The 115,343-nt window shown below is 38.9% G+C and carries 122 protein-coding genes, 1 tRNA gene, 1 pseudogene and 1 riboswitch (2 of these 125 only partly in view); of the genes and pseudogenes, 101 read left to right on the top strand and 23 right to left on the bottom strand.

The window, feature by feature from the left end; genetic code table 11:
• Nucleotides 1-117 carry the start of a DegV family protein gene (locus H8R91_RS01385; protein WP_186934582.1) on the bottom strand. Its footprint begins 756 nt before the window's first position, so the window shows 117 of its 873 coding nt (coding positions 1-117); its start codon is at nt 115-117; its stop codon lies beyond the left edge, outside the window.
• Between the two features lie 88 nt (nt 118-205).
• On the opposite strand from H8R91_RS01385, the gene H8R91_RS01390 reads away from it, so the two are divergent.
• The 4 genes from H8R91_RS01390 (at nt 206) to tsf (ending at nt 3,471) form a co-directional block, all read left to right on the top strand.
• Nucleotides 206-493, top strand: coding sequence for a PRC-barrel domain-containing protein (locus H8R91_RS01390; RefSeq protein ID WP_022235391.1), 288 nt, complete (start codon nt 206-208; stop codon nt 491-493).
• A gap of 286 nt (nt 494-779) precedes the next feature.
• Nucleotides 780-1,601: a hypothetical protein gene (locus tag H8R91_RS01395; RefSeq protein ID WP_186934583.1), complete on the top strand. Its 822-nt coding sequence runs from the start codon at nt 780-782 to the stop codon at nt 1,599-1,601.
• Between the two features lie 178 nt (nt 1,602-1,779).
• Nucleotides 1,780-2,514 (top strand): 30S ribosomal protein S2, encoded by a 735-nt coding sequence (gene rpsB / locus H8R91_RS01400; protein ID WP_022235393.1) that lies wholly within the window; start codon nt 1,780-1,782, stop codon nt 2,512-2,514.
• A gap of 45 nt (nt 2,515-2,559) precedes the next feature.
• Nucleotides 2,560-3,471 carry a translation elongation factor Ts gene (gene tsf / locus H8R91_RS01405; RefSeq protein ID WP_186934584.1) on the top strand — a complete coding sequence of 304 codons (912 nt, stop codon included), beginning with the start codon at nt 2,560-2,562 and terminating at the stop codon, nt 3,469-3,471.
• Between the two features lie 388 nt (nt 3,472-3,859).
• On the opposite strand, the gene H8R91_RS01410 is transcribed toward tsf, so the two are convergent.
• From H8R91_RS01410 to H8R91_RS01420, 3 genes are all read right to left on the bottom strand, one after another.
• The gene (locus H8R91_RS01410; protein ID WP_186934585.1) at nt 3,860-4,525 is read right to left on the bottom strand and encodes a YcxB family protein; all 666 of its coding nucleotides are present in this window, start codon (nt 4,523-4,525) and stop codon (nt 3,860-3,862) included.
• A 155-nt stretch (nt 4,526-4,680) separates the two neighbouring features.
• The gene (locus H8R91_RS01415; RefSeq protein ID WP_022235396.1) at nt 4,681-5,223 is read right to left on the bottom strand and encodes an NADH peroxidase; all 543 of its coding nucleotides are present in this window, start codon (nt 5,221-5,223) and stop codon (nt 4,681-4,683) included.
• Between the two features lie 56 nt (nt 5,224-5,279).
• Nucleotides 5,280-5,663, bottom strand: a complete 384-nt coding sequence (locus H8R91_RS01420) for a Fur family transcriptional regulator (protein ID WP_186934586.1) — start codon at nt 5,661-5,663, stop codon at nt 5,280-5,282.
• Between the two features lie 126 nt (nt 5,664-5,789).
• Between H8R91_RS01420 and H8R91_RS01425 the strand changes: the two genes are divergently transcribed.
• From H8R91_RS01425 to H8R91_RS01435, 3 genes are read left to right on the top strand one after another with little or no spacing between them, the layout of a single operon-like run.
• A complete protein-coding gene (locus H8R91_RS01425; RefSeq protein WP_186934587.1) occupies nt 5,790-6,650 on the top strand; it encodes a polysaccharide deacetylase family protein in 861 nt (286 codons plus the stop codon).
• Nucleotides 6,651-6,709: 59 nt separating this feature from the next.
• Complete coding sequence (locus H8R91_RS01430; protein ID WP_186934588.1) at nt 6,710-7,252, top strand: N-acetylmuramoyl-L-alanine amidase family protein; 543 nt, start codon at nt 6,710-6,712, stop codon at nt 7,250-7,252.
• A gap of 53 nt (nt 7,253-7,305) precedes the next feature.
• Nucleotides 7,306-7,977: a lactate utilization protein gene (locus H8R91_RS01435; RefSeq protein ID WP_186934589.1), complete on the top strand. Its 672-nt coding sequence runs from the start codon at nt 7,306-7,308 to the stop codon at nt 7,975-7,977.
• 139 nt (nt 7,978-8,116) lie between these two features.
• Here the strand turns inward: H8R91_RS01435 and H8R91_RS12245 are convergent, their stop codons facing one another.
• Nucleotides 8,117-8,251, bottom strand: a complete 135-nt coding sequence (locus H8R91_RS12245; protein WP_022235401.1) for a hypothetical protein — start codon at nt 8,249-8,251, stop codon at nt 8,117-8,119.
• A gap of 54 nt (nt 8,252-8,305) precedes the next feature.
• Here H8R91_RS12245 and H8R91_RS01440 point away from each other — a divergent pair, with 54 nt between their 5' ends.
• The 6 genes from H8R91_RS01440 to H8R91_RS01465 all read left to right on the top strand — a co-directional run bounded on the left by H8R91_RS01440 (nt 8,306) and on the right by H8R91_RS01465 (nt 14,841).
• Nucleotides 8,306-9,628 carry an RsmB/NOP family class I SAM-dependent RNA methyltransferase gene (locus tag H8R91_RS01440; protein ID WP_186934590.1) on the top strand — a complete coding sequence of 441 codons (1,323 nt, stop codon included), beginning with the start codon at nt 8,306-8,308 and terminating at the stop codon, nt 9,626-9,628.
• Entirely contained in the window at nt 9,628-10,488 is an 861-nt protein-coding gene (gene rsmA / locus H8R91_RS01445; RefSeq protein ID WP_186934591.1) for a 16S rRNA (adenine(1518)-N(6)/adenine(1519)-N(6))-dimethyltransferase RsmA, read from the top strand. Before H8R91_RS01440 ends, rsmA begins: the two co-directional genes overlap by 1 nt.
• The gene (locus H8R91_RS01450; RefSeq protein ID WP_022235404.1) at nt 10,488-10,733 is read left to right on the top strand and encodes a TRADD-N-associated membrane domain-containing protein; all 246 of its coding nucleotides are present in this window, start codon (nt 10,488-10,490) and stop codon (nt 10,731-10,733) included. Before rsmA ends, H8R91_RS01450 begins: the two co-directional genes overlap by 1 nt.
• A 201-nt stretch (nt 10,734-10,934) precedes the next feature.
• Nucleotides 10,935-13,538, top strand: coding sequence for a cation-translocating P-type ATPase (locus H8R91_RS01455; protein ID WP_186934592.1), 2,604 nt, complete (start codon nt 10,935-10,937; stop codon nt 13,536-13,538).
• Nucleotides 13,539-13,694: 156 nt separating this feature from the next.
• Nucleotides 13,695-14,231, top strand: coding sequence for an inorganic diphosphatase (locus H8R91_RS01460; protein WP_186934593.1), 537 nt, complete (start codon nt 13,695-13,697; stop codon nt 14,229-14,231).
• A 13-nt stretch (nt 14,232-14,244) separates the two neighbouring features.
• Nucleotides 14,245-14,841: a sugar O-acetyltransferase gene (locus H8R91_RS01465; RefSeq protein WP_249376144.1), complete on the top strand. Its 597-nt coding sequence runs from the start codon at nt 14,245-14,247 to the stop codon at nt 14,839-14,841.
• A 78-nt stretch (nt 14,842-14,919) separates the two neighbouring features.
• Here the strand turns inward: H8R91_RS01465 and H8R91_RS01470 are convergent, their stop codons facing one another.
• The gene (locus tag H8R91_RS01470) at nt 14,920-15,129 is read right to left on the bottom strand and encodes a hypothetical protein (RefSeq protein ID WP_243237668.1); all 210 of its coding nucleotides are present in this window, start codon (nt 15,127-15,129) and stop codon (nt 14,920-14,922) included.
• A 78-nt stretch (nt 15,130-15,207) separates the two neighbouring features.
• Here H8R91_RS01470 and pgeF point away from each other — a divergent pair, with 78 nt between their 5' ends.
• Nucleotides 15,208-16,038, top strand: coding sequence for a peptidoglycan editing factor PgeF (pgeF, locus tag H8R91_RS01475; RefSeq protein WP_186934594.1), 831 nt, complete (start codon nt 15,208-15,210; stop codon nt 16,036-16,038).
• Nucleotides 16,039-16,041: 3 nt separating this feature from the next.
• Here pgeF and H8R91_RS01480 read toward each other — a convergent pair whose 3' ends face one another.
• Nucleotides 16,042-17,001 (bottom strand): RluA family pseudouridine synthase, encoded by a 960-nt coding sequence (locus H8R91_RS01480; RefSeq protein WP_186934595.1) that lies wholly within the window; start codon nt 16,999-17,001, stop codon nt 16,042-16,044.
• A gap of 271 nt (nt 17,002-17,272) precedes the next feature.
• Between H8R91_RS01480 and spoVM the strand changes: the two genes are divergently transcribed.
• The 14 genes from spoVM to H8R91_RS01550 all read left to right on the top strand — a co-directional run bounded on the left by spoVM (nt 17,273) and on the right by H8R91_RS01550 (nt 31,192).
• Nucleotides 17,273-17,362 carry a stage V sporulation protein SpoVM gene (gene spoVM / locus H8R91_RS01485; RefSeq protein ID WP_186934596.1) on the top strand — a complete coding sequence of 30 codons (90 nt, stop codon included), beginning with the start codon at nt 17,273-17,275 and terminating at the stop codon, nt 17,360-17,362.
• A gap of 174 nt (nt 17,363-17,536) precedes the next feature.
• Nucleotides 17,537-17,878, top strand: coding sequence for a dockerin type I repeat-containing protein (locus H8R91_RS01490; RefSeq protein WP_022235411.1), 342 nt, complete (start codon nt 17,537-17,539; stop codon nt 17,876-17,878).
• Between the two features lie 128 nt (nt 17,879-18,006).
• The gene (locus H8R91_RS01495; protein WP_186934597.1) at nt 18,007-19,539 is read left to right on the top strand and encodes a DUF3794 and LysM peptidoglycan-binding domain-containing protein; all 1,533 of its coding nucleotides are present in this window, start codon (nt 18,007-18,009) and stop codon (nt 19,537-19,539) included.
• Nucleotides 19,540-19,550: 11 nt separating this feature from the next.
• A complete protein-coding gene (spoIVA, locus tag H8R91_RS01500) occupies nt 19,551-21,029 on the top strand; it encodes a stage IV sporulation protein A (protein ID WP_186934598.1) in 1,479 nt (492 codons plus the stop codon).
• A gap of 162 nt (nt 21,030-21,191) precedes the next feature.
• Nucleotides 21,192-21,638 (top strand): OadG family transporter subunit, encoded by a 447-nt coding sequence (locus H8R91_RS01505; RefSeq protein ID WP_022235414.1) that lies wholly within the window; start codon nt 21,192-21,194, stop codon nt 21,636-21,638.
• A gap of 30 nt (nt 21,639-21,668) precedes the next feature.
• Complete coding sequence (locus H8R91_RS01510) at nt 21,669-22,907, top strand: sodium ion-translocating decarboxylase subunit beta (RefSeq protein WP_186934599.1); 1,239 nt, start codon at nt 21,669-21,671, stop codon at nt 22,905-22,907.
• A gap of 160 nt (nt 22,908-23,067) precedes the next feature.
• Nucleotides 23,068-23,718, top strand: coding sequence for a YveK family protein (locus tag H8R91_RS01515; protein ID WP_186934600.1), 651 nt, complete (start codon nt 23,068-23,070; stop codon nt 23,716-23,718).
• Between the two features lie 13 nt (nt 23,719-23,731).
• Nucleotides 23,732-24,454 (top strand): CpsD/CapB family tyrosine-protein kinase, encoded by a 723-nt coding sequence (locus H8R91_RS01520; RefSeq protein WP_022235417.1) that lies wholly within the window; start codon nt 23,732-23,734, stop codon nt 24,452-24,454.
• Nucleotides 24,455-24,640: 186 nt separating this feature from the next.
• Nucleotides 24,641-25,921 carry an aspartate aminotransferase type Ic gene (locus H8R91_RS01525; protein ID WP_022235418.1) on the top strand — a complete coding sequence of 427 codons (1,281 nt, stop codon included), beginning with the start codon at nt 24,641-24,643 and terminating at the stop codon, nt 25,919-25,921.
• A 213-nt stretch (nt 25,922-26,134) separates the two neighbouring features.
• Complete coding sequence (gene secD, locus H8R91_RS01530; RefSeq protein ID WP_186934601.1) at nt 26,135-27,532, top strand: protein translocase subunit SecD; 1,398 nt, start codon at nt 26,135-26,137, stop codon at nt 27,530-27,532.
• Nucleotides 27,525-28,535 (top strand): protein translocase subunit SecF, encoded by a 1,011-nt coding sequence (gene secF / locus H8R91_RS01535; RefSeq protein ID WP_186934602.1) that lies wholly within the window; start codon nt 27,525-27,527, stop codon nt 28,533-28,535. The genes secD and secF overlap by 8 nt, the downstream gene beginning before the upstream one ends.
• Nucleotides 28,536-28,681: 146 nt before the next feature.
• Nucleotides 28,682-29,608, top strand: coding sequence for a metal ABC transporter substrate-binding protein (locus H8R91_RS01540; RefSeq protein WP_186934603.1), 927 nt, complete (start codon nt 28,682-28,684; stop codon nt 29,606-29,608).
• Nucleotides 29,608-30,348 (top strand): metal ABC transporter ATP-binding protein, encoded by a 741-nt coding sequence (locus H8R91_RS01545; RefSeq protein WP_186934604.1) that lies wholly within the window; start codon nt 29,608-29,610, stop codon nt 30,346-30,348. The genes H8R91_RS01540 and H8R91_RS01545 overlap by 1 nt, the downstream gene beginning before the upstream one ends.
• Before the next feature lie 13 nt (nt 30,349-30,361).
• The gene (locus H8R91_RS01550; RefSeq protein ID WP_022235423.1) at nt 30,362-31,192 is read left to right on the top strand and encodes a metal ABC transporter permease; all 831 of its coding nucleotides are present in this window, start codon (nt 30,362-30,364) and stop codon (nt 31,190-31,192) included.
• Here the strand turns inward: H8R91_RS01550 and H8R91_RS01555 are convergent, their stop codons facing one another.
• Together H8R91_RS01555 and H8R91_RS01560 are read right to left on the bottom strand one after the other, a co-directional pair.
• Entirely contained in the window at nt 31,193-31,573 is a 381-nt protein-coding gene (locus H8R91_RS01555; protein ID WP_022235424.1) for a DUF4363 family protein, read from the bottom strand. It lies immediately after the preceding gene.
• A gap of 1 nt (nt 31,574) precedes the next feature.
• Nucleotides 31,575-32,246 (bottom strand): DUF421 domain-containing protein, encoded by a 672-nt coding sequence (locus tag H8R91_RS01560; RefSeq protein WP_186934605.1) that lies wholly within the window; start codon nt 32,244-32,246, stop codon nt 31,575-31,577.
• 94 nt (nt 32,247-32,340) lie between these two features.
• Between H8R91_RS01560 and H8R91_RS01565 the strand changes: the two genes are divergently transcribed.
• The 33 genes from H8R91_RS01565 (at nt 32,341) to H8R91_RS01725 (ending at nt 63,575) form a co-directional block, all read left to right on the top strand.
• Complete coding sequence (locus H8R91_RS01565; RefSeq protein WP_186934606.1) at nt 32,341-33,810, top strand: spore germination protein; 1,470 nt, start codon at nt 32,341-32,343, stop codon at nt 33,808-33,810.
• A complete protein-coding gene (locus tag H8R91_RS01570; RefSeq protein WP_186934607.1) occupies nt 33,800-34,840 on the top strand; it encodes a GerAB/ArcD/ProY family transporter in 1,041 nt (346 codons plus the stop codon). Before H8R91_RS01565 ends, H8R91_RS01570 begins: the two co-directional genes overlap by 11 nt.
• Nucleotides 34,833-35,408, top strand: a complete 576-nt coding sequence (locus tag H8R91_RS01575; protein WP_186934608.1) for a Ger(x)C family spore germination protein — start codon at nt 34,833-34,835, stop codon at nt 35,406-35,408. Before H8R91_RS01570 ends, H8R91_RS01575 begins: the two co-directional genes overlap by 8 nt.
• Before the next feature lie 325 nt (nt 35,409-35,733).
• Nucleotides 35,734-36,699, top strand: a complete 966-nt coding sequence (gene hprK / locus H8R91_RS01580; protein WP_022235429.1) for an HPr(Ser) kinase/phosphatase — start codon at nt 35,734-35,736, stop codon at nt 36,697-36,699.
• Between the two features lie 15 nt (nt 36,700-36,714).
• The gene (locus H8R91_RS01585; RefSeq protein ID WP_186934609.1) at nt 36,715-37,434 is read left to right on the top strand and encodes a phosphatase; all 720 of its coding nucleotides are present in this window, start codon (nt 36,715-36,717) and stop codon (nt 37,432-37,434) included.
• Nucleotides 37,435-37,447: 13 nt separating this feature from the next.
• A complete protein-coding gene (murB, locus tag H8R91_RS01590; protein WP_186934610.1) occupies nt 37,448-38,353 on the top strand; it encodes a UDP-N-acetylmuramate dehydrogenase in 906 nt (301 codons plus the stop codon).
• A 49-nt stretch (nt 38,354-38,402) separates the two neighbouring features.
• Nucleotides 38,403-39,266 (top strand): RNase adapter RapZ, encoded by an 864-nt coding sequence (gene rapZ, locus H8R91_RS01595; protein ID WP_022235432.1) that lies wholly within the window; start codon nt 38,403-38,405, stop codon nt 39,264-39,266.
• Nucleotides 39,267-39,279: 13 nt separating this feature from the next.
• Entirely contained in the window at nt 39,280-40,200 is a 921-nt protein-coding gene (gene whiA / locus H8R91_RS01600; RefSeq protein WP_186934611.1) for a DNA-binding protein WhiA, read from the top strand.
• Complete coding sequence (gene xseB, locus H8R91_RS01605; protein WP_186934612.1) at nt 40,200-40,421, top strand: exodeoxyribonuclease VII small subunit; 222 nt, start codon at nt 40,200-40,202, stop codon at nt 40,419-40,421. Before whiA ends, xseB begins: the two co-directional genes overlap by 1 nt.
• Nucleotides 40,421-41,293: a polyprenyl synthetase family protein gene (locus H8R91_RS01610; RefSeq protein WP_186934613.1), complete on the top strand. Its 873-nt coding sequence runs from the start codon at nt 40,421-40,423 to the stop codon at nt 41,291-41,293. The genes xseB and H8R91_RS01610 overlap by 1 nt, the downstream gene beginning before the upstream one ends.
• 37 nt (nt 41,294-41,330) lie before the next feature.
• Nucleotides 41,331-43,208, top strand: a complete 1,878-nt coding sequence (dxs, locus tag H8R91_RS01615; protein WP_022235436.1) for a 1-deoxy-D-xylulose-5-phosphate synthase — start codon at nt 41,331-41,333, stop codon at nt 43,206-43,208.
• Nucleotides 43,208-44,011, top strand: coding sequence for a TlyA family RNA methyltransferase (locus tag H8R91_RS01620; RefSeq protein ID WP_022235437.1), 804 nt, complete (start codon nt 43,208-43,210; stop codon nt 44,009-44,011). Before dxs ends, H8R91_RS01620 begins: the two co-directional genes overlap by 1 nt.
• 42 nt (nt 44,012-44,053) lie before the next feature.
• Nucleotides 44,054-44,911 carry an NAD(+)/NADH kinase gene (locus tag H8R91_RS01625; protein ID WP_022235438.1) on the top strand — a complete coding sequence of 286 codons (858 nt, stop codon included), beginning with the start codon at nt 44,054-44,056 and terminating at the stop codon, nt 44,909-44,911.
• The gene (gene argR, locus H8R91_RS01630; RefSeq protein ID WP_022235439.1) at nt 44,911-45,357 is read left to right on the top strand and encodes an arginine repressor; all 447 of its coding nucleotides are present in this window, start codon (nt 44,911-44,913) and stop codon (nt 45,355-45,357) included. Before H8R91_RS01625 ends, argR begins: the two co-directional genes overlap by 1 nt.
• A gap of 16 nt (nt 45,358-45,373) precedes the next feature.
• On the top strand, nt 45,374-47,047 hold the full coding sequence (gene recN, locus H8R91_RS01635) for a DNA repair protein RecN (RefSeq protein ID WP_186934614.1): 1,674 nt from the start codon (nt 45,374-45,376) through the stop codon (nt 47,045-47,047).
• 35 nt (nt 47,048-47,082) lie between these two features.
• The gene (recJ, locus tag H8R91_RS01640; protein WP_186934615.1) at nt 47,083-49,125 is read left to right on the top strand and encodes a single-stranded-DNA-specific exonuclease RecJ; all 2,043 of its coding nucleotides are present in this window, start codon (nt 47,083-47,085) and stop codon (nt 49,123-49,125) included.
• Complete coding sequence (locus H8R91_RS01645) at nt 49,125-51,323, top strand: RelA/SpoT family protein (RefSeq protein ID WP_186934616.1); 2,199 nt, start codon at nt 49,125-49,127, stop codon at nt 51,321-51,323. Before recJ ends, H8R91_RS01645 begins: the two co-directional genes overlap by 1 nt.
• 1 nt (nt 51,324) lies before the next feature.
• Nucleotides 51,325-51,780 (top strand): D-aminoacyl-tRNA deacylase, encoded by a 456-nt coding sequence (dtd, locus tag H8R91_RS01650; RefSeq protein ID WP_022235443.1) that lies wholly within the window; start codon nt 51,325-51,327, stop codon nt 51,778-51,780.
• A gap of 21 nt (nt 51,781-51,801) precedes the next feature.
• Nucleotides 51,802-52,428, top strand: coding sequence for an MBL fold metallo-hydrolase (locus H8R91_RS01655; RefSeq protein WP_186934617.1), 627 nt, complete (start codon nt 51,802-51,804; stop codon nt 52,426-52,428).
• A gap of 1 nt (nt 52,429) precedes the next feature.
• On the top strand, nt 52,430-53,869 hold the full coding sequence (hemZ, locus tag H8R91_RS01660; protein WP_022235445.1) for a coproporphyrinogen dehydrogenase HemZ: 1,440 nt from the start codon (nt 52,430-52,432) through the stop codon (nt 53,867-53,869).
• 69 nt (nt 53,870-53,938) lie between these two features.
• Nucleotides 53,939-54,328, top strand: a complete 390-nt coding sequence (locus H8R91_RS01665; protein ID WP_186934618.1) for a zinc ribbon domain-containing protein — start codon at nt 53,939-53,941, stop codon at nt 54,326-54,328.
• 42 nt (nt 54,329-54,370) lie between these two features.
• Nucleotides 54,371-56,167, top strand: a complete 1,797-nt coding sequence (locus H8R91_RS01670; protein ID WP_022235447.1) for a putative polysaccharide biosynthesis protein — start codon at nt 54,371-54,373, stop codon at nt 56,165-56,167.
• Nucleotides 56,168-56,245: 78 nt separating this feature from the next.
• Nucleotides 56,246-57,040, top strand: a complete 795-nt coding sequence (gene mazG / locus H8R91_RS01675; RefSeq protein WP_186934619.1) for a nucleoside triphosphate pyrophosphohydrolase — start codon at nt 56,246-56,248, stop codon at nt 57,038-57,040.
• Nucleotides 57,041-57,057: 17 nt separating this feature from the next.
• Entirely contained in the window at nt 57,058-57,333 is a 276-nt protein-coding gene (locus H8R91_RS01680) for an HU family DNA-binding protein (RefSeq protein WP_022235449.1), read from the top strand.
• A 54-nt stretch (nt 57,334-57,387) separates the two neighbouring features.
• Nucleotides 57,388-57,630 (top strand): RNA-binding S4 domain-containing protein, encoded by a 243-nt coding sequence (locus H8R91_RS01685; protein ID WP_186934620.1) that lies wholly within the window; start codon nt 57,388-57,390, stop codon nt 57,628-57,630.
• 67 nt (nt 57,631-57,697) lie between these two features.
• Entirely contained in the window at nt 57,698-57,970 is a 273-nt protein-coding gene (gene yabP / locus H8R91_RS01690; protein ID WP_022235451.1) for a sporulation protein YabP, read from the top strand.
• Nucleotides 57,971-57,977: 7 nt separating this feature from the next.
• Nucleotides 57,978-58,478 (top strand): spore cortex biosynthesis protein YabQ, encoded by a 501-nt coding sequence (yabQ, locus tag H8R91_RS01695; RefSeq protein ID WP_022235452.1) that lies wholly within the window; start codon nt 57,978-57,980, stop codon nt 58,476-58,478.
• Nucleotides 58,447-58,815, top strand: coding sequence for an FtsB family cell division protein (locus H8R91_RS01700; RefSeq protein WP_022235453.1), 369 nt, complete (start codon nt 58,447-58,449; stop codon nt 58,813-58,815). Before yabQ ends, H8R91_RS01700 begins: the two co-directional genes overlap by 32 nt.
• A gap of 50 nt (nt 58,816-58,865) precedes the next feature.
• Nucleotides 58,866-59,378, top strand: a complete 513-nt coding sequence (locus H8R91_RS01705; RefSeq protein WP_022235454.1) for a S1 RNA-binding domain-containing protein — start codon at nt 58,866-58,868, stop codon at nt 59,376-59,378.
• A gap of 25 nt (nt 59,379-59,403) precedes the next feature.
• On the top strand, nt 59,404-59,937 hold the full coding sequence (gene hpf / locus H8R91_RS01710) for a ribosome hibernation-promoting factor, HPF/YfiA family (RefSeq protein ID WP_186934621.1): 534 nt from the start codon (nt 59,404-59,406) through the stop codon (nt 59,935-59,937).
• Nucleotides 59,938-60,055: 118 nt separating this feature from the next.
• Nucleotides 60,056-61,168 carry a THUMP domain-containing class I SAM-dependent RNA methyltransferase gene (locus H8R91_RS01715; RefSeq protein ID WP_366476964.1) on the top strand — a complete coding sequence of 371 codons (1,113 nt, stop codon included), beginning with the start codon at nt 60,056-60,058 and terminating at the stop codon, nt 61,166-61,168.
• Between the two features lie 77 nt (nt 61,169-61,245).
• The gene (locus tag H8R91_RS01720; RefSeq protein WP_186934623.1) at nt 61,246-62,124 is read left to right on the top strand and encodes a DUF5640 domain-containing protein; all 879 of its coding nucleotides are present in this window, start codon (nt 61,246-61,248) and stop codon (nt 62,122-62,124) included.
• Nucleotides 62,125-62,279: 155 nt separating this feature from the next.
• On the top strand, nt 62,280-63,575 hold the full coding sequence (locus H8R91_RS01725; protein WP_186934624.1) for a dockerin type I repeat-containing protein: 1,296 nt from the start codon (nt 62,280-62,282) through the stop codon (nt 63,573-63,575).
• 1 nt (nt 63,576) lies between these two features.
• On the opposite strand, the gene H8R91_RS01730 is transcribed toward H8R91_RS01725, so the two are convergent.
• Nucleotides 63,577-64,314 carry a YebC/PmpR family DNA-binding transcriptional regulator gene (locus H8R91_RS01730; RefSeq protein ID WP_178586810.1) on the bottom strand — a complete coding sequence of 246 codons (738 nt, stop codon included), beginning with the start codon at nt 64,312-64,314 and terminating at the stop codon, nt 63,577-63,579.
• A gap of 206 nt (nt 64,315-64,520) precedes the next feature.
• On the opposite strand from H8R91_RS01730, the gene H8R91_RS01735 reads away from it, so the two are divergent.
• The 16 genes from H8R91_RS01735 to H8R91_RS01810 all read left to right on the top strand — a co-directional run bounded on the left by H8R91_RS01735 (nt 64,521) and on the right by H8R91_RS01810 (nt 79,754).
• Nucleotides 64,521-65,405: a YicC/YloC family endoribonuclease gene (locus H8R91_RS01735; RefSeq protein ID WP_022235460.1), complete on the top strand. Its 885-nt coding sequence runs from the start codon at nt 64,521-64,523 to the stop codon at nt 65,403-65,405.
• 9 nt (nt 65,406-65,414) lie between these two features.
• Nucleotides 65,415-65,672 (top strand): DUF370 domain-containing protein, encoded by a 258-nt coding sequence (locus H8R91_RS01740; protein ID WP_022235461.1) that lies wholly within the window; start codon nt 65,415-65,417, stop codon nt 65,670-65,672.
• Nucleotides 65,662-66,231 carry a guanylate kinase gene (gmk, locus tag H8R91_RS01745; RefSeq protein ID WP_022235462.1) on the top strand — a complete coding sequence of 190 codons (570 nt, stop codon included), beginning with the start codon at nt 65,662-65,664 and terminating at the stop codon, nt 66,229-66,231. Before H8R91_RS01740 ends, gmk begins: the two co-directional genes overlap by 11 nt.
• A gap of 46 nt (nt 66,232-66,277) precedes the next feature.
• The gene (gene rpoZ / locus H8R91_RS01750) at nt 66,278-66,493 is read left to right on the top strand and encodes a DNA-directed RNA polymerase subunit omega (protein ID WP_022235463.1); all 216 of its coding nucleotides are present in this window, start codon (nt 66,278-66,280) and stop codon (nt 66,491-66,493) included.
• Nucleotides 66,471-68,912 carry a primosomal protein N' gene (gene priA, locus H8R91_RS01755; RefSeq protein ID WP_186934625.1) on the top strand — a complete coding sequence of 814 codons (2,442 nt, stop codon included), beginning with the start codon at nt 66,471-66,473 and terminating at the stop codon, nt 68,910-68,912. The genes rpoZ and priA overlap by 23 nt, the downstream gene beginning before the upstream one ends.
• Before the next feature lie 12 nt (nt 68,913-68,924).
• Entirely contained in the window at nt 68,925-69,410 is a 486-nt protein-coding gene (def, locus tag H8R91_RS01760; RefSeq protein ID WP_186934626.1) for a peptide deformylase, read from the top strand.
• 14 nt (nt 69,411-69,424) lie between these two features.
• Complete coding sequence (fmt, locus tag H8R91_RS01765) at nt 69,425-70,342, top strand: methionyl-tRNA formyltransferase (RefSeq protein ID WP_186934627.1); 918 nt, start codon at nt 69,425-69,427, stop codon at nt 70,340-70,342.
• A gap of 25 nt (nt 70,343-70,367) precedes the next feature.
• Nucleotides 70,368-71,066, top strand: a complete 699-nt coding sequence (locus H8R91_RS01770) for a zinc metallopeptidase (protein ID WP_022235467.1) — start codon at nt 70,368-70,370, stop codon at nt 71,064-71,066.
• 16 nt (nt 71,067-71,082) lie between these two features.
• Nucleotides 71,083-72,414 (top strand): 16S rRNA (cytosine(967)-C(5))-methyltransferase RsmB, encoded by a 1,332-nt coding sequence (gene rsmB, locus H8R91_RS01775; RefSeq protein ID WP_186934628.1) that lies wholly within the window; start codon nt 71,083-71,085, stop codon nt 72,412-72,414.
• 4 nt (nt 72,415-72,418) lie between these two features.
• Entirely contained in the window at nt 72,419-73,459 is a 1,041-nt protein-coding gene (rlmN, locus tag H8R91_RS01780; RefSeq protein ID WP_186934629.1) for a dual-specificity RNA methyltransferase RlmN, read from the top strand.
• A 1-nt stretch (nt 73,460) separates the two neighbouring features.
• On the top strand, nt 73,461-74,186 hold the full coding sequence (locus tag H8R91_RS01785) for a Stp1/IreP family PP2C-type Ser/Thr phosphatase (RefSeq protein WP_022235470.1): 726 nt from the start codon (nt 73,461-73,463) through the stop codon (nt 74,184-74,186).
• 20 nt (nt 74,187-74,206) lie between these two features.
• The gene (pknB, locus tag H8R91_RS01790) at nt 74,207-76,297 is read left to right on the top strand and encodes a Stk1 family PASTA domain-containing Ser/Thr kinase (RefSeq protein ID WP_186934630.1); all 2,091 of its coding nucleotides are present in this window, start codon (nt 74,207-74,209) and stop codon (nt 76,295-76,297) included.
• An 11-nt stretch (nt 76,298-76,308) separates the two neighbouring features.
• A complete protein-coding gene (rsgA, locus tag H8R91_RS01795; protein ID WP_186934631.1) occupies nt 76,309-77,196 on the top strand; it encodes a ribosome small subunit-dependent GTPase A in 888 nt (295 codons plus the stop codon).
• A 12-nt stretch (nt 77,197-77,208) separates the two neighbouring features.
• On the top strand, nt 77,209-77,838 hold the full coding sequence (locus H8R91_RS01800; protein ID WP_022235473.1) for a thiamine diphosphokinase: 630 nt from the start codon (nt 77,209-77,211) through the stop codon (nt 77,836-77,838).
• Nucleotides 77,839-77,891: 53 nt separating this feature from the next.
• Nucleotides 77,892-77,967, top strand: a tRNA-Ala gene (locus tag H8R91_RS01805).
• 158 nt (nt 77,968-78,125) lie between these two features.
• Nucleotides 78,126-79,754: a PASTA domain-containing protein gene (locus H8R91_RS01810; RefSeq protein WP_186934632.1), complete on the top strand. Its 1,629-nt coding sequence runs from the start codon at nt 78,126-78,128 to the stop codon at nt 79,752-79,754.
• Nucleotides 79,755-79,882: 128 nt separating this feature from the next.
• Here the strand turns inward: H8R91_RS01810 and H8R91_RS01815 are convergent, their stop codons facing one another.
• Complete coding sequence (locus H8R91_RS01815; protein WP_178586146.1) at nt 79,883-80,551, bottom strand: helix-turn-helix domain-containing protein; 669 nt, start codon at nt 80,549-80,551, stop codon at nt 79,883-79,885.
• Between the two features lie 72 nt (nt 80,552-80,623).
• Here H8R91_RS01815 and H8R91_RS01820 point away from each other — a divergent pair, with 72 nt between their 5' ends.
• From H8R91_RS01820 to H8R91_RS01840, 5 genes are all read left to right on the top strand, one after another.
• Nucleotides 80,624-81,253, top strand: a complete 630-nt coding sequence (locus H8R91_RS01820) for a histidine phosphatase family protein (protein ID WP_186934633.1) — start codon at nt 80,624-80,626, stop codon at nt 81,251-81,253.
• 137 nt (nt 81,254-81,390) lie between these two features.
• On the top strand, nt 81,391-82,461 hold the full coding sequence (gene leuB / locus H8R91_RS01825; RefSeq protein WP_186934634.1) for a 3-isopropylmalate dehydrogenase: 1,071 nt from the start codon (nt 81,391-81,393) through the stop codon (nt 82,459-82,461).
• A gap of 24 nt (nt 82,462-82,485) precedes the next feature.
• Nucleotides 82,486-83,205, top strand: coding sequence for a CpsB/CapC family capsule biosynthesis tyrosine phosphatase (locus tag H8R91_RS01830; RefSeq protein ID WP_186934635.1), 720 nt, complete (start codon nt 82,486-82,488; stop codon nt 83,203-83,205).
• Nucleotides 83,206-83,304: 99 nt separating this feature from the next.
• Nucleotides 83,305-84,267, top strand: a complete 963-nt coding sequence (locus H8R91_RS01835) for an alpha/beta hydrolase (protein ID WP_186934636.1) — start codon at nt 83,305-83,307, stop codon at nt 84,265-84,267.
• 47 nt (nt 84,268-84,314) lie between these two features.
• Nucleotides 84,315-84,839, top strand: a complete 525-nt coding sequence (locus H8R91_RS01840; protein WP_186934637.1) for a methylated-DNA--[protein]-cysteine S-methyltransferase — start codon at nt 84,315-84,317, stop codon at nt 84,837-84,839.
• A gap of 280 nt (nt 84,840-85,119) precedes the next feature.
• On the opposite strand, the gene groL is transcribed toward H8R91_RS01840, so the two are convergent.
• From groL to H8R91_RS01875, 6 genes are all read right to left on the bottom strand, one after another.
• The gene (groL, locus tag H8R91_RS01845) at nt 85,120-86,748 is read right to left on the bottom strand and encodes a chaperonin GroEL (RefSeq protein WP_186934638.1); all 1,629 of its coding nucleotides are present in this window, start codon (nt 86,746-86,748) and stop codon (nt 85,120-85,122) included.
• Nucleotides 86,749-86,784: 36 nt separating this feature from the next.
• Nucleotides 86,785-87,069 carry a co-chaperone GroES gene (locus H8R91_RS01850; protein WP_022235482.1) on the bottom strand — a complete coding sequence of 95 codons (285 nt, stop codon included), beginning with the start codon at nt 87,067-87,069 and terminating at the stop codon, nt 86,785-86,787.
• Between the two features lie 190 nt (nt 87,070-87,259).
• Nucleotides 87,260-88,414: an Mbeg1-like protein gene (locus H8R91_RS01855; protein WP_186934639.1), complete on the bottom strand. Its 1,155-nt coding sequence runs from the start codon at nt 88,412-88,414 to the stop codon at nt 87,260-87,262.
• A 480-nt stretch (nt 88,415-88,894) separates the two neighbouring features.
• Nucleotides 88,895-90,079 (bottom strand): methionine adenosyltransferase, encoded by a 1,185-nt coding sequence (metK, locus tag H8R91_RS01865; RefSeq protein WP_186934640.1) that lies wholly within the window; start codon nt 90,077-90,079, stop codon nt 88,895-88,897.
• 53 nt (nt 90,080-90,132) lie between these two features.
• Nucleotides 90,133-90,229: riboswitch (SAM riboswitch) on the bottom strand.
• Nucleotides 90,230-90,327: 98 nt separating this feature from the next.
• Entirely contained in the window at nt 90,328-90,627 is a 300-nt protein-coding gene (gene nrdD / locus H8R91_RS01870) for an anaerobic ribonucleoside-triphosphate reductase (RefSeq protein ID WP_022235485.1), read from the bottom strand.
• 351 nt (nt 90,628-90,978) lie between these two features.
• Entirely contained in the window at nt 90,979-92,037 is a 1,059-nt protein-coding gene (locus H8R91_RS01875; protein WP_186934641.1) for a glycoside hydrolase family 25 protein, read from the bottom strand.
• A 182-nt stretch (nt 92,038-92,219) separates the two neighbouring features.
• On the opposite strand from H8R91_RS01875, the gene H8R91_RS01880 reads away from it, so the two are divergent.
• Entirely contained in the window at nt 92,220-92,753 is a 534-nt protein-coding gene (locus H8R91_RS01880; protein WP_366476975.1) for a nitroreductase family protein, read from the top strand.
• 76 nt (nt 92,754-92,829) lie between these two features.
• Here H8R91_RS01880 and H8R91_RS01885 read toward each other — a convergent pair whose 3' ends face one another.
• From H8R91_RS01885 to ybaK, 4 genes and pseudogenes are all read right to left on the bottom strand, one after another.
• Entirely contained in the window at nt 92,830-93,141 is a 312-nt protein-coding gene (locus tag H8R91_RS01885; RefSeq protein ID WP_022235488.1) for a YbjQ family protein, read from the bottom strand.
• A 15-nt stretch (nt 93,142-93,156) separates the two neighbouring features.
• Nucleotides 93,157-97,200, bottom strand: coding sequence for an efflux RND transporter permease subunit (locus H8R91_RS01890; protein ID WP_186934642.1), 4,044 nt, complete (start codon nt 97,198-97,200; stop codon nt 93,157-93,159).
• A 65-nt stretch (nt 97,201-97,265) separates the two neighbouring features.
• On the bottom strand, nt 97,266-97,877 hold the full coding sequence (locus H8R91_RS01895; protein ID WP_186934643.1) for a TetR/AcrR family transcriptional regulator: 612 nt from the start codon (nt 97,875-97,877) through the stop codon (nt 97,266-97,268).
• A gap of 112 nt (nt 97,878-97,989) precedes the next feature.
• Nucleotides 97,990-98,467 (bottom strand): annotated as a pseudogene (gene ybaK / locus H8R91_RS01900) (Cys-tRNA(Pro) deacylase).
• Nucleotides 98,468-98,791: 324 nt separating this feature from the next.
• Here ybaK and H8R91_RS01905 point away from each other — a divergent pair.
• Nucleotides 98,792-99,202, top strand: coding sequence for a BlaI/MecI/CopY family transcriptional regulator (locus H8R91_RS01905; protein WP_022235492.1), 411 nt, complete (start codon nt 98,792-98,794; stop codon nt 99,200-99,202).
• Nucleotides 99,203-99,342: 140 nt separating this feature from the next.
• On the opposite strand, the gene hisF is transcribed toward H8R91_RS01905, so the two are convergent.
• Nucleotides 99,343-100,098: an imidazole glycerol phosphate synthase subunit HisF gene (gene hisF / locus H8R91_RS01910; protein WP_022235493.1), complete on the bottom strand. Its 756-nt coding sequence runs from the start codon at nt 100,096-100,098 to the stop codon at nt 99,343-99,345.
• 11 nt (nt 100,099-100,109) lie between these two features.
• Nucleotides 100,110-100,727 (bottom strand): imidazole glycerol phosphate synthase subunit HisH, encoded by a 618-nt coding sequence (gene hisH, locus H8R91_RS01915; protein ID WP_186934644.1) that lies wholly within the window; start codon nt 100,725-100,727, stop codon nt 100,110-100,112.
• Between the two features lie 231 nt (nt 100,728-100,958).
• On the opposite strand from hisH, the gene H8R91_RS01920 reads away from it, so the two are divergent.
• The 17 genes from H8R91_RS01920 to H8R91_RS02000 form a co-directional block, all read left to right on the top strand.
• Nucleotides 100,959-101,864 carry a MurR/RpiR family transcriptional regulator gene (locus H8R91_RS01920; protein ID WP_186934645.1) on the top strand — a complete coding sequence of 302 codons (906 nt, stop codon included), beginning with the start codon at nt 100,959-100,961 and terminating at the stop codon, nt 101,862-101,864.
• Nucleotides 101,773-103,089: a BaiN/RdsA family NAD(P)/FAD-dependent oxidoreductase gene (locus H8R91_RS01925; RefSeq protein ID WP_366476980.1), complete on the top strand. Its 1,317-nt coding sequence runs from the start codon at nt 101,773-101,775 to the stop codon at nt 103,087-103,089. Before H8R91_RS01920 ends, H8R91_RS01925 begins: the two co-directional genes overlap by 92 nt.
• 15 nt (nt 103,090-103,104) lie before the next feature.
• The gene (cmk, locus tag H8R91_RS01930; RefSeq protein WP_186934647.1) at nt 103,105-103,773 is read left to right on the top strand and encodes a (d)CMP kinase; all 669 of its coding nucleotides are present in this window, start codon (nt 103,105-103,107) and stop codon (nt 103,771-103,773) included.
• Complete coding sequence (locus tag H8R91_RS01935) at nt 103,773-104,390, top strand: lysophospholipid acyltransferase family protein (RefSeq protein WP_186934648.1); 618 nt, start codon at nt 103,773-103,775, stop codon at nt 104,388-104,390. The genes cmk and H8R91_RS01935 overlap by 1 nt, the downstream gene beginning before the upstream one ends.
• On the top strand, nt 104,387-106,360 hold the full coding sequence (locus tag H8R91_RS01940) for a bifunctional 4-hydroxy-3-methylbut-2-enyl diphosphate reductase/30S ribosomal protein S1 (RefSeq protein ID WP_186934649.1): 1,974 nt from the start codon (nt 104,387-104,389) through the stop codon (nt 106,358-106,360). The genes H8R91_RS01935 and H8R91_RS01940 overlap by 4 nt, the downstream gene beginning before the upstream one ends.
• An 82-nt stretch (nt 106,361-106,442) precedes the next feature.
• Entirely contained in the window at nt 106,443-107,018 is a 576-nt protein-coding gene (locus H8R91_RS01945) for a hydrolase (RefSeq protein ID WP_186934650.1), read from the top strand.
• Nucleotides 107,019-107,088: 70 nt separating this feature from the next.
• A complete protein-coding gene (ligA, locus tag H8R91_RS01950; RefSeq protein ID WP_186934651.1) occupies nt 107,089-109,071 on the top strand; it encodes an NAD-dependent DNA ligase LigA in 1,983 nt (660 codons plus the stop codon).
• Nucleotides 109,072-109,297: 226 nt separating this feature from the next.
• Complete coding sequence (locus H8R91_RS01955; RefSeq protein ID WP_186934652.1) at nt 109,298-110,248, top strand: ATPase, T2SS/T4P/T4SS family; 951 nt, start codon at nt 109,298-109,300, stop codon at nt 110,246-110,248.
• Entirely contained in the window at nt 110,238-110,735 is a 498-nt protein-coding gene (locus tag H8R91_RS01960; RefSeq protein ID WP_186934653.1) for a stage III sporulation protein AB, read from the top strand. The genes H8R91_RS01955 and H8R91_RS01960 overlap by 11 nt, the downstream gene beginning before the upstream one ends.
• Before the next feature lie 10 nt (nt 110,736-110,745).
• Nucleotides 110,746-110,940, top strand: a complete 195-nt coding sequence (spoIIIAC, locus tag H8R91_RS01965; RefSeq protein WP_022235504.1) for a stage III sporulation protein AC — start codon at nt 110,746-110,748, stop codon at nt 110,938-110,940.
• Between the two features lie 9 nt (nt 110,941-110,949).
• Entirely contained in the window at nt 110,950-111,342 is a 393-nt protein-coding gene (locus H8R91_RS01970; RefSeq protein ID WP_022235505.1) for a SpoIIIAC/SpoIIIAD family protein, read from the top strand.
• Between the two features lie 10 nt (nt 111,343-111,352).
• Nucleotides 111,353-112,504 carry a stage III sporulation protein AE gene (locus tag H8R91_RS01975; RefSeq protein ID WP_186934654.1) on the top strand — a complete coding sequence of 384 codons (1,152 nt, stop codon included), beginning with the start codon at nt 111,353-111,355 and terminating at the stop codon, nt 112,502-112,504.
• Nucleotides 112,501-112,974 (top strand): stage III sporulation protein AF, encoded by a 474-nt coding sequence (locus H8R91_RS01980; RefSeq protein WP_186934655.1) that lies wholly within the window; start codon nt 112,501-112,503, stop codon nt 112,972-112,974. Before H8R91_RS01975 ends, H8R91_RS01980 begins: the two co-directional genes overlap by 4 nt.
• 12 nt (nt 112,975-112,986) lie before the next feature.
• Nucleotides 112,987-113,436, top strand: coding sequence for a SpoIIIAG-related protein (locus H8R91_RS01985; protein WP_022235508.1), 450 nt, complete (start codon nt 112,987-112,989; stop codon nt 113,434-113,436).
• Between the two features lie 7 nt (nt 113,437-113,443).
• The gene (locus H8R91_RS01990; RefSeq protein ID WP_186934656.1) at nt 113,444-113,992 is read left to right on the top strand and encodes a SpoIIIAH-like family protein; all 549 of its coding nucleotides are present in this window, start codon (nt 113,444-113,446) and stop codon (nt 113,990-113,992) included.
• A 68-nt stretch (nt 113,993-114,060) separates the two neighbouring features.
• Nucleotides 114,061-114,534: a transcription antitermination factor NusB gene (gene nusB / locus H8R91_RS01995; RefSeq protein ID WP_022235509.1), complete on the top strand. Its 474-nt coding sequence runs from the start codon at nt 114,061-114,063 to the stop codon at nt 114,532-114,534.
• Nucleotides 114,534-115,343: the 5' portion of a Kae1-like domain-containing protein gene (locus H8R91_RS02000; RefSeq protein WP_186934657.1), read on the top strand. Its footprint extends 129 nt past the window's final position; only the first 810 of its 939 coding nucleotides appear in the window; its start codon is at nt 114,534-114,536; the stop codon falls past the right edge of the window. Before nusB ends, H8R91_RS02000 begins: the two co-directional genes overlap by 1 nt.

The following is a 115,343-nucleotide window of genomic DNA, read 5'->3' on the forward strand; positions in this document are numbered from 1 at the left end:
GTGGAGGTAAGACTTGTCCTCCATAGAAAATTCCATTGGCAGAATTTCAACATTAATCTCCTTGGCAATTTCAGCAGAAAGGTCACAGGAGGAATCGGTCATAAAAATATAATCCATAAAAACATCTCCTTTGTAGTGTACATTTGTCATATAAGTTTATTCTATCAAATATATATATAAAAGTCAATGAATGGAGGCTTTTTTTATGAATTGCAGACTTACAGATATAAGACATAAGGAAGTAATAAGTGCGTGTGACGGCTGCAGAATAGGTTTTGTGGATGATGTTATAGTAGATACCAAGTGTGCAAAAATAGTGTCGCTTGTTATATTCGGCAGGAGCAGTTTTCTGGGCTTTATAGGTAAATGTGAAGATTATATAATTCCGTGGGAGAAAATTGAACTTATAGGTGAAGATACAATTATCATATCCTGTTCCATGCCGAATCCCGTAAAAAGGTGCAAAAAGCCAAGATTTAAAGAGAAATTCTAAAAAAATTGATTTTCTACCTATTTTGCACAATCCACTAAGAAGTATTCGCTAATTTATGCAAATTAAACAATTATTTGTGTTTATGAGAAAATTAAAATTTGATTGTTACAACAATATAACAAAAGTAACAAAAAATAACAGGGCTGAAAATTTGCATTTTTCAAAAAAATGTGGTTTAATAACAACGAATTGTGTGTTTGATAAAATTTTAACGACTAAAGGAAGTCGCATAAAACACAGCCGAATATTGGTTTTGAATTATGCTAATCACAGGGAGGATAAATTTTTGAGAACAAATAATAAACATACAGAAAATGGCAAAAAACAGGTTACTGCAAAAAAGACAAGCAGAGCACTTAAACCCATTTCTTTTATAAGTGCTATAATACTGGCATCTGCTTGCCTGCTTATTCCTACCACAACACTTGCGCCAAGTGTTGATGCTTATGCTGACAGCAGAGCGGCTGCATACTCCGTTGGCGGTATTGATACTTTCTCACAGTCAATTGCTGAAAATTGTGCGGAAACAGTACCTACGGAAACTGCTGACAAAAAAGCAGAGGAAACCACAGCGGCAACCAAACCGACAGAAAAGGCTACCAAGCCTACAACAGCTCCCGCAAAGGAGAACAAAACGGAAACTAAGGCAACTACTAAGCCTGTTGAAGAAAAAGAAGAAGAAACACAGCCTACAGAGAGTGTACAGACTTATCTTGTAAATATTGATAATCCTGACACATCTTATTCTCCGAGCAGGGTAACTCTTTCTGATTATGACAGAGCAAAACTCGAGCGCCTTGTAATGGGTGAGGCAGGTACTATGGGTTATGAGGGATGTGCTCTCGTTGCCCAATCAATCAGAGATGCTATGAACCTTTCCGGTAATACATCTATTGATTACATTATAGATGAATATAAGTACTATGCCCCGACAAACATTGAGCCAAACTCAGATGTTAAAGCAGCGGTTTCTTATATTTTTGACAACAACGGTTCGGCTGTTCAGCACAGAATCATCTGTTTCTACACAGGTGAAAGTAAATGGCACGAAACACAGAATTTCATTATCAGCTGCGGTAATGTAAGGTTTTTTGATCTGGCAGTCTGATACATACAATATGCAAAAAATCAAGTGTTATTTCAAAAAAACACTTGATTTTTTTGCATTTTATGGTATAATAATATAGCATTTCGCACGTTGGGCTTGTCGGAACGGTGGCAAATTGCTCTTAACCCGATAAAAATCAAGGCCCGGCGGAGGTTTTAACCTAAGGAGGATATTTAAAATGGCAGTAGTTTCAATGAAACAGCTCTTAGAAGCAGGTGTACACTTTGGTCACCAGACAAGAAGATGGAACCCTAAGATGGCTGAATACATCTTCACAGAGCGTAACGGTATTTACATTATTGACCTTCAGAAGAGCGTTAAGAAGCTCGAAGAGGCTTACAACTTTGTTCGTGAGCTTTCAGCAGAAGGCAAGAGCGTACTCTTTGTAGGTACAAAGAAGCAGGCTCAGGATTCAGTTAAAGAAGAGGCTCTCCGTGCAGGCGCTTACTATGTAAACGCAAGATGGCTCGGCGGTATGCTCACAAACTTTGCTACAATCCGCAGAAGAATTGCTCGTTTAAAGCAGCTCCGCACAATGCAGGAGGACGGTACATTTGATCTTCTTCCTAAGAAGGAAGTTATCAAGCTTAACCTTGAGATCGAAAAGCTTGAGAAGTTTATGGGCGGTATTAAGGATATGACTTCAATGCCGGGCGCACTCTTTATTGTTGACCCAAGAAAAGAGAGAATCGCCGTTGCTGAAGCTAAGAAACTCAACATTCCGATTGTTGCTATTGTTGATACAAACTGTGACCCTGATGAAATCGACTATGTTATCCCAGGTAACGATGACGCTATCCGTGCAGTAAAGCTTATTGCAGGTGCTATGGCTGACGCTATCATTGAGGGTAAAGAAGGTCAGATGGGTGCAGCTGCTGTTGAAGAAGAAACAGCAGAAGAGGCAGCTGAATAATTTTATTTATCTTATAATTATATCAATCGAAAGGATGTAATATAAATGGCAGCATTTACAGCTCAGGATGTTAAAACATTAAGAGAAAAAACAGGTTGCGGCATGATGGATTGCAAAAAGGCTCTCACAAATGCCGATGGTGATATGGACAAGGCTATTGACTTCTTAAGAGAACAGGGCCTTGCAAAAGCAGCTAAAAAGGCAAGCAGAATTGCTGCTGAAGGTGTTGCTTATGCAACAACTAATGCAGATGCTTCTGTTGGCGTAGTTATCGAAGTAAACGCTGAAACAGACTTCGTTGCTAAGAACGATTCATTTATGGATTTTGTTAAGGCTTGTGCTCAGACAGTTATCGAGCAGAATCCTGCTGATGTTGATGAGCTTCTTACACTTAAGGCAGCAGGCTCAGAGCAGACAGTTGCTGAACTTCTCCAGGAGAAGATTCAGACAATCGGCGAGAACATCAAGATCCGTCGTTTTGAGCGTATGGAAGGTGCTTGCGTAGCTTATGTTCATGCAGGCGGTAAGATTGGCGTTCTTGTAAACTTCACAACTGACATTGCTGTAAACGATGAGTTCATTGCTTACGGTAAGGATGTAGCTATGCAGATTGCAGCTCTCAACACTCCATACCTTACAGAGGCTGATGTTCCGGCTGAAGTTATTGAGCATGAGAAAGAAGTTATGCGTCAGCAGGTTATTAACGAGGGTAAGCCTGAGGCAATTGCTGATAAGATCGTTATGGGTAAGATCGGCAAATTCTATAAGGAGAACTGCCTTGTAGATCAGGAGTTCGTTAAGGACAACAAGCAGACAATTAAGCAGTATACTAACAACACAGCTAAGGCTCTCGGCGGCAGCATTGAGATTGCTAAGTTCGTTCGTTTTGAAAAGGGCGAAGGCATTGAGAAGCGTCAGGACGATTTTGCAGCTGAAGTTGCAAGTATGGTTAAATAATTAATTATTTATTAATATTGCATAATTAATCCCACTCAAATTTTTTTGAGTGGGATTTTTTGCATTTGGAAATAAAGCAATATAAGTATTTTTAGGTACTTTATCAAATGATTGTTGGGGAATTATTGATTATCGCACAGCTTTAGCTAAATAATTAAAAATTTGGTTTGGGCAGTGCCCCTAATATAGTCCAATATAACGATGTATCAGGCTCAAACAGCGAGCTGTTCGGCTATCAAGAAATTGTGTAAGAGTAAAGTGTTTGTGGCTTTGCCTACCCACCATGATCTTTGAAAAAGTCGACCAAACTTTTATAATTGCTTTGCAGTTGTATTAAGCCAAACTATAATTTTTAATGTTACCTCAACTTTTAGAATAGAACCGATTTCTATAAGACAGCAATTATCAAATTAATTACAAACAGAGCGATTGTAAGGCACATAAAAACAAAGGCAACCTTTTTTTGATTAGTAACATTAATAACAACTTTCTTTTTAATATTAGGAGATTTACTGAATATGTAAGAAATAAAATCTACATTATTGATGTTGCTTTTAATATCTTTACCTATAATCAAAAACAAATTAAACTGTAATTTTAAAAGAATGTATTTTTCGGTTTCGTAAACGCCCGTAATGCTTGAATAATCAAATTCTCTTGATATATTCTTTGTTACGGTAATAATTTTTTCGCCAAAGTAAGTAGTGTGAGTAATATACTTTTCGCCGGTAGTAAACAAAGCTCTTTTATAGCTGTTTTTGATATTTCTCTGTGTTTTAAAATATATTACTCCCATAAGCAAAATTATTACTGCGGATAATATCAGATATAATTGCATATCATCTGTAGTTTCACTTTGAAAATAATAATTAAAAGATTTTAGTATTAATATTCGTGTTGTTATAAAACCAGTTATGATAAATTCAATTATAAATATTATTGCCAATCTTTTATAGCTTAAATTGTTAAAGTCTAAATAATCTTGTTCGTTCATTACAATTTTTGATTCAAAATCGTATTTATAATCACTGTAATTAATATTTTCATTATCCATTTTTAACACCTCAATACAATGTTATCATAATGATAAGTAAAAGTAAATAAAATATTATAAAACAATCAAATTACAGCTGATTTTTTATAGAAAAATAATAAAAAGGACATCGGTATATGAACAGCCGATGTCCTTTGAGTTTTTAAGATTTAAAATCAGTCAGCAAAGTATCTCTTTAAAAGACCTGCAAAGCCTGCACCGTGTCTTGCCTCGTCTTTAGCCATCTCATGAACTGTATCGTGGATAGCGTCAAGATTTTGAGCTTTTGCTCTCTTAGCAAGATCAAATTTGCCTTCGCAAGCGCCTGCTTCTGCCTCTGCACGCATCTGGAGGTTCTTCTTTGTGCTGTCTGTAATTACTTCACCGAGGAGTTCTGCAAACTTTGCAGCGTGCTCTGCCTCTTCAAAAGCATACTTAGTAAAAGCGGCTGAAATTTCAGGATAACCTTCTCTGTCAGCAACTCTTGCCATTGCAAGGTACATACCTACTTCTGAACATTCACCCTCAAAGTTAGCTCTGAGATCCTTTAAAATATCTTCGCTAACGCCCTGAGCTACGCCAACCTCGTGAACTGTTGCAAAAGACGCGCCCTCTACAACCTCTTTGAATTTGCTTGCAGGAGCTTTACACTGTGGGCAAAACTCCGGAGCTGTAGGTCCTTCATAAACATATCCGCATACTGTACAATACCATTTCATAATTTTTTCTCCTTTATAATAAATATATATTGTTAATTAAATACCGCTGTTCGGTATTAGTTATTACAGCAATCTGAACATTTGCCGTAGTAGATAACAAGTTTGCTATCAATAGTAAAGCCTTTATTTAAAAGTGCAAGGCTTTCCGACGATTTGCTGCCGTCATCTGCTACATCAATTACCCTGCCGCAACAATTGCACACAAAATGTGTATGTGGGGAAGTGTTACCGTCAATGCGTTCTTCACCGTTTACATTACACACAACGCTTACCTTGCCTTCATTTTTAAATAATGAAATGTTACGGTAAACTGTGCCAAGGCTGAGGTCCGGATAATCGGGCTTAAGCTGTTCGTATATCCAACGGGCACTTGGGTGTGTCGTTGTACTGAGAATTGTGTTGTATATAGCGTTTCTTTTTGAGCTGAAATTTCTTTTCATTGCAACATTTTCTCCAAAAAATTGATAATGATTACTGATTGCAAATATATTATCATAACTTTAAATTATTATATTTACATAAAAGAATAATAAAAATTATTTTTATAAAAAAATTTGGAGGTATTTATGGGTAAAATATACAAAAACAGATTAAAACTGCTTTTAATGTGTCTTACCACAGTAATTCTGTCAATTTTTATACTTGCATCTCTTAGCGGTGCAAGCGAAATTTCGGAAAATGCTATAAAAATGCCGATTATAATGTATCATTCGGTATTAAAGGATAAATCAAGCCAAAATGATTATGTGATTTCACCTGATTTATTTGAAAGCGATTTAAAATATTTTCAGGAAAACGGTTATACAACCGTTACGGTAAATGATTTAATTGACTATGTTTATTCCGATAAAGCCTTACCTGACAAATGTGTGATGCTGACATTTGATGACGGATACTACAATAACTATAAATATGTTTTTCCGTTGTTAAAAAAATACAACGCAAAAGCTGTAATTTCACCCGTTGCAAAGTTCAGTGAAGACTTTACGGCAACAGGTGAAGAAAATGCAAACTACGGTCATCTTTTGAAAAAGAATATTAAAGAAATGTATGATTCCGGGCTTGTGGAATTTCAGAATCATTCATACAATATGCACACTTTGACGCCGAGAAAGGGAATAGGTAAAAAATATAAGGAAAGTGATGATGAATATAAAACTGCAATTACAAATGATATAAATAAGGCTCAAGAATATATAAAATCTATTACGGGCAACGCACCTACCGCATTTATTTATCCGTTTGGTGAAGAAAGCGGCTCAAGTCTTGAAATTCTTAAAGAGGCAGGCTTTTTGTCTACTTTAAATTGTACCGAAAAACTTAATTATGTAACAAAAAATCCCGAAAGTCTTTATGAACTCGGAAGATTTCGCCGAGATAATGCGGAATCAACCGCACAACTTATGGAAAAAATAAGCAAAAAATAAATTGCGGAATAATATATTGTATGGTGCGTGAGCATTATTTTTATAAAAGGAGAATTATTATGCCAAAGGTATATTTAAGTCCGTCACTTCAGGAGTATAATCCTTATGTTGACGGCGGAAATGAAGAATATTATATGAATCTTGTTGCCGACGCCATTGAGCCGTATTTGTTTGCAAGCGGAATAGAATTTGACAGAAACAGTCCCGAAATGACTTTGTCACAGGCGATAAAGGACTCTAATAATTCGGCAAATGATTTACATCTTGCAGTACACAGTAATGCTGCACCGGAGGGCTCGGCAGGCAGATATACCGGTGCTGACATATATTATTATCCGTCAAGCCTTAACGGAAAAAGGTTCGCTGAAATCTTACAACGAAATTATGAAAACATCTATCCGTATCCTGATGATGTAGATATTATTCCGACCACAAGCCTTGCGGAAGTCCGCAGAACAAAAGCACCGTCGGCATTGATAGAAGTAGCGTACCACGATAATCCCGAAGAGGCACAGTGGATAAGAGAAAATGTCGGAGCAATCGGAAGAAATCTTGCACAGTCGATTGTGGAGTATTTTGGAGTACCGTTTGTAGAGGCTTGAAATAGACGGCTATATAGTGTATAATTTAACAAAAAGCTAACGGAAGTGTAAATATGAACGCTTTGAGCAACGAAACTAAACTTAAAATTGAAAAAACAATAAAAAATTTGAAAGCAAACAAGATGGATGCTTATTATTGTGATAACAAAGAAGACGCCTGCAATCTTGTAAAAACTCTGATTAAAAAGGGCGATGTAATATCAAGCGGCGGTTCTGTTACTCTTAAAGAAACAGGAGTGTATGATATTATTACTTCTTCCGATTATAAGTATCTTGACAGAGCGGCAGAGGGAATTACTCCCGAAGAGGTGGAAGAAGTTTATCATAAGACTTTTTCTTCCGATGTTTACTTTGCGAGCAGTAATGCGATTACAGAAAACGGAGAACTGTATAATGTTGACGGCAATTCTAACCGTGTTGCGGCAATTTTATATGGTCCTAAGAGTGTTATACTTGTTTGCGGTTATAATAAAATTGTAAAAAACATTGATGAGGCAATTGACAGAGTAAAGAGAATTGCCGCACCGAGCAATACAATAAGATTGAATATTGAAACTCCATGCGGCAAAACAGGTAAATGTATTACAGCAGACAAAGAGGGCGCAGAACTTTGTTCGGGCTGCAAAAGTGACAGAAGAATTTGCTGTAACTATGTAGTTTGCGCTCAACAAAGACATAAGGACAGAATTAAGGTAATAATTATAGGTGAAAAATACGGATATTGATATATTAAAATTTAATTAACAATAGAATTATTCCACTAATTGTTTTTGTGAATTATTGATTTTAAAAAATATGTACTGTTTAAGGCAAGCCATACCTTTGTTTCTAAAAATATGGCTTGCCGCACAGCTATGAACCCGATTAGTGAAAGTTGTTATTCTGATTCTTGTTCTGGCTGTTCTTCTGGTTTTTATTCTGATTGTTATTCTGATTTTTGTTCTGATTCTGGTTATTGTTCTGGTTCTGATTGTTATTCTGATTCTGGTTGAAGTTCATATTAGCACCTCCCTCCGATATGCTTATTATTATCGTTTCTAAGGAATTTATACAATGAATATTTTTTTAGATAAAATGAAAGCTCTGCTCGGTGACGAGTTTGACGATTTTTTAAAATTTTATAATTCAAGCGGAGAACATTACAGAGGCTTAAGAGTAAATACTCTGAAATGTTCTGTGGAAAAACTTGAAAAATTACTTGATTTTGATTTAAAATCCGCTCCTTTTTGCAGTGAAAGTTTTTATATTCCGAATGAAATTACTTCGCTCGGTAATAACCCTTTGCATCATGCAGGCGCTTTTTATATACAAGAGCCGTCTGCTTCTTCGGCAGTAACAATGCTTGATGTGCAGGAGGGCGACTATGTACTTGACCTTTGCGCAGCACCGGGCGGCAAGAGTACGCAAATTGCCGCAAAACTCAATTCAAAAGGCTTTTTATGGAGCAATGAAATTGTCAAAAACAGAGCTAATATTCTGCTCTCTAATATTGAAAGAATGGGTATAAGAAATGCCACGGTTTCAAATGCGTATCCCGAGGTGCTTTGTGACAGGCTTGCCGGCTGTTTTGACAAAGTGCTTGTCGATGCTCCTTGCAGCGGTGAGGGAATGTTCAAAAAAGACTCAACTGCCGAAAGCGAGTGGAGTGACGAGCATGTAAAAAGCTGTGCGGAGAGACAGTTAAAAATTTTGAACAGTGCTAAGAATGCGCTTAAAGACGGCGGAGTTATGGTGTATTCCACCTGTACCTTTTCAGTTGAAGAAAATGAGGGCGTTATCGGCAGGTTTTTAGAGGAAAATCCTGACTTTGAACTTGAAGACGCAAATGTAAATTTTGGCAGACCGACGCTTGAATATGCACGAAGAATTTTTCCGATGGACGGCGGTGAGGGACATTTTGCCGCAAGATTGAAAAAATCGGGTGAATTATATGAAAATTCTTTTACGGAAAACAGTAAAAAGAAAATTGACAGTAAAATTTTTGATTTTTACGACAGCCTGTTTATAGGCAGACCGTTTGGTGAAAATATTGAAGTAATAGGCGATAAAATTATTGTTTTGCCGCAGGAATATGTACCGTATGAAAAGCTGCCCGTTTTGCGCAGCGGAATAATTTTGGGACAAATAGTTAAAAACAGAATCGAACCGCATCATTCGGCATTTATGGCGGCAAAAGCAGACGAGTGTGTTTCAAAAGTGAATTTTGATGTAAATTCTGCGGAAATTAAAGCGTTTCTTCACGGCGAAGAAGTTGCCGTTGACAATAATATTAAAGGATACACTGCTGTCTGCGTAAACGGAATTACTGTGGGATTTGGCAAATGCTCAAACGGCAGACTAAAAAATAAATATCCGAAAGGACTTAGACTTTTATAATGAATAACTTATCTGATATAGGAAAAATTAAAGAGATACTTTCAAAACACGGCTTTACATTTTCAAAATCACTTGGTCAGAACTTTCTGATTAATCCGTCTGTATGCCCGAGAATGGCAGAGTACAGCGGTGCAGGCGAAGGTGTAGGTGTAATTGAAGTCGGTCCGGGTATCGGTGTACTTACAAATGAGCTTTGTCAGCTTGCCGATAAGGTAGTGGCAGTAGAACTTGATAAAAGACTTCTGCCTGTTCTTGAAGAAACCCTTGGCGAATACGATAACTTAAAAGTAGTAAACGAAGATGTACTTAAACTTGATTTACACAAGCTGATTGCGGAAGAATTTGCGGGAATGAAGGTTGCTGTCTGTGCTAACTTACCTTATTACATAACATCTCCCGTTATTATGAAACTGCTTGAGGACAGACTGCCGATAGAGGCAATAACCGTAATGGTTCAGAAAGAGGCGGCACAGAGGATTTGTGCGGAAGTCGGTACAAGACAGAGCGGTGCGGTCACTGTGTCTGTAAATTATTATGCCGAGCCTGAAATGCTGTTTGGCGTAAGCGCAGGTTCTTTTATGCCTGCCCCGAAAGTCGATTCGGCAGTAATAAGACTTAATGTAAGAAAAGAGCCGCCTGTAAAGGTTGAGAGTGAAAAACTGTTATTCAATGTAATAAAAGCGGCTTTTTCACAGAGAAGAAAAACTCTTGCAAATTCGCTTAGTTCGGGACTTTCTGTTGAAAAAGGCAAGATAAATGAGCTTTTGATTAATTCGGGAGTAGAAACAAACGCAAGAGCGGAAAAGCTGACTCTTGATGACTTTGCGAATATTACAAACAATTTGCAGGAGATGATGTAATGAAAAAGCAAAAAATGAATGTTCTTTTTAAAATTGCGTTTATTTTACTTATAATATGCGTATTGCTTATATTAGCATCAATTATTATTGCCTATGCTTTTGACAGTGAAAAATGGTCGGCAATCACTTCCGCAAGCGGAGTTTTGCTTGCAACCGTAGGAATAATTCTCGGAATGTTAAGCAAACCTAAGAAAGTAAAGTTAAAAGATGAAAATAAAGAAAAACAGTTGACAAAAACCGAATAATCTGATAGAATAAAACCACTGTAAAGGGGAGTAGTTTGCAGATAATCTGTGGTACAATTCGTCAATCTCATACCTTATGGTATCGGTTGTATCTTAAAAAACGAGACTTTTATTGTATGATAATTGCGTTTGCAATATTTTACAATAAAAGTCTTTTTTGTTTGCTTACTTTCTTTTATTAAGAAAAAATATGGAGGAATTATGATGAACTGGTATCAGTTGACCAAAGAACAAGTGCTTGAAAAGCTCGGTGTTACAAAGGACGGACTGAGCTCAAAAAAAGCCGAAGAATTATTGCAAAAAAACGGCGAAAATGTTTTGCAGGAGGGAAAGCGAAAAACCGCTTTGCAAGTGTTTCTCAGTCAGTTTGCGGATTTGCTTGTAATTATTCTTATTATTGCTGCAATTATTTCAATGTTTTCGGGTAATATTGAAAGCACTATAGTAATTTTTGCGGTAATTACACTTAATGCCATTCTCGGTACAGTCCAGCATATTAATGCGGAAAAATCACTTGACAGTTTAAAGTCACTTTCATCTCCGAATGCAAAAGTAATTCGTGACGGACAGAAAATTGAAATTCCGTCAAAAGAAGTGGTTGAGGGTGATATGGTTGTGCTTGAGGCGGGTGACCTTGTAGTAGCTGACGGCAGAATTATGAATAATTATTCTTTACAGGTAAATGAAAGCTCACTTACGGGCGAATCAACTAATGTTGATAAAAACGATGATAACATTACTGCGGAAGTCCCGCTCGCAGACAGAACAAATATGGTTTATTCGGGCAGCCTTGTTACCTACGGCAGAGCTATTGTAGCCGTAACAGGTACAGGTATGAACACCGAAATCGGCAAGATTGCAAGCCTTATGAATGCGGCAAAAGAAAAGAAAACTCCTTTGCAGGAGAGCCTTGATAAATTCTCAAGCAAACTTGCGATTATTATTCTTATTATTTCTGCGCTCGTATTCGGTTTAAGCCTTTTAAATCATATGGCAATTATTGATGCGCTTATGTTTGCTGTTGCCCTTGCCGTTGCCGCTATTCCTGAGGCTTTGGGTTCAATTGTTACTATTGTACAGGCAATTGGTACTCAAAAAATGGCTAAGGAAAATGCAGTTATCAAAGATTTGAAAGCGGTTGAAAGCCTCGGTTGTGTATCTGTAATTTGTTCCGACAAAACAGGTACGCTTACTCAAAATAAAATGACTGTTCAGAAAATATATATCAACGGTGAAAGTATTTTTGAAGAAGAACTTGACCTTAATAATCAAAGCCACCGCTATTTACTTTACGATATGGTGCTTAATAACGATTCAAGCATTGTTGACGGAAAGGGAATAGGCGACCCTACAGAGTATGCGTTGCTTGAAACTCTAAGAAAACTCGGATACAACGAAGATGATTTGCGTTCGGGACTTAAAAGACTTGAGGAAGTGCCGTTTGATTCCGACCGTAAGATGATGAGCACAAAGTATAAACTTCACGGTGTGAATCATATATTGACTAAAGGTGCTATTGACGCTATTCTTGACAGATGTGACAGTATTGCGACAAAGGACGGTGTTCGCCCGATTACTCAAGCCGACAAGGCAGATATACTCAAGCAGAATACAGAGTATTCCGAAAACGGCTTGCGTGTGCTTACTTTTGCTTACAAGGAGTCTGATGAAGAACTCAATGTAAATACGGAGTACGGATATACTTTCTTAGGACTTGTTTCTATGATTGACCCGCCTCGTGAGGAGTCAAAAGCAGCGGTTGCAGATGCTGTCAGAGCAGGTATTAAGCCTGTTATGATAACAGGTGACCATAAGATTACCGCCACTGCCATTGCAAGACAGATTGGTATTTTCAGAGAGGGAGATATTGCCGTAACAGGTATGGAGCTTGACGCAATGAGCGACAGTGAACTTGACCAAAAGATTGAAAAAATATCTGTCTATGCTCGTGTTTCACCCGAAAATAAAATCAGAATTGTTGAGGCTTGGCAGAGAAAGGGCAACATCGTTTCTATGACAGGTGACGGCGTAAATGACGCACCTGCACTCAAAAAAGCCGATATCGGTGTTGCAATGGGTATTACAGGTACAGAGGTATCTAAGGATGCAGCGTCTATGGTACTTCAGGATGATAACTTTGCAACAATTATTAAAGCTGTTGCAAACGGCAGAAATGTTTACAGGAATATTAAAAATGCAATTCTGTTTCTGCTTTCGGGCAATATGGCAGCTATATTTGCGGTAGTTTACGCATCACTTCTTGCTTTGCCTGTGCCTTTTGAGGCAGTTCATCTTCTCTTTATAAATCTTTTAACCGACTCGCTTCCGGCTATTGCTATCGGTATGGAGAAGCCCGAAAAAGATTTACTCTCGCAAAAACCGAGAGATCCTAAACAGGGTATTTTGACTAAAGAATTTTCCGCACTAATGCTTTTGCAGGGTGCACTGATTGCCGTTGTTGTAATGACTGCTTTCTATATAGGTTTGCAGGTTAATGCCGCAACTGCAAGTACAATGGCTTTTGCAACACTTACCCTTGCTCGTTTGTTCCACGGCTTTAACTGTCGCAGTAAGCATTCGATTTTTAAAATCGGTCTTACCTCTAATGTATATAGCCTGCTTGCTTTTGCGGCAGGTGTAGGACTTCTTGCTTTTGTAATTTTTGTACCGTTTATGCATCCGCTGTTTAAGATTGCGGAACTTACAGGCGCACAAATCGGATTTATTGCTCTGCTTGCTTTTATTCCGACTGTAATTATTCAGATTGCTAAGGTAATTGCTGAAAACATTAAAAAGAGTAAATAAAAGCAAAATCAGCCAAACTCAAGCAAAGATATATCTCTTTTAATAAAATAAATTTTATAAACCGCAGTATTGTTGTTAAAATATTATTAAAATTCTTGACAACTAACTGCGGTTTATTTATAATTAAGTTAAATAAATTTGTGAGGTGGCTTTATTATGAATATTTGGCACGATATATCACCAAAAAGGATTACATCAGAAAAATTTTACGCTGTTATTGAGATTTCAAAGGGCGGTAAAAATAAATATGAGCTTGATAAAGAAACAGGTATGTTAAAACTTGACCGTGTGCTTTTTACTTCAACTCATTATCCCGCAAACTACGGTTTTATTCCGAGAACTTATGCAGATGACGGAGATCCGCTTGATGTGCTTGTTCTTTGTTCCGAAACAATACAGCCAATGACACTTGTTGAGTGCAAGCCTATCGGTGTACTCAATATGATTGATAATGACAGCTGTGACGAAAAAATCATTGCCGTTCCTGTTAATGACCCTAACTACTGCGGTTATAACGATATTACAGATCTTCCCCGTCATTATTTTGACGAAATTCAGCACTTTTTCCAGGTATATAAGAGCCTTGAAAGCGGTAAGGTTACATCTGTAACTGAAACCAACGGTGTTGAGATGGCTAAGGATATTATTAAAAAGTCAATCGACAGCTACATTAAAGATTTCCAGATGGCATAAACAGAGGTATTAAGTGACAGAAAAAGAAAAAATGATTGCCGGCAAGGTATATAATTCTCAAGACAGCGAGCTTGTTGCTGCTTTGAATAAATCTAAGTCGCTTTGCCGTCAATACAATAATCTTGATTTTTCAAATGTTGCCGCTCGTAAGGTTATTATTGATGAACTTTTACAAGAAGAGCATAACGATGGATATTGTGTTTTTACTCCTCCGTTTTGGTGTGACTACGGATTTAATGTAAAAGTGGGTAAGAATTTCTATTCAAACCATAACCTTGTTATACTTGATTGCGCAGAGGTTACTTTTGGTGACAATGTTTTTGTCGGTCCTAACTGCGGATTCTATACTGCAATTCATCCTATTGATGCTCATCAGAGAAATACAGGAATTGAACTTGCAAAACCGATAAAAGTCGGCAGTGATGTTTGGTTTGGCGGCGGCGTAACCGTACTTCCAGGTGTTACTATCGGAAATAATGTTGTAATCGGTGCAGGCTCGGTTGTTGTAAAAGACATTCCGTCAGGTGTTGTAGCGGTCGGCAATCCTTGCAAACCTATCAGAAAAATTACCGAGGCTGACAAGCTTGATTTAGACGATCCGAATATCTAAAAATATTAATGCATAACAAAAGGCTTTCTTGAGTTTTTAAGAAAGCCTTGATATTTTTTTATAAAAATATTAAAATAATTATAGTTTGAAGTCATCTAAGGTGTACTCGTGAAGAGTCGGCGCTGACTGCGGAACACGCATAAGCGGGTCATATTTAAAGCTTTTGCATTTGTCATCAATAATTGTTTTGTTTTTTATGCAATGACAGGTATCGTTTTCATAAACCGAATTTAAGCAGTATGTACAGCTTGGTTTTATGTTTTTGCCGAAAAGCTTTTTCTTCAACATAATATCACCTCATTCTTTAATCATTATAACATTAACAGTTGTCATTTTCAAGCGAAACTACGCATAAGGAGAAGTATAATGAAATTTAATTCAAAAACTATGACTATCCATAATGCGGACAGTGTGCCGTATTTAACATATAATTCTTTATCGGAAATTGATTTTATAAATCATGCTTTTTCCACAAAACTCGGCGGTGCGTCGACTGGTGAGTTTACATCTATGAACTTTGCGTTTAACAGGGGAGATAATCCCGACAGTGTTACTGAAAACTATAAACGCTTTTGCAAAAGTGCGGGATTTGATTATAATACGCTTACGGCTTCTGCTCAAGACCATAATACTTATGTTCGTGCGGTTACAACAGAAAATATTGGAACAGGTATTTATAAGCCGAGAGATATTGAAAGCGTAGACGCTTTGATAACAAATCAGAAAGGTGTAACTTTGGTCACTTATTATGCCGATTGTACACCGCTTTTCTTTGTTGATACAAACAAAAAAGCAATAGGACTTGCTCACGCAGGCTGGAGAGGTACTGTCGGCAGAATAGGCGAAAAGGTTGTGCAAAAAATGACCGAGCTTTACGGAACAAACCCGTCTGATTTAAAATGTGCGATTGGCCCTGCTATTTCCGTGTGCTGTTATGAGGTTGACAAACCTTGTGCCGACCATTTTCTTGCACTTAAAAATGTAAATCCGTCAGATTTTGTTCATCCTAAAGAAAACGGCAAGTATATGGTTGACTTGCTTGAAACCAACAGACAAATTCTTACGGCAGCAGGTGTAAAGTCGGAGAGTATCACGGTTTCTGATGTATGTACAAACTGTAACAGCGATTTGTTGTGGAGTCACAGGGCAACCAAAGGGCATAGAGGCACAATGTGTGCGTTTATGTGTATAAAATAATTCTTAAATCGAAATATGCTTATTCTTTGCAAACCATACTTCTTTTACAGAAAATTCTTTGCCGTTAAGATAATTAAGAATACCTGCGTCGGTGTCAAATGAAAATTTAAGTTTATAGCTGTAAAGTGCCTGATACTTAATGTTATCAGGTGCTTTTCTGTTTTTTCCGTATTTAGTATCGCCCACAAGCGGATGACCGATATATGCCATATGCGCTCTTATCTGATGCGTTCTGCCTGTCAGAAGTTCAACTTCCGCAAGACTGTATTTGCCGTTGAAATCAAGAATTTCATATTTTGTTATAATTTCTTTTGAGCCGTCAACCTGTTTACTGAAAACTTTAACTTTATTTTTCGCTTCGTTTTTAATAAGATAATCGTGAAGAATATCGCAATCTTTTTTAGGTTTGCCGTGCAGCAGGCAAAGATAGTATTTTTCAAGTTCTCTTGTTTTGATTTTGGCATTGAGAACCCGCAAACTTTCGGCATTTTTTGCCGCAATTACTATACCGCCCGTGTTTCTGTCAATTCTGTTTGCAAGAGCGGGAGCGAATGCTTTTTCTTCTTTTGGGTTGTATTCGCCCTTATTATAAAGGTAGTGCTGAACTCTTGCCACAAGCGAATCAAAATGGTAACTCTTGTCCTGATGTACGATAATACCGGGCTTTTTGTCAATCAGAATTATGTTCTCATCCTCATATACTATATCAAGTTTGTCGGGCGCTTTTAAAAATTCGTAGTTTTCCTGCTCGCTTTCCTCAAAAAATTCATCTTTTATGTACAGAGTAAGCACATCGCCCTCTTTGAGCATATCTTTTATATCGCACTTTTTGCCGTTTAGTTTAATGTACTTTGTACGGATATATTTATACATAAGCGACTTTGGCATAGTTTTGAATCTTTTTGAAAGGAACTTGTCAAGTCTTTGGTTTGCATCGTTTTTCTTTATATCAATAGTTCTCATTGCTTTCTCCTTAACCTTAATCAATTTAATTTTATATTATTATAAAATTTTTTTCAACCGATTTTTCACACTTTTTAAAAAGCTGTGTAAACTGATACAGGGTGATAAAGTGAATTGCTACTCACACAGGCTAAGGTCGGCTGTATTTTTCGGGCTTGGACTTCTGACTGCAAGTTTACTGCCTTCAGAATGTGTGCTTGTGGTTGCAGCTGCAGCACTTATCGTGGTCAGTCTGACTTGCATACGAAGATAATATGAGAGGAGATTTGCAATGAAAGTTGTACTTATTGAACGACCAAAATTCTTATCGGCAATTTTACGGAAGATTTACGGAATTAAAAAGGTAATAAATCCGCAATAAAACTTTCTTATATGTAAAATAAAATGAAATTTTATTGGTAATCATTAATAACATAATTAAAAAAGATGTGCATATCAACAAAAAGATATGCACATCTTAATTTATTATTGAGTTCTTTTGGAAAAAATATTATAATAGGACTGAAATTTTATTATGGAGGTTTTGAATTAACACATGAAACTAATCAAGAAAAGCGTAAGCATTCTTCTTTCTTCAATGATGCTTGTTGGTTGTACAGTTACTGCGCTTACAGCTAATGCCTCAACAGGCGGTCAGCTTTGCAGTAAGTATGCCACAAACCCTAACGGCAAGGTAGGTATTCAGAAGACTATCACTATTGACGGTGATGTTACTGTAGACGACGTAACATTACTCCAGCTTTACGTTGCCGGTGACAAGTCACTTGACGCTAACGCTCAACTCAAAGCTGATGTAAACAGAGATGGCATTATTGACATTCTCGATTGCACAGAAATTCAGCTTTATGTTGCGGGTAATATTCCAAACCTCGGTTGATACCTGATATAATTTAACAGCTTTTACAGCATCGGATTGATTAATTTCAGTCCGATGCTTTTTTATTGTAATATTTTCATTACCTTTCTAATATATTTTGAGTATAAATATAAAAGGAGAGATAAAATATGGAGTTTAATCAGGATAACCGATCGTTTTGCACAACTGTTGCGGTGCTTGACACGGTTGCCGAACAGCTTGCTGATGTCGATTTAACTTTACCCGATTATTGTCCGGATATCGAAAAAATTTTGAAATGTACTCTTATCCCTAAAATTCAGACAAGAACCTTATCGGGCGGTCAACTGCAAATTGACGGTAACTGTGTTGTTAATGTGCTGTATGTTGACAGTATCAAAAAAAGTATTCGTTGCTGTGAGCAGTCGGTTAATTTTTCTCAAAGCTTTTCTGTTAAAGAAGCGCCTGATAATCCTGTTATATTAACAAGAACAAAGCCCGAGTACATAAACTGTAGGGCATTAAGCCCTCGCAGACTTGTAATGCACGGTGCATTTTCATTATATGCAAAGGTGCTTTCCTCGGCAAAAACAAGTATCTATTCACCGCCTGTCGAAAATTGTCTTGAAGCACAGCTGATGAATATAAAATGTGCAAGCCTGACTTCTCTTTGCCAAGAACAGTTCAGCGTGGTAGAAGAAGTTTCTGTGGGAGATAAGCCTGTAATTGAATCAATCTTGAGTACCGATATAAGTGTGAATATTACCGATACCAAAGCTGTTACAGGTAAACTTATGGCGAACGGCGAAATCAACTTAAAACTATTATATATAACTGATGTTGAGAGCGGCGAAACAGGAAAACTTGATTACTTATTGCCCTTTAATCAAATTATAGATTGCGAGGGTATCGACGAAAATACAATTAACTGTGTTTCCTGCGATATTATGTCTTATGACATCAGACTTAAGAATGATGTTATGTCAGATAAACCTCTTTTACTGCTTGATTTAAAACTTTGTCTTACAGAAGAAGGCTATGTAATAGCTGACGAAAATGTAGTTACAGACGCATATTCTGTTAAATGTGCAACTCAACCCGCTTTTATACAATTGAATATAGTAAGTGATCTTGCAAAACTTAATGATTCTCATATTGAAAAATCTTCGGTTGCTGTCGATAACGGAAAAATCAGCAAAGTAATAAACATATCATCAAACCAAATTACTGCTGATTATTCTTGCGACGATAAGGGTATAACTGTTTCGGGTAAGGTAAATATTTGTATTCTTGCCGAAAACGAAGATAAAATACCTGTGTTTATTGAACGCAATATAGACTATTCTCATCTTATGACATCAAGCAGTGAGTATAACTGTGCATTGTATGTTGAACCTCGTGTAGCAAGTATAAGCTATCGACTTGCCGATGACAGTACAGTTGAAATCAGGTGTGAAATTAAATTTGCCGTTTCGGCTGCCGCAAAAGAAAATATAAGGGCGGTTTCCGATGTAGAGATATTTGAAGATAAACCCATAAAGCCCGAAGAGTGTGCTCTGACTTTGTACTTTGCGCAAGCGGGGGAGAGTCTGTGGAGTATTGCCAAATCGCATAATACGGCACTTGATAAACTGATTGAAGAAAATTCGGCAGCGGCACAAAATGAGGATATTTCTCGAATGCTGCTTATTCCGAGAGTTTAGGAGGTACAAAAATGGAAGAAAGAAATGTGTATCGTGACATTTCACGCCGAACAGACGGAGATGTGTATATCGGTGTTGTGGGTCCTGTGCGAACAGGTAAGTCAACTTTTATAAAAAAATTTATGGACTCTCTGGTATTGCCGAATATAACGGATGAGGCGGTATATCGCAGAACTCTCGATGAACTTCCGCAGTCGGCGTCGGGAAGAACCATCATGACAACCGAACCTAAATTCATACCGGAAGAATCAGTTGAAGTTGATCTGGGAAACAACACTTCTTTCAGGGTAAGAATGATTGATTGCGTAGGTTATATAGTTGACAGTGCAATCGGCTACAGTGAAGACGAACAGCCGAGAATGGTTAAAACGCCTTGGTTCGATAAGGAGATTCCTTTTGATGACGCTGCCGAAATCGGCACCAAAAAGGTTATTACAGATCATTCGACAATCGGCTTGGTAATAACAACTGACGGTACAATCAGTGATATTGACAGGGAAGACTACATTGAGAGCGAACAGCGGGTTATTAACGAACTGAAAGAGATTAACAAACCTTTTATTGTTTTGCTCAACTCAACCGAACCCGAAAGCGAAAGAGCAAAAAATCTCGCTGCTCAAATGGCGTCAATTTACAATGTGCCTGTAATTCCCGTAAGCTGTATGGAACTTGACGAATTTGAAATTAAGCGCATTCTTGCCCAGCTTTTGTTTGAGTTTCACATAAAAGAAATCAAAGTAGATATTCCTAAATGGCTCGTAATGCTTGATAAAGATCACTGGCTCAAAACCAATATCTTTGACGCAATCAAAAAGAGTGCGGGAAAAATCGAAAAAATCCGTCAGGTTCAGGATATAATGCAAGAACTTGACAACTGCGAATATATTAATTCTACCGAAATAAAAAGTCTTGATTTGGGCAGAGGCTTTGCGACTATCGGAATTAATATTGACAGTAAATTGTTTTATAAGGTACTTTCCGAAGAATCGGGTATTGACATTACCGACGAATGTGCGCTGTTCAGTTGTGTAAAAGAACTTTCCAAAAAGCAGAAAGACTTTGATAAACTTGCGCAGGCTTATGAACAGGTGCAGGAAAACGGTTACGGAATTGTTATGCCGACTATTGAAGAGTTATCGCTTGAAGAGCCTGAAATTATTAAACAGAGCGGAAAGTACGGCATAAGGCTCAAAGCAAGCGCACCGAGTATTCATATGATGAAGATTTATACAAAGACAGAGGTAACTCCGATTGTAGGCTCGGAACAGCAGTCCGAGGAGCTTGTATCTTATCTTTTGAAAGAATTTGAGGAAAATCCGGAAAAAATTTGGGAAAGCAATATCTTTGGCAAATCCGTGCATGAACTTGTCAACGAGGGACTGCACAATAAATTGTACAGAATGCCGTCCGATGCAAGAGCAAAAATAGGTGAAACCATTGAAAAAATTATAAATGACGGTTGCAACGGTCTTATATGTATAATTCTGTAATTGAAATATAATGCTTTAAAATTAAACAAATTATATTTTAAAATATTTAATATGATTAGGTAAACCGCCAAAAATTATTCCCCCCCGTATTTATTATTGAAAATTTTACAGGAATAAAGTATAATAATCCTGTATGAAAATAATAAATATGGGGGTTATTTTATGAATCTTTCCGATGTAGCTTTAGCAGCTCAGACAGCCCAGAAAGAAAGTCTTACGCTTGCTGAAAAAGGCATAACATCCGCAAAGGTTGTTCTCACAGGCTTTGTTGTTGTATTTGCCATGCTTATTCTGTTGATTTTTATTATTAAAATCTACAGTGCTATTGTTCAGAAGGCTCAAAGTGCCGGCAGCAACAGCAAAAAAGGCAAGAAAAATAAAGATGAAAAACCTGCTGAAAAGCCGGCTGCGGCGCCTGCTCCTGTTGTTACCGCAAGCGCAGCAACAGACGGAATTTCAGACGAAGTTGTAGCTGTTATTTCAGCTGCCGTGGCAACAATGTACGGTTCATCTGAAAAAGCACGAATCAAGAGTATTAAAAAGTCATCTGACGGTGGTCGTTCAGCTTGGGCAAAAGCCGGTGTACTTGATAATACCCGCCCATTTTAAGGCATATTTTAAGGGAAAGGATGTTATCTAATGGAAATTTTACAAGGCTTTGTAGATGCCGTTGTAGGTATCTTTAACAGTTCAGGCCTTACAACTCTTAACTGGCAGAACTATGTTATGATTGGTATTTCAATCGTTTTGCTTTATCTTGCTATCAAAAAGCAATATGAACCGCTCTTGCTTCTTCCTATCGCTTTTGGTATGCTTCTTGTAAACCTTTATCCGAGCATTATGAGTGCTCCTTCGACCGAAATGATACCTCTTGCAGATTATGTGAAAGATCATACAGGAGCAATTCAATATCCGATTACCGAATTAAACGGTGCCGAATATGTAAACTATCCGACAAACGGCGGTTTGCTTTGGTATCTCTATCAGGGTGTTAAGCTTGGTATTTACCCACCGCTTATCTTCCTTGGTATTGGTTGTATGACAGACTTTGGTCCGCTTATTTCAAACCCAAAGAGCCTTATCCTCGGTGCTGCCGCTCAGATTGGTATTTTCTTAACATTTACAGGTGCTATCTTCCTCGGCTTTACAGCAGCAGAGGCAGGTGCTATCGGTATTATCGGCGGTGCTGACGGTCCTACGGCTATTTTCGTAACCACAAAACTTGCTCCGCATCTTTTAGGTTCAATCGCTATTGCAGCATATTCATATATGGCGCTCGTTCCTATTATTCAGCCGCCTATTATGAAATTTCTTACAACAAAGAAAGAGCGTTCTGTAGTTATGGAACAGCTTCGTCCTGTATCTAAACTTGAGAAGATTATGTTCCCTGTAATTGTTGTAATTATCATTGCAATCTTCCTTCCTGACGCTGCTCCGCTTGTCGGTATGCTTATGCTTGGTAACCTCTTTAAGGAATCAGGCGTTGTTGAAAGAATTAACAAGACAGCTCAGAATGAACTTATGAACATTATTACAATCTTCCTTGGTACTACTGTCGGTGCAACTGCATCGGGACAGACATTCCTTACATTCGCTACAATCAAGATTATCGTTCTTGGTCTTATTGCTTTCTGTTTGGGTACCGCATTCGGTGTACTCTTCGGTAAGATTATGTATGTTGCTACAGGCGGTAAGGTAAACCCACTTATCGGTTCAGCAGGTGTATCTGCCGTACCAATGGCTGCTCGTGTATCACAGAAGGTTGGTCAGCAGGAGAATCCAGGTAACTTCCTCCTTATGCACGCTATGGGTCCTAATGTTGCCGGTGTTATCGGTTCAGCAGTTGCAGCAGGTGTATTGCTCAATGTAGTTGGCTAAAAACAAATATATATAATTTCAATAAAGGAAGTCGTTATGGCTTCCTTTAATTTTATTGTTAATAATTCATTATTAGAATTAATTAGTGCATTTAATGAATTATAATATATATTATTGTATTTTTTATTGTATTTTTATGCTGATTTTGGGAGGTCGAGTAATGCCAACTAATATAACAATTCAGAGAATTTTAGTCATTGTCTTACAGAGAATAAAATTTATTATTCTTTTGACACTTGTATGTATGCTTTCGTTTTTTCTTTATTCTAAGTTTTTTATAACTCCTATGTACAGTACATCTGCTATGCTTTATGTGCAGAACTATAATGCTAAAAGCCAGAGCAATCAGGAAAACGGAAAAATCTTTAGCTCCGATATTTCAGGTTCTGCTTCTCTTGCCGAGGCATACATAGTTTTTCTTAATAATTCGGACAGCATTACTTCGCTTTTTAACGACTGCGATGTTTCAATAACAAACGATTCTTTCTTTATTACGGTTACGGTTTCGGGTTCAGACCCGCAAACATGTGCGAATGTAGCAAATCAGATTTGCGAGACTGCAGGCGATGTTTTTGCCGATCGCTTTGCATACGGACAGATTGGTATTGTAAGATCTGCGCAAGTTCCCAATGCACCGTATGAACCAAACAATCTTAAAAACGCATTGATTGGTTTGGTAATCGGTCTTGTTGCATCTGTGCTTATTTCAATTTTACTTGAACTTATTGACCTTACTGTTAAGCCCGATGACGACTTACAGGAAATGTACGATATTCCTATATTTGCGGAAATACCTGATTTTGGTAATTAAGGGGGGATAGCGTATGAAGTTAAGATTACCTTTTAAAAAGGATTTAAGTAAAAAAAGCAAGTCACAAGTAACTGTCAACAATAAAAATAAATTTGCAATTGTTGAGTCTTACAAAATTGCAAGAACCAATATTATGTTTTCTCTTTCTGCGTCTGAAAAGAAAGCCTTTGCGGTAACAAGTTATTCAAAGGGTGAGGGTAAAAGTACAGTTGCGTCTAACCTTGCAATTTCTTTTTCAAAAATGGAAAGTAAAGTATTGCTTGTTGACTGTGACCTTCGCCGACCTAATGTTCATAATATTTTTAAAATTGATAATACAAAAGGTCTTGCGGATGTAATCGGTAAGATGATTAATTTTGATCAGGCGGTTCAGAAAAATGTTCTTCCCGGACTTGATATTCTCGTTTCGGGTACTATTCCGCCAAACCCGTCGGAACTTATGTGTTCCTCAACATTTATTTCTTTGGTTGAGCAGTTAAAGGAAGAGTATGATTATATCATATTCGATACTCCGCCTATCGGAGTGGTTGCCGATGCACTTCTTCTAAAAGAATTAATTGCAGGCTTTATTGTTGTAGTAAGAGAAAGAGCCACAACTCATGGCGATTTACGAAATCTTACGGAAAGCATTAAGCTTGCCGATTCAAGAGTTCTTGGTATAGTCAAGGTAGGCTGTTCACAGAACGAGAGAAGAAAAGGCAAGTATTACTACAAATACTATTACAATTATTATTAATTATTTTACAGCTTACGAAAACATATCAATTGTTTTTCGTAAGCTGTTGTTTTATGGTATAAAATTATGATTTTTAAAATAAAATGCAAGATTTTTAAAAAACACTTGCATTTTTCTTCCTTTTGGATTACAATATAACAGTAATATTTTGTATTTTTTGCAATTTGAATTTAAGGAGAAAGCAAAATGAATTATGTGAATTGTAACAAAGAAGACCTCGAAAAAGAATATGCGGCACTTGTTGCTGAATATGAAGAGGTAAAAGGTAAGGGTTTAAAACTTAATATGGCAAGAGGTAAGCCGGGTGAAGATCAGCTTAACCTTTCAAGACCGTTGCTTGATGTAATCAACAGCAGCACTGACTGTATTACAGCACACGGTGCAGATTGCCGTAACTACGGTGAGCTTGCAGGCATTGACGAGTGCAAAAACTTTTTTGCGGAGATTTTTGATGTAGATCCGTCAGATGTAATGGTTGGCGGTAACTCAAGCCTTAATATGATGTTTGATACAATTGCAGGTTTTATGACAAAGCCTGTTGTTGAGGGCTGCAAGCCTTGGTATGAGGTAAAGAACAGAAAATTCCTTTGCCCGGCACCGGGTTATGACCGTCACTTTGCTATTACCGAATATTTTGATTTTGATCTGATTCCTGTTCCGATGACAGAGAATGGCCCTGATATGGATGTTGTTGAAAAACTTGTAGAGAATGACGATTCAATCAAGGGTATTTGGTGTGTTCCTAAGTATTCAAATCCGCTCGGCATTACTTTCAGCGATGAAACAGTTAAGCGTTTTGCCGCTTTAAAGCCTGCCGCAAAGGATTTCAGAATTATGTGGGATAACGCTTACTGTGTTCACGATGTAACAGATACTCCCGATGAACTTTTGAGTCTTATGGCTGAATGCAGAAAAACAGGTAATGTTGATCTTCCTATCATGTTTACATCAACATCAAAGATTACTTTCCCGGGTTCAGGTGTAGCTGCAATGGCTGCTTCCGATAACAATATGAAAGTAATTAAGAACAGATACCAGTATCAGGTTATCAGTTATGATAAGATGAATATGCTCCGTCACGCTCGTTTCTTTGGTGACCTTAACGGTGTTAAAGAGCATATGAAACTGCATAAAGCTGTTCTTAAGCCAAAATTTGAAATTGTGTTGAATGCTCTTGAGTCACAGCTTAAGGAAACAGGTACAGCTGATTGGACAAATCCAAACGGCGGTTATTTTGTAAGTGTAGATGTACTTGAGGGTACAGCAAAAGAGGTTGTTCGTCTTTGTAAAGAAGCAGGCGTTGTACTTACAGGTGCAGGCGCTACTTATCCTTACGGCAAGGACCCTAAGGACAGCAACATCAGAATTGCCCCTTCGTTCCCGCCAAACGATGAACTTAAGGAAGCAATGGATGTATTCTGCATTTGCGCTAAACTTGCAGCTTGTGCAAAAATTCTTAATAAATAAGCAATATATTAAGCATTAATTTGCTTATTTATCTAAATGCAATGTAAAATTTCCAACTAAAAAGAATTTTTTTATCAAAAATTCCCTTATCCGTTGACTTTTTATCAAAAAAATTATATAATAACTCTGTTATGTCTGTATGTGTGTCTTTCGTAACAGAGTTATTTTTATGAAAGCAACTACAGTCAATTAAAAAATGGAGGTTCCTAAGGCATGAAAAGAATACCAAAGCCTGTATTCTTCATTGTAGCCTTGCTGGTGCTTGCTTTTACATTTACAGCAGTTTTCGGAGTATCCTACTATACAGGTGACAACAAAAACACTGTCGTTAAAGGCATTAGCGATATACGATGGGGAATAGACATCAGGGGCGGTGTTGAAGCAACATTTAAGCCTGCCGGCGATGTTGACGCTACTGATGAGCAGTTAGAATCTGCTAAAGCAATCATTGAGCTTCGTATGGTATCTGACGGTATTACCGACTATGAACTTTACGCTGACTCTTCAAACGACAGAATTATTGTTCGTTTCCCGTGGAAATCTGACGAAAAAGATTTCGACCCTGCAACTGCTATTGAAGAAATATCATCAACAGCAGAGCTTACTTTCAGACCGGGTAAAAGCTATGAAACTACCGAAGTAGGTTCGGACGGCAACCCTGTTTACAAAACTCCTAAAGACGATACAACTGAAATTCTTATGAACGGCTCTTACATAAAGTCGGCGCAGGCAGTTGTAAATCAGGAAGATAACTCATACGCTGTAAGCATTGAGTTTAACGATGAAGGTAAACAGCTTTTTGGCGATATTACAACTAAGTATCTTAAAAAGACAATCTCAATTTGGATGGATGATGTTATGATTTCCGCACCTACTGTAAATGCGGCAATCACAGACGGCAAAGCACAGATTACAGGTGACTTTGACGCTGAATCTGCAACTGCTCTTGCAAACAAGATTAACGCAGGTGCTCTTCCGTTTAAACTTGAAACTGTAAGTTCAAGCAACATCAGCCCTACACTTGGTGAGAATTCACTTACAGCCATGGCTTATGCAGGTGTTATTGCATTTGTGGTTATTGCTGTTATTATGATTGTAATGTACAGACTTACAGGTGTTATCGCAGTTATTTCTCTTGCAGGTCAGATGGGTCTTGCAATTGCGGCTGTATCAGGTTACTTTACAACTATTTCGTCATTCACAATGACACTTCCTGGTATTGCAGGTCTTATTCTTTCAATCGGTATGGGCGTTGACTGTAACGTAATTACAGCAGAGCGTATTAAGGAAGAATTAAAGCAGGGCAGAACTCTTGACGGTGCTCTCGAGCGTGGTACAAAGAATTCACTTTCTGCTATCATCGACGGTAATATGACAGTTATTATAGTATCTGTTATTCTTATGCTTGTATTCGGTCCGTCAAACATTCTCTCAATCATCTTTGGTGAATCAACAACCGGTACAATCTACTCATTCGGTTACACACTCCTTGTTGGTGTAATTGCTAACTTTATTATGGGCGTATTCCTTACCCGTGTAATGCTCAGAAGTATTTCAGGCTTTAAGGTATTCCGCAAAAAAGGCTTGTACGGAGGTGTTAAGAATGGCTAATGAAAGCACAAAATCCGCTAAGGTTAATGGTCAGCTTTCTGTTGAAGAAGTAAGTGAAAAATTCAACGGCGGCAGAAAGATTATTGACTTTACAGGTCACTGCAAAATTTTCTTTGGCATTTCCATTGCAATTATTGTAATCGGTATCATTTGTAACTTCATTTTCGGTACTACACTTGACATACAGTTCTCGGGCGGTGCGTCAGTAAAATACAGTTATTCCACAGATATTTCCGAATCCGAACTTACTGATTTTATTCAGTCACATACAGAGGCAAGAATCACTACTTCTTATTCAACAGATATGGTTGGTAATTCCGGTCATAATGTTGCTGTTCAGTTCTCCGGAAACAAGGCTATTGATACTAACATTCAGTCGACACTTCTTGAAGATCTCAATAAACAGTATCCTGATGCAGGCTTTAAAATTCTTGAGTCGGGTTCTATTGACGCTTCAATGGGCTTTAACTTCCTCTTAAAGTGTCTTACAGCTGTTGCAATCGCAAGTATACTTATGGTTATTTATGTAACACTCAGATTTAAGAAAATCGGCGGTCTTTCAGCCGGTGTTACAGCTCTTATAGCACTTTTCCACGATGTTGTTATGATTTACTTTATGTATGTAATCTTCCGTATGCCGATCGATTCCAACTTCATTGCCGTAGTTCTTATGATTCTCGGTTACTCACTTAACGATACAATCGTTATTTACGACCGTGTTCGTGAAGAACGAAAAGCACTTGGCAGAAAAACAGATGCAGGTATGGTATTTAATCTCAGTGCTACAAAGTCGCTTAAGAGAACAATTATTACTTCTGTAACAACTCTTTCAGCAATCTTGATTGTATATATTGTTGCCTTAGTATATAATATCTCTTCGGTACAGGCTTTCGCACTTCCGATGATTATCGGTATCATTTCAGGTTGTTATTCTTCTATCTGTATTGCAGGTCCTCTTTGGGTACTCTGGCAGAGAAAGAAAAAGAACAGCAAAAAGAAATAATGCGTTTGCTTTAAATTTTATTTAATAATTATGGGCTGCGATATTAATAAATTTCGCAGCCCTGAATTTATATGTGAAAGCATATTATTGTATATTTTATGGTAAAACTATTATGGGGTAATCTTTACTGTAATCAGGGGTGTTATATGAAAAAAATCTTTTCGTTTTTATTGGTAATCATATCAATATGTTCTTTATTACTTTACGGTTGTTCAAGCAATGAACAAAACAGCAGACAATCCGAAAAATTAAGTATAGTAACTTCTATTTTTCCGTATTACGATTTTGCAAGAAATATTGTCGGCGATAAAGCAGATGTAAAGTTATTGCTTTCACCCGGTAACGAACCGCATCATTACGAACCGTCACCGTCCGACATTGTTGCCATAGAAGAATGTGATATATTTATCTATAACGGTGGAGAAAGTGACGAGTGGGTTGAAAATGTGCTCGACTCGCTTGAAAATAAAAATATTACTGTTTTGAAGATGACCGATTATGTGTCACTTCTTAATGAAAAAAATCCTGACCATACTGACGGTGATGAGGCAGATGAACATATATGGACTTCTGTCAGAAATGCCGAGCAGCTTGTAAAGAAAATATCGGATGTTGTTATGGAAAAGGATAATAAAAATAAATCTGAATATGAAAACAATACAAATCAGTATCTTTTAAGTCTTGACGAACTTGACAAAGAATTTACCGATGTTGTTAATAATAAAAAGCGTGACACTGTTGTATTCGGCGACAGATTTCCGTTTTTGTATTTTATGACCGATTACGGACTTAACTACGAATGTGCGTTTCCGGGCTGCAGCAGTGAAACCGAACCGAGTCTTGAAGTAGTGACAAGACTTATTGATTATGTAAGAGATAATAATATTCCTGTTGTGTTTCACCTTGAAATGTCAAACGGCAAAATTGCACAGTTGATCGGTGATGATACCGGAGCTGAAATTTTGCAGTTTTCGTCGTGCCATAATATTACAAAAGATGAATTTAATAACGGAGAAGATTATATTTCTGTTATGAAACAAAATTGCAGTGCATTAAAGGAGGCTTTATCTTAATGTCATTAATTGATTTTAATAAGGTAACTATTGGCTATGACGGCAAAAGTGTAATTTCGGATCTTACTTTTCAGATAAAGCCGAATGAATATGTTTGCATAGTTGGCGAAAACGGTTCAGGTAAGACAACACTTATGAAATGCTTACTTGGACTTATTCCGCCTTTATCGGGTAAGATTACATTCGGTGACGGATTAACTCAAAATGAAATCGGTTATCTTCCGCAAAAGACTGTTTTGCAAAAGGATTTTCCTGCTTCGGTTGAAGAAGTTGTGTTATCCGGCTGTCTGAATAAAAAACATACCTTGTTTTATTCAAAAGAACAGAAAAAAACCGCTGAAAAAAATATGGCACTTACAGGAATTACCGATATTCGTAAAAACTGTTTTCGTGAACTTTCGGGTGGTCAGCAACAAAGGGCATTGCTTGCAAGAGCATTGTGCGCAACAACAAAACTTTTGATTCTTGATGAACCTGTTACGGGACTTGACCCTGTTGCAAGTGCGGATATGTACAACCTTGTAAAGAATCTGTATAAAGATGGAATAACGGTAATTATGGTATCACACGATATTACCGCCGCAGTAAACAACGCAACAAAAATTCTTCATCTTACTAAAGACAATTACTTTTTCGGCAGTACGCATCAGTATCTTCATTCCGATGTAGGCAAGAAGTTTTTGATTACTGATTGCCCTTGCGACGATTGCAGGCATCACCATATTCATAATTTAGCGTAAAGGAGGCGGTAAGATGTTTGAAACTATTGCTGAAATGTTTTCGTACGGTTTTATTGTAAGAGCTTTTATTGTCGGTACTCTTGTTTCGCTTTGCGCCGCTTTGCTTGGCGTAACTCTTGTGCTGAAACGATATTCTATGATCGGTGACGGCCTTTCCCATGTAGGCTTTGGTGCGCTCGCAATTGCCGCATCGTTAAATCTTGCACCGCTACAGGTTGCGGTTCCGGTTATAATTATTGCCGCATTTTTACTTTTAAGACTTTCGGAAAAAAGTAAAATCCGTGGAGATGCGGCTATCGCCATTATTTCAAGTACAGCGCTTGCAATCGGTGTTGTCTGTGTAAGTATTTCGGGAGTAAATACCGACCTTAATTCTTATTTGTTCGGCAGTATTCTTGCCACAACAAACGCTGATGCTGTAATGTGTGCCGTTCTTGCTTTGATAGTAATTGTGATTTTTGTTTTGTTTTACAATAAGATTTTTGCGGTTACATTCGATGAAACATTTTCAAAGGCTACAGGACTTAAAACAGGTGTTTATAATACTGTAATTGCCTTGCTCACAGCACTTACAATCGTAATCGGTATGAGAATTATGGGCACGCTTTTGATTTCGGCTCTTATCATTTTCCCTGCACTTTCTTCAATGAGAGTGTGCAAAAAATTTAAAGCGGTAATTATTTGTTCGGGTGTACTTTCACTTATTTGTTTCTTCGTTGGAATGTATGCATCTTACACAATGGATACTCCGACGGGAGCAAGCGTAGTAATTGTAAATGCCTTTGTATTTGTAATTTTCTGGCTTATTGAAGTTATTAATACAAGAGTAAGAAAACATAATTAATTATAAAATATTTTCAATTTTAACAAGCTCACTGTCCTTTACGGAGGTGAGCTGTTTTTTTATGCCCGCACTTTCGGCAAGGTAATTGTCGTTGCTCTGTGTAGCGACATATGACCGCATTGCAGATAGGTTTACACTGATTTCATCAACATAATCGTGAATAAGAAGAATATCAAAAATGCTTAGATTCTTTTGCCATTTTGATTCTGCAGCTGCAAGCACATCTTTTGCACCGTCATAATTCTCACTTTTAACAAGGTTGTCGGCAGATACAATTTCTTCGTTAAGTTCGTCAATTCTATTTGTAACATAGAACATTTCAAAAATGCCTGTTGCTATTGATAAAATAAAAAAAGCCAATGATATATATATTCTTTTCATATTAAATTTCCTTTGTAATTATTTTATAATTTCCTGCTCCGTCAAGCGTCATAATAAATATATCGTCTATGGCGACATTTTCTTTGTAAAGAATTTTATCTACGGTTTCCTTGCTGTTTTTGCAAAGCCTGAGTGAATTTTGTAAAAGCTGTCCGTCGCTGATTACCACGGTTTCAAGTTTTGTGTCGGGAACTTTAATATCGAGGTTTTCAAGTGTTACCGTGCGCTTTTCGGGCTTTTGCAAAACGCTTATTTTTCCGTTGGTTTCTACGATACAATATTGTACCTCGTCGAGTGAAAAAATATCCTGTTGTCTTAGCTGAATACATAAATCTTCGGTTGACATTCTAAGCCGTTTCATTTCGTTTTGCATCAGTTTTCCGTCCTCTATTACGGTTATGGGCGAACCGCAGATAAGACCTCGGAATTTTCTGCTTTTCAGCATTATTATACTTGCTATTATTTCACAGGCAATAAGAACGAGTACGGGAATTATGCCCGAAAGCAACGGTTGTGAAGTATTTGACATAGGAATTGCCGCAATATCGGATACAATCAGAGTTACTACAAGTTCGCTCGGCTGCATATCGCTTATTTGCCTTTTGCCCATAAGCCGAATTGCAAGAATAACAAATGCATACAAAAGCAGAGTTCTTATAATTGAAATAATCATTTTATCACCATTACTAATGTTTGCAATAAATGTAATTATATACAAATTTCGGAATAATTGAGATAACTTTGTAAAGCCTAATATTGGTGATAGAATGTATAATTCATTAAAAGAAAATTTATCTTCCCTTAAATCGGCTTTTGCAAATTCTGCCGATTTTACTGTGAGAGATATGATATTAAATTCAGATAATAAAACCACATCCGCAGTAATTACAATAGAGGGAATGTGCAGTAAAGAAGTAATCGCACTTTCTATAATTAATCCGATTTTTGATTTTGATTTTAAAAATGCAGACGGTACACAAATTCTTGATGAAATTCGACTTTCGGTTCTCTCTGCAAGTGAAATTGTGGAATTTGAGAGCTTTGATGAGGCAATAATGTTTTTAACTTCAGGTTTTGCTGTAATTGCCGTTGACGGATGCAGTAAAATGCTTGCAATCGGTGTGCAGGGCTTTTCTTTCAGAGGAGTTACCGAACCCGAGAGCGAAGTGGTACAGCGTGGTTCAAAGGAAGGCTTTACCGAACCTTTGAGAATTAATATGACGCTTATCAGACGAAGAATAAAAAGTCCTGACCTTGTATTTGAAACCGCAACAGTCGGTACAACTTCAAAAACTCAACTCTGTATTTGCTATCTGCAAAATTCGGTGTCTAAAATTATCCTTGATAAAATAAGAAAAAGACTGCAGTCAAGTGACCTTGAAATGGTGCTTGCATCGGGTTATTTATCTGAATATCTTGAGGATAAGGGCACAAAGTCTATATTTTCGGGAGTAGGCATTTCCGAACGCCCCGATACTGTATGCGGAAAACTTATGGAGGGAAGAGTAGCAATTTTAGTTGACGGTACTCCGACCGCAATTATTATTCCGCATATTTTTGTGGAGGAATTTCAGAGTGTGGACGATTATTCAAACCGCCCGTATTATGCAACCTTTATCAGAATATTAAAGTATATTTCATTTTTCACGGCAATATTTGTACCCGGTATTTATACTGCGTTTGCTCAATTTCATCCCGAGTATTTTCCGAAAGGCTTGCTTTTAAAAGCGTCAACGGCACTTGCGGATACTCCTTTGCCTGTTGCGCTTGAAGTGCTGATAATTATGTTTGTTTATGAAATTATGAGAGAGGCGGGATTGCGGATTCCAAAACCGCTCGGTCACGCCGTCAGCATTGTGGGTGCGCTTGTAATTGGTGAAAGTGCGGTAAATGCAGGGTTTATTGCCTCATCTACCCTTATGATAGTTGCAGTTGCGGCAATCAGCAGTTATGTTACTTCGTCGCTTTATGCACCTATTACAGTGCTTAGATTTGCTTTTGTGGCAGTCGGAGGGATTTTCGGAATGTGGGGGATTGTTCTTATGAGTTGCTTTGTGCTTGCAAATATATGTGCAAAAACTTCTGTCGGTGTTCCGTATATGTCTTCGCTTGCTCCTTTTTCTGTAAGAAGAATGAGAGATGTTTTTGTGCGTGCGGATTGGAAAAGATTATCCCGACATACAATAAGAGTTCAAAAGTTTGCTCAGACAAAGGAGAGTGACTCTGATGAAGGGTAAGATAACCCAGGTATATGCAGGGCTGTTTGCCGTTTTTGTTTTTATATTTTTGGGAGTAAAATATAATTATCTCGGCACACTTCCTTTGTGGGCGGTTGTTCTTGAAATTTTATTTATGGCGGTTGTACTCGCAGTGCTTATGCTGCCGTCTTACATTCTCCATAAGTCAACAGGCTGTGATGTGTTTAATGTGTTTTTAAATAAAAGCTCATTGACAAAAATTACATTTTCTTCTCTTTATTGTATATTGTTTGTATTTGCAAGCGTGCGATTTCTTTCACTGTATGTTGATATTCTTATTACTGCGCTGAACTCGAATGCAAACAGGTTTGTACTTGCTGTCGGAATACTTTTTGTATGCGCATACAGTGCGTACAAAGGTGTGTTTACCGCATCAAGATGTGCTCTTATCAGTTCGGTTGTTACGGCAATTTTTATAATAATATTTCTGCTTGGCAATATTTCTGATGTAGAATTAAGCAATCTTTATCGCAGTAACAGTACAGATGATTTTTTTGCCGCACTTTTTTCTTTGCTGCCTGTTTGTGTGTTGCCTGTAATTTTTTCTGTAATATCGGGAAGTTTCAGTCAAAGTAAATCCGCTTTTGTATGGTTTCTTGTAATTGCCTTTGTAAGCAGTGCTGTGCTTGTATTTTTTATGAATACAGTTCTTGCTGATTATGCAGACGACAGGGAGTTTCCGTATTTCATACTTGCCAAAAATGCCTCCTTCGGACAAATGACGAGTTTTGATTTTCTTTATATGATTTGTATTTCTTTTTGCTCTTTTATAATTGTTTCACTGCTTTTATGCTGTATAAATGAGAGTACAGGTGTAAAGAAAAGAGGAAAAAATACCTTTATATTTACATCGTTGATTTTTGTAATGTATATATGTACCGAGGTTTTTCCGAAAGCAAAGGAGCTTGTGCAGAATGATATTATTTTTGCAGTTATGTGTGCCATATACGCAGTTGTATTACCGATTTATGCTTTGTTCAGATTGAAAGGAGGCAAACAGGGTGATTAAAAAAGTTTTGGCATTAATGCTTGTTTTAAGCAGTGTATTTTTGTGCGGTTGCGACAACAGTAAAAGGATAGATAAAGCTGTTATTATTGAGTGCATTATAGTTGATAAAAGCGATTACAAATTTATTTATATTTCTGATGAAGAAAAAAGCGAAACTGTCAAAATCGAAGAAGAAAGCCTTGAAAAAGCGCTCAAAACTTTAAAAACCGAGCATAAACCCGAAATTGTACTTTCTAAGCTTGAACTTATAGCATTTGCGGAAAATGTTGAGAGCGAAAAATATTACTCTGCATTACAGTATATAAAGAATAATTATGCGGTATCACCGTCGGTATATACAGCGGTATGCAGTAACGACATTTTAAAATTGCTTGATGAACCGAAAACGCTTGAAAAATGTACTGAACAAATAATGATTTTAGAGAAAAAAGATACCGACATTTCATCAACTCTATTAAAAATGAACAACAACCTTAATAAATCTAAGAAATCATTGCTATATTTACCTCATATTAGTAAAAATAACGGAGTTACAGGCGAAAAAGTTGAAATTATGATAAAAAAATGAAAAATAATTCATAAAAAGACTTTATACTATAAGCGTTTTGTTGTATAATAATTGATGTATAGAATGGAAAGGCTATATACTTTGGGCAAAACTTTTGAATATATTTACCAAAGTAATTTGTGATAATGTAATTAAATTGAGAATAAAATACTTTAATATAACTTTGTAAACATAAGCCTGTGCAATGAGTAAACATAAGTTGCGGACAGCATAGTCAAAAAATTATTTTTAAAGCGGATTTTTTAAAATCTCGGTTCAATATCATTATTACTGATACAAAGCCTTTCACGAGCATATATTTTAATTATTGAACGGCGGTGGATTTATGGCTAGTGATTTTTCGGTTGCATTATCAAAAATGACTGAAGATTTAGATTTGCAAAAGGTTTATATTGCTGAAAATTTTGAAGAAATCAAAGTTTCAACATTTGAAGTAAATCGTCCGGGACTTGAGCTTACAGGATATTTTGACTTTTTCGACAGCAGCCGACTGCTCCTTTTTGGTACAACAGAGTTTTCGTATCTCTCTCGTTTCGGCTCGGAGGCTCAAAAAATGGTTATTGACTCAATATTGAGCTTTGGCCCGCCTGCGATTATCATTTCAAGAAATATCGAACCACCTATAGCTATGATGGAAAGTGCAAAAACACATAAGGTGTCAATTTTGCGCTCGGCAGAAACAACATCACAGGTTACAGCGGCACTTTTCCAATATCTTAACAAAGAACTTGCGCCTCGAATTACAAGACACGGTGTTCTTGTGGAAGTTTACGGTGAGGGTTGTCTGCTGCTCGGTGACAGCGGTGTAGGTAAGAGTGAAACCGCTATTGAACTTATTAAGCGTGGACACCGTCTTGTTGCCGATGACGCAGTGGAAATCCGAAAAACCTCCACTCACACGCTTATGGGACAGTCACCTGAAAATATCCGACATTTTATTGAACTTAGAGGTATCGGTATTATTAATGCAAGACAGCTTTTCGGTATGGGTTCGGTAAAGATTACGGAAAAAATAGATATTGTTATCAATCTTGAAATTTGGGACAACACCAAGGTTTACGACAGAATGGGACTTGATAATCAGTATATGGATATTTTGGGCGTTGAAGTGCCGACCTTGACCATACCTGTAAAGCCGGGCAGAAACCTTGCCGTTATTATTGAGGTTGCGGCCATGAACAACCGTCAGAAAAAGCTCGGTTATAATGCCGCACAGGAGCTTTTGAGCGCACTCGGTATGGATTTTGATATGTCGCAGACAGAGAAAGTCATCGTTGACAAATGGGAGTAATAACGGGGTGAGCAAATGAGATTAGTTGCCGATATGCATACACATTCAATAGCGTCTACACACGCTTATGCCACTATAACGGAAATGGCACAGGAGGCGCACGATCTCGGACTTTTTGCCATTGCAATCACTGACCATGCAAGAACTATGCCGGGAGCACCGGGTCCGTTCTATTTTGAATCCCTTGCTATTTTACCCGCATACATAAAGGGCGTAAGAGTGCTGCACGGAATAGAGGCTAATATATGCGATTACAACGGTAATCTTGATGTTGAGCCGCAGCTGCAGGATAATCTTGAATGGGTGGTAGCTTCACTTCACACTTTAACTATTGAGGGCGAGGCAACTGTTGAAAAATGTACACAGGCTTACCTCGGCCTTGCAAAAAATCCTAATGTAAATGTCATTGGTCACAGTGGCAGTGAATACTTTAAATATGACTATGAAAAAGTTATCCCTCAGCTTGCAAAAGAGGGCAAACTTATTGAAATTAACGATTCCGCATTCAGATATAAAAAGAGTTGTGCCTCAAATTGTACGCAGATTGCAAAACTTTGTAAAAAATACAAAGCAAGAATTTGCGTGAATACCGATTCGCACTATACCCATACCCTTGGCAGAGGCACCGAAACTCTGAAAATGCTTGAAGATATAGATTTTCCGCAGGAGCTTATTGTTAATGCGAACGAAGAAACCCTGAAAGCATACTTTAAGGAGAAAAATATTTATTATTAACTGGAGTAATTCGATGAATAATATTGAAAATATATATAAATTTGCAGACAGTCTTGCTTGTGAAACAAAGCTTAACGAGCCGATGAAAAAACACACAAGTTTTAAAATCGGCGGCAATGCGGCAGTTTACATAAAGGTTGACAGTCTAAGTAAGCTTTGCAAATTTGTAAGACAATGTAAACTTACAGATACAAAATATTTCTTGCTCGGTAACGGCAGTAATATACTTGTAGACGATAATGGCATGGATTGCGCTGTTATTAAACTTGACGGCGATTTCAAAGAGATAAGAATGATAGACAGCGAAACCGTTTATTGCGGTGCAGGTGCTACACTTGCTGCTCTTTGTAAATTTGCGCTTAACAACAGTCTTTCCGGACTTGAGTTTGCGTGGGGAATTCCGGGCTCTGTAGGCGGTGCGGCATTTATGAATGCGGGCGCTTACGGCGGAGAAATGAAAGATGTTGTCGTGTCGGTAAATCATATTACAGATGACGGCGCTATCGGCAGAATTGATAAAGAAAATCTTGAATTCGGCTATCGCACAAGTGCTTACCGTAAAAATAACTGCATAATCACAGGCATAACACTCAAACTTAAGAGCGATAATCCCGATGATATTCGTCACAGAATGGACGATTTTATGAGCAGACGAATTGATAAACAGCCGCTTGAATTTCCAAGTGCGGGCAGTGTTTTCAAGCGACCCGAGGGAAATTACGCAGGTGCTTTGATAGAACAGTGCGGATTTAAAGGTAAGGGTGTCGGCGGTGCCGAAGTATCGGAAAAACACGCAGGCTTTATTATTAATAAAAGCAATGCCACTGCTAAAGATGTAAAAGAGCTTATTTCTCAAATTCAGACAACTGTTAAAAAAGAAACAGGTTATGATCTTGAATGTGAATTGATAATGCTTTGAAAATAATTATTTATGCAATAATTAAGGCGTAATAGAGGAAGTTGATATTATGGAATTTGTAATTATTTCGGGTATGTCGGGCGCAGGCAAAACAAGTGCGCTGCACATTATGGAGGATATAGGATACTACTGCGTTGACAATATCCCCACCTCACTTTTGCAGACATTATACAAACTTTGCAAAGATTCTTCGGACAAAGCAATGAAAAGAGTTGCGGTTGTGGTTGATGTCAGAGGCAACGGTGATTATGAGGTTATGTACGACGACCTTGAAAACTTCAAGAAAAATAACGAGGGCGTAAGTATTCTTTATATTGACGCAAAAGTCGACAGCCTTATTGTGCGTTATAAAGAAACAAGAAGAAGACATCCGCTTACCGAAAGACTTAAGGACGGCTCTGTTGCCGCCGCTGTAAAGGAAGAACAAAGATTGCTTGTTCCCGTAAAAACACTTGCCGATTACAGTATTGATACGACATTTATGTCAATTAAACAGCTTAGAGAACGCATTATTTCGATGTTTCTTGAGAACAGCTCCAACAGTATTATGATTACTTTTATGTCTTTTGGATTTAAGTACGGTATTCCGCTTGAATCTGATTTGATTATAGATGTTCGTTGTTTGCCTAATCCGTTTTATATTGCGGAACTTAAGGAACATACGGGACTTGAAAAATGTATTCAGGACTATGTGCTTGACAGTGAAGAAACACAGGAATTTGTAAAAAGACTTATTGACTGGCTTGACTATTCATTGCCTTTGTATCTTAAAGAAGGCAAAAGCGAGCTTGTAGTCGGCATAGGCTGTACAGGCGGCAAACACCGCAGTGTTACAATTGCGGAATTGCTTGATAACTATTTTATGGAAAAAGGTTACAAGTGCATTGTACAGCACAGAGATGTAAAAAAATAACGAGGTGTAAATAGTGTCGTTTTCCTCCGAAGTTAAAAAGGAGCTTTGCTCTGTTAATGCTGTAGATACCGAACAAAAAAAGGCAGAGCTTTACGGCCTACTTATTTTCTCTAAGGTATTTAAAAAAGATAAAATTGTTCTTACAACCGAAAACAGTGATGTTTCTAAAAAAGTGACGGATTTGCTTGAAGAACTTTATATGCCGATTATCGAAAAAGAAACCACTTTGCGTGTCAGAACCACAGAGCATCACCTTTCTAAAATTTCACTTATAAATGCCGATGACTGTTTAAGAATTTTTGATGATTACGGTCATCACGACAATGATATATCGCTAAGAGTAAACAGAGCCAATATAAGCAGTGACGAACTTGTGGCGGCTTTTTTACGAGGAGCTTTTGAGGGCTGCGGTTCGGTGTCTGACCCAATGAAAAGTTACCACGCCGAGTTTTGTGTGCCGCATAAAAATCTGTCGGTCGATTTGTGTAAAATTCTTTCGGAAATACCCGAATGTGATTTTACGCCGAAAACAGTTGTGCGCAACGGCAGTTATGTTGTCTATTTTAAAGGCAGTGAGCAAATTTGTGATTTGCTTACATACATAGGCGCAACAAATTGTGCTATGGAAATTATGGGTACAAAGGCTGTAAAACAGGTGCGCAATAACATTAACAGGCGCATAAACAGTGAGGTTGCCAATATAACCAAAATTGCGTCTGCTTCCGCAAAGCAGCTTGCGGCGATACAAAAAATCAAAGACAAAAAGGGAATAGAGTCTTTGCCCGACGATTTAAGAGAAATAGCCGTGTTAAGACTTGAAAATCCCGAAATGTCGCTGAGAGATTTGGGACAAAACCTTTCTGTGCCGATAAGCCGCAGCGGCGCAAACCACAGAATGAACAGATTACTTGAATATGCAGAGGATCTTGAATAATGAATAAAAAATTAACTTTTGAACAAGCTGACGCTAAACTTGACGAGGTTGTGGCTAAACTTGAAAATTCACAACTTCCGCTCAAAGAAAGTGTTGATTGCTACACAGAGGCTTGCGAATTACTTGCTTTTTGTATGCAGGAACTTTCGGAAAGCAAAGGCAAAATTGAAGATATTAATACAAAGTTAAATAATATTTGTACTACAGACGGTGATGAATAATGACTGATTATATAAAACAAACCGAACAGGCTCTTTATGATTATTTGCCTGACTTAAATTGCAGAGAAAAAGAACTTATCGAGTCTATGAAATACAGCCTTGAGGCAGGCGGAAAAAGAGTAAGACCTAATCTTGTATTCAGTTTTAACGAACTTTGCAATGGCAAGACAGATGCTGCGGTACCTTTTGCTTGTGCGGTTGAGATGATACACACATATTCGCTTATTCACGATGATCTGCCTTGTATGGATAATGACGATATGCGCAGAGGCAAACCGTCAAATCATAAGGTGTACGGTGAAGATACTGCTTTGCTTGCGGGAGATGCATTGCAGTCGCTCGCTTTTGAAATTATGACAAGCGACAAGGCAATCAGCCAAAGCTCGGCTGCTGCGTGTTGTAAAGCTGTAAATACCCTTGCGGCTTATTGCGGTGCAAGAGGTATGGTCGGCGGTCAGGTTATTGACATTATTAATGAAAATAAATCAGCACCGCTTGAAGTGTTGAGAGAAATGGATTATAAAAAAACAGCTTGTCTTATAAAGGCGGCTTGTGAGCTTGGATGTATTTCTGCGAATGCTGATGATAAACTTATAAAATCAGCATCTGAATACGGCGAGTGTATAGGTATTGCTTTCCAGATCCAGGACGATATTCTTGATGTTACTTCCACTGACGAAGAACTCGGAAAACCTGTAGGCAGTGACAACGAAAACGCTAAGTCAACATATGTGTCGCTTCTCGGTATAGAAAAGTGCAGAGAACTTGTTGCTGAACTTACAGATAAGGCAAAAACGGCTCTTAATGCTTTTGACGGTGATACAACGGCTTTGTGCGATTTTGCGGATTACCTTGCAAGCCGTAAAAAATAATTTATTATGAATATGGAAAAGGATAAGGAGGGAGAAAATGGGTGACTATGAGTTACTGTCAAAAATAAAATCGCCTGCTGATGTAAAAAGGCTTGATGAAAAAGACTTGGCGAAATTATGCAGTGAAATACGAGAAAAATTGATTGAAACCGTATCGCTCAACGGCGGTCACCTTTCTCCGAATTTAGGCGTTGTGGAACTTACCGTGGCACTCCACAGAACTTTTAATTTGCCCAAAGACAGCATTGTATGGGATGTGGGACATCAGAGTTATACTCATAAATTGCTTACGGGAAGATTTGACGATTTTTATACATTGCGCCAAAAAGGGGGCATTTCGGGTTTCCCTAAACGCAGTGAAAGCAAGTATGATGATTTTAATACAGGCCACAGCAGTACATCTATTTCTGCGGCATACGGTATTGCAAGAGCAAAGATGTTAAGCGGAGATCAGAGCCATACGGTTGCCGTAATCGGTGACGGCTCATTTACGGGCGGACTTGCTTTTGAGGCAATGAACAATGCCGGACGATTCAAAAAGAATTTTATTGTTATTCTTAATGACAATAAAATGTCAATTTCTAAAAATGTCGGTGCTTTTCCGAGATATCTTACCACAGTAAGAATACAGCCGTGGTATATAAGAGTAAAGAAAAATACGGAAAAGGTGCTTTCTAAAATTCCTCTGTTTGGCAGACCGATAAGCGCATTTTTAAGGAGAAGTAAGTCAAAAATTAAAAATCTTGTGTACAAAAACACTTTGTTTGATTGCTTTGGCTTTACATATATCGGTCCTATTGACGGTCACGATATACCGGAACTCGAAAATGCACTTTCAGCCGCAAAGAAAATCAATTCACCCGTACTTTTGCATGTTGTTACTAAGAAAGGCAAGGGATATTTACCTGCCGAAGAAAATCCGGGCACTTTCCACGGAATCGGCAAATTCGATATTGATTCGGGCGAACCTATATCTTCTCATAAAGGATTTTCTGCTGAATTTGGTAACACACTTTGTGAACTTGCGGAAAAAGATAAAAAAATCTGTGCTATTACCGCCGCAATGGCAAAGGGCACAGGACTTGAGAAATTTTCTATCTATCATAAAGAAAGATTTTTTGATGTCGGAATTGCGGAAGAACACGCCGTGACTTTTGCGTGCGGACTTGCCTCAAAGGGTATGCGTCCTGTATTTGCGGTTTATTCGACATTTTTACAGAGGTCATATGACCAGATTATACACGATGCGGCAATGAGCGGACTGCACATTGTGCTTGCTATTGACAGAGCGGGAATTGTCGGTGATGACGGCGAAACACATCAGGGCGTATTTGATGTATCTATGCTTAATTCAATTCCGAATGTCACAATTTTTTCTCCGACATATTTTGACGGACTGAAATGTGCGCTTAATTCCGCAATTTATGTTTGCAACAATGTTGCCGCTGTAAGATACCCTCGTGGCGGTGAACTTTATAAGCCCGATGATTTTGGCGAAGAAAGCATTACTTATGATATTTACGGCAACAAAGATTGCGGCAAGCTGATTATCACTTACGGCAGATTATTCTCTTATGCCTGCAAAGCAAAAGAAATGCTTGCGGAAAAAGGCATAGAAGTTTGTATTTTAAAACTTTGTAAAATCAAACCGATTGACCCGTCGGCATTTGATTTTGCAACCGAATTTAATACGGTGTGGTTTTTTGAAGAGGGAATAAAAACAGGCAGTGTTGCCAGAAATTTCGGTGATGCTTTGCTTGCAAGACAGTTTAACGGCTGTTATCATATAAAAACCATTGGCGATAAATTTGTAAAACAGATGTCGGTATCCGAGGCTTTGCATATGCTCAAACTCGATGCAGAGGGTATGGCTGATGTAGTCTTGGAAGACCTTGACAGGATTGGAAACAGATAATGAAAAAAAGACTTGATATACTCGTATATGAAAACGGATTTACTGACAGCCGTGAAAAGGCAAAAGCTGTAATTATGGCAGGTCAGGTATATGTGGATAACCAGAAAGCCGACAAATGCGGTCAGAGCTATGACGAAAACTGCAAAATTGAAGTGCGTGGTTCAACTCAAAAATATGTAAGCCGTGGCGGACTGAAACTTGAAAAAGCTATAAATAATTTTGATTTTGACTTAAACGGAAAAATCACTATGGATATAGGTGCTTCGACAGGCGGATTTACCGACTGTATGCTGCAAAACGGCGCAAAGAAAGTTTATTCCATTGATGTAGGTTACGGTCAGCTTGCTTGGAAACTCAGAAACGATGAAAGGGTTGTAAACCTTGAACGCACAAATATGAGAAAGGTTACAAGGGAGCAAGTGCCTGATGAAATTGACTTTTTCTCGGTTGATGTTTCTTTTATTTCTCTCAAACTTATTTTACCTGTGGCAAGGCAACTTATGGCTGAAAACGCACAGGCTGTTTGCCTTATTAAGCCGCAGTTTGAGGCAGGCAGAGAAAAGGTAGGCAAAAAGGGCGTTGTGCGTGATCCTGCCGTGCATATTGAAGTTGTACGGAATATTTTTAATTTCTGCCTTGAAAACGGCTTTGATGTTTTAAATCTTGATTATTCACCGATCAAAGGTCCGGAGGGCAATATAGAGTATCTCATTCACTTAAGAAAGAGTGATGACCCCAAGTCATATACAGAGATTACTCCTGAAGAACTTGTCAAAAATTCTCATAGTCAGCTTGATAAATAAGCAATAAGATATTATTGTCTGTACAAGAAAGGAAGGGCAGTTATGAAAATAGCTGTAGTGGTTAATCTCAGCAAGGAAAAAGCAATTTCCTGTGCAAAAGAGATAGCAATACTTTTTCTTGGAGAAAACGCTGATGTAGTTATGCTCAGCGAATGTAAACCTTTTTATAAAGGAATAAATATAAGTTATGTCGATACCATTGACGAGCTTTTCGGCTGTTGCGATGCGGCGGTTACGGCGGGCGGTGACGGTACTATTATTCATGCCGCAAAATATGCTGCGGTAAATAATGTTCCGCTTATAGGCGTAAATGTAGGCAGGCTCGGTTTTGCCGCAGACCTTGAACCCGATGATATCGGCAGATTAAAAAAGCTTGTAAATAAAGAATATACAACAGAAAAAAGAATACTTCTTGATGTCGAGGTAAACAAAGACGGTGAAACAAAGCATTATCTTGCGGTAAATGACGCTGTAATTGCAAGAGGTCAGTTTTCAAAAATAATTGATATTAATTTGTATCTGGATGATGAATGGATTGCAAAATACAGAGCCGACGGTTTGCTTTTTGCTACCCCTACAGGTTCAACGGCTTATTCTCTTTCGGCAGGCGGTCCTATAGTTGCACCGCAGACGGACTGCATTATTGCCACTCCTGTCTGTCCTCATTCATTACATTCACGCTCGGTCTTGTTTGACGGCAGTGCAAGTCTTGCGGTTACGGTTCAAATTCCTGCCGATTGCTGCTGCTTACTTACTGTTGACGGCGAAAAAAATGTTGATATTCTTTCGGAAGATACAGTCAAAATCAAAAAATCAGAGCTTTGTCTTGAGCTTATTTCGTTGAGAAAGCGTAATTTCTTTAAGCTGCTTAACGAAAAGCTGAAAGAGAGGGAAATGTAATGAAATCAGGACGACACGCAAGAATACTTGAGCTTATTTCAGAACAGTCTATAGAAACTCAAGACGATCTTCTTAATTGCCTTAAGCGTGACGGTTACAAGGCTACGCAGGCGACAATTTCAAGAGATATAAAAGACCTTCGCCTTGTAAAGGCACTTGATTCAGACGGAAAATACCGTTATATGTCACCCGCAAAAAATCAAAATGAAAAAAAATCAAGTCTTAAGTCAATGTTTTCCACAGCCGTAAATTCTATAGACGCGGCTCAAAACATTGTTGTTATAAGAACTATGGTAGGTATGGCACAGGCGGTTTGTACTTCGCTTGATTCACTTGACCACTCGGAAATTGTAGGAACTATTGCAGGCGACGATACTATTTTTGTTGCTTGCCGTACCGTAAATGACGCAGTTAATCTTACCGAGGAGCTTAAAAAGCTGCTCTGAACAGGGATGATGGTATATGCTTACAACTTTATATATAGAAAATATAGCGGTTATCGAAAAGACTTCAATTGACTTTTCGCAGGGACTTAATGTACTTACAGGTGAAACCGGTGCAGGTAAAAGTATTATTATAGATTCAATCAACGCTATTATGGGACAGCGTACTTCAAAAGAACTTGTGCGTACCGGCGCAAAAACAGCGCTTGTAACCGCACAGTTTGATGATGTAAACGATACCGTAAAAGCAAAGCTTGCGGAACTCGGATACAACAATGAAGATGACGATACTTTAATATTACAGCGTACGATTTCCGCAACGGGAAAAAGCAGTTGTAAAATCAACGCAAGACCTGCGAGTGTTACTGTATTAAAAGAGGTTGCGAAAAATCTTATTAATATTCACGGTCAGCACGAAAGTTACGAACTTTTTTCGCCTGATACACATATAGATTATATCGATAGCTTTGGCGAATTAAAAAACGAGCTTGAAGATTACCGAGAAAAATATAAAAAGTATAAGGCACTGAAAAAGCAGCTTAACGAGGCTAATTCAGATGAGTCTGCAAGATTGCACGAAATTGATTTGCTTACCTATCAGACAACAGAGCTTTTCAATGCCGATGTTCAGCCCGATGAGATAGAACAGCTTGAAAACGAACGCATTATTCTGATGAATTCCGAAAAGATTTTTACTCTGCTTAATGATTCGAGAGAACTTCTTGACGGAGATGAAAGAACCGCAGGCGGTATTGAGGCTGTTGAAAGTGCGATGAATTATATTCAGAGAGCGGCGTCACTCAATGCGGATTATGAAAGTATTTCCGAGAGCATCACGGATGTTTATTATAATCTGAGAGATTGTATAGAGTCGATTTCCGATGCCGCCGATTCGGTTGAAAGCGATCCTCAAAGGCTTGAAGAAATTGATGAAAGACTTGATTTGTTAAATCGTCTTACAAGAAAGTACGGCTGCGAATGTAATGAATTACCTGCACTTGCCGAAAAAATGCAGACAAGACTTGAAGAGCTTTTAAGCTATGATAAGAACAGAGATCAGCTTGAGGCTGACTATAAAGAATCCGAATACAATGCAAGGGTTTCCGCACAAAAATTAAGTTCAATACGAAAAAAGACGGCAAAAGTATTTTCTGAACGAGTGCGTGAAGAAATGAGCTTTTTAAATATGCCGAATGTTCAGATAGTAACTCAATTTGAAAATACAGACTTTTACGAAAAAGGAACAGACAAGGTAGAATTTCTTATTTCCGCAAACCCCGGCGAACCGCCAAGACCGGTTGCAAAGATTGCCTCGGGCGGTGAGCTTTCGAGAATGATGCTTGCAATAAAAACAGTGCTTGCAAGCACGGAAGATATAGATACTTTGATTTTTGATGAGGTCGATACAGGTATTTCGGGTTCAGCCGCTCAAAAGGTCGGATTAAAACTCAAAGAAGTTTCAAAAAGCAGTCAAGTGCTCTGCGTAACACATCAGGCACAGCTTGCGGCGCTTGCCGACGCTCATTATCTTATAAGCAAACAGGTTGAAGGCGGCAGAACATTTACGCAGGTAAAGCTGCTTGACTTTGACGGCAGAAAGCATGAGCTTGCAAGAATAATAGGCGGCGTAAATATTACAGACGCAGCACTTGCACATGCCGAATCAATGCTTAAAGAGAGTGAAATTTTGTAAGCGGCAGTTAAAAGGTAATTAAGGAGAATGGCATTTTGAAGAATTGGATAGTATCCGAAATCAACAAGGATGAAGCAAAAAGAATACAAACAGAATACGGATTACCTCCAATACTTGCAATGTTGTTGCAGATCAGAGGCATTACAAAAAGAGAGGAAATCGAGGATTTTTTGCAGAACGACAGCGTTATTGCATCACCTTTTGAAATTAAAGATATGAAAAAAGGTGCTGACAGAATTTTATCTGCAATTGACAATGATGAGCTTATATGCGTTTACGGAGATTACGATGCGGACGGCGTCACTTCTACGGCACTTTTGTACTCTTATCTTGAAACGGTCGGTGCAAACGCTATGTACTATATTCCGTCAAGAGAAACAGAAGGTTACGGAATGAATAAAGGCGCAATCAATATTCTCGCTGAAAAGGGAGTAAAGTTGATTGTTACCGTCGATAACGGAATAGCCGCTGTGGAAGAAATTGATTACGCAAACTCTCTCGGTATTGACACTGTAATTACTGATCACCACCAACCGACGGGAAAAATACCCAATGCTGTTGCGGTAATCGATATGCATCAATCCGACTGCCCGAGTAAGTACAAAATGCTTTCGGGTGTCGGTGTGGCCTTTAAATTGGTTATGGCGCTTGAGGGCGAAAACTGCGATGTATCGTCCCTGCTTGACAATTACTCTGACCTGCTCTGTATAGGAACAGTCGGAGATATTGTGGAATTAAAAAGCGAAAACAGAGTGTTTGTCAAGCGTGGACTTATTAATATTCAGGAAAGCGACAGAGCAGGTATTAATGCTCTTATTGAAACCGCAGGAATTGCCGGCAAAAAGATTACTTCGGGCAATGTATCATTTACACTTGTTCCGAGAATAAATGCGGTCGGCAGGCTCGGCTTTTCGGGAAAATCGGTTTCACTGTTGCTGACCGACGATGAAAACGAGGCAATGAGTATTGCGAAACAGCTTAATGAAGATAACAACGAGCGTAAGGAAATCGAAAAAAATATATTAATGAAGATTGACGAAATGGTCAAAGCAAATCCTCATATTAAAAATGACCGTGTGCTTGTTATCGACGGCGAGGGTTGGCATCAGGGCGTTATCGGAATCGTGGCGGCAAAGGTCAAAGAATTTTTCGGTAAGCCTACTGTTATTATTTCCCGTGACGGAGAAGAGGCAAAGGGCTCGGGCAGAAGTGTTGAGGGATTTTCCCTTTGTGATGCGGTTTTTGCCTGCTCGGATTTACTTACCCATTGCGGCGGTCACCCTATGGCGGCAGGACTTTCACTAAAAAGCAAAAATATTGAATTGTTCCGCCAAAGAATTAACGAATATGCCCTTAAGCTGGAAAATATGCCGTTTAATGCGTGTAATATTGACTGCAGGTTAAATCCTGCTTTAATAAGCGTTCAGCTTGTTGAACCGCTTGCATATCTTGCTCCTTACGGTGCGGGTAATCCTATACCGCTTGTCGGGTTGTATAAAATGACTCTTTCACAGATTACTCCGCTGTCACAAAATAAGCATTTACGGCTGCAATTTAAACGCAATAATTCGACAGTATCGGTTATGAATTTCTTTACCACGCAACAGGAATTTCCTTATAAAGTAGGAGATGTACTTGACCTTGCGGTTACGCTCGATATAAACGAATTTAACGGTCAACGCAATGTTTCCATAATATTAAAGGAAATAAAACCGTCAGTGCTTGATACCAAAGACTTCTTGCAAAGTCAGAGGAACTACGAAGATTTTAAACTCGGTTTAAATCTTACAAAAGCACAAATAACCGATCTTTTGCCTACTCGTGAAGATTTTGCAATACTATATGTATTCTTAAGAAAATCGGGAGGCTATGCCTACCCTATCGAAACGCTTGTACATAAACTTGATTATAAATTGTCTATCGGAAAAATCAGGATTATTCTTGACGCAATGAGCGAACTGTCGCTTATTGAGGTGATTGAAGGAATAAACAGCGCACAAATCAGAGTTTCCGAAGTGTCGCAAAAGGTTGATCTTAATTCAGCCGATACGGTTATAAAATTGAGGGGGATGCAGTAATGAGTAAATATTCAGGAATAGCACATTATCAGGATTTCAACGAGCTTGTAAAGTTGCTTGGCCAGTCAAACAGTACATATGATATTGACAAAATTACAAAAGCATACAAGTTTGCCGAAAAGGCTCATGGCGACCAAAGAAGAGTGTCGGGCATTCCTTATATTCTGCACCCGACTTCCGTTGCCTGTATTCTTGCCGAACTCGGTATGGATACAGACGCAATCTGCGCCGCACTTCTTCACGATGTTGTTGAGGATACTCCTACAACGCTTGAGGAAGTTGAAAAACTTTTCGGTGCGGATGTTGCAAGGCTGATTGACGGTGTTACCAAGATTTCAAAAATCGCTTTTTCTTCAAGAGAGCAAAGACAGGCAGAAAACATCAGAAAAATGCTTATTGCAATGGCAAACGACATCAGAGTAATTATTATTAAACTTGCCGACCGTTTGCATAATATGCGTACAATAAGCTGTATGCCTGAGCAGAGCAGAAGAGATAAGGCTCACGAAAATATGCAGGTATATGCTCCTATTGCTCACCGCCTCGGTATCAAAACCATAAAAGACGAGCTTGAGGATTTGTCTTTGCAGTACCTTGACCCGATTGGTTACAAGGAGATTGAAGATGCTATCAGCCTTTCGGAAAACGACCGTGACAAGTTTATTGAATCTATAAAAAATCAAATTCTTGAAAAAACAAATAATATAATAAAAAATGTTTACATAAGCGGCAGAGTAAAGAGTGTTTACAGTATTTACCGCAAAACATTTATGCAGGGCAAAACTATTGACCAAATTTTTGATGTCTTTGCAGTGCGTGTAATTGTAGATACCGTATCGGATTGTTATAATGTACTCGGCGTAGTTCATGATATTTTTAAACCTATTCCGAACCGTTTTAAAGATTATATTTCTATGCCTAAGCCGAATATGTATCAGTCATTGCACACAACCGTACTTGACAAGAGAGCCATTCCTTTTGAAGTTCAGATAAGAACATGGGAAATGCACTACACCGCCGAATACGGTATCGCAGCGCACTGGAAATATAAACTCGGTATGGGTGCGGGCGGAAAAGGCGAAAGTACCCGCCTTGCCGAAAACATCGAGAAAGTCAAAAATATGATTCTCGATCAGCTTGAAGCCGAAGATGTAACGGATATTGCAAAGAATATCAGAAATGACTTTGAAGAAAACGATGTTTATGTATTTACACCAAAGGGCGATGTAATGGTTATACCGAACGGTTCAACCCCCATTGACCTCGCCTATATTATTCACACACAGGTAGGACACCGAATGGTCGGCGCTAAAGTAAACGGAAAAATCGTGCCGATTGACTATAAATTAAAAACTGGTGAAATCTGCGAGATTATTACTCAAAAAGAAGAGCATCCTAATAAAGCATGGATAGATATTTGTAAGACTGCTTCTGCAAAGTCAAAAATTCGTCAGTGGTATAAGCACGAAAAGCGTGACGAAAACATTGCCGAAGGTAAGCAGATGCTTGAAAAAGAATTTAAGCGCAACGGCATTAATCTTTCTGATGAAGAGTTTGTTGAGTTTATTGAAAAAATGCTTATGAAAAAGCAGTATGTAACCCTCGACGATGTTTATGCCGCAATCGGTTACGGCGGTATTCAGCTTTGGAAAGTTATGCCGAGAATTAAGGAAGAATACCAGAAAACCTATGCCGCAGATATAGAAAAAATCGAAGTTCCGCAAGCTCCCCGTAAAAAGCCAAAGGCATCTTCGGGCGTTGTAATTGAGGGCACAGACGATGTTCTGGTTAAGTTCTCAAATTGTTGTAATCCTTTGCCGGGCGATGAGATTATAGGTTATATTACGAGAGGTTACGGAGTATCAATCCATAAGAGGGAATGTACAAATGTTCCTAAGGATCTTAATGACTGCGAAGAACCTGAAAGATGGGTAAGCTGTTATTGGGAAGACAAGGCAGGAGAGGCATTCCGCAGTACATTGCAGATTATTGCTACCGACAGAACAGGACTTCTTGCAGATGTAACAATCAAACTTTCAAATATGCACATATTTATTCATTCTCTTAATTCAAGAGAAGTCGGCGACGGCAAAGCTATGGTAACCGCTACTATTGATGTTACAGGTAAAAATCACCTTAAAGGTGTAATTTCAAAACTTTCTGACATCAGCGGAATTATTGAGATTAAGAGGTTATAATATGAAAGCAATATTACAAAGAGTTACTTTTGCGGAAGTAAAGGTTGACGGCAATACAGTCGGTAAGATTGACAACGGATTTTTAATTCTGCTCGGTGTTGCGGAGGGTGATACCGAAAAAGAGGCAGACGCACTTTCGTCAAAGATTGCAACTTTGCGGGTATTTACCGACGAAAACGATAAAATGAATCTGTCGCTTGCGGATATTGACGGTGAAGTGCTTGTTATTTCAAATTTTACGCTTTATGCAGATTGTTCGCACGGCAGACGACCAAATTTTATGAAAGCCGCCAAGCCAGATATTGCAGAGCCTTTATATGAATATTTTTGTAAAAAGATGCTCGACAACGGTGTTCGTAAGGCAGAAAAGGGAATATTCGGTGCCGATATGAAAGTATCTTTGCTTAATGACGGCCCTGTTACCATTGATATTGACACCCGTGATTTAAAATATTAACAATACAAGCAGGTAATGAAAATGATAGATTATAAAATTTTTAATGTTACCGATTTGGCTACAAATTGCGTATATCTTATTGACAAGGAAACAGGCTGTAACGCAGTTGTGGACCCCGGTGCAAAGTCAGATAAACTTATTGAACAGATAAACGCAGACGGCGGAAAACTCACCTACATTTTGCTTACTCACGGTCATTATGACCACATAACATTCGCAAAACAGCTTGCGGATATGTTTGGTGCAATGATTATAACAGGTAAAGCAAATGCAGAGTTTCTTTCCGATTCAACACTTAATCTTACCGCTTTTCATAATATAAACCTTGAGCCGTTTAAAGCAGACGTTTATCTTGAGGACGGCGATACCTTTATGATTGGCGAAACTAAGGTGAAGTATATCAGTACACCCGGGCATACAAAGGGCTGCGGATGCTATATAACAGATAAACTTTTGATTTGCGGTGATACATTGTTTTGCGAATCATACGGCAGAACCGATTTACCGACAGGCAATAACAATGATATGGTAAACTCTATTAAAAAGTTAAAGCAGCTTGAGGGTGACTATATCGTAATCCCGGGTCACGGCCCGACATCTACTCTCGAGCACGAGAAAAAATATAATCCTTTAATGAGCAGGGTTTGATATGAATTTATATGTAATTAATCATGGCTTTCACTATGAACTTGAAAATGTGGCAAGATTATTTTTTCCTAATGAAAAAATAACGGTTGTGCGTGAATGCGAGCGTAAGGAAGAGCCGTATATATATACCGAAATGTCGGATAAACTGACAGTTGAGGTAAAGGCAGGAGATTTCAATAAATCTCTGAATACTGAAAATACAGGCGAAGATAATGAAAAGGAACTTTCGCTTGCACAGATGCTTTATAAACTTTTGTGTGAATTTACAGGCATAAATCAACCTTGGGGTTTGCTTACGGGTGTCCGTCCTATAAAACTTTTTAGGAATGTTTCAAATGAGCAGGGCTTTGAAAAGGCTAAAGAAATATTTGCAAACGACTACTATGTAAGTCCCGAAAAACTCGACCTTGCCGTAATGACGGAGGAAAATGAAAGAAAAATCATTGAGCTTTCCAAGCCCGATTCTTTCAGTTTATATGTGGGTGTTCCTTTTTGCCCGTCAAGATGCAGTTATTGTTCGTTTGTAATGTCATCTATAGAAAGAGCAAAAAAACTTGTAGACCCGTATGCCGATTTACTTTGTGAGGAGATTAAACTTACAGCCGAAATCGCCAATAAACTCGGACTAAGACTTGAAACCGTGTATTTTGGCGGCGGCACACCGACTACTCTTTCGGCAGAACAGCTTTCAAAGGTAATCGGTACTGTAAACGGTAATTTCAATATGTCAGCTTGCAGGGAATTTACGGTTGAGGCAGGCAGACCCGATACAATTACTGCCGAAAAGTTAAAGGCTTTAAAAGAAAATAATGTTGACAGAATAAGCATAAATCCACAGACATTAAATGACGATGTTCTGCGTGAGATAGGCAGAAAACATACTGTACAGCAGTTTTTTGACGCTTTTGCTCTCGCAAGAAAATGCGGTTTTACAAATATAAATACCGACCTTATCGCAGGTTTGCCGACAGATACATACGAAAGTTTTAAAAATTCGGTTGACGGTATTCTTGCACTTGACGCCGAATGTATTACAGTGCACACTCTCAGTATGAAACGCAGTTCCACACTTACCGAAAAAGGTGTTACGATTGACAGAGAGGGCGCAGAAACCACAAGGAAAATGCTCGAATATAATCAAAATGAACTTTTGAAAAAGAATTACATTCCGTATTATCTGTACAGACAGAGCAGAATGGCAGGCAACCTTGAAAATGTCGGTTGGTCTAAAAAAGGCTATGAAAGTCTTTACAATGTTTATGTTATGGACGAAACCCATACAATTCTCGGCTGCGGTTCGGGTGCTGTTACCAAACTCAAGAGAAATAATCCCGACTATCTCGAACGCATATTTAACTTTAAGTATCCGTATGAATATATTGACAGATTCGAGGAAATGATAAAAAGAAAAAATGCAATTTCGGCATTTTATACACAATAAATTTGTTGCTAATCCCGTGCAATAATGCTATAATAGCACAGATATATTATATAGAAAGGTATGACTGATATGGGAAAATTCGACGGTATTTTAGACGATGTTATTGTAAATGCAAAGGCAGCGGCGTCTGTTGTTTCTAAAAAAGCATCTGATGTTTATGACAATTCAAAGCAAAAAATTGTTGCGGCTGAAATCAGAGCGGAAATTAACACCAAACTTAAAGAACTTGGTGCGCTCACTTACAAAAGTGTGGTACACGGTACTGATTTGTCAGACAAAATCAAAGAAAAATCCGCTGAAATTACAGAGCTTAAAGAAAATCTTGATCTTATCAACGATAGCATTTCAGCAACAAAAAGTGTTACTTATTGCCCTGAATGCGGAAGTGATATTCCTGAAAATTCAAAGTTCTGCAACAGCTGCGGCGCAAAGCTTGATGAGGATAAAGCACAGCTTTAATATTTGATTTTATTTTGATAATTTGGTAATGGGTGATTTAATTTGTCTAAAAAATACAATGCGATAAGTAATGCGGAGGAAAATATTTCTCATTCCTTTTTAAAAGGTGCGGCAATACTTACGCTGAGTATGGTTGTTGTAAAAATCATCGGACTTCTTGACCAGGTACTTCTTACAAACATTTACTCTATGTTTGGCGAAGAATACGCTACAATGGGTTCGGGTCTTTTCAGCAACGCATACGAAATTTTTGTTGTTATATTTACGGTTGCTACAGGAGGACTTCCTATTGCAATTTCCAGACTTGTATCAGAGAGTATAGCTCAAAAAAGATACAAGGATGTCAAGCTGATACATAAGGTATCAATTCCGTTTTTTTCAATAGTCGGCATTGTGTCATTTATGATAATGATTGCAGGCAGTTTTATTTATGTAAGAATAATTGATTCTCCGTATTCGATTTATGCAATGCTTTGCCTTGCTCCGACTATTCTTTTCGGCTGTCTTGTTTCTATTTACAGAGGCTATTTTGAGGGACAGAGAAATATGTTCCCGACTGCAATCTCTGAAATAATCGAGTCAGGCGTAAAACTTATTCTTGGTCTTACTTTTGCATACCTCGTTATGAAATTCGGTATGGACCAATATAATGCTACAGGAGAGTTCCTTTGGTTTACTTTTGAATCGCAGTATGACGCAATGAATACAATTCTTGCGTTTTCCGTAGCAGGTGCTATCTGCGGTATTTCTTCGGGCAGCTTTATGGCTTTTGTATTCTTATTGCTCCGCTTTAAAATCGGCGGTGACGGAATACCCGAAGAATATTACGAAAATTCTCTTGATGCACGCACAAAGAGAGAAACTTTTATACTTATGGTAAAAACTGCCGTGCCCACAGCAATGGGTGCTTTCATAATGAGTATGGGTTCGCTTATTGACCAGATTATTATTCAGCGTGTACTCAAAGAACTTGCGGTAACTAATCCACAGGCACTTATTGACCAGTACGGCAAATACGGTTTTACCGAATCAATTGTAAACGACCCTATTACAATTCACACTAAACTTTGGGGTTGTTATGCGGCAGCACTTAAACTTATGCAGCTTGTAACTGCGGTTACACAGGTATTCGGTTCAAGTGCCATGCCTAATGTTACAAGTGCATGGACAAAGGGCGACAAGAAAGTCCTTAAAACTTCAATGGAAACTGTATTCGGTATGACAATGATATTTACTCTTCCGATGGGTATAGGTCTTTGTGTTCTTGCACATCCGATTATGTCATTTATTTATACAAGTGAGTCTATTGCCGCTATCGGCGGTAATGTACTTATGCTTATGGGACTTACAACTATTTTTGCGGCTATTGAAACACCTATTTGCAGTATGTTGCAGGGCATAGGCAGAACAGATCTTCCTATGAAGTTGTATGCGTTCGGTATGGTTGTAAAAATCGGTATTACATGGATGTTTGTAAGTATTCCTTCCATCAATATTCAGGGCGCAACGGCAGGCTCGCTTATCGGTTACTTCTTGTCTTGTGTTGTAGGCATTTATCTGCTTATTAAACATTCAAAAATAAGAATAAACTTCTATACTACTACAATCAAGCCTTTAATCGGCGCAGTAGCAAGCGGATTGACTGCTTATCTTGTAAATGCAGGCGTACTTATGGTTGCTCCGCACAGAGTTGCGACAATCTGCGCAATTATTGCTGCAATCATCGTTTACATCTTTGTTTTGTTAATATTGCGTACTTTTACTGCCACAGTAATAGAATTTTTGCCAAAAGGGGAAAAAATTGCAAAACTACTTGCAAAATTCCATCTTATTGGGTAAAATATTAATTAAGATTGCGAATTTTTACTACTTGCGACATATTGCATAGTAAAGCTTTTGCCTGAGAGGAAGATTGAAATGGATTTTAAAGAAAAGTCGGAATACAAATTTGAAGATTTAGTTAAAATTGTAAAAATTCTCCGTGCTCCGGGCGGTTGTCCGTGGGACAGAGAACAGACTCACAAATCTATCCGTTCAAACTTCATTGAAGAAACCTATGAGGCTGTTGAGGCTATTGATACAGAGGATAATGACCTTTTAAAGGAAGAACTCGGAGATGTGCTCTTACAGGTCGCTCTTCATTCTGAAATTGAAAGCGAAAAAGGTACATTTAATATTGACGATGTATGTGACGGAGTTTGCAAAAAACTTATTATCCGTCATCCACATGTATTTGGCAATGTAAATGCCGATACTACCGAACAGGTGCTCAAAAATTGGGACGCTATAAAGATGCAGACCAAAGAGCAGAAAACTCAAACACAGGCAATGGAAAGCGTTTCTAAGGCTTTGCCTTCACTTATGAGAAGTTCAAAGGTTCAGCAGAAAGCCGCAAAGGTCGGTTTTGACTGGGGCAATGCCGAGGATGCACTCACAAAGCTGTATGAAGAGTGCGACGAGCTTAAAGAGGCTGTCTCAAAGGGCGATACCGATAATCAGTATGAAGAGCTCGGAGATGTTCTTTTCTCTGCGGTAAATGTTGCAAGACTGTTAAAGATTGACAGTGAACACGCTCTTTACGATGCGTGCGACAAGTTTATAGGTCGTTTTTCAAAAGTTGAAGCGCTTGCAAAAGAGCGTGGAATTGATATGAAAAGCGCAACTTTGTCAGAGCTTGATTCCCTTTGGGATGAAGTAAAAATAAAAGAATAATTTGGAGGTCCATTGATATGAACAAAACAGAACTTATTTCAGCTGTTGCTGAGCAGAGCGGTCTTACTAAGAAAGATGCGGAAAAGGCAGTTACAGCAGTTATTGATACAATTATCGACTCTGTTGCCAAAGACGAGAAGGTACAGATTGCAGGCTTCGGTACATTTGAGCAGCGCCAGAGAAAGGCAAGAACAGGCAGCGACCCAAGAACAGGTAATCCAATCGAAATCGCAGCATCTAAGGTTCCGGCTTTCAAGGCAGGCAAGGTATTTAAGGATACTGTAAATCAGTAATTGATTTTTCGGAGTCGGCGTTTGTCGGCTCCTTTTTTTGTCGGAGGTGAAACAATGCGACTTGATAAATATTTAAAAGTTTCAAGACTTATTAAACGCAGAACTATTGCTAACGAGGCTTGCGACGCAGGTAAAGTAAGCGTGAACGGTAAAGAAGCGAGAGCGTCATACGATGTAAAAGTCGGAGATGTAATCGAAATTACTCTCGGTTCAAGAAGTGTAAAAGTAAAGGTTACAGCCGTAAAGGAAGTTGTCCGTAAAGAGGAAGCCGATACAATGTATGAGGCTGTAGTTTAATTGAAAATGTAATATTTTTGTTTTAATCTCCGTATAAATTAAGTAGCATTTATACGGAGGTATTTTTATGAGTGAAATTCCAAAAGGAAAAAATCATACTCTTATGCTTGATGCACGAGGTAAACTTATGCTTACGGGTGCGGAAGATGTAAGCGGTTTTAACGAAGAAACGGTGTCTGTACTTACCTCGTGCGGCAGATTGATTATTAAGGGAGAACGACTGCATATTGACAAATTGAATCTTGAATCGGGTGAAGTGTCAATTGACGGAAAAATAAATGCTATGCAGTATATAGGCAATGATAATTCCCGCTCAAGACTTTCTAAACTTTTTAAATAGGTGAGCTATGGAAATTGATTTTTATATTCAATCTCAAGCTTTTTTATATTCGCTTTTATTCGGTGTAGGGCTTGGAATGTTGTACGGCGTATTTAAGTTTATAAGAGTAGCGTTTTTAAGTACCAAAACCGCAGTTATTATTGCCGATATAATTTTTATGCTTATTGCAAGTATTGCGCTGTTTTTATATTCACTTGCAATGCTGTACGGATATGTCAGAATTTATATTGTATTCGGTGCTTTGTGCGGCTTTTTGGCGTACAGGTTTTCACTCGGAAAACTCATTTCAAGGATATATTGCCCAATAATAAATGCGATTAATGTTATAATCCAAAAAATTAAAACAAAATTTAAAAAAATTACAAAAAAACTATTGAAAAGCAGCAACAATATATTGTATAATATGAGTAAGAAAATAGATACATTTAGAAATAAACGAATAGGTTTATCGGTAAGAAAAAAGGTTAAGGCGAGTAATGAAAAAGGAAAAGAAAAAACCGCAGATTAATCCTGAAAGTAAAGCCGAAAATACAACTATAAAGGAAATTGAACCTAAAAAGAAAAAACGAGGAAGATATGTACTTTTATATCTCGCAATTATCGGATTTGCTTTTTACGCAGTTATCACTATAGTTAATCAAAATATTCAGATAGCCGACAAAAGAGCTGAACTTGATGAGATTAATAAGCAGATTAATGTGGTTGAAATCCAGACCAGATATTTGGATAAAGTTAAAGGCTACACAGGCGACCAGCTTAAAGAATACATTGAGAAAATAGCCAAAAACGAAATGGGTTATGTTAGCGAAGGCGAAAGAATTTTCTATAATGTTTCGGGCGAATAGCTCTTGTAAAGTCAAAGGGTAGAATATAAATTAAGGGGTAAATAATTTTTATGGCAATTGAAGTCGGTATGATTTTAGAAGGTAAGGTTTCGGGTATAACAAAGTTTGGTGCATTTGTCGATTTACCCGATTCACAGACAGGTATGGTACATATTTCAGAGGTAGCACATACCTATATTAATGAAATTGGTGATTATGTTAAGGTAGGACAGACTGTAAAGGTAAAGGTTCTTGCCCTCAATAACGGCAAAATCAGCCTTTCTATGAAACAGGCAGTTCCGCAGGAGCGTAAGCCAAGAAATAACGACAGAGGTGACAGACCTGAAAGAGGCGACAGAAACAACCGCCGCCAGGGTACACCAAGACAGCCGTACAAACCTGCACCACCCGTTAAGTCACCGGGAAATTATGAGTGGCAGGCTTCAAAAAAGAATACCCCCACAAGCTTTGAGGATATGATGTCTAAGTTTAAACAGACAAGCGAAGACAAAATTTCTGACCTCAAGCGTGGTGGTGAAAGCCGCAGCTACAGCCGCAGAGGCAACGGCAACGGCAGAAAATAAATTACCTGAAAAGGGAGGCACAATTATGAAATATACTTACACAGCAAGAAAGGTAACACTCAGAGATAACTTTAAAGAAAGAGCAGAAAAAAAGCTTGATAAATTCGGAAAACTTTTTTCTGAGAATGCCACAGTAAACATAGTTGTCACCCTCGAAAAGAACCGTCAGACTGTTGAAGTTACAATCAGAGATAACGGTCTTGTTCTTCGTGCTGAGAGCACAATGCCTGAAATGAATGACGCACTTGATAAAGTTGTTGACATTCTCGGCCGTCAGATTCGTAAAAACAAGACTAAGCTCGAAAAGAAGATTAAGAGCGGTAGCATTGATGATTTCGTAAGTCTAAGTCCGGAAATTAACGAGGCTGAAGACGATGACTACAAGATCATGCGTAAAAAGCATGTTATTATTAAACCTATTACCGTTGACGAGGCTATTCTTGAGATGAATATGGTAAACCATAACTTCTTTATGTTCAAGAATGCCGACACTGATGAAATCAATGTGGTTTATAAGCGTGAAAACGGTGATTACGGTCTTTTGGAGCCAACTGTCTAAGGTCTGTAATTAAGCGTGCAGGATTTTAATTAATTTTGTATGCTAATATAAATTAAAAATACTGATAAGGGTATCGGTTATTCCGATACCCTTTTTTAAGGAATAAGGAGTGAATTCGGTGCTTAAGTTTTCCGCACCTTGTATTTTCGGTCTTGAGGGACTGTGTGCAAATGAATTTAAATTTTTAGGTTTAAAAAATGTTGAGGCTCATAACGGAAAGGTAACCTTTGAGGGTGATTTTTCAGATATGGCAAAGGCAAATATCAATTCAAGATATGCCGAAAGAATTCAGATTTTGCTTGCAGAGTTTGAGGCGGTAAGTTTTGAAGAACTGTTTGAGGGTGTCAAATCAGTCGCTTGGGAAGATTTTATAGGTGTTAACGACGCTTTTCCTGTAAAAGGAAGATGCCTTAGCTCAAAACTGATGAGTGTTCCTGATTGTCAGAAAATTATCAAAAAGGCTGTTGTAACAAGACTTTCCGAAAAATATATGCTGCCTTGGCTTGAGGAAAGCGGCCCGCTGCACCAAATTCAGTTCCTTATTATGAATGATAAGGTCAGCGTTATGCTTGATACTTCGGGCGCAGGACTTCACAAGCGTGGATACCGTGCCGAATCAAACGAAGCTCCGATAAAAGAAACTCTTGCCGCTGCTATGGCTGATTTGTCAAGGGTAAGAGGTAATCATTTTGTTGTTGACCCTATGTGTGGCAGCGGTACTATTCTTATAGAGGCGGCTTTAAAAGCAATGAAAATAGCACCGGGAATCAATCGTTATTTTGCAGCCGAAAAATGGAATTGCGTTCCGTCAGATATATGGAAAGAGCAAAGAGAAATTGCAAAAGCAAATGAAAAGCGTGATTGTGATTTCCGTGCCGAGGGATATGACATTGACGAACTTGCACTTGAAGTAGCAAAAAAGAATGCAAAACTTGCAGGTGTTGCTGACAGAATTACATTTGCTAAGCGTGATATAAAGGATTTTGAGCTTAACGAAGGTTTTATGACAGTGATAACTAATCCGCCTTACGGAGAAAGATTGCTTGATGTAAAATCAGCAGAAGAACTTTACAAGGTAATGGGTGAAAAATTTAAAAGAACACAAGGTAAAAGTTACACAATAATTACTCCTGACGATGACTTTGAAAAAATCTTTGGAAGAAAAGCCGATAAGCGCAGAAAATTGTATAACGGCACTTTAAAATGCCAACTTTATATGTATTTTAAGTGAAACCTAAGTGAAGTTGTTGATTTATTTTTAAAAATGTAGTATGATAATTTAGATATATTATTTTAGGAGGCATTCTTTTGGAAGAGAATAAAGATTTTTTTGCCGAAACAGAGAATAACCTGACTTCGGCAGAAACAAATAATGATGCTGCAGAAACCCCTGATGAAGTTAAAGGCACAATAAATGTAATTGCCGGAGAGGACGGTCCTACAGCGGTATTTACAGCCGATTCAACTCCTGCGAAAAAGAAAACAATTCAGACCCCGATTATTATTGCAGGCGTAATAGTTTTAGCTTTTATTGTTGCATTTTTCGTATTTACTTCATTCTTCAATTCAAGTATTGTTGGTACATGGGTACTTGTAGAGGACAGTAACGGCGCTACTTATGATGAGGCTGGCGACGGTATTACATATTACACACTTGATAAAGATGGCAACATTACAGTTTCTGTCGGTACAATTACTCAAAAATCAACTTATACAACAACAAGCGAAAACGGTACTGATTATGTAAACTCAACTAATGTTTTCTCGGGTTCATACACAATTTCAGGTAATATCTTCACAGGAAGAACATTTAAGCTTACAGTAGACGGTGTTGAAAAACCTTATATTTTCAAGAGCGCAACTGTTAAAAAACCTGAACTTAAAGTTCCTGACACATTCAAAAAGAGCGATAAATTAACAGGTAATTGGAACATTCCTTCTTATGATATTACTTATACATTTAATGCTGACGGTACTTTTATCGCCGATATGTACGGTTCAATCACATATGAGGGTGTTTATACCTACGATAATGAAAAAATAACAGTAACATACTATGCAGATTCAGAAGCAACAATTGATATTCCGTATGCGTTTGACGGAAACGATACACTTGTTATGAACGGTATGGGATATTACAGAATGAACGATGACGGCTCGCTTGTAGCTACACCGGATCAGGCTTAAAATTAAATAACAAATATAATAGGCAACACTGCTTTTTGCGGTGTTGCCTATCGTCATTTTAGGAATAAGTTATTTTATTTCACAAGGAGGGAAAGGGTATTAAAAAGTTTATTTATGCTGTTTTGACTATTGTTATAATGTTTTTTGTCGCAAATATGTCTGCAATTGCGGTTGAAAAATACAATTTTAATACCTTTTCAAATTGTGAAGAAGTTTATTTTGATGCCGATGATAACGGTGCGTTTGCTTTTGCGTACAACGGAAAAACTGTTTATACTCAAAGTTTTGTACCTACAATAAAGTCATACAGCTTTACCGTTGATGGTGGATTTGTAGGAGTACCTTTCATTGATAAAGATACTGTTTGTGCAGTATATATGACAAATGATTTTAAGTACCGTATAGTGCGTATTAATTGTTTTGACGGCAGAGTAAGTTATGTAAATTCCGATGTTTTAGATGACTTTAATTATACCGATATTTCAATTTGCAATAACAGGCTTTATGTTATGAAAACGGACGAAGTGTATTGTTATGTTTCGGCATATGATTTTAACGGAAAACATTTGTCTGATTACAGATTCAGCGAAAAGAATGTCAATGCCATTACAACTAATAACGGCAGTGCATATGTTTTTCTTTATGACGGTTTCGTATACAGACTTGATGAAAACAAAGCCGAATATTGCACGAGAGTGCGTGATTGCTCGGATTTTTATAACAGCGGTGCGGGATTTTTGTCTGACAGCAGAGGATATATTTATTCGTTAAACGAAAATAAAGAATATACAAATATGTATAATTGTACAAATCCGTTTTCTGTAAGTAATGAGAGTATTTATTACTACAGATCGGGTTCTGTATATCGCACTTCTCTTAATAACAGCAGCATTACAAAGTATGAAATAAACCGAAATACCGGAAAAATTCTATATGCGTGCGGAAAAGTCGTTGCAATTACAGATGATTATTCTACTGCAACGATTATCGGTAATTCCGATTTTAAAAATATTGATTTTAATACAAATTCAGATACCAAACCGCAATCAAATAATTCCACAGATAAAAATGACGGTAATTCAAATGCGAATTTCTCCGATTATATTTTTACTGATGACGGCTTTATTTGCAATATAAAAAGCGGAACAACAGCAGCACAGCTTAAAAAGAATTGTCCGCCGATAACTTCTGTAACCGATAAAAACGGAAATAATTTGAGCGGTAAATTGAGAACAGGTGCAGTTGTAGCCACAAAAGAAACAAGCTACACTGTTGTTGTACTCGGTGATGTAACAGGTACGGGAACAGTTAGCTCAAATGATTATAAATTGCTTATGAAAACATTGACAGGTGAGAAAGAGATTTTTGGAGCATACAAAAAAGCCGCCGATTATAACCTCGACGGCTCTGTTGATAATAAGGATTTAGTTTTGATAGCACAGGGAAGATAAATCAGTCTTCCATTTCCCAGTTGTGCCAAACATTCTGAATGTCATCGTTGTCCTCAAACATATCAAGCATTTTCTGCATCTTTGTTTTAGCATCCTCGTCATCAATCTTTGTGTATGTGCTCGGTACCATTTCGAGTTCGGCAGAAACGAATGTATAACCTGCTTTTTCAAGGTCATCTCTTACTGCGCTGAAATCTTCAGGCTCGGTGTAAATTGTAAATACATCTTCGTCAGCCTCAAAATCAGATGCACCGTACTCAAGTGCGTCGCTCATAACAGTGTCTTCGTCCTTATCAAGGTCTTCACGCTCAATTACAAGTACGCCTTTCTTTGTAAACATAAAGCTTACGCAACCCTGAGTACCCATATTACCGCCGAACTTATCAAAGTAATGTCTTACTTCACCTGCTGTTCTGTTACGGTTGTCTGTAAGAGCCTCAACGATTACCGCAACACCGTTAGGACCGTATCCTTCGTATGTAACTGCCTCATAGTTTGCACCGTCGCCGCCGCTGGCAGCCTTTTTGATAATACGCTCAATGTTGTCGTTAGGAACATTGTTAGCCTTTGCTTTAGCAATACAATCCTTAAGCTTTGAGTTTACGCTCGGATCAGCACTGCCGCCCTCACGGATAGCAACGATAAGCTCTCTGCCTATCTTGGTAAAAACCTTAGCTCTTGCAGCATCGTTTTTACCTTTTTTCTGTTTAATGGTACTCCATTTGTTATGTCCTGACATAAAATCATTCCTTTTTAATAAAATACTACATCCTTATTAGTATATCATATACTTATATCTGATGTAAACTAAAAAAGTTATTACAGTTTTGTAACAATCTCTTTGCTATATGAATTATAGTGTGGTATAATGTATTTAAATAAAAACAGATTTTATAAATGAAGTTTTGAAATATAAGAATTTATAATATGAAAGGAAGTTTACCAATGATAAAATCAATGACAGGCTTTGGCAGATGTCGCACTGTTTTGCACGGCAGAGAAATCAGTGTTGAGATAAAAAGCGTAAATCATCGTTTTTTTGAATTTTCCTGCAGAACTCCAAAGGGCTACGGTTTTCTTGACGATAAACTCAAGGCTCTTGTAAATTCAAGAGTATCCCGCGGTAAGATTGATATGTTTGTTACAGTAGGCGCTGCAGAAGACACACCTGCCGAGGTAAAAATTAATCATTCTCTTGTTTCGGGTTATATTAATGCAATGAAAGAGATTTCTGAAACTTACGGAATCGAAAATGATGTTACGGTTACGGCTATCTCTCGTTTTCCCGATGTATATACGGTTTCGAAAGCACCTGAAAATGAAGAAGAAATCACAGCGGATGTACTTGAGGCAGCAAATACGGCTATTGACGGATTTATTGCAATGCGTGAGGCTGAGGGCGAAAAAATGAAAGCCGATATTCTTGGCAGAGCGGAAGTTATACTTGCTACCGTTGATGAGATTGACGAGCGTTCACCGCAAACGGTAAAAGAATACGAAGAGCGTTTGCTTGACAGAATTAACCGCACTTTGCAGGATTACAATATCAATATTGACGAGCAGAGAGTGCTTACTGAAGTAGCTGTTTTTGCCGATAAAGTAGCTGTTGCCGAAGAAACCGTAAGACTTAGAAGTCACTTTGCACAGCTTTCAAAGATAATGGAATCACAGACTCCGATCGGCAGAGAAATAGACTTTATTATTCAGGAAATGAACCGAGAGGCGAACACAATCGGTTCAAAGGTTCAGGACGCCGAAATTGCCCATAAGGTTGTAAAAATCAAGAGCGAAATTGAAAAAATGCGTGAGCAGATTCAGAATATTGAGTAAGGAGAAATTATGAAACTTATCAATATCGGATTTGGCAATCTTGTAAATTCTGATAAACTTATTGCCGTTGTTGCACCTGATGCGGCACCCGTAAAGAGAATTGTGCAGGATGCAAAATCAAAAGGAATGCTTGTTGACGCCACTTGCGGAAGAAAGTGCAAGGCGGTACTTGTAACGGAAGACGACCACATTGTGTTGTCCGCCATCTCCGCAGAGGCTATTCATAACAGAACAGTTGAAAGCGAGGAACAAAAGGATGAACAGTAAGTCTAAGGGTAAGCTTGTGCTTTATACAGGTTCTTCCGGTGTAGGCAAGGGCACAATTATGGCAGAGCTTTTAAAGCGCAATCCTAATATTCGCCTTTCGGTATCAAATACCACAAGAAAACCTCGAAAAGGTGAAATTGACGGAGTGCATTATAATTTTGTTACTAAGGAACAGTTTGAAAAACTTATAGAAGAAAACGGTTTTCTTGAGTACGCAAAGTATTGTGACAATTACTACGGCACACCTAAAAAACAGGTAGAAGATTTACTCAATCAGGGCTATGATGTATTCCTTGAAATTGAGGTTCAGGGAGGACTTCAAATTCTTGAAAAATATCCTGATGTGTTAAGTATTTTTATTCTTCCTACTTCTATAGATTCGCTTTCACGCAGACTTCACCGCAGAGGAACCGAAGATGAAAAAACCATCGCTAAGCGACTTGCAGAGGCGGAGCATGAGATGTCATTTAAGAACAGATATAAGTACAATGTTGTGAACGATGACCTCGACACAGCGGTAAACGAAGTTCTTGATATTTTAGAAAAAGAGAGTAAATAACCGATTTTTTCGGAAAATATATTATGATAATGATAGGAGATTAATTATGCATAAGGTTAATGTTGACGAATTATTCGCAGGTAAGCAAAGTAAGTATGCACTCGTTGTAGGTGTTGCAAAGAGAGCAAGAGAGATTACAGCAGAGCAGGAAGAAAGCGGTGAGGTTACAGACGACAAGCCTGTTCTCATTGCTATTGATGAAATCAAAAATCACGAAATAGGCATTTTAGAGCCTGACGATGATGAACTCCAGAATAGCTGAAATTGCTGTTGAAAAAGCAGCGTATTCCTTTGACAAGGCATTTGACTATGTGATTCCCGATTCTATGCTTGACAAGGCGGTAGCGGGAACACGGGTTCTTGTGCCTTTCGGCAGAGGAAATCGTAAAAGGCAGGGGATAATAACCGCTGTTCATCAGGGTGAAAGCAAAGGCTTGAAGTCTGTTATTTCCGTACTTGATGATGAGCCTGTTTTAAACGATGAAATGCTTAAAACAGCCGCTTTTATGAAATCTCATTACTTTTGCACCTTTTATGAGGCTGTAAAAACAATGTTGCCGGCAGGTATTAACTACAAAGTTACTACTATGTACGGTGCAAAAGATGAAAGCGAGTTTTCCTTTGATGAACTTACGGACGAGGAAAAACGAGTTTATAATTACCTTTTTTCTAAGCGAAAAGCAGTAAAAAGCGAAGTATTACTTGATGCTTTCGGTTACAGTACAACAGAACCTTTTGAACTCCTTGTTCAAAAAGGGGTGTTGTATAAGTCGGACGAGATTTTTCGCAAGGTTAATGACGCCGTAATGAAAATGGCGGCGGTTACTCCCGAGGTTGATATATCGGGAGTAAAACTTACCGAAAAGCAGAAAAATGTGTTTGAACTTATTGAAATGGCAGGTGCAATTTCGGTAAAAGAGGTTTGCTATTTTACAGGAGTTACCGCCGCCGTTGTGGATGCGCTTTGTAAAAAAGGACTGATATACTTTTTTGATGAAGAAGTATTCAGAATTGAAAATCGACAAAAAGACAGCTCTTTGAAAGAAATTGTGCTTTCCGAAGAACAGCAGTCTGCTTGCGATTCTCTTTACAATGAATATGATTCGCCTTTTCCGAGCGTAAGTTTGCTTTACGGAGTTACGGGTTCGGGAAAGACAAGTGTATTTATCAAACTGATTGAAAAAGTAATTGATGACGGTAAGGGCATTATTGTTATGGTACCTGAAATCTCGCTTACTCCGCAGTTTGTATCGCAGTTTGCCAAAAGGTTTGGCGATAAGATTGCGGTTTTTCACAGTGCGCTTTCACTCGGCGAAAGACTTGATGAGTACAAAAGAGTAAAACAAGGTCTTGCACAAATTGTAATAGGTACACGCAGTGCTGTGTTTGCGCCTTTTGATAAGGTCGGACTGATTATTATGGACGAAGAGCAGGAATACAGCTACAAGTCCGAAAGCTCTCCACGCTACCATGCAAGAGAGATTGCTAAGTTCCGTTGCTCGTACAATAATGCTTTGCTTGTACTTAGCTCGGCTACACCGAGTATAGAAACCTATTACTATGCACAGACAGGCAGATATTCGCTTAATACGCTTTCTGCACGATACGGTAAAGCCGTGCTGCCGGAGGTTGTTGTTGCGGATATGGGGGAAGAACTGAAAAACGGCAACACAAGCGGTTTTTCTAATGTTCTCCTGCAAAATATTGCGTATAATATTGAGCATAAAAAGCAGTCGATACTTTTGCTTAACCGCCGTGGTTACAATACTTTTGTTACTTGCAGAGCGTGCGGAGAGGCTGTGACTTGCCCGAATTGCTCAATTTCTCTTACTTACCACAGTGCAAATAACCGATTAATGTGCCATTATTGCGGCTATTCTGTGCCTTACACAGATGAATGCCCCGTATGTCACAGTCACAGACTTACTTTTGGCGGAACGGGCACACAGAGAGCGGAAAAAGATATTTCCGATATTTTTCCCGAGGCAAGGATTTTAAGAATGGATACCGATGCCACTTCGTCGAAATCTTCGTATGAAAAAATGATTTCAGCTTTTGCTGACGGTGAATATGATATTCTTGTGGGTACACAGATGGTTGCAAAGGGACTTAATTTTCCAAATGTGACTTTGGTTGGTGTGCTTAATGCCGACCATATGCTTTATGCCGATGATTACCGCAGTTATGAGCGTTCTTTTTCACTGCTCACACAGGTAGTCGGAAGAAGCGGCAGAGGCAATGACAAGGGTATGGCTGTTATTCAGACATTTACACCCGAAAATCTGATAATTTCAATGGCATCAAGACAGGATTACAATACCTTTTACTCGAACGAAATAAAGGTACGCAAGGCAATGCTGTATCCGCCGTTTGCCGATATATGCCTTGTAGGCTTTGTATCGCAGAACAGAGAAGCTGCCTTTAAAGGTGCGGTAAAGTTCCTTGAACTCTTTACAGAAGAGGCAAAGAAAAATTATCCGAATATGCCGTTGCGAATATTAGGGCCTACACCTGCATTGGTGGTAAAAATAAGTAATAAATACAGGTTTAAAATTATTATAAAATGTAAAAACAATTCCGAGTTTCGTGCCCTGCTTTCAAAGATTCTTTGTGAGTTTGGCAAGAGTAAGGAATTTTCGGGCGTTACGGCTTATGCCGATATGAACGCTCTTGTATGTTAAGGAAGTGTGAATATGGCTATTAGGCAAATTGTAAAAGAGGGCGACAGCGTTCTCACAAAGCACTGCCGTGAGGTTGTTAAATTTGATGACAGACTCGCACAGCTTATAGATGATATGACAGAAACCTTGCACGACTCGGGCGGCGTAGGTCTTGCCGCACCGCAGGTTGGCATTATCCGCAGAGTTGTTGTTATTGATGTAAGTAAAGAACAAAATCAGGTTATCGAGCTTGTAAACCCTGTTATAATTGAATCAAGCGGCGAGCAGGAGGGTCTTGAGGGCTGTCTTTCTTGCCCGGGTGAATGGGGTATTACAAAGCGTCCTAACTATGTTAAAGTGAAGGCTTTTGACAGACACGGCAATGAATTTACGATTGACGGTGAGGAATTGCTTGCAAGAGCTTTTTGTCATGAGCTTGACCATCTTGAAGGTATTCTTTTTAAACAGAAAGCAAGCAAGATGCTTACTCCTGAAGAATACGAAGAAATGTTTGGCTGATTTGAGGGTTAATTATGAATATAATTTATATGGGTACTCCTGATTTTGCGGTGCCTGCACTCAAAAAATTATACGAAAGCAAGCATACGGTGCAGGCTGTGTTTACACAACCTGACAAGCCAAAGGGCAGAAAAATGGTGCTTACTCCTCCTGATGTAAAGGTATGTGCGCAGGAACTTAACATTCCCGTATATCAGCCGACAACCTTTAAATCGGAAGAACCTCTTGAAATAATAAAAAAATATAATCCCGATGTAATCGTAGTTGCGGCCTACGGTAAACTTTTACCGAAGGCAGTGCTTGAAAGCGCAAAATACGGCTGTATTAATATCCACGGCTCACTTTTGCCGAAATACAGAGGCGCGTCACCTATTCAGCAGTCGGTTCTTAACGGCGACAAAGTAACAGGTGTGACAGCTATGCAAATGGCAGAGGGACTTGACACAGGCGATATATTGACAGTAATTGAAACAAAAATCGGCGAAAATGAAACATCCGGAGAGCTTTTTGACAGACTTAGTATACTCGGCGGAGAGTTAATTATTAAAACTCTTGAAATGCTTGAGAACGGAGAAATTAAGCCTGTAAAACAGGATGAAAGCAAGGCTACGCATACTTCAAAGATTGACAAGTCGTTTTGCCCGATTGATTTTACAAAATCAGCCGAAGAAGTGCACAATAAAGTCCGTGGACTTAATCCCTGGCCGATTGCGACTGCCGAACTTAACGGAAAAAAACTGAAAATTTATTCTACAAAAGTATGCGAAAAAAGCGGAAAAGCGGGCACGATAATCAGCATAAAGCCGTTGATTGTTGCTTGCGGCAGCGGTTCGGTCGAAATTATAGAGTTGCAGCCTGAGGGCAAAAAGCGTATGCCGTCAGCGGCTTTTCTTGCAGGTCATAAATTAAATATCGGTGACAGCTTTAACTGATATAGGTATATAAAGGAGAATTTTTATGTTTTATGGTTTTGACTGGACATATGTTGTGTTTATTCTTCCTTGCGTAATTATTTCACTTATATGTCAAATTAATGTTTCATCAACTTTTTCAAAATATTCTCAAATGAGAAATTCAAGAAATATGACAGGCGCACAAGCTGCCGAATTTGTTTTAAGACAAAACGGCGTCTACGGAGTGCGTATTGAAAGGGTAGCGGGAAATCTTACTGACCACTTTGACCCGAGAACTAATGTAATCAGACTTTCAGACAGTGTTTATAATGCAAATACCGTAGCAGCCGTAGGCGTTGCTTGTCATGAGGCAGGTCACGCTGTTCAGCACGCACAGAATTATTTACCGAATAAAATTCGTTCGGCAATTCTTCCGATGGCGAATATCGGTTCAAAATTAAGTTGGTTTTTGATTATATTGGGACTTTGCTTTTCCGCAAAAATCGGTTTTGTTATGTTGTATATCGGTATAGCTTTATTCGGATTTTCAGTACTTTTTACAATTGCAACTCTTCCCGTTGAGTTTAACGCTTCTAAAAGAGCGCTTGAAACTATCAAAAACGGAAATTTGCTTTATGGTGAAGAATACACGGGTGCGAAACGCACTTTGCAGGCAGCCGCTATGACCTATGTTGCATCTGCTCTTACGGCAATTTTACAGCTTTTAAGATTGCTTATAATAGCGAATAACAGAAGAAGATAAGAAAAGAGATTTTTAAATGGCTAATTCACGCAAAACTGCATTTAAAGTATTATTAAAAATTGAACAGGACGGAGCATATTCCAATATAGCACTCAATAACGCAGTAAAGGAAAGTGCGCTTTCGCCGCTTGATGCGGCTTTTACATCTGCGCTTGTTTACGGTGTGCTTGAGCGTAAAATCACTCTTGATTACATCATTAAACAATACTCTAAAATTCCGTTAAGGAAAATTGAGTTAAAGACAAAAATTATTCTCCGCCTCGGACTTTTGCAAATGGCTTTTATGGATAAAATTCCCGAAAGTGCCGCTGTTAACGAAAGTGTAAAACTTGCCAAACAGCAAAAACTGCAGAAATCCTCCGGTTTTATAAATGCAATTTTGCGCAGTTTTGCGAGAGATAATTGTAAAATAAAATATCCCGATTCAAACAATAAGGCAGAGTATTACTCGGTAAAATATTCCTGCCCGCAAATGCTTGTTAAATTATGGATAAATTCCTACGGCGAGGATAACGCAAGGGGGATTTTAGAAAATCTTAGCGGCAGACCGAATATTTACGCAAGAGTTAATACGCTGAAAACAAATACAGACGAACTTATAAGTGTGCTTGCCGATGATAAGGTAAAGGCAGAAAAAGTTGATTTTCCGAGTAATGCGGTAAAAATAGCCGATACGGGTTCAATCGAAAGATTGAAAGCCTACAAAGGCGGTTTACTGCATATTCAAGATTTGTCGTCCCAGCTTTGCGCATACTTTCTTTCTGCCGAAAAAGGACAGACCGTGCTTGATATTTGTTCGGCACCGGGCGGCAAAACTTTTACAATCGCCGAGTATATGCAAAACAGCGGAAAAATAACGGCTTGCGATATGTACAAGCATAAGCTGAAACTTATAGAAAAAGGCGCAAAAAGGCTGGGTATCAATATTATTGAAACCTGCCTGCGTGACGGTGCGTCTGCCGATAAGGAATTGCCGTCGGCAGACAGAATACTTTGTGATGTGCCGTGCAGCGGACTCGGAGTGCTTTCAAGAAAGCCCGAAATTCGCTATAAAGATGACCTTGTAGATACAGACCTTGCTGATATTCAGTATAAAATACTTTGCGAAAGCGCAAAATATCTAAAAAAAGGCGGAAAACTTGTATATTCGACCTGTACGCTGAATCCGCAGGAAAACAATAAAAATACAGCAAAATTTCTTGCCGAGCACAATGATTTTGAGGGAGTTGAACTTGAACTGCCTCCTGAACTTAAAAGAGCATTTGACGAAAAGCCGTATGAAATAACACTTATGCCGCACACTTTTGACGGCGACGGTTTTTACATAGCCGTACTTACAAGGAGGTAATCTTTTGAGCTTAATTGATATTAAATCACTTGACCTAAATGAGCTTACCGACTTTGTAACCGAGAACGGTTTTGAAAAGTTCAGAGCAAAACAAATATACCAATGGCTTAACAAAAATGTCACTTCTTTTGATGAAATGCTGAATATTCCTTTGAAAATCAAGGACTTTTTAAAAAGAAGTTGTTACATTTCTGTTGCAAATATTGAAAAAAAACTAATTTCAAGGTATGATAAGACAGTAAAGTATCTTTTTTCGTTCAATGACGGTGAATGTGTAGAGTCCGTTGTTATGAATTATAAACACGGATACTCAATTTGCATTTCCACACAAGTGGGCTGCAAAATGGGCTGTACTTTTTGTGCAACCGGCAAAAGCGGTTTTTCAAGGAGTTTGACTCCGTCCGAAATGCTCAATCAGATTGAATCCGCACAAAAAGATTTGAATATCAGAATATCGAATATTGTTCTTATGGGAATGGGCGAACCGCTCGACAATTTTGAAAATGTGGTAAAGTTCTTAAGACTTGTATCCGATGACAACGGTCTTAATATCGGTATGCGTCACATCACAATTTCCACTTGCGGTATTGTACCTAAAATTTATGAGCTTGCAAAGCTGCACTTCGGCATTACACTTTCCGTGTCATTACACGCACCTAACGATACCGTAAGGCAAAAGACTATGCCTATCGCTAAGCGATATTCTATGGATGAACTCTTAAAGGCTTGTAAAGATTATTTTGATATTACAGGCAGACGGGTTACTTTTGAATACTCTATGATAAGCGGTGTAAATGATTTTGACAGGGACGCTTACGAGCTTGCGGACAGACTTGCCGATATGAACTGTCATGTGAATCTCATTCCGGTAAACACCGTTGACGGAACAGGATACAAAAAGAGCAGTATGGAAAGGCAACAGGCCTTTGTAAATATACTTGGTCGAAAACATATTGCGGCGACAGTCAGGAGAACCCTTGGAAGTGACATTAACGCTTCCTGCGGTCAGCTCAGACGAAATCATACTAACGAAGGAGGAAAATAACTTGGAAGTCTTTAGCAAAAGTGACATTGGCTTAGTTCGTTCACAAAATCAGGACGATTGCCGCTTCGGAGTTATTTCTCCCAGCTGTGCTTGGGCAGTAGTCTGTGACGGAATGGGAGGTGCCAACGGCGGCAACATAGCGAGTGCAACAGCTGTGGAATACATAAGCTCCAAAATAACCGATTTATACAAGGACGATATGACCAAAGAACAAATCGGCGAGCTTATAGCAGAAATTGTTGTAAACGCAAATATGAAAATATATGAACTTTCTTTGAAAGATCCCGAACTTACGGGAATGGGTACAACCTGCGAGTTTGTTTTTGTAAAGGATACCACGGTTCATATTGTCCATGTTGGCGACAGCCGTACCTATGCAATAAGGGGCGGCAAAATCAAACAGCTTACTGAGGATCACTCTGTTGTACAGGAAATGGTGCGCAGAGGTGAGCTTACCTATGAACAGGCACAGAATCATCCCAATAAGAATTTTATAACAAGAGCACTCGGAATAAAACCGTCCGTAAGGCTTGACTATATAGAGGCAAACTTTATTTACGGTGATGTTCTTTTAATATGCACAGACGGACTTTCCAATTGCATTACAACAGGCGATATGGTTAAAATTTGCCACGAAAACAGGGGCGAGGATCTTATTAATAAGCTTGTTGACAAGGCAAAGGAAGGCGGCGGAACCGATAATATTACCGCCACGGTTATTTATTGAGAAACGGAGAGTGAAATAAATTGGATAAATATATCGGCAAAAGACTTGATGGCCGTTATGAAATTCATGAGCTTATCGGCGTTGGCGGTATGGCTAATGTATATCGCTGTAACGATACTCTTGATGACCGTGAAGTTGCCATTAAGATTTTAAAAGATGAATACCTCAATAACGAGGAATTTATCCGTCGTTTTAAAAATGAATCAAAGGCTATCGCAACACTTTCACACCCTAATATTGTTAAGGTGTATGATGTCAGCTTCGGTGATATGATTCAGTATATTGTAATGGAATACATTGACGGCATTACACTTAAAGAATACTTTGATCAGCAGGGTATCATTGAGTGGAAAGAGGCTTTGTATCTCACAAGTCAGGTTCTTAAGGCTTTACAGCATGCGCACGAGCATGGCATTGTCCACCGTGACATAAAGCCGCAGAATATTATGCTTTTACAGGACGGCACAATCAAGGTTACAGACTTTGGTATTGCCCGTTTTTCCGACAAAGCTACACGCACAATGACAGAACACGCAATTGGTTCGGTTCATTACATTTCACCGGAGCAGGCGAGAGGTGAGGCAACAGACGGCAAGTCTGACATCTACTCGGTCGGTGTTATGCTTTATGAAATGCTCACAGGTAAACTTCCTTTTGACGCAGACAGTGCAGTTTCAGTAGCTCTTATGCAGCTACAGTCAACTCCTAAGCGCCCGAGAGAGCTTAATCCCACTATTCCTATCGGACTTGAGCAGATTACAATGAAGGCTATGGAAAAGAATCCTGCCGACAGATATAATTCTGCCGCTGAAATGCTCAACGATATGGAGCGTTTCAGACTTAATCCGTCTATTGTATTTGATTATTCAAAATTTGTTGATAATCAGCCTACAAAGTTTGTTACTTCACTTAAAGATACAAAAACAAACAGTACAAAGTTTGATAAGGCTGTTGCAAAACCGGAGGAAACTCCCGAACCTGAAATCGAAACCGCAGAAGAGGAACAGAAGGTTGAACACAAGCCGTCTTATTACGCAATTAAGGGTATTGTAATTTCTGCCGTAGTTGTGGTTGCCGTATTTGTAGGTCTTGCAATTTTCAGAGGATGTTCGACTTCACAGGCTAAAGATGTTGAAATACCGAATTTTGTCGGTAAAACTTTGGCAGAGGCCAATGCCGACAACAAAGACAATTTTAACTTTGTTGTGGAGAGCAAGTATGACGCTTCAAAAGAGCTTGGTGTAATTCTTGAACAGGAGCCTGCCGCTGATTCAAAACTTGTAAAATCAGGCTCACAGATTACTCTTAAAGTAAACGGAACAGATACAAATGCTTCGGTTCCTTATGTTCTTAATTATTCCGAAAAAGACGCATCTGCAATTATTGAGGAAAAGAGCCTTGTTCCAAAGATAATCTATGTTGAAAACACTAAAACTCCTAAGGGATATGTTGCAGAAGTATTCCCTAAGGCAGGTGTTCATACAAATATCGGTTCTACCGTTTATATTTACATTGCAAACGGCGAGAGAGATGAAAAGGTAACTATTCCGTCAGTATCCGGACTTTTACTTTCAGAGGCTAAAACAAAACTTGTTGATGCAGGTCTTACTGTAGAAACAGTTTACGATGACGAAAGTAAAGAGGCAAAAGACACAGTTCTTTCACAGTCACCGTTGCAGTACGGTAAGGTAGATAAAGGTACTGTTGTAACCCTTACTGTAAGTTCGGGCAAGGGTGATGTGGCTACAGTAAATGTATATGTAGATTTACCTACAAATGTTACCGAATCGGTTGAGATGACTGTAATTGTAGACGGTGTTGTTGATACTAAGTATTCAAAAACACTTGTGCCGCAGTACAATAAGACCTGTACTCTTGAATTTACTGGTTCCGGTACTTCAAACATTGTGGTACAGCTTGACGGTCAGGTTTACCGTGAATATTCAATTGATTATTCAACACTTGTTGTATCACAAACAGCTACTCACGAGTATGCGGTACCTACAACCGCACCTGTTGCAACAGAGCCTGCATATACAGAGCCGCCTGTTACAGAGCCGCCATACACACCGGTTCAGCCAACAGATGCAACCGAACCTTCCGAGGCATAGTATTAATTGATATGAGCAGTAACGAAGGATTATTGATGAAAGTGCTCGGCGGTTTTTACTATGTCGAGTGCGACAATCAAATATATGAATGTAAAGCAAGAGGAAGTTTCCGCAAGAGCGGAAATTCTCCTCTTGTTGGCGACAGGGTGAAAATTTCTGTTCAGAAAGAGGGCTTTGCCTCTCTTGACGAAATCCTGCCGAGAAAAAATAAATTAAAGCGACCGCCGCTTGCTAATATTGATATTCTCGTAATCGTTTGTTCGACAGTTTCGCCAAGTCCGAATTATGCGGTTATCGATAAAATGACCGCCGCTGCGATTAACAGCAATATGCAACCTGTAATCGTCATTTCAAAAGATGATATTGAAAGCGGTGAAAAGGTTGCCGATATTTACAAAAATGCGGGATTTGAAGTTTTTTGTACTTCTCCGCTAAAATCAGATGAAGCAGAGAGATTAAAGGCCTTACTTATGGGCAAAACTTCTGCTTTTACAGGCAACAGCGGTGTGGGTAAGTCAACCTTGTTAAATATGCTTTTTCCTAACCTAAGCCTTGCAACAGGTGAAATAAGCGATAAACTCGGACGAGGCAGACATACTACAAGAGCAGTTGAACTGTTTAATCTTGACGGCTGTTATATCGCAGACACACCCGGATTTTCAACCGTTGATTTGCAGAGATACGAAATTATTGATAAAGACGAACTTCAATATTGCTTTCCCGAATTTAAAGAGTATCTCGGAGAATGTATGTTTACTTCGTGTTCTCATACTTGCGAAAAAGGCTGCAGAGTTTTGCAGGCACTTGCTGACGGAGATATTGAGAAAACCCGTCACAACAGTTATGTCGCTATGTACAATGAGGTAAAAGATATTAAAAAGTGGCAGTTAAAAAAGTAAAGGGGAATTAAAATGCGTTGTACGATAATTGCGGGCTCGCCTGAAGCGGATATAGATTTTATATCGGAACAGGTTAAGGACTGCAATTATCTTATTTGTGCCGATAAGGGCTATGAATATGCAAAAAAAGCAGGTGCAAAGCCTAACCTTATAGTCGGTGATTTTGATTCGTACAGCGGTAATTTACCCGATGATTGCGAAGTAATCAAGCTCAATTCACATAAAGATGATACAGACCTTTTGCATTGCATAGAGGTTGCACTGTCCCGTGGATATGATGATTTTGTTATCCTTGCCGCAACAGGCGGAAGATTTGATCATACCTTTGCAAATATTTCTGTTCTTATGTATCTTGATAAAAAAGGTGCAAGCGGAATAATCGTTTCCGACAAAGAGATTATTCGCTTTTTGAAAATGGGCGAATATAATTTTGACGGAAATAAAGGAAAAACTTTTTCAGTCTTTCCTTTTGCCTGTGACAGTGTGAATGTATCTTACATAGGTGCCGAGTATTCGGCGGAGAATCTTATTTTAACTGCGGAAGAAGCAATGGGCATTTCAAATATTTTTATTTCTGACAGAGCAAATGTAAAAATAAATTACGGAAATGCAATAATTATTATTAATCAGTTCATAAATTAAATTTAATTTGCAAAAACATTATATAGTATGCGGTAATTTTTAAACACCAATATGGGGGTATAGCTCAGTTGGGAGAGTGTCTGACTGGCAGTCAGAAGGTCATGGGTTCAAGCCCCATTATCTCCACCACTTAGTTTTATAAAGAGATGTCATTGTTATATAAACGGTTGTAATAACAAAATTGTAACTATAATGACACTCATTAGTCTTGAAAAGAATTATAACCTTATGATATAATATATTAGTATCATTTCGTTTTGTGTTATTCTATTTGGAGTTGAATTTTTATGTCATTATGTATGGGTTGTATGCAGGAACTTAACGGCAGTGTAATCTGCCCGAACTGCCATTTTGATAATTCAGAAGTTCAGTCGGCACCTTTTCTGCCTTTCGGCACAGAGCTTGCAGGCAGATATGTAACAGGTACCGGACTTGAAACTAACGGTGAATCAACACGCTATATTGCTTTTGACAAGCAGACGGGCGATGTTGTAATTGTAACTGAATTTTTACCGATCGGTCTTTTTTCAAGAGATGAAGGACAGACGGAATTAAAAGTTAATTACGATGACAGACTTGCTTTTAATAAACTTAGAGATGAGTTTATTTCATATTTTCGCATTATTTCAGAATTAAAGGATCTTTCGGCACTTACAAATATTGTTGATGTTTTTGAAGAAAACAATACAGCATATGCTATTGAAGAAAAAGAGGACCTTATTCCTTTTGAAGAATATATTGAGCGCAGCAACGGTCATCTTGACTGGGATATTGCAAGACCGCTCTTTATGCCCGTAATTTCGGCACTTGAGGCTCTTCATAAGCGTGGTGTCGGTCATTATGCGGTAGCGCCTAAAAATCTGTTTATTACTGCTTCGGGTAAAATCAGAATGGCAGGCTATGCTACGGAAAATGAGCGTAAGCGTGGTACAGCGCTTAAATCTCAATTGTTTTCAGGCGCAGCAGCACCCGAACAGTATGAAGATAATTTTCCGCTTGATGATATTACGGATATTTACGGACTTTGTTCTACACTTTTCTATGCACTTACAGGTCATCTTCCAAATAGTGCGGTTGAGCGTTTAAAAGACAGCAGACTTCTTATGAGCACATCTACTGTAAAGAGTTTGCCTCCTCATGTTGTATCTGCACTTGCAAACGGTTTACAGGTTCAGCGTGAGAACAGAATTACAGATTTTGACGAGCTTCGTTCTCAACTTTCCGTTGCACATACCGCAAAGGCTATTCAGGACGAAATTTCGAGAACAGCAAGTATGAATATTACAAAGGAGCAGTCACGCCGTAATAACGGTATGTCGCATGCTTCCATTGTTACTATTTCTGTTGCAATTACAGTTCTTGTACTTGGTATTGCCGGTGTATTTTGGGTTATGCAGAATCCGCTTGCAGGATTATTCTCGGGTAATACTGATGCCACTGCAGCGTCTACATCAAGCACGGAATGGACAGGTCCTGTTGTTCCTAACTATGTCGGAATGAAGTACGAAGATGTTGTAAAGGCTGCGGCTTCCGATGACAGCGTTGTGGTTTACAGAGATTACAATGATGCTTACAGCGATAAATATGCCGACGGTGTTGTAATGGAACAGTATCCTCCGGCAGGTTCTAAAGTAGATCAGGAAGACGGTATTACAGTTTCTGTAACAGTCAGTCTTGGTGCTCAGATGCGTGAACTTCCTGCAATTCAGGGTAATAAAATTGATGAGGCTGCGCAGTCGCTTGCAGATGCGGGACTTCTTGCTACAGCTGAATATCAGTACAGTGATACAGTAGCGGAAAACAGAGTTATCGGCTACAAAAATCATGTTGCAGGCGATACTCTTGAAAGCGGTTCTAACATTATAATTATTGTAAGTAAGGGCAGACAGCAGACTACAACTCAAGCAACTTCCTGATATTAAAGCTAAAAATAATGGCTGAATCAATTGTATATTGACTCAGCCATTTTGATTTAAGAATTTAAAATTTATATTACAAATCAATTTGCTAAACCATAATTATCCGACTTTTTACTAAGAACCGTTTATTTAAACTTGCTTTTTACGCTTTTTTCCGCATTCCTTACCAATGTAAAAAGTGAAGCAGTACCTTTTTCAAAATATCTTGAAAGCAAATCGGGTGAAAGAGCAATTGATGTATTTTCGGTCTTACTTTCGATTATAGCGTCAATCATAGCAAGGTCGAGCGTCATAGCTGCGCTGCAAAGACTTCTGTACTTGCTTTTGTTCAGCGTAAATAAATCCTGCGGGTTGCTTTCTTCACACGAATATACCGAACGAAATGCCTGATACTGGGCATTCATAAGATAGTTGCTTACAGCGTTTGTCAGCTTTTTGTTTCCGAGTTTATCGAGTATATCGAAAATAACTGCGCTTGTATTCATTACAACTTTTTTGTTGATCATAGCGACCATATTGCTACCCGGCTCAACTGTCGGAATCTCCGCATCGGGTATATTGACAGGCTGTGCCTGCTGACCGTTTCTGTTCGGTGTTCTGCCAAGCAAATAATCACAAGACACATCATAATATTCGGCGGTTTTTACGAGAAAATCAAGTCCACATTCTCTTATTCCTTTTTCGTAATGAGAGAGCAGCGCCTGGGAAATACCCAAGTCCGCCGCTACCTGCTTTTGGCTTAATCTGCGTTCTCTTCGCAGCATTGAAATTATCATAGGAAAATCACTGTTCATTGAAAGCACCTCTTTTATACGAACAGTATAATATATTAATTACAATTTGTAAATACCATAGGAGTTACAATTATGAAATCTTATATTATTCACTTTCTTCGCCACGGAAGTATAGACGAAACTTTATCGGGCAAGTACATAGGCACTACTGATGTTCCGCTTTCGGATAAAGGAAAAACAGAACTTAGAAAACTTGATTACGAATATCGTTATCCGGGTGCACAGGCAGTGTTTACAAGTCCGTTAAAGCGTTGTACACAGACTTGCAAAATTCTTTATCCGGAGCAAAATCCGCTTGTCATCGCCAATCTTTCGGAATGTAATTTTGGCGAATGGGAGGGAAAAACCGCAAATGATTTAAACGAAGATGAAGATTTCCAAAAATGGCTTGCGGGTGACCCCTCGGTAAAACCTCCGAGAGGTGAGAGTAATGCCGATTTCACACGCAGAATCTGCAAAATGTTTGAAAGCATTGTTGAGGGACTTATCAAAACAGGCACAACAGAAAGCGTTATTGTCACACACGGCGGCGTTATAATGACCTTGCTTGCAGTGTACGGAATGCCACAGGCAAAGCCTTTTGAATGGGTTATGGACAACGGTTTCGGCTACTCCGTAAGAATTACACCGCAGCTTTGGCAGAGAGATAAGATTATGGAGGTATTCTCGGTAATTCCTGAAAAAAAGGATATTGAAGATTAATTTTTAAAATAGTACGAATTGTAGCGCAGTTTACAATCTTTTGCGAAAGATTGTGCAATAATGTAATATAAAGGTGTAATAAAATCATTTATTTATGCCTATACTGACAAATATATTAACTCAAAGGAGATATTAATATGGCAGACTACAAAATCGTTTTGTTAAAAGGTGACGGTATCGGTCCTGAAATCGTAAACCAGGCTGTTAAGGTACTCGACAAAGCAAGCGAAAAGTTTAATTTTACAGTAGAATATGACGAGGCACTCCTCGGCGGTTGTGCTATTGACGCAACAGGAGTTCCGCTCCCTGATGAAACAGTTGCTAAATGTAAGGCAGCAGACAGTGTGCTTTTAGGCGCAGTAGGCGGTCCTAAGTGGGATAATCAGCCGGGTAATAATCGTCCCGAAGCAGGTCTTCTCGGAATCAGAGGAGCACTCGGACTTTTTGCAAACCTTCGTCCTGCTGTTATTTTTGAACCTCTTAAGAAAGCATCACCGATTAAAGATGAAATTATCGGCGGTTCACTCGATATTATGATCGTTCGTGAACTCACCGGCGGTATTTACTTTGGTAAGAGAGGCAGAACAGAAGTTGACGGTCAGCCTGCCGCATGGGACACAGAACAGTATTCCGTACCGGAAGTAGAGAGAATTGCAAGAGTAGCTTTTGACCTTGCTATGAAGAGAAATAAAAAGCTCACAAGCGTTGATAAGGCAAATGTACTTGAGTCATCAAGACTTTGGAGAGAAACAGTAACAAGAATTTCTAAGGAATATCCCGAAGTTGAGCTTAACTATATGTATGTTGACAACTGTGCTATGCAGCTTGTAAGAAACCCGGGTCAGTTCGATGTTATTGTTACTTCAAATATCTTTGGCGATATTCTTTCTGATGAGGCGTCAATGATCAGCGGTTCAATCGGTATGCTCGCATCTGCAAGCCTTTCAGAGAGCAAGAGCGGTCTTTACGAGCCAATCCACGGTTCGGCTCCTGACATTGCAGGTCTTGGTATCGCAAACCCGCTTGCAACAATTCTTTCTGTTGCAATGATGCTCCGTTATTCACTTGATCAGCCAAAGGCAGCAGACGCTATTGAGGCAGCAGTTACCAAGGTTCTTGAGAATAACCGTACACCGGATATTTACGAAGAGGGTACAAACAAGGTTACTTGTGAGCAGATGGGCGACCTCGTATGTGAGGCACTTTAATATCTAACAGAATGGAGGAGTAAAATGCAGTTGTACGATATGCACTCGCATATACTTCCTGGAATTGATGACGGAGCGCCAAGCGTAGAAAAAAGCCTTGTTATATTAAATGAACTAAAAAAACAAGGCGTAACAAATGTTTGTCTTACTCCTCATTTTTATACAAATGAAATCAGTGCAGAGGATTTTGCCGCACAAAGACAGCATGCGATTGATAAACTTATGCCGCATATTCCTGACGGTATGAAAGTTGTTGTTGGTGCGGAAGTTTATGTCACTCGATATATGTTTAACGGAGATGACTTTTCCTGCGCTTGTTACGGCAACTCCAATTACATACTTACCGAGTTTGCTTACACATCGCAGTTTTCAAGTCACACTATGGAGTATTTTGTAAAACTTACAGAGAATTACAATATGATTCCTGTTCTTACTCATGTTGAAAGATACCCTGCTTTAATCAACGATCCGTCTATTATCGGTGAGCTTAAGGATATGGGTGTAATTATCCAGACCAACACCAATTCTTATACCAAAAAAGCGTCGTTTTTCTCAAAACTTAAGCTTATAAAACTTATAAAAGGCGGATATATTGATGTTATCGGCAGTGATGCACATTCATTGACCCATAATGACCCACGCACATTTACAGAGGCTTTGGACTTTATTTCTGCAAAATGCGGACAAAGCACAGTAAGAAAAATGATGAGCAATGCGGAAGAAATCTTCAACAGCGCACTTTGATAACAATAAAGGATGTACTTTTTCGGTACATCCTTTTAATTTTATACTAAAATCTTACAGGTACGGATATACTATTAAGAGCAGTAAAAACCTTGCCTTATGAAATGGGGAATAGCCGTGTTTGAGATTTTAGTGGGAATATTGTTGTTTGTTTTACTTCTCGTTGTTTGCAGTGTGCTTGTGTCTGAATATCTGTTTAAAATGATTATTTACAGGCAAAAAAAGAGCAGTTGTCAAAAGGACATTGATGCCGTAGCAAGCTGGTACAGGCATTATCCGATTGCAAAAACAGGCAGATTATGGCTTGAAAATATGCCATATATTAATGTTTATATAAAGTCTTTTGACGGATTGCGATTATACGGCGCTTTGCTTGAAAACGAAAAATTTTCCGATAAAATTATTATTTGTGTTCACGGCTTTACAGGCAGCGGTAAAAAGGATTTCGCAAGCCTTGCCCGTACTTATTATTTAAACGGGTATAATGTACTTCTTGTGGATAACAGGGCACACGGGCAAAGTGAGGGCAAATATGTAGGCTTTGGAGTGCTTGACAGATTAGATCTGCGCAATTGGGTGAAATATACTGTAAATCGTTTCGGCAGTAATATAAAAATATTTTTGCACGGTATATCTATGGGCGGAGCAACTGTACTTATGGCAAGCAGTATTATGCCAAAAAATGTGCGTGGCATTATTGCAGACTGCGGATTTACAAGCGTAGACGAAATTTTTGAGTATGTACTGAAAAGAGATTATCATCTTCCGAGATTCCCTATCATTTATCTTACAAATATTATGTCAAAAATTCGTGCCGGATACGGATATAAAGATGTTAATACCGCTGCGGAAATTGCAAAATCGGATATTCCTGTTTTATTTATCCACGGAGAAAATGACGAATTTGTACCGCTTTGGATGACTATGAAAAATTATTCTTACTGCAAAGCATATAAAGAGCTTTATATAGTGAAAGATTCCGAACATGCCGAGTCGCATTATATTGATAAAAAAGGCTACGAAAGGCGAATCCTTACATTTATAGAAAAAATAAGCAAATAGCCGACAAATAGGGAATAAAATCCTACTTGTCGGCTTGGGGAGAAATTATGCAGTACATAAATTATTACAGTTCACCGCTTGGAAAAATTACTTTTGCAAGCAACGGAAAAGAACTTACGGGATTATGGTTTAAAGGGCAAAAATATTTTGCCTCTACGCTTACTAAAGAATATGAGCAAAAAAATCTGCCTGTTTTTGAACAGACAGCAAAATGGCTTGATATTTATTTTAGCGGCAAAAATCCCAATTTTACGCCGCCTTTGTTTTTATCGTCAACTTCGTTTCGTAACGAAGTTTGGAAAATACTTTTGACTATACCGTATGGTAAAATAATGACATATGGTGAAATAGCTAAACTTATGGCTGAAAACAGGGGAGTAGAGAAGATGTCTGCACGGTCTGTGGGTGGCGCAGTGGGACATAATCCTATTTCAATCATTGTTCCGTGCCACAGGGTAGTAGGTACGAACGGAAGTTTGACAGGCTATGCGGGTGGTGTTGATATTAAAGAAAAACTTTTAAAATTTGAAAATGTCGATATGTCTAAGCTGTTTGTGCCTAAAAGTAAATAGTTTGAAAAATTTAAGCTGCAAAACTTTTTTAATAGACTTTTGCCATTGTGTTCAAGTAGCAAAACAGGAAAATATTTGTGGGCTTTGCCCACGCCCACAATCTTATAAAAGTTCGACCAAACTTTTATAATTGCTTGGCTTATGTGTTTCGCTAAACCGTATTTATTCTAACTTTTATAAAGAACCGTTTAAGTATGTTTAATTATAAACATAAAAAATCTGCCATACCAAATCAGGTATGGCAGATGAATTTTTAAGGGATTTTATAAGGAGCTTTAAATTAGTACATACCGCCCATATCAGGAGCAGCAGGTGCAGCAGGTGCTGCAGGCTCTTTAATATCTGCAACGAGTGACTCTGTTGTTAGTACCATTGCAGCAACAGAAGATGCGTTCTGGAGAGCAGAACGAGTAACCTTTGTCGGGTCAACGATACCTGCCTCAATCATATCTGTATATTCCTCTGTAAGAGCGTTAAAGCCGTAACCAACCTTGTTAGCTTTCTTGATATTTTCGCAGATTACGCTACCCTCAAGACCTGCATTTGCGGCAATCTGACGGAGCGGCTCTTCAAGAGCTTTAAGAACAATCTTAGCGCCTGTCTTAGCATCACCCTCAAGTGTATCAACAAAAGCGGAAACAGCAGGAATAGCGTTCATACAAGCGATACCGCCGCCTGCTACGATACCCTCTTCAACAGCAGCCTTAGTAGCGGCAAGAGCATCTTCGATTCTGAGTTTCTTTTCTTTCATTTCAACTTCGGTAGCAGCACCGACTTTGATTACTGCAACACCGCCTGCGAGCTTAGCAAGACGCTCCTGAAGTTTTTCACGGTCAAAATCAGATGTTGTTGTTTCAATCTGCTGACGAATCTGTGCAACTCTGCCCTTAATAGCGTCCTTGTCGCCTGCACCGTCAACAATGATTGTGTTCTCTTTCTCAACCTTTACCTGACGAGCAGTACCAAGCTGATCCATTGTTGTATCTTTAAGCTCAAGACCTAAGTCTGATGTAATTACTGTACCGCCTGTAAGTGTTGCGATATCCTGTAACATTTCTTTTCTTCTGTCGCCAAAGCCCGGTGCTTTAACAGCAACACAAGTAAATGTACCTCTTAACTTGTTGAGTACGAGAGTTGTAAGAGCTTCGCCCTCTACATCTTCGGCAATGATAAGGAGTTTTCTGCCTGACTGAACAATCTGCTCAAGAATAGGGAGAATTTCCTGTGTATTTGAAATCTTCTTATCTGTAATAAGAATGTATGGGTTGTCAAGTTCTGCAACCATCTTGTCTGTATCTGTTACCATATAAGGAGCAATGTAACCACGGTCAAACATCATACCTTCTACAACTTCGCTGTAAGTTTCGGCTGTCTTTGACTCTTCAACTGTGATAACACCGTCTGTTGTAACCTTTTCCATAGCCTCGGCAATGAGCTTACCGATGAACTCATCCTGTGAAGAAACTGTAGCAACTCTTGCAATATCGTCAGAACCTGAAACCTGCTTGCTGTTGTCAGAAACAGCCTTTACCGCAACATTGATAGCGTCTGCAATACCTTTCTTAAGAACCATTGGGTTTGCACCTGCTGTTACATTCTTCATACCCTCTCTGATAAGAGCCTGAGCAAGAAGTGTAGCTGTTGTTGTACCGTCACCTGCAACATCGTTTGTTTTGATTGAAACTTCCTTAACAAGCTGTGCGCCCATATTCTCAAATGGGTCGTCAAGCTCAATTTCCTTAGCAATTGTTACACCATCGTTTGTGATGAGCGGAGCGCCGTACTTTTTGTCAAGTACAACATTTCTGCCCTTAGGGCCGAGTGTGATTTTAACTGTATCAGCAAGCTGGTCAATACCTCTCATAAGAGATTTTCTTGCTTCTTCACCATAAGCAATTTGTTTAGCCATAATTAATTACCTCCAAAATATATCAAATAAAAATAATTATTCTACTGTTGCAAGAATATCTGACTGACGAACGATTGTGTACTCTTCACCGTCAATCTTAACTTCTGTGCCTGCATACTTGCTTGCGATTACTTTGTCGCCGACATTTACATACATCTTAACTTCGTTGCCGTCTACAACACCGCCGGGGCCTACTGCAACTACTCTTGCAAACTGTGGCTTTTCCTGTGCGGCAGATGAAAGAATGATACCGCTCTTTGTTTTTTCTTCGGCTTCTTCAACCTGTAATACTACTCTGTCAAGTAATGGTTTAATACTCATAATATAAATCCTCCTAAAAAGTTTATGTGTTATTTCGGTTAGCACTCTGTATCCTTGAGTGCTAATTATATTTTATACCATTTTTTAGAAATGTCAAGAGAAATTTGACTAAATTTGACCTTTAATTTATAAACAATTAAATTTATTTGTACAGCACTGCATTATAATTCGTATATAGAACTAAAATAACTTAAACAAGCCCTTTTTTCTTTAGTTTACCTTTAGGTTCAGGTTTATTTATTTCATAGCCGTTTTTAATGGAAAGTTTTGCAAGCAATGCAATTCCGTCCGTAAGAGCCTTTTTAGATTCATTGTCTATCTTATTAAATGCTTTAATCATGGTCGGTATATTTTTTATGCCTGCCTTTCGTATGTCGTCAAAGGTGATTTTACCGCCTTCTGCCATAATTTGAAATACAGAGTCTATGATTTGTTTTTTCTGTTCGGTTGTAAGTCCGTCAATAAGCTCTTTCATATTTTTTTCGGCAAATTTAATACTCTTGGTATCTTCATCAAGGTGTACAAAGTGTGTGCCTACTACATTCCAGCTGAAAGCATCGTGCTGCCAGAAAGAATGACTTGCGCTTTTTACTATTATATAATCTTCATCATGCTCAAGTAACATACCCACAAATGATGACTGCGGAACAAAGGTAGTGATTCTGTCGGCAATTTCTTTGTGCTGCTCACTTTCTATGAATTCCTTTGAAAAACCCGGACCGTCGTTGTTATATACAGCTATTATTCTGTCTTTGATTTCAGGAAAAGTATTTACAGCGGAATAGATTGCGAGATTTCCGCCTTTGGAGTGACCTCCGAGGTATATTTCGCTGTTTGGATATTTGTTTGCAACCATACTCAGATATGCCGCTGCGTTAAGCTGTGAGGGAATATTGTCGGTTATGGCAATCATACAATCTTCTTTCCAACCGTTGAGCGTATTGTCTGTGCCACGGTAAGCGATAAATAATTTATCTGTATCAAAATGAAAAGTGCAAGCGCCGAATTGCATTGGATTATCTTCGCAGTCATATGCCGCAAAATCCGATACATATATATTTTTTAACCTGTTGCTTTTAGCTGATTCGGATAATAACTTGGTTATTTCCTTGCCGACTGTGTTGTAAAAATCTTTAAATACATAGTAATCTTTAAAAACAACATCACGCTTTTCTTTAAAATAAAGTTTATTTATGTCGGAAAGCGGAAGCTGTGATTTTTCTGTATATCCCGAAAAATCAAGATAAACAAGCTCTGAAAATATAAGAGCGTCAACTTCGTTTAAAGGTGAAATATCAAAACCTAAATCGCCACGCCATTTTAAATAGTTTATAAGATTATTCATAACCCACCTCGCAATATTAATAATTAAATTTTATAAAATTTGCACTTAAAAAGCAATATAATTCACATAAAATTCAGAAAGCCCACTGCAAAATATGCAATGGGCAATTTTAAGTTTATTTTTGTTGTGCTCGTCTTAAAATGTCAGGTAAAGAATTGAATATTACCTGTATATTGAATATTACCTGTATATTTAATATTGCTTTATCTTCACCGAATTTTTTTGTTTTTAAAACCGTTCACAAGCATACCTGCCGCAGTCTTGGCAAAGAGGTCGCAGATAAATATTTTAAAATCATCTGTAACGGATATATTGTTTTGAATTTCGCAATTGTTTACAACTTTCTTTTATAATCTAAATAATTATAAAAGTTTGGTCAACCTTTTATAATTTTTTGACTTAAGGATAGAACCGACAAATTATAAAAACCGCTCTCCTAAGAATTTTTTAGAAGAGCGGTTTGTGTATTTGTTTTAATAATTATTCGTTAATAGCTTTAACGAGAGCCTGTGCTTTGTCTGTCTTTTCCCAAGCAACGCCGAGTTCTTCTCTGCCCATATGACCGTAAGCGGCAAGCGGACGATACTTTGTTTCTTTAAGCTTTAACTGCTCAATAATAGAATTCGGACGGCAGTCAAATACCTTTTCCACAGCGTCTGAAAGCTGTTCGTTTGTGTAGCTTGATGAACCGAAAGCATCTACCATTATTGATACAGGTTTAGCAACACCGATTGCATATGCAAGCTGAACCTCGCACTTATCGGCAAGACCTGCGGCAACAATATTCTTTGCGATGTATCTTGCGTAGTAAGCGGCACTTCTGTCAACCTTTGTCGGGTCTTTACCGCTGAATGCACCGCCGCCGTGACGAGAAAATCCGCCGTAGGTATCAACTATAATCTTTCTGCCTGTAAGACCTGAATCGCCTACAGGGCCGCCGATTACAAATCTGCCTGTCGGGTTGATGAAATATTTTGTGTTTTCGTCTAAAAGCTCGGCAGGAATGATTGGCTTTACTACATATTCAACCATATCTTTTCTGATCTGCTCCAGTGTAACATTTTCATCGTGCTGTGTAGACACAACAACGGTGTCTACCCTTACAGGTGTGTCACCCTCATACTCAACGGTTACCTGTGTTTTACCGTCAGGACGAAGGTAGGAGAGAGTACCGTCTTTTCTTACCGCTGTAAGCTGTTTTGCAAGCTTGTGAGCAAGTGAGATAGCAAGCGGCATAAGCTCTTTGGTTTCGTTGCAAGCGTAGCCGAACATCATACCCTGGTCGCCGGCACCAATCTGATTGTTAGCGTCATTTTCGCCGTCTTTAAGCTCGTAGCTTTCGTTTACGCCCATTGCAATATCAGGGCTCTGCTGGTCAATAGAAGTGAGTACAGCGCAAGTATTGCCGTTAAAACCGCATGCCTGGTTGTCATAGCCGATGTCATTTACAACTTCTCTTGCGATACCTGCAATGTCAACATAGCAGTCTGTAGAAATTTCGCCCATAACATGAACTACACCTGTTGTAGCGGTTACCTCGCAGGCAACATGAGCGTTTTTATCCTGTTCGAGAATAGCGTCAAGAACAGCGTCGGAAATCTGGTCGCAAACTTTGTCGGGATGTCCCTCTGTTACTGACTCAGAAGTGAAAAAATGTTTTGCCATTATAATTCTCCTTTGCAAAAAATAAGCACCTTTCAGCCGAAAGGTGCTATTAAGACTCATCTTTCGGTAAATACCGCAGGATTTGGCACCTTGCAAATGCAGGTTGCCGGACTTCACAGGGCCTGTTCCCTCAGTCGCTCTTGATAAGATAAATATTAACTTATTGTTTTAATTATATACCGTTATATCGACAAAAGTCAACAAGAAATAACAGGTATATTATAAAATCGGATAATCAAACAAAAAAATTATGCGATTTCATCAACAGAGCAACATTCTGTACAAGGTACGCTGTGCTTTACTCTGTCTTCAACCTCGGCACGCTTTGCGTTGTTAAAGCGGTCAACAGTACCTACAAGGTAGCCTGTAATTCTGCGGATTCTTTCAAACGGAACAGAATCATAGTCATACTTAACATCAACATAGTCGCCGTCAACTGTGAGTTCAACATTCTTGATATATTTATCCGGATTTGCCTCTCTAAGCTGTGTTGTGTATGCCTCAATTTCCTTTTTGCTAAGCTTTCCGCCCTTTACATTTACTGTCATAATAAATCCTTCCCTTTCGTAATTTCATAATCCTCTTTAATGTATAATGTAACTTTTAATTCTTTAAAAGCATATATCTTGTAGAGTAAATCTATTATAGCACAACATCTTGTTGTATGCAATATCAAAATAGGAATTATTCGCACAAATAAAAGTAAGTATTTTTGTTTATTTTTACAGTTGACAAATATATAAAAGCAAAGAGGACAAAAGTTTTGCCCTCAAATAACAATTTTTATTAGTTTAATTTCCCGATTTGTAATTGTATATGAATATTTTAGGTATATGAATATTTTAGCACAAAATTTTTTATTTCAAGCAAATAAGGCGATGCTTCCACCGCCTTATATATTATTCGAGCACCAATAAAACTCTGTCTATGTTGTTACCAAAAAGTCCTGCGTAGCCGTCCTGACCGTTTGAAGTTTGGTCGTCGTGCTGCCAGTCAAAATATTCTTTGCTTATTGCCGAAACTTTATATTTTGCAACAAGATATTTGTTAAGACTTTCGGCAATACTCTGCGGTGTGGTGTAATACACTCTGATTGCGTCAATTTTACTGCCGTTGCCCGCATAACCGTTTTCTAAATCGTCAATGTCATATCCGCTGACTTTCGGCAGCCATCCGCTTTTAGTGTGAACCTGATACCACACCTTGCCTTCACTTACTTTTATTGCAATATCCGTAATTGCTTTGCCTTTTAAACCTGCGTAATCTTCAAGATTTTTTACTTCGGGCAGCCAAACACCGTCACAGCGCACTCTGTAGAAAATATCCGGTTTGGTTATTTTTCCTTTGTCTTTATCGTCTTCTTTTTTGCTGTTGAAAACGCTTTCGTTAAATATGATGTTCGTATCAATATTTTTGCCGTAACCGCTTACTCTGCCTGTTGAACTGTTCTGCCATATATCACAGTTTAATTCATTTACGGAGTTATATTGTGCAAGCCAGATACTGTACTTTTTCTTTAATTTATCGTAATCGAGAAAATTATTAAACCAATTCAGATTAGCATATACACCTGCTCTGTAGTTACTTTTCTTGATCGTTTCGCAAAAGCGTTCCGCAATTTCTGTAAGTTTTGCTTTGCCGAGTTTAGTTTGTGAATTATCTTCCAAATCATAATAAATCGGCATATCAAGAGATTTGTTATTAATGCATTCAAGGCAAGCCCTTGCCTCTTTTTCTGCATCGCCGACGCTGTCTGCGTAACTGTACCAGTACACACCAATCATCATATTTTCGCTTTTTGCGTTTTTGTAATGACTTTCAAACATACTGTCTTTCTGACTTGATTCTCTGCCGTAGCCTGCTCTTATAATGACAGCTTTTATACCGTCGCTTTTCATTTTGTTAAAATTAATGCCTTGCTGAAATTCTGAAATATCAACACAGCTTACTTTTGCCATAAAATCATCCTTTCAAATTGATAAAGTTTACTTTAGTATAATATTAAAAATAATACCAAAAGTTAAACTTTTCATTTACAGTGCTTAAAGTGCTAAAATTGCAGAAATTAGGCTAATTTTATTGTAAAAAATTTTATTTTGTGCTAATATTACCTTATAAATAAAATGAAATCGGAGGTATTATGATGGAATTATCAAAAGTAACGGAAACTCGCAGAAGCGTAAGAGAATACATAAATAAACCTGTTGAAACAGAAAAGTTAAGAGAGATGATTGCGGCGGCTCAACTTGCACCGTCATGGAAAAACTCGCAGGTATCACGCTACTATGTGGTAACAGGCGAAAAACTTGCAGATGTTAAGAATGCATTGTCGCCTTACAATCAGAAAAATGTTGCAAACGCTCCCGCACTTATTGTTACCGCAATTGTGCTTAATCGTTCCGGATACGAAAAGGACGGTACACCGACAAACGAACTCGGCAACGGTTGGGGATTTTACGACTGCGGTTTGCAGAGTATGAATCTTTTGCTTAAGGCAACAGAACTTGGACTTTCAACTCTTGTAATGGGTATAAGAGATAACGAAAAAATCAAGGAAGTTTTGAATATTCCCGAAACCGAGGCGGTAGTAAGCGTAATCGGAGTAGGCTACAGCAATGCAGAGCCTGCAATGCCAAAGCGCAAGGCTATTGAGGATATTGCAAAATTTTTTTAATTTAATATAGCAAAGCGTAAAGTAAAAACCTGTACAGCAGTTGCCGTACAGGTTTTTTTGTTATGGCTTTACAGTTTTAAATAAATTTAACTGCTGTGCCGTAAGCAAGCACTTCGGCAGCCTGCTGCATAACAGAAGCTGATGTGTAACGAACGCATACAATAGCGTCCGCACCCATTCTTGCAGCCATATCAATCATACGCTGAGTGGCAATATCTCTTGCCTTGTTCATCATTTCAGTGTATGATTTAAGCTCGCCGCCAACCATAGTTTTAAAGCTCTGTCCCATATCGCTGAACATATGCTTCGACTGAATTGTGTTGCCTTGCACAAGACCGAGTGTGGCCAGGTTTCTGCCTGAAATTGTTTCTGTAGTAGTTAGTATCATAATTTTTCTCCTCAATTAAATATCTATTTCCTCAAGGTCGCTTTCGCTAACTTTGCGAAGTTCTTTTTTGCTTAAAATATCGTAAATTACAGGAACAATATAAAGAGTCATAATTGTTGCGTACAGCAAACCGCCGATACATACAATAGCGATAGGCTGCATAATCTCTGAACCTGTGCCTATACCGAGTGCCATAGTTGAAAGTCCGAGAACGGTTGTGATTGCCGTAATAAGGATAGGCCTCATTCTTGTTTTGCCTGCCTCTACAATTGCTTCTCGTCTTTCTTTGCCCTCAAGTCTTAGGTTGTTGATGTAGTCAACAAGTACGATACCGTTGTTTACGATAATACCGCAGAGCATTACAAAACCGAGCAATGCCACAACGCTGACATCAAAACCTGTAATAAGCAATCCGAGAAATCCTCCCGTAAATGCAAGAGGAATTGTAAACATAATGATAAACGGTGACTTAAGGCTCTGGAATTGAGCAACCATAATAAGGTAAATAAGAATTACGCCTAAAAGCATCATAAGCAGCATTTGATTTACAGCTTCCATTGTGCTCTCGTTTGAACCCGAGTATTCAATACTGCAGCCGTCAGGAAGTTTATAATCATCAAATACAGCTTTTGCCTTGTTTGAAACATCGGTGTTTGTATAACCGTCTTTTAAAGTACCGCTGACTTTAATATAACGCTTTTGGTCACTTCTTGTGATTGAATTCATTGATTCGGAATCTGAAATCTCGGCAACTTCGGAGAGTTTTGTGGTCTTTTCGTTGCCTTCTTTGTCTGTATAAGTGAGTTTAATATCCTTGATATTGTTTTTTGTAACATCACTGTTTTCGTCTTTGATTACAACCACATCAAGGTCTTTGCCGCTGTTTGTAAGGGTAGAAGATGTGGTTTCCGAGGTGATTGCGGCGGCAATCTGCTGATATACCTGTGCAACCGTAAGTGATTTTTTGGCAGCCTTTGTTTTATCGACAGTTACCTTGATTTCGCCCGAAGTAGCACCGATGCCGTTATCGGTTTCGTCAATACCGTCAACCGCAGCAAGTTTTTCCGCCATATCTTTTGCGGTATTCTGCAAAGTTTTGAGGTCGTCACCGTAAAGTTTGATTGATACACCGTCATTACCGAGCATAGCTGACATTGAGCTTGAAGAAGAGCTGCCGCTTACAACCACATCTCCGTCAATACTTTGAAGTTCTGCTTCAATTTCTTTGCTGATACTTTCGCTGTTCTTTACTTTGTCGTCTTTGAATACTGCATATGCCATAACAGAACCTTTGTCTGCATCGGAAGAAGATACAGAGCCTGTAAGACCCATAAGGCTTGTTGTTGAACCTGTCATAACACCAACAGTTTCAAATTCGTCATACGTTGAAAGAGTGTCGAGTAGGTTTTGTGCGGCGTCAATGGTATCATCCATAGTAGCCGAGTCGTCAAGGCTGACTGTTACGGAAAGCTCCGTGCTTGCCATATTCGGCATAAAACTGAAGCCTCTTGCCACAGCACCGAACATACTGCCAAAGAGAAGTACAACTGCAGCGATAAGTGCGATTGCTCTGTGCTTTAATACAAAACGAATAGATTTTTCGTAGCCGCCGAGCATTTTATCAAACATTCCGTGCTTAACAGGTTTAACCTTTCTTAGCATACGCTGACCCATAGCAGGCACAAGCGTAAGGGCAACAATAAGGCTTGCAAGCAGGGAATAGGTGATAGTAAGCGCCATATCCATAAATATCTGACGGGTAAGACCCTCTATGAATACGATAGGGAAGAATACGCAAATTGTTGTAAGTGTAGACGATGCAATTGCGCCCGCAACCTGTTTAGCACCGTTTAAAGCGGCTTTTACAGGCGGCACACCCAAATTGCGCAGTCGGTATATATTTTCAATTACTACAACCGAGTTGTCAACAAGCATACCTACGCCGATTGCAAGTCCCGACAGCGAAATCATATTGAGAGTAACACCGCTGAAATACATCAGCACAAGTGCAAAAATAACGCTGATAGGAATTGAAAGCGCAACAATGATGGTTGGTTTAATATCTCTTAAGAAAAGGTACAGAATTATAATTGCAAGTACAGCACCCATAAGAAGATTCTGTAAAACGCTGTTTATAATAATATCTATGTAGTCGCCCTGGTCCATAAGGGTGGTAAAGTGCAGACCTTCGTTTTCCTGTGTAAGAGAGTTGAGCTTTTTGGCTATATTTTCGGAAACAGTAGCGGTTGCGGCATCACTCTGCTTTGAAAAACTGAATACAACGCCGGAGTTTCCGTTAATCTTTGTGAATACCTCGTCCGAATTGTCAGCTATAAATACATCTGCAACATCGCTTAGTTTTACAACGCCGATACCGTCAATTCCCGTGTCAAAAAGAGAAAGCGACTGCATTTCTTTATCGCCGTCTATTTTGTCGCCGACACGCACAAGATATTTAATATTTTCGTCATCACTTACATATCCTGCAGGCATTGAGAAATTTTGTGCCGTAAGAATATTTGAAACATTGCTTATTGTAACAGTGTTTGTCATATCGGCGGCTTTTTTGGCTTTATCTTTTTGGTCGGAGAGTTCATCACTTGCGGATTTTAATTCTTCTTGAGCGGAATTAAGCTGGGTTAATGCACTGTTTACTTCACTTTGCTTTGTGTTTAGAGCAGAAAGTCCGCCCGAAAGCTGATATGCCGCAAGAGATTGCTGTTTTTCTATCTCTGAAAGTGCCTGATTTACAGATACGGTATTGTTGTCAAGACCTTTTACAGCGGCTGCAATTTGTGTAATACCGCCGTCTACTTGAGATATTTTATCCGCAATTTCCGCTATTGTATCATCAAGTTTTTCCTCTGTGGTGTCAAGTCCTTTTAATGCCTCAACTGTTTGAGTTATTGCTTTATCTACATTTGTAAGAGCATTTTTTGCATTATTAAGTCTTTCTTCAAGCTTTTCTTTCGGAAAACCGTATTTATCAAGTTCTTCATCTATTTTAGCAAGGATTGCTCTTACCTGTGCAAGCTGCTCGTCTGTAAGATCTGGGTTTGCAAGTTTGCTAAGCGCATCTTTGTAGTCGTTGTATATTTTTTCAAAAGTTTCTATCTGTTGTGTAAGCTGTACTTTTTCGTCCTGCAAACTGTCAAGTTTTTCTTTTATCTGTGTTAATGTTTGGTAGGCGATTGTCAAAGTTTGCTTGGTTGCAGTAAGCGACTGCTGTTGGTCAAGCAACTGCATTTTTGCATTCAAAATTTCAGTGTAACCGCTTTGTGCCTTACCTTGGGCGTCAGCAAGCTGTTTTGCAACTTCTTCCTGTTGAGAATTTAAGTCGTTTATTGACTGCTCGATGGTATCACTGCCTTGCTCCGCTTTAGAAATATTGTCCTGCAATTCTTTCTTTGCATCGGAAATTTTCTTTTCCGCATCGCCGAATTTGTCATTGAGAGCGTCATTGATTTTTGCGTTGAGAGCGTCAATCTTGGTTTGCGAAATAATAACATTTTCCTTTTGAGTTACAATACCTTTTGTAGATACAGAGGCTACACCGTCAATCCCCTCAAGCTGATTTTTCAGTTCGTTGTTTACATAGTCGGAAATTTGCACTGTATCGTAACCGTCGTAATCAACCGCAACCATAGCTACAGGCATCATATTAGGGTTAATTTTCATAAGGTACGGACTGCCTACACCGTCAGGCCAAGCATCTTTGATAGTGTCAAGATTGCCTCTCATATCAACGGTAGCGGTGTCCATATTCGTACCGTCCTCAAACTCAAGTGTCAACATTGAATAGTTGTCAGATGAGGTGGAGGTGATGGTTTTTACGCCGTCAATGGTTGAGAGTGACTGTTCCAGCGGTTTTGTTACCACCGTTTCAACTGTTTCCGGAGTTTGTCCCGGATAGGTTGTAAGGATTATTGCATACGGAAAATCCATATTAGGCAGTAAGTCAGGCGTCATTTTAAATACCGACACTATACCCAATACAATTACCACAATAACCGCCACAAAAATTGTCATCGGCTTTTTTACACTTAGTTTTGGCAGCATATCATTCCTCTTTCATTGATTATTTCCATAAAATAACTGTTTAATAAATTATTTATTACCTAATATCACTTGACTGCGCCTTGTTTGATTATGTCGATTTTTTTGATAAGGCGTTCACGCACTTCTTCACGGTCACTGCCTGCGACAAAAACATCGAAAATTGCATTTTTTAGCACTTGTGTAAGAATTTCTATGAGGCATTTAACGCTTTCGTTATCCTGAAATTTCAGATTTTGTCTGTCAACCATAAGATATATTTCGTTGTTTGAAAGCGCAATGTTAAAACGGTTTTTAAGATATTCGCTTACAAGGTCATCGTTTGCTTTAAAGCTGTCAACAATATTTCTCATAATTTTCATTGTTTGCTTTTGACTGCTGTAATCGTCGAAATAATCAAACATTTTAATGTACATAACAAAAAGATCGCCGCATGAAAGTTTTAAAATTTCTTTGGCTTTGTTGCTTGATTCGTCAAACATAGTTTTAGTGATAATTTCTATCAAATCTACCTTGTCGTCAAAATACTGATAAAAACTGCCTCGGGAAATTTCAGCGGTCTTTATAATTCTGTTTATAGAAACCTTTTCGTTAGGCCGTTCCATAAATTCTTTTATGACAGCGTCGGTAATACGCTTTCTTTTTTCGTACGGAAGATTGTAAAATGTTTTTTTAATCATACCTATTACCTCCTGATATGACAGGTTATCATATTTGCTATAATTTTAGCATTATATAAATCCTTAGTCAATAAAGGTAACACAAATGTTATGTGAAGGTTTTGTGTACAAACTACTTAATAATGTCAGCACATTTTCCTTTTGTGAATTCAATTAAAGTTTGAGGGTCAAGGTCAATCTGATAACCGATTTTTCCCGCACTTACAATAATGTTCGGATTGTTAAGGCAGCTTTCGTGGAAAACGGTAGGGTACTGCTTTTTCATTCCGATAGGTGAGCAGCCTCCTCGAATGTAGCCTGTTACTTTTAAAATATCTTTTACATGAATCATCTCAACGGATTTTTCACCAACTGATTTTGCGGCTTTTTTAAGGTCGAGTTCCTCCGCAACGGGAACAACAAATACAAAGTAGCTGCCGTTTACGCCTTTTGTGACAAGCGTTTTGAATACACATTCGGGATTTTGCCCCAAAAGTTTGGCAACGCTTATGCCGTCAACAGCGTCTTTTCCGTGCGGATATTCGTGTGCTGCATAATCTATTTTTTGCTTTTTCGAGAATACGCATTACATTAGTTTTAAATTCTGACATAACAGCCTCCAAATTACAAATATATAATAATGATTATAATGTTTAATAATATACACATATAATTTTATTGTGGAAATTTGTGTATGTCAAGTATTGTTATAAATTAGACATAAAACTGTGTTTTTGCTCAAAATTTTAAAAATATTGATAGATATATATTGACTTAATTACTGCAATAAAGTACAATAGATTAAAAATAAATTGTATATTTTTCGTTTTTTCGCATTTATTGGGTATGTTTAATTGATAATTGCCACAGCACAAGGCTTTGGCTTAAAGAATTTTGCGGTATATATAAAGAAAATTACGGAAGGATGATTGGCAATGCTGACTAAAAGCGAAGAAGAGATTATGAATTTATTATGGGAGGTGGGCGAGCCTCTGGCAAGTTCTGAGATTGTAAGCAAATCTGTAAACAGAACATGGCGCAAAAGTTACATTAACCTTTTAATCAATTCATTGCTTAACAAGCAAATGATTGAGGTTGTGGGTGTAAAACAGATGACAAAGAATTATGCCCGCACTTTTCAGCCTACAATGTCAAAGTACGCTTATTCCGTAAAGCGGATTTTTTCTCAAAAAGGTTTTAAAGAAGAGAATATCCCCGACCTTTTTGCCGAGATAATCGCAAATACGGAAAATCCTCAAATTCTTGAAAAAATGCAAAGTCAGCTTGACGAAAGAAAGCGAGAACTTGCATCGGATAAGAATAACCGTGACAGTTACAGCGCATAAAGCGCATAATTAAAAAGTAAAAATTATTATTACAATTGCCGCCTCAGAGCGGCTTTTGTATTATAGATTTATAGATTATCGGGTATAAAAATTACAGCCATCAAACTTATTTTAGTCTGATGGCTGTTTGCTCTTTGATGTTAAAGTCTTACAGGAATATTTTTTTCGTTAAGATATTTTTTTAATGTGGGAATCGGAATTTCGCCGAAATGGAAGAGAGAGGCTGCGAGGACTGCGTCTGCTTTGCCCTCTGTGAATGCGTCATAGAAATGCTCAAGAGCGCCTGCGCCGCCGCTGGCGATTACGGGAATTGAAACTTTTTCCGAGATTGCTCTTGTAAGTGCGATGTCATAGCCTTTTTTCTGTCCGTCCTCGTCCATACTTGTAAGCAGAATTTCGCCTGCGCCGAGCTGTTCACATTTTACAGCCCATTCAACCGCATCAAGGCCTACAGGAGTTCTTCCGCCATTCACATAAACTTCCCAACCGTTTTCTTTTCGCTTTGCATCAATGGCGGCAACTACGCACTGACTGCCGAATTTATAAGCCGCCTCGCTGATAAGTTCAGGTCGATGAACGGCAGCGGAATTAACGGAAACTTTGTCTGCGCCTGCTCTTAAAAGTAAATTGAAATCGTCAACACTTCTTATACCGCCGCCTACGGTGAACGGAATGAAAATTGAATTTGCTACTTTTTCAACCATATCAATTGTAATATTTCTTGAATCGCTTGAAGCTGTAATGTCGAGAAAAACAAGCTCGTCTGCGCCTTCTTTATCGTATTGTTTTGCACATTCCACGGGGTCGCCCGCATCTACAAGATTAACAAAGCTCATACCTTTTACAACTCTGCCGTTTTTTACATCAAGGCAGGGGATAATTCTTTTTGCATACATATCTTTTCTCCTTACTTTCCGTTTACCATATCGGCAAAGTTTTTAAGAATTTTTAATCCGACTTCACCGCTTTTTTCGGGGTGGAATTGCGTTGCGGAAACATTTTTCCATTCGATTGCCGCATCAATTTGAACTCCGTAGTTTGTCCTTGCGGCAACAATTTCAGGGTTCTTTGCTGTTAAAAAGTATGAGTGAACAAAATATACATAGGCATTGTCTTCTATACCTTTAAAAATGCCGTCCTTTTTTACAATATCAAGACTGTTCCAACCTATATGCGGTATCTTTAAGCCTGTATCGGCAGGAATTTTTGTTATGCTGCCGTCAAAAACAGATAATCCTTTTTTATTAGGGCTTTCTTCGCTTTCGGGAAAAAGCAACTGCAATCCAAGGCAAATACCTAAGAAATGCTTTTTTGTCTTTATAAAATCAAGTACGGTGTCTTTAATGCCGTAGCTTTCCATGGTGTCCATTGTATCTCCGAATGAGCCTACTCCCGGCAAAACGGCACCGTCTGCCTTTAAAATCATATCTTTATCTCTTGTAACAACACAGTCACAGCCGATATATTTCAAAGCCTTGTTTACGCTCTGAATATTTCCTGCGCCGTAGTCAATTATAGCAATCATAATCTGTCCTCCCGATTACATTTCAGCATAGTAGTATATTAGCATATTTGCTCGTTTTTTGCAAGAAAAACAGTGCGATAATTCATTATTTCAAAAAATAAAAAATTAACCTGTTTTTCGGTTGAATTAAAATAACTTGTGTGTTACAATTAAATATGTATGTAAAATTAAGAAAAATCCTGCGTTTGCAGGTTGCTCATAATTACAGAATTTTTAAAAGAAGGTTATTTGATGATCACCCATTTATTGACAAGAATAGATTTGAGTATGCACTCGCTTTCAAAAGGTCAAAAGCGAATTGCACTTTATATAGAGGAGCATTATGACAAAGCGGCTTTTATGACTGCCTCAAAACTCGGCGAAACCGTCGGCGTTTCGGAAAGTACGGTTGTAAGATTTGCCACAGAGCTTGGCTATGACGGCTACCCAAAGTTGCAGAAAGCCATGCAGGAAATGATAAGGGATAAGCTCACTTCTGTTCAGCGAATTGAGGTTACTTCAAGCAGAATCGGCAATGACGATGTTTTAAATAGCGTGCTGAATCAGGATATTGATAAAATCCGCAGAACCATTGAAGAAACCTCGCACGAGGATTTTGAAAGGGCTGTAGACAAAATCTGCAATGCCGACAGAATCTATATTTTCGGTGTTCGTTCAACTGCCGCAATCGCAAGTTTTCTCGGCTACTATTTTGAACTTATTTTCGATAATGTAAGAGTAATCGACTCTACAAGCCATACAACAACATATGAGAGAATTTTCAGAATGACCGACAAAGATGTTATGATAGGAATTTCATTCCCACGATACAGCACAATGGCTGTTGACGCTATGAACTATGCCCGTTCGCAGGGTGCGCACGCTATAGCAATTACCGACAGTATGGTGTCGCCGCTTGTTAAATCGGCAGACTCCGTACTTATTGCAAGAAGCGATATGGCGTCAATAGTCGATTCGCTTGTAGCCCCGTTAAGCCTTATAAATGCGCTTATTGTTGCGACTGTTCTTAAAAAGAAAGACGAAGTATCCGAAAACTTCCGCAGACTTGAAACCGTATGGAACAGAGAGGGAGTTTACGCAAGCGGAGAGAAGGACGAGGAAGAAGAGACGGAAGCGGGAAAGAAGAATGGAAAGTAAAAAGGTAGTTGTGGTCGGCGCAGGTGCGGCGGGTCTTATGGCTGCATCGGCAGCGGCAATGTACGGCGCAAGCGTAACATTAATAGAAAAAAACAAGCGTGTCGGCAGAAAAATTATGATTACGGGCAAAGGCAGATGTAATGTTTGCAATAACTGCGATGTCGAAACTTTTATAAGAAATGTTCCTACAAACGGAAAATTTCTTTATTCGGCAATCAACAAATTAACTCCCAAAGACACTGTTGCGTTCTTTGAGGGACTTGGACTTTCTCTTAAAACAGAGCGTGGCAACAGGGTTTTTCCGCAGTCCGACAAAGCTGTTGATGTGGTTGATACATTGTATAACTATGTAAAAAACTGCGGCTGTAAAATTGTGGAAGACACCGCCGAAGAACTTTTGCTTGAAAATGGCGAGGCAGTCGGAGTTAAGTGTAAGAACAAAACATATTATGCGGACAGTGTGATCATATGCTGCGGCGGTAAAAGCTACCCTCTCACAGGTTCTACGGGTGACGGATACACTCTCGCAAAGCAGGCGGGACATACAATAGTACCGCTAAAACCGTCGCTTGTTCCGCTCGAAAGCAAAAATCTCGACTGTAAATCAATGCAGGGCCTTGCACTTAAAAATGTGGGTCTGAAGATTGTTGATACACAGAGCGGTAAAACGGTTTACGATGATTTCGGAGAAATGCTGTTTACTCATTTCGGTATGAGTGGTCCTATGGTACTCTCCGCAAGTTCACATATCCGTGATATTTCGGACGGCAGATACAATGCCGTAATTGACATAAAACCTGCGCTTTCTTATGAGCAGCTTGAAAAACGCTTACAGCGTGATTTTGACGAAAATCATAATAAAGATGTTTCTAATTCATTTACTAAGTTGCTGCCTAAAAAACTTGTTGTACCTGTTTTAAAGCGTTGGGGTATACCTTTTGATAAAAAATGCAATTCTGTTACTAAGGAAGAACGCAGAACTCTTTGCGAACTTTTAAAGGCTTTTACCGTAGAAATCAGCGGTTTTCGTCCTATTGAAGAGGCAATTATTACTTCGGGCGGCGTAAAAACCACTGAAATTAATCCGAAAACTATGGAAAGCCGACTTGTAAAAGGACTTTACTTTGCAGGCGAAGTAATAGATTGCGATGCCTATACGGGCGGCTTTAACTTACAGATAGCATGGAGTACAGGTAATCTTGCAGGCGAAAGCGCCGCTTATTAAGAAAGGAAGAATAAAATGTCTGTTGCAATAGCACTCGATGGTCCTGCAGGTGCAGGTAAATCCACTATAGCAAAAAGAGCAGCGAAAGCTCTTGATTATATATATATTGACACGGGCGCTCTTTACCGCACAATCGGTCTTAGCGCAATGAGAAGAAATATTGAGCCTGTCGAATCAAAAGAAGTGAGTGATATGCTTTCGGAAATTAAGGTTGAAATTGCCTTTAACGATAAAATGGAGCAGATAGTTTTGCTTGACGGCGAAGATGTTTCTTCACTTATCAGAACTCCCGAAGTATCTATGACAGCGTCAAAAATTTCCGCAATTCCCGAAGTAAGAGCGTATTTGCTTGATTTGCAGAGAGATATGGCAAAGAAAAATAATGTGATTATGGACGGCAGAGATATCGGTACGGTTGTACTGCCCGATGCCAAGGTGAAAATTTTTCTTACCGCATCTCCCGAGGCAAGAGCCGAAAGACGATACAAAGAACTTTTGGAAAAGGGAATGAATGTCAGCTATGACGATGTTCTCAAAGATGTAAACGAGCGGGATTACAACGATTCTCACCGCAAAACCGCTCCGCTCAAACCTGCCGAGGGCTGTGTGATTGTAGATACTACAGAACTTGATTTTGAACAGTCGGTAGATAAAATAATTTCCGTTATAAAGGAGAATGTTTAATGGGACAGTCTAAGGTGCTTTACAGAGTCGGTCAGGCGGTTTGCCGTCCGATTATGAAAGTGTTTTACAGATATAAATTTATAAATAACAACTCTATTCCGCATGAGGGAGCATATATAATTGCAAGCAATCATATGTCGTTTTCCGACCCTGTGCTTTTAGGTCTCGGTCAAAGGCGCAGACTTTTCTTTATGGCAAAACAGGAACTTTTTAAAAACAAGTTTTTTGCAGGATTAATCCGTGCACTCGGTGCGTTTCCCGTTGAGCGTGGCGCAGGTGACGGCAAAGCTATAAAAACAGGTGAAGACCTCATAAAAGAGGGCAATGTAATGACTATCTTTATTGAGGGAGGCAGAACAAAGACAGGCGAATTTATGCGTCCGAGAAGCGGTTGCGCACTTGTTGCTCAACAAATGCAGGTGCCTGTTATTCCAGCGTGCATCACAATTACGGGTAACCCGAAGCACCGCTTTGCAAAGAGAGTAATTCATTTCGGCGATCCGCTTACTCCGCAGCAGCTCGGACTTACACCTGACGGCGACAGACGACAGCTTAAAAATGCCACAAATATGATTATGGACGAAATCAAGAAGATGAGGGAGCAGGACAGAAAATGAGCATAACCGTTGCAAAATCTGCCGGCTTTTGCTTTGGCGTAAACAGAGCAATAAATATTGTGAACAGTTTGCTTGACAAGAATGTAAAAGTATCTACTCTCGGACCTATCATTCATAATATGGAAGTCGTAAACGAACTTGAAAGTCGTGGCTGTAAAGCGGTTGATAATATTGACGAGGTAGAAAAAGACGCTACTCTTGTTATCCGTTCTCACGGTGTTCCAAAATATGTTATTGACAAATTAGATGAAAATGGTGTAAAATATGAAGATGCAACATGTCCTTTTGTTAAGAAGATACACAATATAGTGGCAAATCCCGACAACAAGGACGGCATAGTTTTAATCGCAGGCAACAGCGTTCACCCTGAGGTGGAGGGCATTATCGGTCATTGCAGTACCGAGTGCCACACCTTTAAGAACAGCGAAGAAATTGACGAGATTTACAATATTGTTCTAAAAAAGAATAATAAACGGGTTTTTGTTGTCGCACAGACCACATTTGACACAAAAGAATGGAAAAAGTGTGTAAAAAAGATTAAAAAACTATGTACAAATGCAAAAATATTTGATACAATATGTAATGCAACGTCAGTTAGACAGACCGAAGCTGACTTACTTGCGGCTCAATCCGATTTTATGGTAGTAATAGGCGACAGGCACAGCTCAAATACGGGCAAGCTCTTTGATATTTGTAAAAGACAGTGCGATAACACAGTTCTTATTGAAACAGCGGACGAGCTAAATGCAAATCAAGTCAGCGTTGCTGAAAAAATTGGCGTTACTGCCGGTGCATCTACTCCGGCAAGGATAATAAAGGAGGTACTGGATACAATGAGTGAAATTAAATCCGGTGTAACAAATGGTGAAGAATCTTTTGAGGCATTGCTTGAGGAATCCCTCAAAAACTTAAATACAAATGAGAGGGTAATGGGTACAGTGCTCAGCATTGCGCCTAACGAGGTTCAGGTTGATGTCGGCAGAAAGCAGACAGGCTTTATTCCTGCTAGTGAGCTTTCTAACGATCCTAACGCTAAGCCGGAGGATATCGTAAAGGTTGGCGACAAGATCGAGCTTCTTATTATGAAGACAAATGATCAGGAAGGCACAATTATGCTTTCTAAGCGCAGAGTAGACGCAGCTAAGGGCTGGGAAATTCTTGAGTCTAAGGTTGACTCACAGGAAGTTCTTACAGGTAAGGTTACAGAGGCTGTTAAGGGCGGTGTAATCGTTATCTACAACGATGTAAGAGTATTTATTCCTGCTTCACAGGCAACTGCTACTCGTGACGAGAGCCTTGAGGATCTCGTAGGTAAAGAAGTACAGTTCAGACTTATTGAGGTTTCACAGCGTGGCAGAAGAAAGAGAGCTATCGGCTCAATCAGAAGCGTACTTAAGGAGCAGAGAGCTGCTCAGCGTGAGGAGTTCTGGAAGAACTGCGAAATCGGTAAGAAGTACACAGGTGTTGTTAAGTCACTTACAAGCTACGGCGCATTTGTTGACCTTGGCGGTGTATTCGGTATGATTCACATTTCAGAGCTTTCTTGGACACACATTAAGCACCCGAGTGAGGTTGTAAATGTTGGCGATACTGTAGAAGTATATGTAAAGGACATCAACGAGGAAACAAAGAAGATTTCTCTCGGCTTTAAGAACGCTGACGAGAATCCATGGGAGATCCTCAAGAACCAGTATCCGGTGGGCACAGTTGTTAAGGCTACAATCGTTGGTCTTACATCATTCGGTGCTTTTGCAAACATCATCCCGGGTATTGATGGTCTTATCCACATTTCTCAGATTGCTAACAAGAGAATTGAAAAGCCCGCTGATGTACTTTCAGTTGGCGAAACAGTAGAAGCTAAGATTACTGCTATTGACTTTGACAAGAAGCGTGTAAGCCTTTCAATGCGTGCACTTCTTCCGGAGGACGAGCAGGCTCCTGCTGAGGCTACTGAAGAGGTTGCTGAATAATTTGTTATTAAACAGGGCATTCCATTATAGGGATGCCCTTTTGTTCTATTTTATATAATAAACCGCAAAAGGAGCGATAAAAATGACTCCAAAAGAAGAATTTATTGAGATTTATACAAAGTACATAACACGCAACGGTGCAGAAGAATTACTTGAATGGCTCAAGCGCACAGACTTTTTTACTGCTCCTGCAAGTACGAAATATCATTGTGCCTGCGAGGGCGGACTTGTAATGCACTCTGTCAGCGTGTTTAATACAATGATGGAAAAGCATTATGACGAGGAAACCGACAATATCGAGAGCTTTGCCATTTGCGGACTTTTGCACGATTTATGCAAGGCGCAGTTTTACAAGGTTTCGTCAAGAAATGTAAAAAACGAGCAGACAGGCGCATGGGAAAAAGTGCCTTATTATGCAATTGACGACCAATTCCCGTACGGTCACGGCGAAAAATCGGTTTTTCTTATTGAGCGCAAAATGCACTTAAAGATTGATGAGGCAATGGCAATCCGTTGGCATATGGGAGAGTTTGGTGATAAAAACAGCAATTCAATTTCTCTTGCATACGAGCGTTATCCGCTTGCCGTAAAGCTCCACCTTGCAGACCTTGAATCAACATATTTGAAAGAAAAGGGCACTTCGGCAGTAAACAAGTAATTTTCATTTTTGCTTTATTTTTGGCATATAACACCGCTTGTTTTATGGAATGTTAAATAAGGATGATTTTATGGATATAATTTTGGCAGAACAAAGAATAAAAGAGCTTACAAAGGCGATTGAGTATCACAATAATCGTTATTATAATCTCGATAATCCCGAAATTTCCGATTACGATTATGATATGCTTTTGCGTGAGCTTGAAAACCTTGAAAACGATTTTCCTACACTCAAGTCACCGCTTTCGCCGACAAATAAAGTAGGCGGCGAGCGTGGAGAAAAATTCTCTCCCGTAACTCACACAGTGCCGATGGAAAGTTTGCACGACAGCTTTTCTCGCTCGGAATTGTTTGATTTCGACAGAAGAGTGCGTGAGGTTGCTCCGAATGTAAAATATGTTGTTGAGCCAAAATTTGACGGTCTTTCCGTATCTTGCGAGTATCGCAACGGTGTATTTGTTCGAGGTTCGACAAGAGGTGACGGAACAGTCGGTGAAGATGTTACGGATAATCTTATGACAATACGCTCACTCCCGAAAAAGATTGAAAATGCGCCTGCATTTTTAGAGGTGCGTGGCGAAGTTTATATGTCTTTTGACAGCTTTAACGAACTTGTCAAGGAACAGGAAGATAACGAAGAAAAGCCGTTTAAAAATCCAAGAAATGCCGCCGCAGGTTCATTAAGGCAAAAAAATTCTAAGATTACCGCAAAGCGCAAACTTGATATTTTTGTATTTAATATCCAACAAATCGAGGGCGTTGAAATTACAAGTCATCATCAGGGTTTGGATTACCTTACCGAGCTTGGATTTCCGACTGCGTTTTATAATATTTTCGAGAATATGCAAGAGGCTGTTGAAGAAATTGAGCGTATAGGAAATATGCGAGGTACATTTGATTATGCGATTGACGGTGCGGTTGTAAAGGTTGATGATTTTGCAACAAGAGAATTATTGGGCAGTACCGCAAAATATCCGAAATGGGCGGAGGCATATAAATATCCGCCCGAAGAAAAGGCGACAAAATTGCTTGAAGTTGAAATAAATGTCGGCAGAACAGGTGTGCTTACTCCTGTCGGAATTTTTGAACCTGTATTTCTTGCAGGTACGACAGTAAGCCGTGCAACGCTCCACAACAAAGATTTTATAGATGAAAAAGGTATTTGCGTAGGTGATACGGTAATTATCCGTAAAGCCGGAGAGATTATTCCGGAGGTTCTTTCTGTAAAAGAACACGGCGAAAATGCGGTGCCTTTTGAGTTTCCGAAACTTTGTCCGTCATGTCACACTCCTGTTGTGCGTGACGAAAATGAGGCTGCTATTCGCTGTACAAACACCGATTGCCCTGCTCAGCTTATGCGACACCTTATCCATTTTGTAGGCAGAGATGCTATGGATATTGACGGCCTCGGACCTGCTGTGCTTGAACAGCTTGTGAATGAGGGACTGATAAAATCTCCTGCCGACCTTTACAGATTAACGGTTGACAGCATAACAGCCCTTGACCGAAAAGCCGAAAAATCTGCGCAAAATCTTATTAATTCAATTGAAAAATCAAAACACAATGAATTATATCGCCTTGTTTTTGCACTCGGCATCAGAAATATAGGTCTTAAAGCCGCAAAACTTTTATGCGAAAATTTTGCGAATATTGATGACCTTATGAATGCAAAAGCAGAGGATATTTCCGCAATAGAGGGCTTTGGCCTGATTATGGCGGAAAGCGTAGTGAATTATTTTTCTGCCGAAAGCACAAAAAATCTGATTGACGAACTGAAAGAACTCGGACTTGAAATGAAACCGTCCGAACAGAAGAAAAAGGGCGGAATTTTTGAGGGCAAAACCTTTGTTCTTACAGGTACTCTGCCGACTATGAAAAGAAGTGAGGCAGGCAAACTGATTGAGCAGAACGGCGGAAAAACAAGCTCTTCCGTATCTAAAAAAACCGACTATGTTCTTGCGGGCGAAGACGCAGGCAGTAAGCTGACAAAAGCGCAACAGCTCGGCATTACCGTTATCTCTGAAGAAGAATTATTAAATATGCTTGCTGAATGAATTTAATAAGAAATGCGCTAACCTAAAAATAAATTAACTGTAGCTATTATCACGGGGACTGCACTGTCCGCAAAATATATGACTATAACACAAAGGACTATCTTACATAAGTAGGATAGTTCTTTGTTTTTACTTACAATCTATCATTCAAAAAATATTTAAACCTTGTTCTTTTTATGTGCTTGTCTGCATACATATTAACAAAGCCAAGGAAAGGACGATAAAAATGACAAGTCTTAATAATGAGGGCAGGTTTGTACTTGCCATACGCTCGCTAAGTCAGAATATTTATCAGAGAATTTTACCGCTGTCGCAAAAATTCTGCGATACTGCGCAGGAAATACGATTGCGTGTAAACAGACCTGTAGCGGTTGTTTGCCCGGAGACTACATATTTTCTTACGGAAAAGGGCGGGCTTACCAACACTATACTTGACGGCTCAATGCTTACAGTCAGCCGTGGCGACCTTACGGATACTTTTCACAACATTTGCAATTACTCGGTATATTCAAAACAAAGTGAAATTATAAACGGCTTTGTTTCAATGCACGGCGGTCACAGAGCGGGTATCTGCGGTACGGCAATTTGTGAGGGTGACAAGGTAATAAATATCCGTGATATTTCGTCAATTAACATCAGAATTGCAAGAGAGCATAAAGAGTGTTCAAGAGCTATTATTGACACTCTTAATCCCGACTTTGGCGGCGTGCTTATTTGCGGTGCGCCATGCACGGGCAAAACCACGCTCTTAAGGGATATGGCAAGAATACTCTCGACCGAATACGGCAAGAGAATTTCTTTGATTGACGAAAGGGGAGAACTTGCGGGCACTTCCTCGGGTATCCTGCAAAATGACATCGGACTTTGTGATGTGTTTGACCTTTACGATAAACCGAGCGGAATTATTCAGGCTATACGCAGTATGTCGCCCGATATTATTGTTTGCGACGAAATCGGTACGCAGAGAGATATTGACGCTGTGGAATATTCCGTGAATTCGGGTGTATCTTTTATTTCTACCTTGCATTGTTCAAGCGTTGACGAACTTAGAAGAAAAGATAATGTCCGTAAACTCGTTTCCTGCGGCGGCTTTAAAACCCTTGTTTTCCTTGATAACAGAGCGTCTGCCGGCAGAGTGAGCAAGATTATGAGAGTCGGTGATGTATTTGGTAATTAAAATTATCGGCTGTATCTTGCTTGTGAGCGCAACAACTCTTATGGGATTTAAAAAAGCCCAACGGCTGTACAAACGCAGAGATTTTATAAATGACTTTTTGGTTTTCCTCGATACTCTTGCGACAAATATTCGCTACAGTACAGATGAACTTTCGATTATTCTTTCCAAAAGCGAAGACAGATTCGGAAAAGCAATATACGGTGCGTACGAAAAATACGACGGTACATTTTTTAAAAAATGGGAAAATGCGGTAGCGGATATTTCCGTCGGTTACGCTTTAAAGCACGAGGATAAACAGCTTTTATGCTCATTCGGAGAAAAACTCGGCATAACCGATGTAGAGGGACAGCTCAAACATATTGAGCTTTACAAAGGGCTTGCGAACGCTCATCTTGATGACAGTAAAAATGAAATAAAACAAAAATCACGGCTTTACAAAACTATGGGATTTTTTGTCGGCACGGCAGCCGCACTTGTTATAATCTGAAAGGATAGCTATGGATGTTGAACTGATTTTTAAAATAGCTGCAATCGGTATAATTGTAGCCGTGTTGTGTCAGGTGCTCATACGCAGCGGCAGAGAAGAACAGGCAATGCTTACGACGCTTGCGGGTCTTATAGTTGTGCTTACTCTGATTGTCACGCAGATAAGCGCCTTGTTTAACACGATAAAGCAGTTATTCGGCTTTTAGGAATAAAGTATGAATATTATTACTATAGCCGCTGTCGCAATTGTATCTGCAATTTCTGCCGTAGCAATAAAAAAGCATAACGGTGAAATCTCGCTTATGCTTTCAATTGCCTGCGGTGTAATATTGCTTACAGCCGTAATTTCGTTTGCGGCTGCGATTTTGCAGACGGTAAATAAAATTGCGGCAGCGTCTGATATGAATATTGAGTATATAAAAATATTGCTCAAGGTAATAGGAATATGCATTGTAACAGAGCTTGCCGTCAGTGTATGTAAGGAGTCGGGACAGCAGGCAATAGCAACAAATGTTACGCTTGCAGGTAAAATATTGATTATGGTAACATCACTTCCGCTTTATACGGAAATTTTAAATACAGTGGTGTCACTTGTAGAAAACTCCTGAAGGAGTGTTGATGTTGAAAAAAACAGCGGTGTTTTTAGTTGTGATTGCGGTTGTTTTTCTGTCGCAGATTACTGTATTTGCAGCCGATACAACAGCCAAAACCGAAAGTACAACAAATGATATTAACAGCATTTACGATACCTCTGCTTTATATGACAGCCTGTCTGACGATGTAAAGCAGAGCCTTGAAAATATAGGGATAAACGGCATAGACAGCAATGAGCTTTCGCAGATTTCGTTCGGAGAAGTTGTGAATGAAATTGTAAAACTTGCGGGCGAAAACAGCGCAGGGCCGTTAAAAGCGGTAATCTCGCTTACCGCACTCTTGCTTATATGCTCGCTTTTATCTTCGTACAAAAATTCGCTTTCAAGTGAACTTTCCTCCTCACTTGGCATAGCAGCCGTACTGTGTGCTACCTGTACGGCTGCACTCCCCGTAATTGAAGTAATTTCAGATATGTCAACGGTAGTAAAAACGGCATCAAGTTTTATGCTTGCATTTGTGCCTGTAATGGTTATGATTATGTCGAGCACGGGACACGCTGTAAGCGGTGCGTCATATTACGCAATGATGATCGGCGCAGGAGAGGGAGTGGGACAACTAAGCTCAAAGGTAATAGTTCCTTTTCTTAATATGTTTCTCGGTGTATCAGTAACGGCAAGCGTATGCTCGGAATCAAAACTTACGGGTATAACTTCAATAATTTCAAAAGCCGTAAAATGGGTACTCGGGTTTGTTATGACTGTATTTACAGCCGTACTTTCTTTTAAGCAGATGATAACAACCTCGGTTGACGATGTTTCTACACGAGCCGTACGATTTACTTTAAATTCATTTATTCCGATAGTAGGCTCAGCGCTTTCAGATGCATACAAAACCGTACAGGGCAGTGTAAACTTGCTTAAATCGGGACTTGGAATTTTTGTTATAGTATCTATTGCTTTTGTGTTTCTGCCTATAATACTTAACAGCCTTTTGTGGATATTTACTTTATCGGCAGGAAAGTTACTTGCGGAGATACTCGGCATAAATCAGGTAAAGGATTTGCTTGAGGGTGTCGGTACCGTGCTTTCAACCTTGCTTGCAATTGTATTGTGCATTATGTCGGTTTACATAATTTCAACTGCACTTGTGCTTTTGATGGGAGGCGGCGGAATATGAGCGGTATGATTTCTGCGGTTATAACAGTTTGTGCCGGTGCTCTTATTTGCAGTCTGCTGTCGGCATTTGTACCCGAGGGTACTACCAAAAAAACCGTTGCCCTTGTAATCGGTGCGTTTATGGTATGCTGTCTTATTTCGCCGATAACCTCGGCAATTTCTTCTATAGATTTTGATGCCGAACCTGTTGATTACAGCGAAGATCAAGTTTCCACTTCCGACGAAGCCTACGCAAATGTTGTGATTAAACAGGCACAACACAATCTTGAACAAAGCCTTACCGACCTGCTTGCTCAAAACAACATAAAAATATCCGAATGTAAAATCGTACTTGCAAAATCGCAGTCAAACAGCATAATTATCGGTGACATCAGCATATATATGAGTAATGAATATAAAAGCCGGAAAGATAAAATCGGCTCAATTGTTTTTGAAAGCTTCGGAGCATATCCGAGAATAACTTTTATTTAAGGGTGCAAAGCTATGGAAGAAAAAACAAACGGAATAAAAAAGCTGTTTGAAAGTGACAAAGCAAGAAAAATTATAGTAATTATCGGTATTATCGGAATAGCACTTATTTTTATTTCTTCAATTTCGGGAATTAATACCGATAAAAAAACGGAAACCGAGGGCTTTTCGGTTACTACCTACAGCACGGAGATTGAAAGCGATTTGCAAAAAATCCTTTCAAGTATCAGCGGCTGCGGAGAAACAAAGGTGCTTCTTACCATAGAAAACTCGGTCGAATATGTATATCTTGAGGACAGTACCACCAAGACAAAGGAAATTCAGCCTGTTATCCGCGGTGTGCTTGTTGTGTGCGAGGGCGGAGATGATCCTGTCGTAACACAAACGGTCACACAAGCGGTAACAAGGGCACTGGATATTTCATCGGCAAAGGTATGTGTTACAAAATTAACAGAACGAAGGTAGAGGTATTATGAAAATTCAGAAGAAACATATTGTAATGACATCACTTGTACTTGCTCTGGCAACGGCGGTTTACATAAACTATCAGATTTCGCAGGCTCGTACAACTTCACCTGCAAAGGAGCTGGGGGCAGCGTCATATGTAAATGCAACAGTCGGGGAAACAGCAACCTCCGACGAGGCGGCAACTGCAATGGCACTATCGAAAGAGCAGCAGGATTTCTTTGCATCCGAACGCACTAAAAGGCAGAACACGCAAGACAAGGTAATTGATGATGCGGAGGAGATACTCGATTCCGACTCGAGTTCAGACACGGAGCTTACCGAGGCGCAAGAAAATGTAGAGCGAATCATCAGCTTTTTTACAACGCAGGATACCATAGAAACCATTGTGAAAGCGAAAGGCTTTTCCGATTGCCTTTGCTGTATAACCGATATGGGTGTAACCGTTATAGTTCCGAAAAACGAGCTTAACGAAAACACCGTTTTGTCAATATACGATGCCGTAACAACGCACTATGAAATTGCAAGTGACGCAATATCTGTTGTAGGTGCGTGAATATAGTTTACAATCAAAATTTTATGTGATATAATTATCCTGATAATTTATTGTAAAGTTGGGATAATATGTCTGAAGAGATAAATGTAACTTCTCAGGAAGTAACAGAAGAAAATGAAAACGAAGCAGTACAGATTAAACTTACACGCTCCGAACAGCGTGAGCAGGTATTTATGCTTTTATTTTCAAAGTCATTTACAAACACATCTGTCGACAATATGGTGCAGGACAGCTCGGAACTCTTTATGGGCGGAGTAAGCGCACTTGCACAGGCAGAAGTTGAGGGTATTGTATCGGCTAAAGAAGAACTTGACGAGATTATTTCACGCTATCTAAAAAAAGGATGGACTCTTTCAAGAATTTCAAAGCCGTCGCTTGCAATCCTTGAACTTGCAGTGTATGAAATCAAGTATCTTGACAATGTTCCCGCAAGCGTAGCAATCAACGAGGCGGTAGAACTTGCAAAGAAGTACACTATTGACGAGAGCGGATTTGTCAACGGAATATTAGGCTCATTTGTAAGAGATAACGGAGAAAAGTAATGAGCCTTTTCCTTGGTATAGATACCTCTAACTACACAACTTCGGTTGCGGTATATAACAGCGAAAACGGCGAAATGCTGCAGCGAAAGCAGCTTTTGCCCGTAAAACAGGGACAGCTTGGCTTAAGACAGAGCGATGCGGTTTTTCATCACACACAACAGCTTCACACTCTTGTTGAGGACATTGCAAAGGAAGTTGACTTGTCGGGTGTGTCTGCATTAGGCGTATCAACACGCCCCCGTCCGGTTGACGGCTCATATATGCCGTGCTTTACGGTTGGAGAAAACACAGCAAGAATTATATCGGCAGTAATAAAAAAGCCTCTCCTGACATTTTCACATCAGGAGGGGCATATTGCCGTAGCACTGTTTTCAGCCGCAAGAGAAGATTTGTTTGAAAAAGAATTTTTAGCATTTCATATAAGCGGAGGCACAACGGAGGCGGTGCTCGCAAAGGGCAGTACAAGCTCGTTTGCCGTTAAAGAGGCTGCAAAAACACTTGACTTAAATGCCGGACAGGCAGTCGACAGAGTGGGGCTTATGCTCGGTTTAAAATTTCCGTGCGGTCCGCAGCTTGAACAGCTTGCGCTTAATAATACAGAAAAATTCAAAGTTCGTCCTACTCTTAAGGGCGCCGATTGCTGTTTGAGCGGACTTGAAAATCAGTGTAAAAAAATGCTTGATAACGGCGAAAGCAAAGAAAAAATCGCTGCTTTTTGCCTTGCTTTTATTCAGGCTACGCTTGAAAAAATGACTGAAAAATTGTTCGAGCAATTCGGCAATTTGCCTGTGATTTTTGCGGGCGGAGTA

Origin of the sequence: Ruminococcus intestinalis, assembly GCF_014288065.1 — a bacterium.
GTDB classification, from domain to species: domain Bacteria; phylum Bacillota; class Clostridia; order Oscillospirales; family Acutalibacteraceae; genus Ruminococcoides; species Ruminococcoides intestinale_A.

What these genes read in the sequence shown, in the direction of transcription:
- ligA (WP_186934651.1), top strand. Translation starts at nt 107,089, where the DNA reads ATGGATATAATTTTGGCAGAACAAAGAATAAAAGAGCTTACAAAGGCG.
- cmk (WP_186934647.1), top strand. Translation starts at nt 103,105, where the DNA reads ATGTCTGTTGCAATAGCACTCGATGGTCCTGCAGGTGCAGGTAAATCC.
- H8R91_RS01425 (WP_186934587.1), top strand. Translation starts at nt 5,790, where the DNA reads ATGGGTAAAATATACAAAAACAGATTAAAACTGCTTTTAATGTGTCTT.
- gmk (WP_022235462.1), top strand. Translation starts at nt 65,662, where the DNA reads ATGAACAGTAAGTCTAAGGGTAAGCTTGTGCTTTATACAGGTTCTTCC.
- hpf (WP_186934621.1), top strand. Translation starts at nt 59,404, where the DNA reads ATGAAATATACTTACACAGCAAGAAAGGTAACACTCAGAGATAACTTT.
- H8R91_RS12245 (WP_022235401.1), bottom strand. Translation starts at nt 8,251, where the DNA reads ATGAACTTCAACCAGAATCAGAATAACAATCAGAACCAGAACAATAAC.
- H8R91_RS01625 (WP_022235438.1), top strand. Translation starts at nt 44,054, where the DNA reads ATGAAAATAGCTGTAGTGGTTAATCTCAGCAAGGAAAAAGCAATTTCC.
- H8R91_RS01835 (WP_186934636.1), top strand. Translation starts at nt 83,305, where the DNA reads ATGAAATGGGGAATAGCCGTGTTTGAGATTTTAGTGGGAATATTGTTG.
- H8R91_RS01470 (WP_243237668.1), bottom strand. Translation starts at nt 15,129, where the DNA reads ATGTTGAAGAAAAAGCTTTTCGGCAAAAACATAAAACCAAGCTGTACA.
- priA (WP_186934625.1), top strand. Translation starts at nt 66,471, where the DNA reads ATGATGAACTCCAGAATAGCTGAAATTGCTGTTGAAAAAGCAGCGTAT.
- H8R91_RS01495 (WP_186934597.1), top strand. Translation starts at nt 18,007, where the DNA reads ATGGAGTTTAATCAGGATAACCGATCGTTTTGCACAACTGTTGCGGTG.
- rpoZ (WP_022235463.1), top strand. Translation starts at nt 66,278, where the DNA reads ATGCATAAGGTTAATGTTGACGAATTATTCGCAGGTAAGCAAAGTAAG.
- murB (WP_186934610.1), top strand. Translation starts at nt 37,448, where the DNA reads ATGAATAATATTGAAAATATATATAAATTTGCAGACAGTCTTGCTTGT.
- H8R91_RS01415 (WP_022235396.1), bottom strand. Translation starts at nt 5,223, where the DNA reads ATGAAATGGTATTGTACAGTATGCGGATATGTTTATGAAGGACCTACA.
- def (WP_186934626.1), top strand. Translation starts at nt 68,925, where the DNA reads ATGGCTATTAGGCAAATTGTAAAAGAGGGCGACAGCGTTCTCACAAAG.
- H8R91_RS01740 (WP_022235461.1), top strand. Translation starts at nt 65,415, where the DNA reads ATGAAACTTATCAATATCGGATTTGGCAATCTTGTAAATTCTGATAAA.
- dxs (WP_022235436.1), top strand. Translation starts at nt 41,331, where the DNA reads ATGGGTGACTATGAGTTACTGTCAAAAATAAAATCGCCTGCTGATGTA.
- H8R91_RS01945 (WP_186934650.1), top strand. Translation starts at nt 106,443, where the DNA reads ATGACTCCAAAAGAAGAATTTATTGAGATTTATACAAAGTACATAACA.
- H8R91_RS01560 (WP_186934605.1), bottom strand. Translation starts at nt 32,246, where the DNA reads ATGATTATTTCAATTATAAGAACTCTGCTTTTGTATGCATTTGTTATT.
- H8R91_RS01905 (WP_022235492.1), top strand. Translation starts at nt 98,792, where the DNA reads ATGCTGACTAAAAGCGAAGAAGAGATTATGAATTTATTATGGGAGGTG.
- yabP (WP_022235451.1), top strand. Translation starts at nt 57,698, where the DNA reads ATGAGTGAAATTCCAAAAGGAAAAAATCATACTCTTATGCTTGATGCA.
- H8R91_RS01565 (WP_186934606.1), top strand. Translation starts at nt 32,341, where the DNA reads ATGTATAATTCATTAAAAGAAAATTTATCTTCCCTTAAATCGGCTTTT.
- leuB (WP_186934634.1), top strand. Translation starts at nt 81,391, where the DNA reads ATGGCAGACTACAAAATCGTTTTGTTAAAAGGTGACGGTATCGGTCCT.
- H8R91_RS01510 (WP_186934599.1), top strand. Translation starts at nt 21,669, where the DNA reads ATGGAAATTTTACAAGGCTTTGTAGATGCCGTTGTAGGTATCTTTAAC.
- H8R91_RS01555 (WP_022235424.1), bottom strand. Translation starts at nt 31,573, where the DNA reads ATGAAAAGAATATATATATCATTGGCTTTTTTTATTTTATCAATAGCA.
- metK (WP_186934640.1), bottom strand. Translation starts at nt 90,079, where the DNA reads ATGGCAAAACATTTTTTCACTTCTGAGTCAGTAACAGAGGGACATCCC.
- H8R91_RS01975 (WP_186934654.1), top strand. Translation starts at nt 111,353, where the DNA reads ATGTTGAAAAAAACAGCGGTGTTTTTAGTTGTGATTGCGGTTGTTTTT.
- H8R91_RS01770 (WP_022235467.1), top strand. Translation starts at nt 70,368, where the DNA reads ATGTTTTATGGTTTTGACTGGACATATGTTGTGTTTATTCTTCCTTGC.
- rsgA (WP_186934631.1), top strand. Translation starts at nt 76,309, where the DNA reads ATGAGCAGTAACGAAGGATTATTGATGAAAGTGCTCGGCGGTTTTTAC.
- H8R91_RS01700 (WP_022235453.1), top strand. Translation starts at nt 58,447, where the DNA reads ATGAAAAAGGAAAAGAAAAAACCGCAGATTAATCCTGAAAGTAAAGCC.
- H8R91_RS01940 (WP_186934649.1), top strand. Translation starts at nt 104,387, where the DNA reads ATGAGCATAACCGTTGCAAAATCTGCCGGCTTTTGCTTTGGCGTAAAC.
- hisF (WP_022235493.1), bottom strand. Translation starts at nt 100,098, where the DNA reads ATGTATGCAAAAAGAATTATCCCCTGCCTTGATGTAAAAAACGGCAGA.
- rsmB (WP_186934628.1), top strand. Translation starts at nt 71,083, where the DNA reads ATGGCTAATTCACGCAAAACTGCATTTAAAGTATTATTAAAAATTGAA.
- dtd (WP_022235443.1), top strand. Translation starts at nt 51,325, where the DNA reads ATGAAAGCAATATTACAAAGAGTTACTTTTGCGGAAGTAAAGGTTGAC.
- nrdD (WP_022235485.1), bottom strand. Translation starts at nt 90,627, where the DNA reads ATGACAGTAAATGTAAAGGGCGGAAAGCTTAGCAAAAAGGAAATTGAG.
- H8R91_RS01455 (WP_186934592.1), top strand. Translation starts at nt 10,935, where the DNA reads ATGATGAACTGGTATCAGTTGACCAAAGAACAAGTGCTTGAAAAGCTC.
- argR (WP_022235439.1), top strand. Translation starts at nt 44,911, where the DNA reads ATGAAATCAGGACGACACGCAAGAATACTTGAGCTTATTTCAGAACAG.
- H8R91_RS01810 (WP_186934632.1), top strand. Translation starts at nt 78,126, where the DNA reads ATGTCATTATGTATGGGTTGTATGCAGGAACTTAACGGCAGTGTAATC.
- H8R91_RS01875 (WP_186934641.1), bottom strand. Translation starts at nt 92,037, where the DNA reads ATGGCAAAAGTAAGCTGTGTTGATATTTCAGAATTTCAGCAAGGCATT.
- yabQ (WP_022235452.1), top strand. Translation starts at nt 57,978, where the DNA reads ATGGAAATTGATTTTTATATTCAATCTCAAGCTTTTTTATATTCGCTT.
- H8R91_RS01985 (WP_022235508.1), top strand. Translation starts at nt 112,987, where the DNA reads ATGGAAGAAAAAACAAACGGAATAAAAAAGCTGTTTGAAAGTGACAAA.
- H8R91_RS01895 (WP_186934643.1), bottom strand. Translation starts at nt 97,877, where the DNA reads ATGATTAAAAAAACATTTTACAATCTTCCGTACGAAAAAAGAAAGCGT.
- H8R91_RS01830 (WP_186934635.1), top strand. Translation starts at nt 82,486, where the DNA reads ATGCAGTTGTACGATATGCACTCGCATATACTTCCTGGAATTGATGAC.
- H8R91_RS01685 (WP_186934620.1), top strand. Translation starts at nt 57,388, where the DNA reads ATGCGACTTGATAAATATTTAAAAGTTTCAAGACTTATTAAACGCAGA.
- secF (WP_186934602.1), top strand. Translation starts at nt 27,525, where the DNA reads ATGGCTAATGAAAGCACAAAATCCGCTAAGGTTAATGGTCAGCTTTCT.
- spoIIIAC (WP_022235504.1), top strand. Translation starts at nt 110,746, where the DNA reads ATGGATGTTGAACTGATTTTTAAAATAGCTGCAATCGGTATAATTGTA.
- pgeF (WP_186934594.1), top strand. Translation starts at nt 15,208, where the DNA reads ATGAAATTTAATTCAAAAACTATGACTATCCATAATGCGGACAGTGTG.
- H8R91_RS01450 (WP_022235404.1), top strand. Translation starts at nt 10,488, where the DNA reads ATGAAAAAGCAAAAAATGAATGTTCTTTTTAAAATTGCGTTTATTTTA.
- H8R91_RS01980 (WP_186934655.1), top strand. Translation starts at nt 112,501, where the DNA reads ATGAGCGGTATGATTTCTGCGGTTATAACAGTTTGTGCCGGTGCTCTT.
- H8R91_RS01880 (WP_366476975.1), top strand. Translation starts at nt 92,220, where the DNA reads ATGATGGAATTATCAAAAGTAACGGAAACTCGCAGAAGCGTAAGAGAA.
- H8R91_RS01970 (WP_022235505.1), top strand. Translation starts at nt 110,950, where the DNA reads ATGAATATTATTACTATAGCCGCTGTCGCAATTGTATCTGCAATTTCT.
- H8R91_RS01515 (WP_186934600.1), top strand. Translation starts at nt 23,068, where the DNA reads ATGCCAACTAATATAACAATTCAGAGAATTTTAGTCATTGTCTTACAG.
- H8R91_RS01840 (WP_186934637.1), top strand. Translation starts at nt 84,315, where the DNA reads ATGCAGTACATAAATTATTACAGTTCACCGCTTGGAAAAATTACTTTT.
- rapZ (WP_022235432.1), top strand. Translation starts at nt 38,403, where the DNA reads ATGGAATTTGTAATTATTTCGGGTATGTCGGGCGCAGGCAAAACAAGT.
- spoVM (WP_186934596.1), top strand. Translation starts at nt 17,273, where the DNA reads ATGAAAGTTGTACTTATTGAACGACCAAAATTCTTATCGGCAATTTTA.
- H8R91_RS01890 (WP_186934642.1), bottom strand. Translation starts at nt 97,200, where the DNA reads ATGCTGCCAAAACTAAGTGTAAAAAAGCCGATGACAATTTTTGTGGCG.
- H8R91_RS01545 (WP_186934604.1), top strand. Translation starts at nt 29,608, where the DNA reads ATGTCATTAATTGATTTTAATAAGGTAACTATTGGCTATGACGGCAAA.
- H8R91_RS01735 (WP_022235460.1), top strand. Translation starts at nt 64,521, where the DNA reads ATGATAAAATCAATGACAGGCTTTGGCAGATGTCGCACTGTTTTGCAC.
- H8R91_RS01610 (WP_186934613.1), top strand. Translation starts at nt 40,421, where the DNA reads ATGACTGATTATATAAAACAAACCGAACAGGCTCTTTATGATTATTTG.
- recN (WP_186934614.1), top strand. Translation starts at nt 45,374, where the DNA reads ATGCTTACAACTTTATATATAGAAAATATAGCGGTTATCGAAAAGACT.
- H8R91_RS01440 (WP_186934590.1), top strand. Translation starts at nt 8,306, where the DNA reads ATGAATATTTTTTTAGATAAAATGAAAGCTCTGCTCGGTGACGAGTTT.
- tsf (WP_186934584.1), top strand. Translation starts at nt 2,560, where the DNA reads ATGGCAGCATTTACAGCTCAGGATGTTAAAACATTAAGAGAAAAAACA.
- H8R91_RS01490 (WP_022235411.1), top strand. Translation starts at nt 17,537, where the DNA reads ATGAAACTAATCAAGAAAAGCGTAAGCATTCTTCTTTCTTCAATGATG.
- H8R91_RS01665 (WP_186934618.1), top strand. Translation starts at nt 53,939, where the DNA reads ATGGGAAAATTCGACGGTATTTTAGACGATGTTATTGTAAATGCAAAG.
- H8R91_RS01410 (WP_186934585.1), bottom strand. Translation starts at nt 4,525, where the DNA reads ATGGATAATGAAAATATTAATTACAGTGATTATAAATACGATTTTGAA.
- H8R91_RS01850 (WP_022235482.1), bottom strand. Translation starts at nt 87,069, where the DNA reads ATGAGTATTAAACCATTACTTGACAGAGTAGTATTACAGGTTGAAGAA.
- H8R91_RS01420 (WP_186934586.1), bottom strand. Translation starts at nt 5,663, where the DNA reads ATGAAAAGAAATTTCAGCTCAAAAAGAAACGCTATATACAACACAATT.
- H8R91_RS01460 (WP_186934593.1), top strand. Translation starts at nt 13,695, where the DNA reads ATGAATATTTGGCACGATATATCACCAAAAAGGATTACATCAGAAAAA.
- H8R91_RS01480 (WP_186934595.1), bottom strand. Translation starts at nt 17,001, where the DNA reads ATGAGAACTATTGATATAAAGAAAAACGATGCAAACCAAAGACTTGAC.
- H8R91_RS01430 (WP_186934588.1), top strand. Translation starts at nt 6,710, where the DNA reads ATGCCAAAGGTATATTTAAGTCCGTCACTTCAGGAGTATAATCCTTAT.
- H8R91_RS01705 (WP_022235454.1), top strand. Translation starts at nt 58,866, where the DNA reads ATGGCAATTGAAGTCGGTATGATTTTAGAAGGTAAGGTTTCGGGTATA.
- H8R91_RS01585 (WP_186934609.1), top strand. Translation starts at nt 36,715, where the DNA reads ATGAGATTAGTTGCCGATATGCATACACATTCAATAGCGTCTACACAC.
- nusB (WP_022235509.1), top strand. Translation starts at nt 114,061, where the DNA reads ATGTCTGAAGAGATAAATGTAACTTCTCAGGAAGTAACAGAAGAAAAT.
- H8R91_RS01620 (WP_022235437.1), top strand. Translation starts at nt 43,208, where the DNA reads ATGAAAAAAAGACTTGATATACTCGTATATGAAAACGGATTTACTGAC.
- hemZ (WP_022235445.1), top strand. Translation starts at nt 52,430, where the DNA reads ATGAATTTATATGTAATTAATCATGGCTTTCACTATGAACTTGAAAAT.
- H8R91_RS01435 (WP_186934589.1), top strand. Translation starts at nt 7,306, where the DNA reads ATGAACGCTTTGAGCAACGAAACTAAACTTAAAATTGAAAAAACAATA.
- H8R91_RS01935 (WP_186934648.1), top strand. Translation starts at nt 103,773, where the DNA reads ATGGGACAGTCTAAGGTGCTTTACAGAGTCGGTCAGGCGGTTTGCCGT.
- groL (WP_186934638.1), bottom strand. Translation starts at nt 86,748, where the DNA reads ATGGCTAAACAAATTGCTTATGGTGAAGAAGCAAGAAAATCTCTTATG.
- H8R91_RS01540 (WP_186934603.1), top strand. Translation starts at nt 28,682, where the DNA reads ATGAAAAAAATCTTTTCGTTTTTATTGGTAATCATATCAATATGTTCT.
- spoIVA (WP_186934598.1), top strand. Translation starts at nt 19,551, where the DNA reads ATGGAAGAAAGAAATGTGTATCGTGACATTTCACGCCGAACAGACGGA.
- H8R91_RS01655 (WP_186934617.1), top strand. Translation starts at nt 51,802, where the DNA reads ATGATAGATTATAAAATTTTTAATGTTACCGATTTGGCTACAAATTGC.
- H8R91_RS01680 (WP_022235449.1), top strand. Translation starts at nt 57,058, where the DNA reads ATGAACAAAACAGAACTTATTTCAGCTGTTGCTGAGCAGAGCGGTCTT.
- H8R91_RS01955 (WP_186934652.1), top strand. Translation starts at nt 109,298, where the DNA reads ATGACAAGTCTTAATAATGAGGGCAGGTTTGTACTTGCCATACGCTCG.
- H8R91_RS01800 (WP_022235473.1), top strand. Translation starts at nt 77,209, where the DNA reads ATGCGTTGTACGATAATTGCGGGCTCGCCTGAAGCGGATATAGATTTT.
- mazG (WP_186934619.1), top strand. Translation starts at nt 56,246, where the DNA reads ATGGATTTTAAAGAAAAGTCGGAATACAAATTTGAAGATTTAGTTAAA.
- H8R91_RS01645 (WP_186934616.1), top strand. Translation starts at nt 49,125, where the DNA reads ATGAGTAAATATTCAGGAATAGCACATTATCAGGATTTCAACGAGCTT.
- secD (WP_186934601.1), top strand. Translation starts at nt 26,135, where the DNA reads ATGAAAAGAATACCAAAGCCTGTATTCTTCATTGTAGCCTTGCTGGTG.
- rpsB (WP_022235393.1), top strand. Translation starts at nt 1,780, where the DNA reads ATGGCAGTAGTTTCAATGAAACAGCTCTTAGAAGCAGGTGTACACTTT.
- hisH (WP_186934644.1), bottom strand. Translation starts at nt 100,727, where the DNA reads ATGATTGCTATAATTGACTACGGCGCAGGAAATATTCAGAGCGTAAAC.
- H8R91_RS01390 (WP_022235391.1), top strand. Translation starts at nt 206, where the DNA reads ATGAATTGCAGACTTACAGATATAAGACATAAGGAAGTAATAAGTGCG.
- rsmA (WP_186934591.1), top strand. Translation starts at nt 9,628, where the DNA reads ATGAATAACTTATCTGATATAGGAAAAATTAAAGAGATACTTTCAAAA.
- H8R91_RS01520 (WP_022235417.1), top strand. Translation starts at nt 23,732, where the DNA reads ATGAAGTTAAGATTACCTTTTAAAAAGGATTTAAGTAAAAAAAGCAAG.
- H8R91_RS01725 (WP_186934624.1), top strand. Translation starts at nt 62,280, where the DNA reads ATGTCTGCAATTGCGGTTGAAAAATACAATTTTAATACCTTTTCAAAT.
- H8R91_RS01815 (WP_178586146.1), bottom strand. Translation starts at nt 80,551, where the DNA reads ATGAACAGTGATTTTCCTATGATAATTTCAATGCTGCGAAGAGAACGC.
- fmt (WP_186934627.1), top strand. Translation starts at nt 69,425, where the DNA reads ATGAATATAATTTATATGGGTACTCCTGATTTTGCGGTGCCTGCACTC.
- H8R91_RS01570 (WP_186934607.1), top strand. Translation starts at nt 33,800, where the DNA reads ATGAAGGGTAAGATAACCCAGGTATATGCAGGGCTGTTTGCCGTTTTT.
- hprK (WP_022235429.1), top strand. Translation starts at nt 35,734, where the DNA reads ATGGCTAGTGATTTTTCGGTTGCATTATCAAAAATGACTGAAGATTTA.
- H8R91_RS01820 (WP_186934633.1), top strand. Translation starts at nt 80,624, where the DNA reads ATGAAATCTTATATTATTCACTTTCTTCGCCACGGAAGTATAGACGAA.
- H8R91_RS01730 (WP_178586810.1), bottom strand. Translation starts at nt 64,314, where the DNA reads ATGTCAGGACATAACAAATGGAGTACCATTAAACAGAAAAAAGGTAAA.
- H8R91_RS01550 (WP_022235423.1), top strand. Translation starts at nt 30,362, where the DNA reads ATGTTTGAAACTATTGCTGAAATGTTTTCGTACGGTTTTATTGTAAGA.
- xseB (WP_186934612.1), top strand. Translation starts at nt 40,200, where the DNA reads ATGAATAAAAAATTAACTTTTGAACAAGCTGACGCTAAACTTGACGAG.
- H8R91_RS01885 (WP_022235488.1), bottom strand. Translation starts at nt 93,141, where the DNA reads ATGATACTAACTACTACAGAAACAATTTCAGGCAGAAACCTGGCCACA.
- H8R91_RS01525 (WP_022235418.1), top strand. Translation starts at nt 24,641, where the DNA reads ATGAATTATGTGAATTGTAACAAAGAAGACCTCGAAAAAGAATATGCG.
- H8R91_RS01855 (WP_186934639.1), bottom strand. Translation starts at nt 88,414, where the DNA reads ATGAATAATCTTATAAACTATTTAAAATGGCGTGGCGATTTAGGTTTT.
- H8R91_RS01505 (WP_022235414.1), top strand. Translation starts at nt 21,192, where the DNA reads ATGAATCTTTCCGATGTAGCTTTAGCAGCTCAGACAGCCCAGAAAGAA.
- H8R91_RS01990 (WP_186934656.1), top strand. Translation starts at nt 113,444, where the DNA reads ATGAAAATTCAGAAGAAACATATTGTAATGACATCACTTGTACTTGCT.
- H8R91_RS01920 (WP_186934645.1), top strand. Translation starts at nt 100,959, where the DNA reads ATGATCACCCATTTATTGACAAGAATAGATTTGAGTATGCACTCGCTT.